The sequence below is a fragment of the Shouchella rhizosphaerae genome (assembly GCF_900142675.1).
In the GTDB taxonomy this organism is placed as follows: domain Bacteria; phylum Bacillota; class Bacilli; order Bacillales; family Bacillaceae_D; genus Shouchella; species Shouchella rhizosphaerae.
Window position 1 is genome coordinate 56,980 of sequence record NZ_FRBS01000001.1, and the last position, 115,343, is coordinate 172,322.

The 115,343-nt window shown below is 45.0% G+C and carries 105 protein-coding genes, 3 pseudogenes and 3 riboswitches (2 of these 111 only partly in view); of the genes and pseudogenes, 76 read left to right on the forward strand and 32 right to left on the reverse strand.

Annotated elements, in window-relative coordinates:
• From BUC05_RS21845 to BUC05_RS00420, 13 genes are all read left to right on the forward strand, one after another.
• Positions 1-38 carry the final stretch of an aldo/keto reductase gene (locus BUC05_RS21845; protein ID WP_208610211.1) on the forward strand. Its footprint begins 487 nt before the window's first position, so only the last 38 of its 525 coding nucleotides appear in the window; the start codon falls outside the window, past its left edge; it ends in the stop codon at positions 36-38.
• A gap of 82 nt (positions 39-120) precedes the next feature.
• The gene (locus tag BUC05_RS21850; RefSeq protein ID WP_208610212.1) at positions 121-474 is read left to right on the forward strand and encodes an aldo/keto reductase; all 354 of its coding nucleotides are present in this window, start codon (positions 121-123) and stop codon (positions 472-474) included.
• Positions 475-697: 223 nt separating this feature from the next.
• On the forward strand, positions 698-1,171 hold the full coding sequence (locus BUC05_RS00370) for a MarR family winged helix-turn-helix transcriptional regulator (protein ID WP_073303806.1): 474 nt from the start codon (positions 698-700) through the stop codon (positions 1,169-1,171).
• An 88-nt stretch (positions 1,172-1,259) separates the two neighbouring features.
• The gene (locus BUC05_RS00375) at positions 1,260-2,237 is read left to right on the forward strand and encodes an ABC transporter permease (RefSeq protein WP_244153283.1); all 978 of its coding nucleotides are present in this window, start codon (positions 1,260-1,262) and stop codon (positions 2,235-2,237) included.
• On the forward strand, positions 2,234-3,058 hold the full coding sequence (locus BUC05_RS00380; RefSeq protein ID WP_073303812.1) for an ABC transporter permease: 825 nt from the start codon (positions 2,234-2,236) through the stop codon (positions 3,056-3,058). The genes BUC05_RS00375 and BUC05_RS00380 overlap by 4 nt, the downstream gene beginning before the upstream one ends.
• Entirely contained in the window at positions 3,055-3,846 is a 792-nt protein-coding gene (locus BUC05_RS00385; RefSeq protein WP_073303815.1) for an ABC transporter ATP-binding protein, read from the forward strand. Before BUC05_RS00380 ends, BUC05_RS00385 begins: the two co-directional genes overlap by 4 nt.
• Positions 3,843-4,658, forward strand: a complete 816-nt coding sequence (locus tag BUC05_RS00390) for an ABC transporter ATP-binding protein (protein ID WP_073303817.1) — start codon at positions 3,843-3,845, stop codon at positions 4,656-4,658. The genes BUC05_RS00385 and BUC05_RS00390 overlap by 4 nt, the downstream gene beginning before the upstream one ends.
• Before the next feature lie 29 nt (positions 4,659-4,687).
• Positions 4,688-6,301 (forward strand): nickel ABC transporter substrate-binding protein, encoded by a 1,614-nt coding sequence (gene nikA, locus BUC05_RS00395; RefSeq protein ID WP_073303820.1) that lies wholly within the window; start codon positions 4,688-4,690, stop codon positions 6,299-6,301.
• 87 nt (positions 6,302-6,388) lie between these two features.
• Positions 6,389-8,218, forward strand: coding sequence for an ABC transporter ATP-binding protein (locus BUC05_RS00400; protein WP_230875685.1), 1,830 nt, complete (start codon positions 6,389-6,391; stop codon positions 8,216-8,218).
• A 5-nt stretch (positions 8,219-8,223) separates the two neighbouring features.
• Positions 8,224-9,960 (forward strand): ABC transporter ATP-binding protein, encoded by a 1,737-nt coding sequence (locus BUC05_RS00405; RefSeq protein WP_073304302.1) that lies wholly within the window; start codon positions 8,224-8,226, stop codon positions 9,958-9,960.
• A gap of 157 nt (positions 9,961-10,117) precedes the next feature.
• Entirely contained in the window at positions 10,118-11,926 is a 1,809-nt protein-coding gene (locus BUC05_RS00410) for an ABC transporter ATP-binding protein (RefSeq protein ID WP_244153273.1), read from the forward strand.
• Entirely contained in the window at positions 11,927-13,666 is a 1,740-nt protein-coding gene (locus BUC05_RS00415) for an ABC transporter ATP-binding protein (RefSeq protein WP_073303822.1), read from the forward strand.
• Between the two features lie 5 nt (positions 13,667-13,671).
• Positions 13,672-13,974 carry a Fur family transcriptional regulator gene (locus BUC05_RS00420; protein ID WP_142237498.1) on the forward strand — a complete coding sequence of 101 codons (303 nt, stop codon included), beginning with the start codon at positions 13,672-13,674 and terminating at the stop codon, positions 13,972-13,974.
• 90 nt (positions 13,975-14,064) lie between these two features.
• Here BUC05_RS00420 and serS (BUC05_RS00425) read toward each other — a convergent pair.
• The 5 genes and pseudogenes from serS (BUC05_RS00425) to BUC05_RS00445 all read right to left on the reverse strand — a co-directional run bounded on the left by serS (BUC05_RS00425) (position 14,065) and on the right by BUC05_RS00445 (position 18,256).
• Positions 14,065-15,317, reverse strand: a pseudogene (serS, locus tag BUC05_RS00425) (serine--tRNA ligase).
• A 264-nt stretch (positions 15,318-15,581) separates the two neighbouring features.
• Complete coding sequence (locus BUC05_RS00430) at positions 15,582-16,493, reverse strand: SDR family oxidoreductase (protein ID WP_073304308.1); 912 nt, start codon at positions 16,491-16,493, stop codon at positions 15,582-15,584.
• 44 nt (positions 16,494-16,537) lie between these two features.
• The gene (locus BUC05_RS00435; protein WP_073303827.1) at positions 16,538-17,248 is read right to left on the reverse strand and encodes a DNA alkylation repair protein; all 711 of its coding nucleotides are present in this window, start codon (positions 17,246-17,248) and stop codon (positions 16,538-16,540) included.
• Between the two features lie 94 nt (positions 17,249-17,342).
• Positions 17,343-17,702: a PH domain-containing protein gene (locus BUC05_RS00440; protein WP_073303830.1), complete on the reverse strand. Its 360-nt coding sequence runs from the start codon at positions 17,700-17,702 to the stop codon at positions 17,343-17,345.
• A gap of 2 nt (positions 17,703-17,704) precedes the next feature.
• The gene (locus BUC05_RS00445; protein ID WP_073303833.1) at positions 17,705-18,256 is read right to left on the reverse strand and encodes a helix-turn-helix domain-containing protein; all 552 of its coding nucleotides are present in this window, start codon (positions 18,254-18,256) and stop codon (positions 17,705-17,707) included.
• Positions 18,257-18,393: 137 nt separating this feature from the next.
• Between BUC05_RS00445 and BUC05_RS00450 the strand changes: the two genes are divergently transcribed.
• From BUC05_RS00450 to BUC05_RS21180, 9 genes are all read left to right on the forward strand, one after another.
• Entirely contained in the window at positions 18,394-19,398 is a 1,005-nt protein-coding gene (locus BUC05_RS00450) for an alpha/beta fold hydrolase (protein ID WP_073303837.1), read from the forward strand.
• 450 nt (positions 19,399-19,848) lie between these two features.
• Positions 19,849-20,550 (forward strand): response regulator, encoded by a 702-nt coding sequence (locus tag BUC05_RS00455; protein ID WP_073303840.1) that lies wholly within the window; start codon positions 19,849-19,851, stop codon positions 20,548-20,550.
• Positions 20,551-21,672: a sensor histidine kinase gene (locus BUC05_RS00460; RefSeq protein ID WP_084140002.1), complete on the forward strand. Its 1,122-nt coding sequence runs from the start codon at positions 20,551-20,553 to the stop codon at positions 21,670-21,672. It abuts the gene before it with no gap.
• Positions 21,673-21,762: 90 nt separating this feature from the next.
• Positions 21,763-22,698, forward strand: coding sequence for an ABC transporter ATP-binding protein (locus BUC05_RS00465; protein WP_073303843.1), 936 nt, complete (start codon positions 21,763-21,765; stop codon positions 22,696-22,698).
• Between the two features lie 26 nt (positions 22,699-22,724).
• A complete protein-coding gene (locus tag BUC05_RS00470; RefSeq protein WP_244153274.1) occupies positions 22,725-23,840 on the forward strand; it encodes an ABC transporter permease in 1,116 nt (371 codons plus the stop codon).
• Between the two features lies 1 nt (position 23,841).
• Positions 23,842-24,987 carry an ABC transporter permease gene (locus tag BUC05_RS00475; protein ID WP_073303846.1) on the forward strand — a complete coding sequence of 382 codons (1,146 nt, stop codon included), beginning with the start codon at positions 23,842-23,844 and terminating at the stop codon, positions 24,985-24,987.
• 206 nt (positions 24,988-25,193) lie between these two features.
• Positions 25,194-26,243, forward strand: a complete 1,050-nt coding sequence (locus BUC05_RS21175) for an alpha/beta hydrolase family protein (RefSeq protein WP_095255017.1) — start codon at positions 25,194-25,196, stop codon at positions 26,241-26,243.
• Positions 26,244-26,282: 39 nt separating this feature from the next.
• Positions 26,283-26,417: a hypothetical protein gene (locus BUC05_RS21855; protein WP_279626582.1), complete on the forward strand. Its 135-nt coding sequence runs from the start codon at positions 26,283-26,285 to the stop codon at positions 26,415-26,417.
• A 53-nt stretch (positions 26,418-26,470) separates the two neighbouring features.
• Positions 26,471-27,445 carry a hypothetical protein gene (locus BUC05_RS21180; protein ID WP_142237499.1) on the forward strand — a complete coding sequence of 325 codons (975 nt, stop codon included), beginning with the start codon at positions 26,471-26,473 and terminating at the stop codon, positions 27,443-27,445.
• A 259-nt stretch (positions 27,446-27,704) separates the two neighbouring features.
• On the opposite strand, the gene BUC05_RS00485 is transcribed toward BUC05_RS21180, so the two are convergent.
• Entirely contained in the window at positions 27,705-27,977 is a 273-nt protein-coding gene (locus BUC05_RS00485; RefSeq protein ID WP_073303848.1) for a helix-turn-helix domain-containing protein, read from the reverse strand.
• Positions 27,978-28,192: 215 nt separating this feature from the next.
• Between BUC05_RS00485 and BUC05_RS21350 the strand changes: the two genes are divergently transcribed.
• Positions 28,193-28,330 carry a hypothetical protein gene (locus BUC05_RS21350; RefSeq protein WP_167369554.1) on the forward strand — a complete coding sequence of 46 codons (138 nt, stop codon included), beginning with the start codon at positions 28,193-28,195 and terminating at the stop codon, positions 28,328-28,330.
• 472 nt (positions 28,331-28,802) lie between these two features.
• Here the strand turns inward: BUC05_RS21350 and BUC05_RS21665 are convergent, their stop codons facing one another.
• Together BUC05_RS21665 and BUC05_RS21860 are read right to left on the reverse strand one after the other, a co-directional pair.
• The gene (locus BUC05_RS21665; protein ID WP_244153284.1) at positions 28,803-28,934 is read right to left on the reverse strand and encodes a hypothetical protein; all 132 of its coding nucleotides are present in this window, start codon (positions 28,932-28,934) and stop codon (positions 28,803-28,805) included.
• A gap of 278 nt (positions 28,935-29,212) precedes the next feature.
• The gene (locus tag BUC05_RS21860; RefSeq protein ID WP_142237500.1) at positions 29,213-29,344 is read right to left on the reverse strand and encodes an oligoendopeptidase F family protein; all 132 of its coding nucleotides are present in this window, start codon (positions 29,342-29,344) and stop codon (positions 29,213-29,215) included.
• A gap of 866 nt (positions 29,345-30,210) precedes the next feature.
• On the opposite strand from BUC05_RS21860, the gene BUC05_RS00495 reads away from it, so the two are divergent.
• The 6 genes and pseudogenes from BUC05_RS00495 to BUC05_RS00520 all read left to right on the forward strand — a co-directional run bounded on the left by BUC05_RS00495 (position 30,211) and on the right by BUC05_RS00520 (position 36,825).
• Positions 30,211-31,107 carry a helix-turn-helix transcriptional regulator gene (locus tag BUC05_RS00495; protein WP_073303851.1) on the forward strand — a complete coding sequence of 299 codons (897 nt, stop codon included), beginning with the start codon at positions 30,211-30,213 and terminating at the stop codon, positions 31,105-31,107.
• A gap of 34 nt (positions 31,108-31,141) precedes the next feature.
• On the forward strand, positions 31,142-31,963 hold the full coding sequence (locus BUC05_RS00500; RefSeq protein ID WP_073303854.1) for an SDR family oxidoreductase: 822 nt from the start codon (positions 31,142-31,144) through the stop codon (positions 31,961-31,963).
• A gap of 212 nt (positions 31,964-32,175) precedes the next feature.
• Positions 32,176-33,000: pseudogene (locus BUC05_RS00505) on the forward strand (ATP-binding cassette domain-containing protein); the annotation flags it as partial.
• Positions 32,997-33,821: an ABC transporter permease gene (locus BUC05_RS00510; protein WP_073303858.1), complete on the forward strand. Its 825-nt coding sequence runs from the start codon at positions 32,997-32,999 to the stop codon at positions 33,819-33,821. The pseudogene BUC05_RS00505 and the gene BUC05_RS00510, both read left to right, overlap by 4 nt.
• A gap of 500 nt (positions 33,822-34,321) precedes the next feature.
• Positions 34,322-35,617 (forward strand): annotated as a pseudogene (locus tag BUC05_RS00515) (ISL3 family transposase).
• A gap of 290 nt (positions 35,618-35,907) precedes the next feature.
• A complete protein-coding gene (locus BUC05_RS00520; protein ID WP_073303861.1) occupies positions 35,908-36,825 on the forward strand; it encodes a helix-turn-helix domain-containing protein in 918 nt (305 codons plus the stop codon).
• Positions 36,826-36,909: 84 nt separating this feature from the next.
• Here the strand turns inward: BUC05_RS00520 and serS (BUC05_RS00525) are convergent, their stop codons facing one another.
• Complete coding sequence (serS, locus tag BUC05_RS00525) at positions 36,910-38,187, reverse strand: serine--tRNA ligase (protein ID WP_073303864.1); 1,278 nt, start codon at positions 38,185-38,187, stop codon at positions 36,910-36,912.
• Positions 38,188-38,492: 305 nt separating this feature from the next.
• The gene (locus BUC05_RS00530; protein ID WP_073303866.1) at positions 38,493-39,203 is read right to left on the reverse strand and encodes a DNA alkylation repair protein; all 711 of its coding nucleotides are present in this window, start codon (positions 39,201-39,203) and stop codon (positions 38,493-38,495) included.
• A 273-nt stretch (positions 39,204-39,476) separates the two neighbouring features.
• Between BUC05_RS00530 and BUC05_RS00535 the strand changes: the two genes are divergently transcribed.
• The 7 genes from BUC05_RS00535 to BUC05_RS00565 all read left to right on the forward strand — a co-directional run bounded on the left by BUC05_RS00535 (position 39,477) and on the right by BUC05_RS00565 (position 46,127).
• Positions 39,477-40,190 (forward strand): AAA family ATPase, encoded by a 714-nt coding sequence (locus tag BUC05_RS00535; protein ID WP_073303869.1) that lies wholly within the window; start codon positions 39,477-39,479, stop codon positions 40,188-40,190.
• A 67-nt stretch (positions 40,191-40,257) separates the two neighbouring features.
• Positions 40,258-40,824, forward strand: a complete 567-nt coding sequence (locus BUC05_RS00540) for a histidine phosphatase family protein (protein WP_073303872.1) — start codon at positions 40,258-40,260, stop codon at positions 40,822-40,824.
• Positions 40,825-40,943: 119 nt separating this feature from the next.
• Positions 40,944-42,074, forward strand: a complete 1,131-nt coding sequence (locus BUC05_RS00545) for a sensor histidine kinase (protein WP_073303875.1) — start codon at positions 40,944-40,946, stop codon at positions 42,072-42,074.
• Position 42,075: 1 nt separating this feature from the next.
• Positions 42,076-42,708, forward strand: a complete 633-nt coding sequence (locus BUC05_RS00550) for a response regulator (protein WP_073303878.1) — start codon at positions 42,076-42,078, stop codon at positions 42,706-42,708.
• Positions 42,709-42,826: 118 nt separating this feature from the next.
• Positions 42,827-43,759, forward strand: a complete 933-nt coding sequence (locus BUC05_RS00555) for an ABC transporter ATP-binding protein (protein WP_063608271.1) — start codon at positions 42,827-42,829, stop codon at positions 43,757-43,759.
• 11 nt (positions 43,760-43,770) lie between these two features.
• Positions 43,771-45,033, forward strand: coding sequence for an ABC transporter permease (locus tag BUC05_RS00560; protein WP_073303881.1), 1,263 nt, complete (start codon positions 43,771-43,773; stop codon positions 45,031-45,033).
• On the forward strand, positions 45,033-46,127 hold the full coding sequence (locus BUC05_RS00565) for an ABC transporter permease (RefSeq protein WP_073303884.1): 1,095 nt from the start codon (positions 45,033-45,035) through the stop codon (positions 46,125-46,127). Before BUC05_RS00560 ends, BUC05_RS00565 begins: the two co-directional genes overlap by 1 nt.
• A gap of 116 nt (positions 46,128-46,243) precedes the next feature.
• On the opposite strand, the gene BUC05_RS00570 is transcribed toward BUC05_RS00565, so the two are convergent.
• A complete protein-coding gene (locus tag BUC05_RS00570) occupies positions 46,244-47,053 on the reverse strand; it encodes a glycosyltransferase family 8 protein (protein WP_073303887.1) in 810 nt (269 codons plus the stop codon).
• Positions 47,054-47,213: 160 nt separating this feature from the next.
• On the opposite strand from BUC05_RS00570, the gene BUC05_RS00575 reads away from it, so the two are divergent.
• Positions 47,214-47,699: an LURP-one-related/scramblase family protein gene (locus BUC05_RS00575; protein WP_063608275.1), complete on the forward strand. Its 486-nt coding sequence runs from the start codon at positions 47,214-47,216 to the stop codon at positions 47,697-47,699.
• A 56-nt stretch (positions 47,700-47,755) separates the two neighbouring features.
• On the opposite strand, the gene BUC05_RS00580 is transcribed toward BUC05_RS00575, so the two are convergent.
• Entirely contained in the window at positions 47,756-49,111 is a 1,356-nt protein-coding gene (locus BUC05_RS00580; RefSeq protein WP_073303890.1) for a metal ABC transporter solute-binding protein, Zn/Mn family, read from the reverse strand.
• 177 nt (positions 49,112-49,288) lie between these two features.
• Between BUC05_RS00580 and BUC05_RS00585 the strand changes: the two genes are divergently transcribed.
• From BUC05_RS00585 to BUC05_RS00605, 5 genes are all read left to right on the forward strand, one after another.
• The gene (locus tag BUC05_RS00585) at positions 49,289-49,996 is read left to right on the forward strand and encodes a glycerophosphodiester phosphodiesterase (protein WP_073303893.1); all 708 of its coding nucleotides are present in this window, start codon (positions 49,289-49,291) and stop codon (positions 49,994-49,996) included.
• Between the two features lie 55 nt (positions 49,997-50,051).
• Positions 50,052-50,582 carry a GNAT family N-acetyltransferase gene (locus BUC05_RS00590; protein WP_073303896.1) on the forward strand — a complete coding sequence of 177 codons (531 nt, stop codon included), beginning with the start codon at positions 50,052-50,054 and terminating at the stop codon, positions 50,580-50,582.
• Positions 50,583-50,685: 103 nt separating this feature from the next.
• On the forward strand, positions 50,686-50,997 hold the full coding sequence (locus BUC05_RS00595; protein WP_062747735.1) for a hypothetical protein: 312 nt from the start codon (positions 50,686-50,688) through the stop codon (positions 50,995-50,997).
• A 71-nt stretch (positions 50,998-51,068) separates the two neighbouring features.
• A riboswitch (purine riboswitch) is annotated at positions 51,069-51,170 on the forward strand.
• Positions 51,171-51,243: 73 nt separating this feature from the next.
• Positions 51,244-51,849, forward strand: coding sequence for a xanthine phosphoribosyltransferase (locus BUC05_RS00600; RefSeq protein WP_073303898.1), 606 nt, complete (start codon positions 51,244-51,246; stop codon positions 51,847-51,849).
• Positions 51,850-51,870: 21 nt separating this feature from the next.
• The gene (locus BUC05_RS00605) at positions 51,871-53,379 is read left to right on the forward strand and encodes a uracil permease (RefSeq protein WP_073303901.1); all 1,509 of its coding nucleotides are present in this window, start codon (positions 51,871-51,873) and stop codon (positions 53,377-53,379) included.
• A 94-nt stretch (positions 53,380-53,473) separates the two neighbouring features.
• On the opposite strand, the gene BUC05_RS00615 is transcribed toward BUC05_RS00605, so the two are convergent.
• From BUC05_RS00615 to BUC05_RS00630, 4 genes are all read right to left on the reverse strand, one after another.
• Positions 53,474-56,410 carry a 5'-nucleotidase C-terminal domain-containing protein gene (locus BUC05_RS00615; RefSeq protein WP_084140004.1) on the reverse strand — a complete coding sequence of 979 codons (2,937 nt, stop codon included), beginning with the start codon at positions 56,408-56,410 and terminating at the stop codon, positions 53,474-53,476.
• A gap of 230 nt (positions 56,411-56,640) precedes the next feature.
• Entirely contained in the window at positions 56,641-57,075 is a 435-nt protein-coding gene (locus BUC05_RS00620; protein WP_011246290.1) for a regulatory YrvL family protein, read from the reverse strand.
• A 244-nt stretch (positions 57,076-57,319) separates the two neighbouring features.
• Positions 57,320-58,336 carry an SEC-C domain-containing protein gene (locus tag BUC05_RS00625; protein WP_073303904.1) on the reverse strand — a complete coding sequence of 339 codons (1,017 nt, stop codon included), beginning with the start codon at positions 58,334-58,336 and terminating at the stop codon, positions 57,320-57,322.
• Between the two features lie 220 nt (positions 58,337-58,556).
• Positions 58,557-60,044: an SLC13 family permease gene (locus BUC05_RS00630; RefSeq protein ID WP_051881217.1), complete on the reverse strand. Its 1,488-nt coding sequence runs from the start codon at positions 60,042-60,044 to the stop codon at positions 58,557-58,559.
• Positions 60,045-60,195: 151 nt separating this feature from the next.
• Positions 60,196-60,300, forward strand: a riboswitch (SAM riboswitch).
• Between the two features lie 53 nt (positions 60,301-60,353).
• Positions 60,354-60,493, forward strand: a riboswitch (cobalamin riboswitch).
• 154 nt (positions 60,494-60,647) lie between these two features.
• Between BUC05_RS00630 and metE the strand changes: the two genes are divergently transcribed.
• Positions 60,648-62,942 carry a 5-methyltetrahydropteroyltriglutamate--homocysteine S-methyltransferase gene (gene metE / locus BUC05_RS00635; RefSeq protein WP_041823739.1) on the forward strand — a complete coding sequence of 765 codons (2,295 nt, stop codon included), beginning with the start codon at positions 60,648-60,650 and terminating at the stop codon, positions 62,940-62,942.
• A 112-nt stretch (positions 62,943-63,054) separates the two neighbouring features.
• On the opposite strand, the gene BUC05_RS00640 is transcribed toward metE, so the two are convergent.
• Together BUC05_RS00640 and BUC05_RS00645 are read right to left on the reverse strand one after the other, a co-directional pair.
• Positions 63,055-64,680 carry a carbon starvation CstA family protein gene (locus tag BUC05_RS00640; RefSeq protein ID WP_011246294.1) on the reverse strand — a complete coding sequence of 542 codons (1,626 nt, stop codon included), beginning with the start codon at positions 64,678-64,680 and terminating at the stop codon, positions 63,055-63,057.
• Between the two features lie 9 nt (positions 64,681-64,689).
• Complete coding sequence (locus BUC05_RS00645) at positions 64,690-65,196, reverse strand: DUF8052 family protein (RefSeq protein WP_011246295.1); 507 nt, start codon at positions 65,194-65,196, stop codon at positions 64,690-64,692.
• Between the two features lie 184 nt (positions 65,197-65,380).
• Between BUC05_RS00645 and BUC05_RS00650 the strand changes: the two genes are divergently transcribed.
• The 10 genes from BUC05_RS00650 to BUC05_RS00695 all read left to right on the forward strand — a co-directional run bounded on the left by BUC05_RS00650 (position 65,381) and on the right by BUC05_RS00695 (position 78,987).
• A complete protein-coding gene (locus BUC05_RS00650; protein WP_073303907.1) occupies positions 65,381-66,790 on the forward strand; it encodes an NAD-dependent succinate-semialdehyde dehydrogenase in 1,410 nt (469 codons plus the stop codon).
• 545 nt (positions 66,791-67,335) lie between these two features.
• Positions 67,336-68,325 carry a 3-oxoacyl-ACP synthase III family protein gene (locus tag BUC05_RS00655; RefSeq protein WP_073303910.1) on the forward strand — a complete coding sequence of 330 codons (990 nt, stop codon included), beginning with the start codon at positions 67,336-67,338 and terminating at the stop codon, positions 68,323-68,325.
• Between the two features lie 229 nt (positions 68,326-68,554).
• On the forward strand, positions 68,555-69,499 hold the full coding sequence (locus BUC05_RS00660; protein WP_073303913.1) for a class I SAM-dependent methyltransferase: 945 nt from the start codon (positions 68,555-68,557) through the stop codon (positions 69,497-69,499).
• Between the two features lie 2 nt (positions 69,500-69,501).
• The gene (locus BUC05_RS00665) at positions 69,502-70,242 is read left to right on the forward strand and encodes an acetoacetate decarboxylase (RefSeq protein ID WP_073303915.1); all 741 of its coding nucleotides are present in this window, start codon (positions 69,502-69,504) and stop codon (positions 70,240-70,242) included.
• Positions 70,243-70,253: 11 nt separating this feature from the next.
• Positions 70,254-70,460 (forward strand): hypothetical protein, encoded by a 207-nt coding sequence (locus tag BUC05_RS00670; protein ID WP_073303918.1) that lies wholly within the window; start codon positions 70,254-70,256, stop codon positions 70,458-70,460.
• Positions 70,461-70,700: 240 nt separating this feature from the next.
• Positions 70,701-72,359, forward strand: a complete 1,659-nt coding sequence (locus BUC05_RS00675) for a flavin-containing monooxygenase (protein ID WP_279626583.1) — start codon at positions 70,701-70,703, stop codon at positions 72,357-72,359.
• A gap of 380 nt (positions 72,360-72,739) precedes the next feature.
• The gene (locus BUC05_RS00680) at positions 72,740-74,146 is read left to right on the forward strand and encodes a sucrose-specific PTS transporter subunit IIBC (RefSeq protein ID WP_011246297.1); all 1,407 of its coding nucleotides are present in this window, start codon (positions 72,740-72,742) and stop codon (positions 74,144-74,146) included.
• A gap of 19 nt (positions 74,147-74,165) precedes the next feature.
• A complete protein-coding gene (bglX, locus tag BUC05_RS00685) occupies positions 74,166-76,421 on the forward strand; it encodes a beta-glucosidase BglX (protein ID WP_011246298.1) in 2,256 nt (751 codons plus the stop codon).
• Positions 76,414-77,793 carry a glycoside hydrolase family 32 protein gene (locus BUC05_RS00690; protein ID WP_073303921.1) on the forward strand — a complete coding sequence of 460 codons (1,380 nt, stop codon included), beginning with the start codon at positions 76,414-76,416 and terminating at the stop codon, positions 77,791-77,793. The genes bglX and BUC05_RS00690 overlap by 8 nt, the downstream gene beginning before the upstream one ends.
• Positions 77,794-78,159: 366 nt before the next feature.
• Positions 78,160-78,987, forward strand: coding sequence for a helix-turn-helix domain-containing protein (locus tag BUC05_RS00695; RefSeq protein WP_073303924.1), 828 nt, complete (start codon positions 78,160-78,162; stop codon positions 78,985-78,987).
• A gap of 112 nt (positions 78,988-79,099) precedes the next feature.
• On the opposite strand, the gene BUC05_RS00700 is transcribed toward BUC05_RS00695, so the two are convergent.
• A complete protein-coding gene (locus tag BUC05_RS00700; RefSeq protein ID WP_063608282.1) occupies positions 79,100-79,606 on the reverse strand; it encodes a MepB family protein in 507 nt (168 codons plus the stop codon).
• A gap of 355 nt (positions 79,607-79,961) precedes the next feature.
• Between BUC05_RS00700 and BUC05_RS00705 the strand changes: the two genes are divergently transcribed.
• From BUC05_RS00705 to BUC05_RS00730, 6 genes are all read left to right on the forward strand, one after another.
• Positions 79,962-80,885, forward strand: coding sequence for an ABC transporter ATP-binding protein (locus BUC05_RS00705; protein WP_011246302.1), 924 nt, complete (start codon positions 79,962-79,964; stop codon positions 80,883-80,885).
• The gene (locus tag BUC05_RS00710) at positions 80,882-81,640 is read left to right on the forward strand and encodes an ABC transporter permease (protein WP_073303927.1); all 759 of its coding nucleotides are present in this window, start codon (positions 80,882-80,884) and stop codon (positions 81,638-81,640) included. Before BUC05_RS00705 ends, BUC05_RS00710 begins: the two co-directional genes overlap by 4 nt.
• Before the next feature lie 145 nt (positions 81,641-81,785).
• On the forward strand, positions 81,786-82,166 hold the full coding sequence (locus tag BUC05_RS00715; RefSeq protein ID WP_142237501.1) for a GntR family transcriptional regulator: 381 nt from the start codon (positions 81,786-81,788) through the stop codon (positions 82,164-82,166).
• Positions 82,163-82,861 (forward strand): ATP-binding cassette domain-containing protein, encoded by a 699-nt coding sequence (locus BUC05_RS00720; protein ID WP_035204429.1) that lies wholly within the window; start codon positions 82,163-82,165, stop codon positions 82,859-82,861. Before BUC05_RS00715 ends, BUC05_RS00720 begins: the two co-directional genes overlap by 4 nt.
• Positions 82,858-83,604 carry a hypothetical protein gene (locus tag BUC05_RS00725; RefSeq protein WP_073303930.1) on the forward strand — a complete coding sequence of 249 codons (747 nt, stop codon included), beginning with the start codon at positions 82,858-82,860 and terminating at the stop codon, positions 83,602-83,604. Before BUC05_RS00720 ends, BUC05_RS00725 begins: the two co-directional genes overlap by 4 nt.
• Before the next feature lie 69 nt (positions 83,605-83,673).
• Positions 83,674-84,723 (forward strand): M42 family metallopeptidase, encoded by a 1,050-nt coding sequence (locus BUC05_RS00730; RefSeq protein ID WP_063608285.1) that lies wholly within the window; start codon positions 83,674-83,676, stop codon positions 84,721-84,723.
• A gap of 95 nt (positions 84,724-84,818) precedes the next feature.
• Here BUC05_RS00730 and BUC05_RS00735 read toward each other — a convergent pair whose 3' ends face one another.
• The gene (locus BUC05_RS00735; protein WP_011246308.1) at positions 84,819-85,280 is read right to left on the reverse strand and encodes a Dps family protein; all 462 of its coding nucleotides are present in this window, start codon (positions 85,278-85,280) and stop codon (positions 84,819-84,821) included.
• Between the two features lie 54 nt (positions 85,281-85,334).
• Positions 85,335-85,889 carry a hypothetical protein gene (locus tag BUC05_RS00740; protein ID WP_011246309.1) on the reverse strand — a complete coding sequence of 185 codons (555 nt, stop codon included), beginning with the start codon at positions 85,887-85,889 and terminating at the stop codon, positions 85,335-85,337.
• An 86-nt stretch (positions 85,890-85,975) separates the two neighbouring features.
• Between BUC05_RS00740 and queG the strand changes: the two genes are divergently transcribed.
• Positions 85,976-87,127 carry a tRNA epoxyqueuosine(34) reductase QueG gene (gene queG / locus BUC05_RS00745; RefSeq protein WP_011246310.1) on the forward strand — a complete coding sequence of 384 codons (1,152 nt, stop codon included), beginning with the start codon at positions 85,976-85,978 and terminating at the stop codon, positions 87,125-87,127.
• A 40-nt stretch (positions 87,128-87,167) separates the two neighbouring features.
• The gene (locus tag BUC05_RS00750; RefSeq protein WP_011246311.1) at positions 87,168-87,695 is read left to right on the forward strand and encodes a methylated-DNA--[protein]-cysteine S-methyltransferase; all 528 of its coding nucleotides are present in this window, start codon (positions 87,168-87,170) and stop codon (positions 87,693-87,695) included.
• 197 nt (positions 87,696-87,892) lie between these two features.
• Here the strand turns inward: BUC05_RS00750 and BUC05_RS00755 are convergent, their stop codons facing one another.
• The gene (locus BUC05_RS00755; RefSeq protein ID WP_035204437.1) at positions 87,893-88,354 is read right to left on the reverse strand and encodes a GNAT family N-acetyltransferase; all 462 of its coding nucleotides are present in this window, start codon (positions 88,352-88,354) and stop codon (positions 87,893-87,895) included.
• Positions 88,355-88,461: 107 nt separating this feature from the next.
• Between BUC05_RS00755 and BUC05_RS00760 the strand changes: the two genes are divergently transcribed.
• Positions 88,462-89,352, forward strand: a complete 891-nt coding sequence (locus BUC05_RS00760; RefSeq protein WP_011246313.1) for an amidase domain-containing protein — start codon at positions 88,462-88,464, stop codon at positions 89,350-89,352.
• A gap of 109 nt (positions 89,353-89,461) precedes the next feature.
• Positions 89,462-89,935 (forward strand): tRNA (uridine(34)/cytosine(34)/5-carboxymethylaminomethyluridine(34)-2'-O)-methyltransferase TrmL, encoded by a 474-nt coding sequence (trmL, locus tag BUC05_RS00765; protein WP_011246314.1) that lies wholly within the window; start codon positions 89,462-89,464, stop codon positions 89,933-89,935.
• Positions 89,936-89,977: 42 nt separating this feature from the next.
• On the opposite strand, the gene BUC05_RS00770 is transcribed toward trmL, so the two are convergent.
• The 3 genes from BUC05_RS00770 to BUC05_RS00780 form a co-directional block, all read right to left on the reverse strand.
• Complete coding sequence (locus BUC05_RS00770; RefSeq protein WP_011246315.1) at positions 89,978-90,535, reverse strand: YufK family protein; 558 nt, start codon at positions 90,533-90,535, stop codon at positions 89,978-89,980.
• A 37-nt stretch (positions 90,536-90,572) separates the two neighbouring features.
• On the reverse strand, positions 90,573-90,887 hold the full coding sequence (locus BUC05_RS00775; RefSeq protein WP_011246316.1) for an antibiotic biosynthesis monooxygenase family protein: 315 nt from the start codon (positions 90,885-90,887) through the stop codon (positions 90,573-90,575).
• Positions 90,888-91,242: 355 nt separating this feature from the next.
• A complete protein-coding gene (locus BUC05_RS00780; RefSeq protein ID WP_073303933.1) occupies positions 91,243-93,087 on the reverse strand; it encodes a transglycosylase domain-containing protein in 1,845 nt (614 codons plus the stop codon).
• 149 nt (positions 93,088-93,236) lie between these two features.
• Here BUC05_RS00780 and BUC05_RS00785 point away from each other — a divergent pair, with 149 nt between their 5' ends.
• Both BUC05_RS00785 and lepB read left to right on the forward strand, forming a co-directional pair.
• Positions 93,237-95,132: a PrkA family serine protein kinase gene (locus tag BUC05_RS00785; RefSeq protein ID WP_011246318.1), complete on the forward strand. Its 1,896-nt coding sequence runs from the start codon at positions 93,237-93,239 to the stop codon at positions 95,130-95,132.
• Between the two features lie 93 nt (positions 95,133-95,225).
• The gene (gene lepB, locus BUC05_RS00790; RefSeq protein ID WP_011246319.1) at positions 95,226-95,795 is read left to right on the forward strand and encodes a signal peptidase I; all 570 of its coding nucleotides are present in this window, start codon (positions 95,226-95,228) and stop codon (positions 95,793-95,795) included.
• A 32-nt stretch (positions 95,796-95,827) separates the two neighbouring features.
• Here the strand turns inward: lepB and BUC05_RS00795 are convergent, their stop codons facing one another.
• The gene (locus tag BUC05_RS00795) at positions 95,828-96,571 is read right to left on the reverse strand and encodes an AAA family ATPase (protein WP_035204439.1); all 744 of its coding nucleotides are present in this window, start codon (positions 96,569-96,571) and stop codon (positions 95,828-95,830) included.
• Between the two features lie 334 nt (positions 96,572-96,905).
• On the opposite strand from BUC05_RS00795, the gene yhbH reads away from it, so the two are divergent.
• Entirely contained in the window at positions 96,906-98,078 is a 1,173-nt protein-coding gene (yhbH, locus tag BUC05_RS00800; RefSeq protein ID WP_011246321.1) for a sporulation protein YhbH, read from the forward strand.
• Between the two features lie 462 nt (positions 98,079-98,540).
• Here the strand turns inward: yhbH and BUC05_RS00805 are convergent, their stop codons facing one another.
• Entirely contained in the window at positions 98,541-99,431 is an 891-nt protein-coding gene (locus BUC05_RS00805) for a TetR/AcrR family transcriptional regulator (RefSeq protein WP_011246322.1), read from the reverse strand.
• 186 nt (positions 99,432-99,617) lie between these two features.
• Here BUC05_RS00805 and BUC05_RS00810 point away from each other — a divergent pair, with 186 nt between their 5' ends.
• The 5 genes from BUC05_RS00810 (at position 99,618) to BUC05_RS00825 (ending at position 104,093) form a co-directional block, all read left to right on the forward strand.
• Positions 99,618-101,099 carry a DHA2 family efflux MFS transporter permease subunit gene (locus tag BUC05_RS00810; RefSeq protein ID WP_073303939.1) on the forward strand — a complete coding sequence of 494 codons (1,482 nt, stop codon included), beginning with the start codon at positions 99,618-99,620 and terminating at the stop codon, positions 101,097-101,099.
• Between the two features lie 101 nt (positions 101,100-101,200).
• On the forward strand, positions 101,201-101,347 hold the full coding sequence (locus BUC05_RS21355; RefSeq protein ID WP_167369555.1) for a hypothetical protein: 147 nt from the start codon (positions 101,201-101,203) through the stop codon (positions 101,345-101,347).
• A gap of 130 nt (positions 101,348-101,477) precedes the next feature.
• Positions 101,478-102,452, forward strand: a complete 975-nt coding sequence (locus BUC05_RS00815; protein ID WP_063608308.1) for an ATP-binding cassette domain-containing protein — start codon at positions 101,478-101,480, stop codon at positions 102,450-102,452.
• Positions 102,449-103,288, forward strand: a complete 840-nt coding sequence (locus BUC05_RS00820; protein ID WP_011246325.1) for an ABC transporter permease — start codon at positions 102,449-102,451, stop codon at positions 103,286-103,288. Before BUC05_RS00815 ends, BUC05_RS00820 begins: the two co-directional genes overlap by 4 nt.
• 331 nt (positions 103,289-103,619) lie before the next feature.
• The gene (locus tag BUC05_RS00825) at positions 103,620-104,093 is read left to right on the forward strand and encodes a DinB family protein (RefSeq protein WP_063608289.1); all 474 of its coding nucleotides are present in this window, start codon (positions 103,620-103,622) and stop codon (positions 104,091-104,093) included.
• A 145-nt stretch (positions 104,094-104,238) separates the two neighbouring features.
• Here the strand turns inward: BUC05_RS00825 and BUC05_RS00830 are convergent, their stop codons facing one another.
• The gene (locus tag BUC05_RS00830) at positions 104,239-106,014 is read right to left on the reverse strand and encodes a right-handed parallel beta-helix repeat-containing protein (protein WP_073303942.1); all 1,776 of its coding nucleotides are present in this window, start codon (positions 106,012-106,014) and stop codon (positions 104,239-104,241) included.
• A gap of 249 nt (positions 106,015-106,263) precedes the next feature.
• Between BUC05_RS00830 and BUC05_RS00835 the strand changes: the two genes are divergently transcribed.
• Positions 106,264-107,133: an SDR family oxidoreductase gene (locus tag BUC05_RS00835; protein WP_035204447.1), complete on the forward strand. Its 870-nt coding sequence runs from the start codon at positions 106,264-106,266 to the stop codon at positions 107,131-107,133.
• Positions 107,134-107,175: 42 nt separating this feature from the next.
• Here BUC05_RS00835 and BUC05_RS00840 read toward each other — a convergent pair whose 3' ends face one another.
• The 4 genes from BUC05_RS00840 to BUC05_RS00855 all read right to left on the reverse strand — a co-directional run bounded on the left by BUC05_RS00840 (position 107,176) and on the right by BUC05_RS00855 (position 111,839).
• Entirely contained in the window at positions 107,176-108,597 is a 1,422-nt protein-coding gene (locus BUC05_RS00840) for a sodium:solute symporter family protein (protein ID WP_084140006.1), read from the reverse strand.
• Positions 108,598-108,683: 86 nt separating this feature from the next.
• Entirely contained in the window at positions 108,684-109,388 is a 705-nt protein-coding gene (locus tag BUC05_RS00845; protein ID WP_011246330.1) for a GntR family transcriptional regulator, read from the reverse strand.
• Positions 109,389-109,412: 24 nt separating this feature from the next.
• The gene (gene argH, locus BUC05_RS00850) at positions 109,413-110,918 is read right to left on the reverse strand and encodes an argininosuccinate lyase (protein ID WP_279626584.1); all 1,506 of its coding nucleotides are present in this window, start codon (positions 110,916-110,918) and stop codon (positions 109,413-109,415) included.
• 198 nt (positions 110,919-111,116) lie between these two features.
• Positions 111,117-111,839: a GntR family transcriptional regulator gene (locus BUC05_RS00855; RefSeq protein WP_073303949.1), complete on the reverse strand. Its 723-nt coding sequence runs from the start codon at positions 111,837-111,839 to the stop codon at positions 111,117-111,119.
• A gap of 134 nt (positions 111,840-111,973) precedes the next feature.
• On the opposite strand from BUC05_RS00855, the gene nagA reads away from it, so the two are divergent.
• The 4 genes from nagA to BUC05_RS00875 form a co-directional block, all read left to right on the forward strand.
• Entirely contained in the window at positions 111,974-113,161 is a 1,188-nt protein-coding gene (gene nagA / locus BUC05_RS00860) for an N-acetylglucosamine-6-phosphate deacetylase (protein ID WP_073303951.1), read from the forward strand.
• Positions 113,158-113,901 (forward strand): glucosamine-6-phosphate deaminase, encoded by a 744-nt coding sequence (gene nagB / locus BUC05_RS00865; protein WP_011246334.1) that lies wholly within the window; start codon positions 113,158-113,160, stop codon positions 113,899-113,901. The genes nagA and nagB overlap by 4 nt, the downstream gene beginning before the upstream one ends.
• A gap of 165 nt (positions 113,902-114,066) precedes the next feature.
• Positions 114,067-114,810 (forward strand): oxygen-insensitive NADPH nitroreductase, encoded by a 744-nt coding sequence (gene nfsA, locus BUC05_RS00870; protein ID WP_073303953.1) that lies wholly within the window; start codon positions 114,067-114,069, stop codon positions 114,808-114,810.
• Positions 114,811-114,828: 18 nt separating this feature from the next.
• On the forward strand, positions 114,829-115,343 hold the beginning of the coding sequence (locus tag BUC05_RS00875) for a pyridoxal phosphate-dependent aminotransferase (RefSeq protein ID WP_082369276.1). 658 nt of this gene lie beyond the right edge of the window; only the first 515 of its 1,173 coding nucleotides appear in the window; its start codon is at positions 114,829-114,831; its stop codon lies off the right edge, out of view.

Consider the following 115,343-nt stretch of genomic DNA (forward strand, 5'->3'; position numbering starts at 1 on the left):
ACTATACAGTTTCGTTTAGCAGAGGCGAGGCTGATTAGCCAAGAACAGAAAGGGGCACATTATTGCTGTATTCAGCAACGTCATACGTATCTGCACCCCAATAAGGTGGCGAACTTTGGCGTGCAGAAATACGCAACCCAAGAGCTTCTCGTCTATTGCAAGAAGGAGAACATTTCGGTCTTGGCCTATTCGCCCTTGCTGGGGGGCTACTACAACCGTAGCGGGGAGCTTCCATCCGCCTATAGTGGGGATGAGTCGGAGGCAAATCTGAAAGAGTTGATAGAAATTGCGCGAGAGCTAGGTGTCACGCCAAACCAGGTTGTACTGGCCTGGCTACGTGAGTCTTCTTTCCCTTCAATTCCGATTATTGCGGCTAGTACTAGCAATCAGCTTGATGAAAATTTAAATGCTTTACAAGTTGAGCTTACCCGAGATAACCTTAACCGTCTTAGTACATTAGGTCAAGTAAGATAACAGGGGGACGGGCGGGGAGGATTAGCTTACCCGACCAACGGAGCCGTCGCGTGTCCAGCGCCGTTTTTTCAGCCGGCTCCCTTTTTGTATTCAAGGGGTGAGCGTTGCTCACAATGTTTCGTATATGAACGTTTTGTCAGGAGGGAGCTTGACAAAAAGTATATAGCAACTATATACTATCTTTAAATGTAGAAATGAATTTTGCTTTATAAGGCGGTGGAGGATGATGGAGGCAAGGGAGTGGCAAAAACAAGAATTAAGTGATGCATTCTTAGGTGCAGTCTACGCGTACATGGATTATGAGAAAACGACGCATCTCTTAAAAACGAAGGAGGGGAAGCAGATCTATTACGCAGAAATTCATATCGTATCCGCGATTCATGACCATGAAGGCATTCATGTGTCGGGTTTGGCGGATTTGCTTGGCGTAACGATTGGGGCTGTTTCGCAAATATTAATGAAACTGGAAAGGAAAGGACTTGTCAAAAAAGAACGTGATGCACGTAATCAATCGCGTTTTTTATTAAAACTAACGCCGGATGGAGAAGTTACGCATCTTAATCATTTGAAGTTCCACGAGGAGTTTGATGAATTATTTTGTTCGGCACTCGACGAGGGAAGTGTAGAACAAGTTCGTTTCTTAAAACAGTTTTTTAGCCGAATAGAACATAAACTACAGGAAATAACAAAAAAATAATTTTTTTAAGCAACGCCTATAGCAACTTAATACTTTGAAGTCAGATTCCATCAAACATGATGGAATTAAAAAATATTTGTAATTGAGAATGATTATCTTCTTCATAGGAAAGGGAACAGATTTCATGGTGGGCTTCTTAAAAAGGTGCATAGGCCTGATCATTACTCTTTTGGGGGTGACGGCACTTTCGTTTTTAATGGCCAATATTTCAATTGTTGATCCCGCTGAAGCTTATGCACGAAATGTATTTTTGCATCCGACGGAAGAACAAATTGTTCAAATTCGTACGGAAATGGGGCTGGATCGGCCGTTATACCAGCAATATATACAATGGTTAGGCAGCAGTTTGCGTGGGGATTTAGGGGTTTCTTTACAGACAAAAAATACAGTCGCATCCGATATTGGCCAGAAGCTGCCTGTAACCATGCAACTAGTTAGCCTGTCCCTATTGTGGGTGGTGGTCTTTACCATTCCTGTTGGCCTTATCACTGCCTTGCGAAAAAATAGTTGGTTTGACCACGTTGTTAGAATAGCAACGATATTGGGTGCTTCACTGCCCAACTTCTGGCTGGGATTCTTGGTACTTCTTTTGTTCGCTGTAACCTTTCCAATTGTGAAGGTTGTGGACTACGGCAATCTTATGAGTCTTATTCTTCCTTCTCTCGTTCTAGCTGTTCCGGTTGCTTCGATATCCATTCGCTTATTTCGCGCGACGCTGCTTTCCAATCTGAATAAGGATTATGTTGCTTATGCGAAAGCAAGGGGACTGAGCAACGGAAGGATTGTATGGGTTCACGTGACAAGGAATTCTCTGCCGCCGCTCATTATGTTGTTTGGTCAATACATGGGTCACATGATTGCGGGAAGTGCCATCGTGGAAAGCATTTTTTCCTTGAAGGGCGTCGGTATGTATCTGATTGACGCGATTATGGCTCGGGACTTACCGACGATCAATGGTTGTGTATTGGTCATTGCCCTTATTTTTGTTTTTGGCAGAGTGCTTGCGGATATCGTCAATTGGCGGCTCAACCCCCGGATGATGGACAAGGGGGAAGGGGCTTTATGATTATAAAAATTGTTAACAACAAGCAGGCGCTGGCAGGACTTGTAATGATCGCATTGGTAAGCCTGGTTGCTGCAACTGCTCCGCTGATTGTACCCAATGACCCGCACAAAATTGATATCGTGAACCGATTCTTATCCGCAAACGCGCAATACCCACTCGGTACGGATCAACTGGGACGTTGTGTGTTATCGAGGCTGCTCCTTGGGGCGAGCTACTCGCTGGGCATTGCCGTACCGACACTGATGGCGCTAGGGGGCATTGGATTAATACTGGGAACGTCAGCCGCTTATTTAGGCGGGCGTTTGGAACGGGCTTTACTGATCATCTGTGATCTATTTATGGCTTTTCCATCGCTGGTCATCGTACTGTCTCTTGTCGGGGCGTTGGGACAAGGAATACCCAGCATCGTTGTGGCCGTGATGTTCTCGCTGTGGGCTTGGTATGCCAAAGTGGTGTGGAGCTATGCGTGTCTGGAAAAGAGCAAGGACTACATTCTTGCATGCATTATAGCCGGGTGCAATCACAGAAGAATTATATTTCGACACATCCTTCCTAATCTGTTTCCCCAATTCCTGGTGTACCTGAGCACGGGAATGGCTTCCATGATCATCATGATATCCGGGTTTTCATTTTTAGGATTAGGCTTTGAATCAGGCACGCCAGAATGGGGAGCGATGTTGAACGAAGCCAGGGCGAGTTTTTATTCTCATCCGACATTTGTCCTTTACCCTGGCCTTTGTATTCTGGTAACGGCAGCGGGCTTCAATTTATTCGGAGAAGCGCTTAGAGACATCATTTCTCCGGAGGAGGTGAGCGAATGAATGGTTTGTTGGAAGTGAAAAATCTTTGTGTTGGACTTAAGGAGCAGCCGAGCCGTCTGATTGTCAAGCATGTAGATTTTACGCTTCGCCAAGGAAAGGCACTAGCTCTTGTAGGGGAAAGCGGAAGCGGAAAGACGATGACCTGCAAGGCGCTTATGCGGTTATTAAATAGGAAGAAATTCGAAGTTTCCGGGAGCATCCGGTATAGGGAGGTGGGGCTGCTAACCCTTAAAGAAAAAGAAATGCGTTCGTTATGCGGAAGCAAAATAGCGATGATTGTTCAACATCCGATGACCGCCTTCAATCCGACAATTAAAATCGGCGCGCAAATCGTAGAGGCGATAAGGGTTCATCGAAAAATCGGCAAAAAAGAAGCGTATGAGATTGGTATTCAAGCACTGGAGCAAATGCATTTGCCGCGCTGCGAACAATTAATGAACAGTTATTCTTACACATTAAGTGGAGGAATGCTGCAAAGAATCATGATCGCAGTAGCCTTGATTCACAAGCCGGAGATTCTTATAGCGGATGAGGCGACCACGGCTTTGGACGTGAAGAACCAAAGCATTGTACTTGAGGAACTCGATCAATTGAAGAAAAAGGGGATTGCGCTTCTTTTGGTTACTCACGACTTGGGCGTGGCCGCGAAGCTTGCGGATGATATGGTGGTTATGAAAAGTGGGGAGATCATTGAACGCGGGACTGTTTTCGAACTCTTCGCATCACCTCGGGAAGCATACACCAAAGAACTGCTGGGAGCCAGGTTAATGAAAGGAGCAGGACTGTGATAGAGCTGAAGCAGGTATCCAAGCAATATCAAGTAAAAGACAAGCGAGGAAATAAACGAACTATCGATGCGGTGAAACCATTATCGCTTTCGTTGGATCATCAAACCAGTTACGCCCTTGTAGGCGAAAGCGGAAGCGGAAAAAGCACCTTGGCCCGTCTGATGCTGGGGATCGAGCGACCGACAAGCGGCGAGGTATGTCTGGAGGGGAATAATATCGCCTTGCAGCGTCCAGGAGAATTTCGCAAGAAAAGGGCAGTGCTCCAGATGGTGTTGCAAAATGCACAGAGCTCACTCGATCCCAGACTTCCGGTATTTGATTCGATCGCCGAGCCGATCCGGTGTTTGAAGAAGATGGACAAACAAAGCGAGCGCCAAAAAATTCTGGAACTGGCCGACAAAGTTTGCTTAACCGTTGATCAGCTTAGCCGCCTTCCGCATGAGTTGAGCGGCGGTCAATTGAAGAGGGTTTGTATTGCTCGCGCAATGAGCATATCCCCAAAGTTTATTGTTTTTGATGAATCCGTTAGCGGGCTGGATGTGACGGTCCGAAAGCAAATTCTCGACTTGATTCTTCAGCTAAAAAATGACGGAATAGGCGCATTCCTGTTTATTACCCATGATATCGATGTAGCGATCTATATGGCGGATCACATCATTGTGATGAAAGATGGATCTATCGTTGAACGGGTTGAACATGCTGCTTCTTATGATGATTTTAAACATGAGTATTCGAGGAAGATGATTGAGTCGCTTCCTCCGAAGTCTCCGGAATACCGGAACCAACAACATCGGATGGCTGCGACCCTTTAACAGTAGTAGGCTAAGAGGAGACGATTCCCATGAGAAAAATGATTGATGCTCTCGTTGTAATAGCGTTATTGCTATTTGTTTTAACTGCTTGCTTACAGACAAATACCGAACAAACGGAGGGTGAGATTACATTAACGGAAAGCTGGGATTTTGCCGGAGGTTTTTACCCGATTGAAACGCTAACGGTAAATGCCAATTACGGTCCACAGTTTTACATGGTCAATTTTTATGAAACGCTTGTCCGTTATAAGGATGGAGAAATCATTCCTGGTCTGGCAGAGTCCTGGGAGATATCGGAGGACGGCTTGATCTATACATTTCATTTAAGAGAACAAGTGAAGTTTTCCGACGGCTCACCTTTTAATGCGGAAGCGGTCAAACGAAATCTGGAGGTAATCCCGGCGAATCTCGGACCAATGAATGGAGGTCTGGGAACGGTGTCTACACTCCTGGACCAGATTGTTGTCATCGACACTCATACGGTTGAAGTGCATCTTACAGCCCCTTACTATGGAGCGCTAAAGGATTTTACACTGATGAACCCAATGGCGATGGTATCGCCCGATGCATTCAATGCGGACGGCTCTCCGGGAGATGTCCTCAGAACGGGCACGTTCGGAACGGGTCCTTACATGTATGAGGGGGAAACGGACGGGACGACGTACACCTTTGTTAAAAATCCGCATTATTGGGGCGAGGAGCCCGAGGTCGAACGCTTTCATGTGAAGGTGATTCCGGATAACGATACCAAGCTGCTGGCTTTGCGCAATGGGGAAGTAGACATTCTCGTAGGAACACGGCATATGTCCTATGATCGTTTTAATGAAATGAAAAAATCGGGCTACGGAGCGCAGATTTCAGAAGGGATAGCCAGCAACACGCGGTATCTTGCATTTAATGTGTCCAAAGCGCCTTTCGATGATCGGAATGTACGACTGGCAGCCAGCCGCGCAATCGACAAAGAGGGAGTTGTACAAAGCATATTTACGGGAATTGAAACGAAGGCCGACAGTATTTTCGATCCTGCAATGCCTTACAGCAACGTGGAACTTGTTCCCCATGCATACGACATGGATCAAGCCAAGTTGATTTTAGAAGACGCTGGCTGGGTGGATACGGATGGCGACGGCGTCAGGGAAAAAGACGGCAAGCGCTTGGCAGGCGAGATTCTGTATATTAAGGGAGATGCCATGATCGATGATTTACTTTTGGCGATTTCGGCGCAATGGAATGAACTCGGTATGGACATCAAGCCAAAGGGGATGGAAAAAATGACTTTTCACGCTGAGTTCGCAAAGGCCGATTTTGACCTCGCTTTTTATGAAACTTACGGCTCTGCCTGGGATCCCCACACATCGATGACAAATATGAAGCCCGATTACAGACATGGTTATCCTGCGGCCCAGGCGCTGGCGCTCGTAGAGAACGGCAACGAGATCATAGATGCGCTTAATGTCAGCACAGATGAAGAGCAGATTCAGGAGATTTATGATTTGGTTTTAAACGAAATCAACGACCAGGCCATTCTTATTCCTCTTTCCTATACCAAAGAACTGGCCCTGTACAATAGTCAAAGAATAGCGCATTACTCGTTTAACGGACAACCGGCTGATATTGACGTCGCTGCTATTCAGCTAAAATAAAAAAGCTTTCCCTCGTCTGTAAGGGTGAGGAGAGCTTTTGTTCGGTCAAAGTGTATAGCAGCTATATACTTTTGGGAGGTGTGCTGATTGGGAGGACAATATAATAACCCAAAGAAAAATCGTTCGACAGATGACAATCGCAGCGGCAACTTGGCCGGGGAGGAAGCTCCGCGTATGCTGCCGATAAGCGATACGTTTCGCATGTTGCGCCCGATCCAGATTCACTTGATCACGTGCGCGTTCCTCACCGGGGCGAGCGCGGTAGCCGGCTTTGCGCCGTACTTGGCCATTGTGGAGATCGCCAGAGCCTTGTTCGTAGCCGCCAATGCCGCAGAGGCTGCCAGTACAGTGTGGATCTGGGTCGGCATCGGCGCCGCAGGCGCTGCGTTGCGACTCATTATGCTCGGGTTGTCCACGCATGTCGGCCACAACGCCGACGCAGAAATGCTGCATCATCTCCGAGGTCAAATTGTGAAGCGGCTTGGCGTTCTGCCTCTCGGCTGGTTCCGAGCCGCCGGTTCCGGACAGGTGAAGAAGGCGATGACCGATGATTTGGAAGCGATGCATGAACTGTTCGCCCATGCGTTGGGAGCGGTTGTCGGCGCAGCCGTTTCGCTTGCTGTCGGCTTCACTTACCTGATGCTTGTGGATTGGCGGATGGCGCTCATTACGCTCGCAGTCCCGGTGCTGGCCGCAATTACGTATAAGATGGCGATGCGATCGCTTCCCGCGCACATGTCCCGATTGTTAACCGCAGAGGGACGGATCAGTTCCGCAAGCGTGGAGTATGTTGACGGAATTAACGTCGTAAAGACGTTTGGAGGTACAAAGGGCCGAATATTGGCCCGTTTCGACGAAGCGATGAATGAACACACCGAGGCTTATCGAGCTTGGGTAGCAGGACATCGGAACAGTTCCGCCATGAACCGGGTATTGGGCTCGGAGATGGTCCTGCTTGGCGTAGTATTGTCCGCGGGACTGGCATTCGTGAGCGCAGGCTGGCTTGCGGTTGCCGATCTGCTCCCTTTCCTCGTTGTAGGCGTGGGGCTGCCGACAGCTTTCGGTCCGCTGATCCATGGCTCGCAAGGCGTTCGTATGGCGCGTATGGCAGCCGGCCACATCGGCAGCCTGTTGTCCCGCGAACCGCTGCCCGAGCCCTCGGAGCCTCGTCAACCTCGGGACAATCGCATCGCACATGAGAAGGTATCCTTTTCTTATGATGGACTTACTCAGGTGGTAAGCGAGATCGAGGCGGAGTGCAAGCCCGGTACCGTCACCGCACTGGTCGGTCCGTCCGGCGCGGGCAAATCGACGCTCGCCAGCCTGCTGCCGCGCTTCTACGATGTAACGGGAGGCGCAATCCGTATCGGCGGCGCGGATGTGCGCGAGATCGGTTCCAAGACGCTGCTTTCTTCCATGTCGCTAGTATTTCAGGAAGTTATGCTGCTGCGGGATACCGTGAAGGAAAATATCCGCATCGGACGCCCGGAAGCTACGGATGAAGCCATTTATGAGGCGGCCAAGGCTGCCCAGATTCATGAGGTAATCGAACGTCTTCCGAACGGGTACGACACAATGCTTGAATCTGGCGGGGGAGGATTGTCGGGCGGAGAGCGTCAACGTCTGACGATCGCGCGCGCGATTCTCTCGGGCGCCGGCATCGTCGTACTGGACGAAGCGACGGCCTCGCTCGATCCCGACAGCGAGGCGGCGGTGCAAGACGCATTGGCCGAGCTCACAGCTGGCAAGACGGTCATTGTCATCGCGCATCGTCTTCATACCATTAAAAGCGCAGACCAGATTCTCGTTCTGGATGGAGGGCGTCTTGCCGAGCGCGGCAAGCACGAAGAACTGCTTGCCGAAGGCGGGTTGTACGCTCGGATGTGGGAAGCGCAGAAGAGGGGGGAATCCGCTTGATTCGTATGATTGTTCAGTTATATCGTCTTTGGCCGGATCCGAAGCTGCTGGTTCGCATGTGGCTGCTGAGCGCCATTCTTGCAGTGCTGCAGGGGCTGCTGCTCGGACTGCTGATCCCGATTCTGCGTGCGCTGCTGCAGCCGAGCCCCGATTTCGAGGCAGCCGCCCCTTGGCTGATTGCTGGGGCGGCGGGACTTGTGGTCTATGTGGTGCTGACTGTGCTGGCTACACCTATTGGGTTCGCCGCGAGCATGAAGCTTGCGGTTCAACTCAGACATCATCTGATGAGTCATGTGACGACGCTGCCGCTTGGCTGGTTTACCGCTGCCCGTAAGGGAGAATTCGTCCGTACGGTCACGAATGTGACCGGTGTCCTGTCGCAATTGACCGTGACGGTAGGAGCTCCTGCGATTACCGGCGTGCTGGTGCCTGCTACGATTGTTGGTGTCACCTTTATGGTGGATTGGCGGCTCGCCTTGGTGCTGCTCGTCACGATACCCGTATCGTTATTCGCGCTGCGCCGCTCCAGGCGAACCGTTGATGAGGTATCCGCTGATATGGAAATAGCGGCGAACGAAGTGGCCGGTCGAGCGATAGAGTTCGGTCAGGCCCAGCCGGTATTGCGGGCAGCGGGACACGGCACGACCGGCAGTGTTCGCATGCGGGACGCTCTTGCCGACCATCGCTTGCGGTATCGCCGTGGATTGAAGCGCATGCTGTTTCCTGATTTGTCATACAGCGGCGTAGTCATGATCGGTTTTATTGCGGCAGTCGTACTCGGTGTGCAGCTGCTGCTTGCCGGAACAATCTCCATGGCGGATACGATTGCCTTGCTCGTGCTGGCGGTACGCTTTCTTGAGCCGCTCGGCGGGATGATCGATCACGCTTCGGGTCTTGGCGCGATGGACTATCTTGCAAGGCGTGTCGAGGCTGTGTTGCATACGCCGTCGCTGCCGCACAATCCTCGGCCGGTGCGCCGGCTGGAACGGACCGATATTGCGTTCAACGACGTGACTTTCTCGTATAGCGACAAGCCTGTACTGACGAATGTGACGTTCGAATGTCCTCACGGCAGCACGACGGCATTGGTTGGTCCGTCCGGCTCAGGCAAGACGACGGTGACGCGGCTGATCGCCCGATTCTTCGATGCCGATGCCGGCAGCGTCAGTGTCGGCGGGACGGACGTCCGCGATATTGACCATAACGTTCTGATGAACGACATCGCGATTGTATTTCAGGAAGTCTATCTCTTCGACGCCACAATTGAAGAGAATCTTCGGCTGGCCCGGCCGGATGCAACCGAAGATGAACTGGCCGAAGCGGCCCGCGCCGCTCGGCTGGATGAAGTGGTTGCGCGTCTGCCCCACGGCTGGAAGACGCGGGTAGGCGAAGCGGGGGCGCAGCTGTCCGGCGGAGAACGGCAGCGGGTATCGATCGCGCGCGCATTCCTCAAGAAGGCGCGCATCGTACTGATCGACGAAGCGGCATCGGCGCTCGACCCGGAGAATGAGCGCGCCATTGGCGAGGCGATTGCGGGACTGGCTCGCGATCCCGAGCGAACCGTAATCGTGATTGCCCACCGTCCATCGACGCTGGCTGCGGCTGATCGCGTCGTCGCTCTCGACAGGGGAGAGGTTGCCGAAGTAGGGAGCCCTGAAGCGCTTCGCAAATCCGGCGGAATATATGCCCGGTTGTATAACCAATACGAGAGAGCCCGAAGCTGGCATATTAAGCGGGCTTGAGATGGAGCAGGGAAGGCACTGCGGAACGTGACAGCGGAAATCACTTAACTTTTCCGGGAAGTATGGGGAATAGGCTTTTTAGATATAAAGTGTATAGCAGCTATATTCTTTTACTCATAAATAGGTGTTGGTATATCAACACGGATAGGGGGAACTGATGGGTAACGATCATGTGCATGGTCATCATTCAATGAATGACATGCTTCATTCATCTACTGGGGGCGAGAACGGGCAACTTGCAAAATCCGACGCACTGTGGCGGTTGTTGCGGCCCGTTCATCTGCACCTTGCCTGGTGTGCAATTCTGTCGGCAATCGGCGCGGCTGCCGGGTTCGCTCCTTATATCGCGGTTGCAGAAATTGCACGCATGATGCTCGGTGCGGGGGAGACTAGCGGAAGCGCCGTATGGATGTGGGTCGCGATCGGTGCGATTGGAGCAGGGGTCCGCCTGCTGTTCATTTTCGCTTCGTCGCGGCTTGGGCATTATGCGGACGCGGCGCTGCTGCATGACGTGAGAGTACGCATCGTAAGCAAGCTGGGCGTATTGCCGCTTGGCTGGTTCCGCGCCAGCGGCTCGGGCGCCATAAAAAAACGGATGACCAACGACCTGGAGGAGATGCATCAACTGATTGCGCACGCGCTTGGCGAGCTGGTCGGGGCAGGCGCGGCCATGATTACAGGATTTGCGTATTTGCTGCTGGTGGATTGGCGTATGGCATTGATCTCCATGGCTGTATTGCTCCTCATGGTTATAAGCTATCGGATCGCCATGCGTTCGGCTACGACCCATATGTCCCGTCTGCTGGCCGCAGAAGGGCGAATCAGCGCGGCGAGCGTAGAATATGCGGACGGCATTGCGGTTGTGAAGGCGTTCGGTACAGGCGGACGCATGAATGAACGATTCGGCTCCGCCGTGAAGGAGCATACGAACGCCATGCTCGACTGGGTGAAGGAAACGACGTACAGCTCTGCGGCATCGCGGTTGCTTTCTTCCGAGATGACGGTGCTCGGCGTCGTCATGATTGCCGGACTTGCGCTTGTGAGCGCAGACCAGCTCGCGATGGCCGATCTGCTGCCGTTTCTCGTCATTGCCGTTGGCCTGCCGACATCGATCATGCCCGCCATTCAGGGCGGGCAAGGGATACGAAAAGGCCGCGTTGCCGCCAGCAATATTGAGGAGCTCCTGCAGCAACCGGCCTTGCCGGAGCCAGCGCATCCCAAGCAACCGGCATCCTATCGCGTTGAATTGAACGACGTGTCTTTCTCGTATGACGGGTCAACCGAGACGCTGTCGTCGATCAGCGCGGTGTGCGAGCCGGGCACCGTTACGGCGCTCGTCGGTCCTTCGGGGGCGGGCAAGTCGACGCTGGCCAGTCTGCTGCCGCGATTTTACGATGTGACGGGCGGGTCGATTACAATCGGAGGCGTCGACGTGCGCGATATGACATCGGAGACGCTGCTGTCGTCGATGTCGCTCGTGTTCCAGGATGTCATCCTGCTGCGCGATACCGTGACCGAGAATATCCGCATCGGCCGTCAGGATGCCAGCGACGAAGAAGTGCGCGAGGCTGCGCGGGCTGCCCATATTCATCATGTGATCGAGCGTCTGCCTCAGGGATACGATACGGTGTTGGGCAGCGGAGACGGCGGCTTCTCCGGCGGAGAGAAACAGCGGCTCACGATCGCGCGCGCGATCCTGTCCGGGGCGCCGATCGTCGTGTTGGACGAAGCGACCGCTTCGCTCGATCCCGATGGGGAGACGGCCGTTCAGGAGGCGCTGGCAAAGCTCGCGACGGGCAAGACCGTCATTGTCATTGCGCATCGGCTTCATACCATTAAGAGCGCGGATCAGATTCTCGTGCTGAACGGCGGTCGACTGGTTGAGCGGGGCAAGCACGAGGAGCTGTTAGCCAAGGACGGATTATACGCGCGGATGTGGAACGCGCAGCAGAAGGGAGAGTCGTAAATGATTCGCAAACTGTACAACTTATGGCCGGATCGCAGCATATTGCTGCGCATAGGAGCGCTGCAGGCTGTTTTGGCCATCCTGCAAGGACTGCTGCTCGGGTTGTTGGTGCCGATATTGCGGGCGCTGCTGCAAGCCGAACCGGATTTCCAGGCGGCCGCTCCTTGGCTCATTGCGGGTTCCGTCGGGCTTCTTCTGTATTGGGTGCTCACGGTCATCGCGACGCCGATCGGCTTTGCCGCCAGCATGGAGCTGGCGGCGGCGCTTCGCCATCATGTGATGCGCCATGTCGCCACGTTGCCGCTAGGCTGGTTCACCGCCGCCAACAAGGCGCGGCTGGCACGCGCCGTGACGGCGGACGCCGGCAATATCGGACATTTGGCTGTCGTCATCGGGGCGCCAGCCATTGTCTCCATGTTTGTCCCACTTACAATTATCGGAGTCGCCATGGCGCTGGAATGGAGAGTGGCGCTCGTATTTCTAGCGATTATTCCGATTGCGCTGCTGATGCTTCGGCATTCCGGCCGTATTGCATCGGAGGCCGATATCGAGCTTGAAGAAGCGGCCACGGAAATCGCCGGCCGCGCGATTGAGATTGGTCAAGCCCAGACGGTGCTGCGAGCGGCGGGACAGGGGCAGTCGGGGGGCATGCGCATGCGGGAAGCGCTGGATGAACATCGGGCTTCATACCGCCGAGGGCTAAGACGTGTCATGCTGCCGGATCTGTCGTATACGGCTATTGTGCTCGGTGGCTTTATCGCTATACTGGCCTTCTCCGCATACTTGCTGCTGTCCGGTTCGCTTGCACTCACGGATACGATCGTACTGCTGGTGCTGGCGGTCCGATTTTTGGAGCCGCTCGGCAATTTGATCGAGCTGATCGGCGCGCTGCGAGCCATGGAGAATGCAACTGTTCGCGTTCAGTCCATACTGGATACGCCCTCCCTCCCTCGCCTGCCGAATGCGGCGACTACTCTGGAGCATGCGGGGATCGAGTTCGACGAAGTTACGTTCTCCTACGGCGACACGCCAGCGCTGAGCGACGTTACATTTCGCTGTCCGGCAGGCAGTACGACGGCGCTGGTCGGACCTTCCGGATCCGGCAAAACGACCGTCACACGGCTCATTGCGCGGTTCTTCGATGCCGATGCCGGATGCGTACGGGTCGGCGGCGTGGACGTTCGGCAGCTTGATCCCGGTGTGTTGTTGAACGATATCGCCATCGTGTTCCAAGAGGTATATCTGTTCGATTCCTCCATTGAAGAGAACCTTCGGCTTGCGCGCCCGGACGCTTCGCTTGAGCAGCTTAACGAAGCCGCACGCGCTGCCCGTTTGGACGAGGTCATCGAACGGCTGCCCGATGGGTGGCAGACCCGTGTCGGGGAAGGGGGATCGCGGCTCTCCGGGGGAGAACGGCAGCGTGTATCGATTGCGCGCGCCTTCCTTAAGCAAGCGCGCATCGTACTGATCGATGAAGCGGCGTCCGCGCTTGATCCGGAGAACGAGCGGGCCGTAAGCGAAGCGATTGCGCGGCTCGCGCGCGACCGCCGCAGAACGGTCATCGTCATTGCCCACAGACCGGCTACCCTTGCGGCGGCGGATCAAGTCATCACGCTTGAGGCCGGGCGGGTTGCAGAGATTGGATCTCCGGCGGAGCTTCGTGTCGCAGACGGAATGTTTGCCAAGCTATATGGTCAGTACGAGCGGGCCCGCAGCTGGCATATTGCAAGGAGGAATTAACCTTGATGAAAGCATCAGCACAAGGCGTTTACGTGATACAACTGGAAGACAGAATTGAGAAAAGCGGGATTAAATGGACAAAGCAACGTACAGCAATCATTCATGCCTTTATGGAGAAAGGAGCAGGGCTTTTAACCGCAGAAGAAGTGTTCCTTCTAACTAAAAGTCATCTTCCCAAACTGGGAATGGCAACCGTTTATCGGACGTTGGAATTGTGCGTCGAGGCACGTTTACTTCGCAAGATTTTTAATGATCGAACAGCCAGATATTGCCTTTGCCCTTTTGAAATGAACGGTAACCGTACTTGAAATAGAATGTATTTTATTCGTTCAAACTATTTAGTTACTGGACGTGAAACGGCCCCTCTGCGGATAGAGGGGCTGTCTTTTATTTGCCTATCAGAGGTTCAGACATTCCAGCCCTTGCATGTATCGCTGCAACGCTTGCGGAATCCGGATGGAGCCGTCTTCCTGCTGGTGATTCTCCAGCAGTGGGATCAATATACGGGGCGAAGCGATGGCCGTATTGTTCAGGGTGTAGCAAAATTGCGTCTTGCCGTCTGCATTCCGGTATCTGATGTTCGAACGACGGGCTTGAAAATCCAGCAGATTGGAGGCGGAGTGAGTCTCACCGTACGCTTGACGGCTTGGCATCCAGGTCTCGATGTCCCATTGTTTGTAGGTTTTCTGAGACATGTCGCCTATGCATACGGCCATGACGCGATAAGGAAGCTCCAGCAGCGACAGGATCTCCTCCGCATTGGCTGCGATCTCTTGCAATAGCTGTTCCGATGTCTCCAGACTGGCTTCACACAAAATGACTTGCTCCACCTTGGAGAACTGATGCAACCGGTACAAGCCATGAACGTCTTTTCCTGCCGATCCTACCTCATTGCGGAAGCAAGTTGAGATGGCAGCAAGTCGGATGGGCTCGGTGACGTCCACGATTTCATGGTCGTACTACGACACAAGCGGCACTTCTGAAGTACCCACCAGCCATTTATCCACTTCCGCCATCCTGGAAGTGAGCGGTACCAAGCAAAGCCTCTGTCCGGACCATGAGCGGCACCTCAAGCAGCGTGAACCCTCTTTGAATTAGCACATCGAGGGCCAATTGCTGGACCGCCCGGTGCAGTAGCGCTCCCATGCCAGTAAGATAGTAATTGCGGCTGCTCGCGATCTTGACACCACGGGGGATATCGATCATCTGATGGAGCTCACCAAGCGAGACATGATCCTTGGTCTCGAAATCAAACCTCGTCGGTTCACCTATCCGTCTTACCTCTACATTGTCATGATCGGAGCTGCCCGACGGCGTATCCGGCGACACTACATTGGGTACGTGGAGCATGAGTTGTCTGTAATGGGTTTCAACTTCTCTGTGCTCCTCTTCCGCAGTACTTAAGCGTTGATTGATTTCCTTTACTTGCTGTTTACTGCGGTCAGCCATCTCACGTTCATTGCTCCGCATGAACTTGCTGATCTCCTGGCTTAGCCGGTTGCGATCCTGCCGCAGCTCCTCCAACTGCTGGTGCAGGCTCCGCCGTCTGTCATCGTATGCCACCAATTGAGAGATGGAGGGGGATCCCTTTTTGGTTCGCGATAGCTTGCACTTCCGCTTGATTTTGCCTAATCCATTTGGTGTCCAACATGCAACGCACTCCTTATTGAGAATATAAAAAGCGCTCTCGTCCGATTGGGACGAAGAACGCTATTCTCGCGGTGCCACCCAAATTGATCGAACAGCATCACTGTCCAATCCCCTTAGTTCCACGGTAACGGGCGGGCCCGGTTAACTTAGGGGGAACGTGCTTCCCCTTGACGAAAACGCCTCCGAGTTGGATTCTCTTCAACGGCCTGAGGTGACTTTTTTTATAAGTATATCTTAGACTGCTCATGTATTCAAGGGCTGAGTTTTACCGATACCCCTCAGCATCTGCAGGTTTGCCCGTATCCTGAACTTCAACGATGTAACGCCAAGCATCGGGCCTAGAGCCGTCGAGATCCGTTATTCCGTACACTTTCGCAAGTTCACCGCTCGATGTAGATTGTCCGTTCCAGCGTGCGGCGTCTGGGTCACTAGCCAATGCCGCGATCCCACGGCCAATAAAGCGTGGCGTTTCCGAAATGATGAAATGTGGTTCCCGTACGAGCGCATCTCTCCAGTTCGCTTCGGTTACGCCGTATTCCTCCAACATGATTTCAGAACGCAGCCAGCCCGGCGATACTGAGAGTGCGCTTCCTTGGTAGGGGGCAAGTTCATGCGCCAAAGATTGGGCCATTCGGATGACGGAGGTTTTCGCCAAATCGTAGAATAGTGATAAACGATAGTTTGTTTCATTATAGGCTTTTGTCCCATCCGTGACTTCCACAACTAGTCCGTGCGGTTTTCGGGTTAACAGCTGCAGTGCGTAGTGGTTTGTAATGATATGGGTGTCGATGGCCAAATGTAGCATGCGTAAACCGTTTTCCAGCGAATGCTCCCAGACGGGGACATTCCACTCTACCATATATTCGCCGCCCCAGATATCGTTGACCAAAATGTCTAGCTGACCTTGTTCACGTTCTATTCGTACGATTAAATCCTGAACCTGAGCGGGATTGAGGTGATCGACTTGTACGGCAATTCCGGTGCCGCCCGCCTGATTAACGAGTTCAGCAGTTTCTTCAATTGTTTCTGGACGATTGTACTCTGAGGGGCTCATCCGTGTTGTACGGCCAGTCACGTAGACGGTTGCTCCTGCTGCCCCTAACTCAATTGCGATACCTCTGCCTGCGCCCCGGGTTCCTCCAGCAACTAACGCTACTTTTCCTGATAAAGGTTTCATCATTAGCTACCTCTCTTCCTCTAATGATCGATTTCATCATAGTTTTAACTTTTCTTTAAATTTAAGTAGTAGTCCTTTGTACTTTTATCAAACTTCTCTATAGCGTATCTTAATGTTACTCTAGGCATGGTGCTGGCGTGTTTATTCAGGAAAGATTTCAGCTTGTCTTCGTCTTTTTTACCTGCTTCACGAATGAAACTGCCAACTGCCTTGTTGATCAATTCCTCCGGATCGTTTATTAGTATTTCAGCGATGGCAAAGGTGTCCTCGAGGTTTCCTTTTTTGATAAAGCTATATGTACTTACCATCGCTGTTCTTCGCTCCCAAATATTAGAGGAGTGTGCCATCTCGTACAGTTTATCCTTTGGTTTATCGAGCAAATAGTTTCCAACGACAGAAGGAGCGGCACGATCGACGAAGTCCCAGTTGTTAATTCGATCATGCCTTCCTACATAAAGTTCGTATAATGCTTGTCTGTGGTCGTCGGGGAGTTTTTTTGTCTTAGCCTGAAAATCCATAATGCTCACGGCACCCATTCTCACTTCATAATAATCACTTTCTAAAAGTAGATCGATTTCCGTTAAAGGCATATTCATAAATTGTTTTGCAATTTGGAACACAGTACGCATGTTTAGACCTAAGGCCTTCGTGTTTTGATCGGAACCTTTAAAAAACTTCTTCATTTTTTCGATGTCCGCTTCGTTTTGGTGTTGCTGTAACTCCTGTATAAAGCGTTCAGCAGTAAGATTGTCCATGATTTCAAAACTCCTTTCGATTGGTCGAATAATAGTATAGCAAACGAACGATTTCCACATTTCTTTTAGGTTGCTGTATTTCAGAAATCTTTCTTTAAAATAAATGCGGACAACGATCCATCAACTGCTGCTTGATTTGCTCAGGTTGGTCCGTTTCCACAACAATACGTTCGTACAAAGACGAAGGTGCCAATTCGAGGATCACAGTCGAATGTCGTTTTGAGTAAGCCATGAATGTACGTTTTCCGTTATGGAAGAAGCGTCCTGTCCGGTAAAAGGGTAGTGAGACACCTCCAGTCGGTAATGCTGTAACACGCTCTTGGAACGAGCCAGCCTGCACAGATTTGATTGCGGTATAAGGAATCGTCAATTTTCGCTTAAAACCTGTAATAGCTGCTATCCCTGAAAACGTCAAGACGACTTCAGTAGGATCAAAGTAAAATTCAGTATTCATCGTTATTCTCCTTTACTTGTTGGTTTTTGAGGTTGAGGAATCATCATAGAAGCAAATAAACGCGTTTTTCGCTCAGGTGTTGGCTTGTTTGCCGCAACCTTCTCCAGTAGCTCATTGACACCAGCAACAAATGCCGCAAATTCTCCATCTGACATATGGAGTGGCGCATTCCAGTAGCCGAAGCCATCCGTCGCATATTGCTCTACCGGCGTTTTGCTCAAATAAGCGGTTGCTTGTTGTAGAAGATTGGCATGGAAGATGGAGAAGTACCGCAGATGATCCTCCTGGGAGGCGGAGTATGCTTCGCTCTCAGGAATGGACAAGTTTTCTTTCACAGCTGCATAGACGCGTTCCTCTTGACCATGTATTTTGTTAACCTGGACGACTTCAATCAAGTGGGCTTCCAACATGATCTTCATATGGCGGTACAAGGTCGCTTGCGGCACATCACCAAGCACTTCCGCCAATTGCAAAATCGTCTGAGGTTCTTCCGCAAGCAATTGTTGAATAATACGCATGCGTACGGGATGAAGCAGTAGATCGGTTTTTTTCATAGGAACCTCCTCGTATTTAGTATAATAGCTTGACATGTTATTATTATTCTATAAAATGATAATAACATCAATGATCTTTTATTGCAAGTGTCTCGTTCATTTGAATGAACCGATAATAAATGAAAGTAGGGATGATTATGATTTTAGAACAAAAGAAAAAATGGATGGAGAGACGATGGTTTCAAGTCGTGCTCAGTATGATGCTGGTGGTCGTTGTATTAGGAAGTGCGGGTTTCATCTATCAATATCAGAGCTTGAAGGCCGATGCGATCCAATATCCGCCAGTGGGCGAAATGGTTGAGCTTGATGGGCAACAGATGCATATGTACAAACAAGGTGAAGGGGATATTACCATTGTGCTGGCATCGGGGCATGGCACGGAAAATCCATATGTAGATTTCTATCCGCTGCATGAGAATCTCTCTAAGCAAGCCAGGGTGGTCATTTATGATCGATTTGGTTATGGCTGGAGTGATCAAACATCGGTTCCAAGGGATATCGACACTATTACGCAAGAGCTCTCCAACTCCCTGCGTGAGAGTGGAGAGAAGGGGCCTTATCTGTTCGTTGCGCACTCTATTGCATCTCTTGAGGCTATTCGCTTCGCCCAAACGCATCCGGATGAAGTCGTCGGTATCGTTCTGCTTGATGCAGGTAATCCGACATTTTACGAAACCTATAATACACCTTCCAAAACAATGCAAAAGTTCATGCAAACGTTGAAAACTAGTGGAGCTTTGCGAGTTTTGTCCCACGTTCAATCTGTCGCAGAAACATTATTGGTACCAGAAGAAGGATATGGGCAAGACATTCCTGAGCCACTTAAGGAGATGCAGCTTGCCATGCTATTAAAGAATTTTTCGAATGATACAGTCATTGACGAAATGATGCATCTGCAATCAAATGCCAAAAAAGTGGTCGATGGTGGTCATCTTGGCGATCTACCACTAATTTGGTTCACAGCAGGAAGCAATCAGCAAGTGATCGAGGGGTGGGCGGAGTCTCAGGAAGAATTGGCAGAATGGTCTACAAACCATAAACAAATTATTTTAGACAATGCGGGACATTATGTGCATCATCATGAGCCCGAGCTTATTATCGAGGAGATTTCAAGTTTAGCAGAGCTTTTGAGTCAAAATTGAACTGGAACAATTCATATTTCAATATTTGAATAAGATAGAAATGCATAGTTACTTAAAAGTCTTGTCTTTGTTCATTGGGTGGTAAATGGAATCGAATAAAATGTTTAGACTTAAGCAAAAAGAGCAGAAAATTTTTAGGTATGGATAATCTCATCACATTGAGAGGAGGATTTTTACAGCGTTTCAGAGAAGGATTCTAGTTCAACGAAATCAACAATTGTTTACGCATTTTCACTCAGCAGTCATCCATTAGGTAGGAGCATCATGTAAGTATTTATATTCGCTGAACAAGTGAGTGAGACTGACTCAAAGCAGGGGAAGTAAAGCGAATAGTTATTGTGGAATCAATTAAACAATGTGCGAATATAAGATAATGCATATCAAGTGATTTTGCACACTTAAAGTGCCTATTTTTACTCGGAAAAGTCGTCTTAAGAGCTCCTAGTAAGCATGTGGTATAATATTGTTAATTGTCAGAAAGGGGGAGCCCTATTGAAAATAAAAGTAATTGTCTCTGATGATAACTCCCTTATACGTGAAGGGATGAAAATTATTTTATCCACGTTTGAGGAATTTAAGGTGCTTGCGACGGTTAAGGATGGAAAGGAAGCTGTAAAATATTGTGAACGGTATGCTGTTGATGTCGCTCTGCTTGATATACGTATGCCGAACATGAATGGACTGGAAGCAACTAAGCTTATCAGGGAAAGCACTTCTGCTAAGTGTTTAATATTAACCACTTTTGATGACGACACCTTCATTGAGGATGCATTAAAATACGGTGCCAGCGGATATTTGCTGAAAAATAACGATCCTGAAAAAATACGCGATGCGATAAGAACAGTGTACAACGGCCACCATGTGTTGCAAGATACGGTTTTGGATAAGATGAGATCCGGATTTAGCCTTAGTCCGAGATATGAAGATGGGGCGAAAATTGCGGGATACAGCTTTGACACTAGCCCGTTCACCGAGAGAGAACTGAAGATTATGGCTTTGATCGCGAAAGGTTTGACTAACAGAGAAATTGCAGAAAAGCTGTTTATATCTGAAGGGACGGTTGCCAACCACGTTACTTCGATATTGGGCAAGACCGGCTTCGCGCATCGTACCCAAATCGCGATTTATTATTTGACCGGGGAAGGTAAGTAGATGAAGCATAACCAGTTGGAATTGTGGATCATCAGCCTCAAAGTCATGCTGCTGCTCTATGCTGTCGTTTCATACTTTATGTCCGGTGCTGTTGTATCGCCATGGATGACGTTGTTTATCCTGATCTATGTAAGCTTGAATATTTCCTTTCATTTGATCGGAAGATACCTGAAGCTCGTCTTGATAGCATGCTCCATCGCTGTTCTGGTTGTTTTCCATTATGCTCTGTATCCGCTTTTGGTTGTGCTTATTCCTGTTAATTTGTATGAGTTGGCCGCACAGCTGTTTCGAAATTATTGGCTCAGAGCGGCTATTGTGTTCATCCCGCTTGTCGTCCTGCCCAATGAATGGCTGCTGGACTACGGATTGTTTGCCGCGTTAGGCTTTGTGTTTTTGACGATGCTGAACATTTACGAAAGCAAGGTGCAGTATTTATCCGATGAAACGGATCGGATGAGAAACGACACACATCAGCTAACGGTGCGTTTGACGCAAAATGAAGAATTTATGAGACAAGCGGAGCATGCCTATAAATTGGAGGAACGCAACCGATTGTCGCAGGAGATTCACGATCAAATCGGCCACTCCATGACAGGAGCTTTGATTCAAATGGAAGCAGCGAAGCGGCTGATGGATAAGGATCCGACCAAAACGGCGGAACTGCTGCAAAATGCGATCCATATCTCAAAAGAAGGCATTGAACGCATTCGTCTCGTGCTCAAAAATATGAAGCCGCTCACGGAACAGCTTGGACTGCGCCGCATGAAACGGCTCACCGAGCAGTTTTCCGCAACGCATCTGATTCGAATTTACTTGACGCATGAAGGCAATCTCGATATGATTGCCCCGATTCACTGGAAGATCTTCGAGGACAACATGATGGAATCGTTAACAAATACGATGAAATATGCACGATCCAGCGTCGTGACGGTCCACATTCAAGTGTTGAATACGATGATTAAATGTAGGATCTCCGATAACGGCAATGGGGAAAGGCAAGTAATCAAAGGAATGGGTATCATCGGTATGGAAGAAAGGGCTGCCATCGTCGGAGGAACGGTTATTGTCGACGGATCAAACGGCTTTTCGGTAACAACACTGATTCCATATGATAAAAAGTGAAGAATCTCATGGGTAAGGATGAACTTGTGCACTGGTGCAGGTACATCCTTTTTTATATGATAACCCTATACATGAAGGGGAGGATGCACGATGAATGTGCTTGAAATTGAGAAATTGACGAAAAAGTTCGGTGATTTCATCGCCGTAGACCATATTTCCTTCTCCGTTAAGGAGGGAGAAATTTTCGGGTTCCTCGGTCCGAACGGAGCCGGAAAAAGCACGACCATTCATATGATTGTTTCGTTGCTGAGCGTTGCGGACGGGACGATCAAACTGCTGGGAAAAGATATCGCCAAGCACCGCAAATTTGCGAAGGAGAACATCGGCATTGTTCCTCAGGAACTGGCCATATATGAGAACATGAGCGCTTATGAAAATGTTGCCTTTTTTGCCGGGTTGTACGGATTAAGGGGAGAAAAATTGAAAAAGAGTGTGGCAAAGGCGTTGGATTTTGTCGGACTCGGTGACAAACAGCATGTTTACTCGGAGAAATTTTCCGGCGGCATGAAAAGGAGACTGAATATTGCCTGTGCCATCGCCCATCAGCCCCAATTGATCATCATGGATGAACCGACGGCGGGGATCGATCCACAAACGAGAAACTATATTTTGCAATCCGTAAAAAAGTTGAATGAAGCGGGTTGCACGATTATCTATACAAGCCATTACATGGGCGAAGTAGAGGAAATATGCTCACATATCGCGATTATCGATCATGGGAAAATTATCGCGGAAGGGACCAAGGAACAGCTCAAGAGCATTATTACGGAGCAAACTCAAATTGAAATCGAGGTCCGATCCGCGGAACACTTCCGTGCAGAAAAATTGAGAGACATTGTGGGCGTAAACACCGCCCATATGACCGATGACAAAGTCATCATAAGTACGGCTGCGGAAGTGAACAACATGAATGACATTATTCGCACGTTAATCCGTGAAGAGGTGGAAATTCTTTCGGTTAAAACGACGCAGCCTGATCTAGAAACGGTCTTTCTGACGCTGACAGGCCGAAGTTTGCGCGAATAAAACACGATAAACAGGAAGTTAGGGAGGTGCAACCGTTGAACGTTTTACGAATCGCACTGAAAGAGCTGAAGACGTTTCGAGATCCGAAAATACTGGTATTTATGCTGGCGACTCCTCTTCTGCTTATGTTCATTTTGGGGACGGTGCTCAGCAATGCCTTTAACAGTAGTGCTGAGATAAATGAAATACAGTTGCTAGCTCAGCTTGAAACCAGCGACAGCATGATTCAGGAATCTTGGGAGTCCTTTGTTCGAGAAACGGAGCAGGCTGGGATTGTTTTTGAACAAGCAGGGAGCTATGAAACAGCCGTACAGGATGTACAGAACGGTCGTTACACCGGGTATGTGACCATTTCTAGCGACGGGATGGAATATTATGGCAGTGATCGCAGTGAACTTGAAAGTAGTATTGTTAAGGGAATGCTTACCGCATTTGCTATGGGATACAACCTTGAAACCGTGATTACAGTGGACGATGCGGCAACGCAAAGCATAGACAATGCAATGAATTATGTAGAGGAGGTCTCCTTACATGCCGACAGGCAGCCGGGTGCAATGGATTATTATGCGATCACTATGACAACATTAATCATCCTCTTTAGTGCTTTGACGGCCGGGCAGTTGATGGAGAGCGAACGGAAGCGAAATACCGCGATGCGTCTGCTGGCAGCACCTGTGACAAGACTGCAAATTTTTATCGGCAAAATTGCTGGAACGTTTTTCTTGAACGCCCTGTTCGTTATTATTATTGTCTTTTTTAGCTCGATGATGTTCGAAGCGTATTGGGGAGAGCGGCTTGCTGTGGTATTTGCTGTCTTGTTCTCGCAAATTTTGTTTGCCCTTTCACTCGGTATCGGGCTGGGTTATTTGCTCCAAGGCGGCGCATCCGGCGTGGTGCTTATGATCATCGTTCAACTGGAAGCCTTTTTCGGCGGCGCCTATTTTGCCATTCAAGATGCTGGCGGCTTTCTGGGTGTGTTGGCGAATATGTCTCCGCTCGGCTGGACGAATCAGGGGATTTTCCAATTGATTTACACAGAAGCGAGCTCTGCCGCCAATCAGGCCATGCTGTTTAATATTTGCGGAGCCGCATCGTTATTAGTTGCGACAACCTATTTGCTGCGTCGGCGGGAGGGACTGTAAATTGAAACAAACGATTTGGCTTGTGCGAAAAACGTTGATCACGACATTTAAAAATTATCGGAACTGGCTGCTTTACTTGCTGTTGCCCGTCATCGGCCTCGTGCTTGCCTCGCTTATGTTTTCAAATTCGCCAACCAGTGAATTGTACATCGGGGTCGTCAATCAAGATAGCGAGCAAAGTCTAACGAAAGATGCGATCGCCTTCGTAAACAACCTGGATAATGTATCGATAGAAGTCATCAGCGAGTCGGAAATAAATGAACGCCTTGTGGCGGGGGAACTGGATGCCGTACTCGTTTTTCCGGACGGATTTGCCCGAAGCTTGAGCAGCGGGAATCCTCAAAATGCCCGAATCGTATCGATTCAAGGTGAGATGGTCACGTCATATGCCAAGTCGTATGTCAACATGTGGATCGACAGAATTGCGGTTATAGGTAACGCGGCGCAAGGAGAGGACGATTTCAGGGCGCTGTATGAACAATATAAAGAAAGTTATTTTCAGTTGTCCGCTGTTCAAATTGACGATCAATCCGTATCAAACAGCATGTCTAAACAGTCGATTGGTTATCTGCTTATTTTGATGATGTTTTCTGCAGTCGGTTTATCCGGTATGATGATCAAGGAAAAAGAAAATCGGACTTATCAGCGGCTGTTGTGCGCACCTGTAACGGGCAATATGTATACAGCATCCAATATGTTGGTAAACATGCTGGTCATGATGCTTCAAATTGCAGTGACATTGCTCGTTATGATTGTTTTTTTTCAAATGAGCCCGGGCATATCGGCTTGGCTGCTGTTTATCGTTTTGGTGTTTTTTGCCCTGGTAGCGGTCAGCTTGTCTCTCATGATCGTTGCACTGGCGGACAATTCGATGAAGGCCAACGCCTGGCAGACCTTGATCATTATTCCTACCAGTCTTTTGGCCGGATGCATGTTTCCGGTAGAGGTCATGCCAACTTACATGCAAAGTATCGCAGAATTTTTGCCGCAATATTGGCTCCTTGAAACGATTGGTCAACTGCAGGAGGGCGGTATGCTGAGTGATGTCTTGTTGAACCTTGTTATTTTGCTGGCCTTCGCATTGATGTTCTTCCTGATCGCCGCATACAAGTTCAGCAGAAGCCGGGAGTTAAAAACCTTTTACTGATTCTCGCCATGGTCATCCGTTTGATCACCGTGGGGATTATTCTAATGTAAGTTGACAAAAAAACTATAGGTGCTATACGCTATTTTTGATTAGTAACATCGACTTCTGTTCAGTGGGGAACTTCTTGCTGGAACGATTTCAAAATCGAACATAGAGTCAATAACTACGCCACAGTCGAACTTATATGAGAAAGAGGTCAAAAATAGATGGCTCGCATAGAACGGATAAAATCCCAAAATGAATGGAGAAAGAAAAGAAAATGGCTGAGCATACGTGCTAGCTTAACCTATCGATGGAAAGGAGCCATCCTCGCGCTGTGTGCAGCGGTTGGATTGACCTATTTAACCAACGCTTTTAACTGGTTAGGTTCTCGCGGGTTATGGGATACCTTGACTGGAACGATGGTTTCCATTATAGCTGTTGTCCTGATTACAGGGTTTTTAGCTGGCATATTCCATCTTATCAAACGCCTTCCCACTCGTTACGTCTGGACCGCTCTGGCTTCTTTGATCTTACTAGTCATCTGCTTTATCAATACATTAGAAGTAGGATTGGTCCTTGCTTTGTGCACGATTATTGTACTCTCTATCCTGGGAGCACTGTTGTATGGATGGAGTACGAGGCAATACGCAGGGGACAAATTAAAGTCAAAGATCGCTTTGGTATGCTTGGGAAGTTTGACAATACTTTTTTTAGGTACAGGAGGATATTGGCTGCTTCACAGCGGCAATCCCGATCTTCCCTTGCCGTACCGACTGCAAACGATGAAAGCTGACGACCGCTATGCAGCTTCAATGGACAATCCGGCACAACGGGGTGAATACGAGGTCCGCTTCGTGACATATGGTAGTGAAAACAATTATCGTGACGATTTTAACCGATTAGACTCGCTTTTGACGGAATCGGTGAATGGTTCAGCTTTTGTAGACAATTGGTCCAAAAGCAGGGAGAAAACATTTGGTTTCGGACCCGAACAGATGCCGATGAACGGCCTCGTCTGGTATCCGGATGGGGAAGGAACGTTTCCCTTGGTGATTGCTGTTCATGGCAATCATATTGCTACGGAGTATTCCGACTGGGGTTATGAATATTTGGGAACGCTGCTTGCCAGCAAAGGGTATATCTTTGTATCTATCGACCAAAATTTTCTCAATGCTTCTCCTTATGATGATTTGCTCATTTTCAACACGCTGGAGAATGAAAATCCGGCAAAGGGATGGTTAACTCTCGAACATTTGAAACTTTGGGAAGAGTAGAGTGAAACGCAAGAACATCCCTTTTTCGGAAAAGTCGACATGAGTCGGATCGCCTTGATCGGTCATTCACGTGGTGCAGAAGGAATCGCAACTGCGGCCGCTTTTAACAAAATGTCAGCTTATCCGGAGGATGCCACCCAAAAATTTGATTACAGCTACGACACCGTTCTTTGATTGCGATAGCGGGCACAGATGGTTTGTACAAGCCTGCTGGGAAGCCTCTTGTTTTGGAGGATGTCAACTATCTTGCCCTGCATGGTGCTCATGATATGGACGTCAGTTCATTCAGAACGGCAAGCCAATTTCATCGTATACGTTTTACGGAGGACACTGATTATTTCAAGTCTTCGGTATATATTTACGGAGCCAATCATGGGCAATTCAACACCGAATGGGGAAGGCATGACAGCATCGGCTTAAGCAATAACGTGTTCAACATAGCCCAGCTCATGCCAGAGGAAGATCAGCTGGAAGCAGCAAAGGTGCTGATATCCTCATTTTTGGACGCGACGCTCAAAGAAGAGCATGAACTTCGCGGTGTGTTTCAAGATCTTGGCTATGCCCGCGACTGGCTCCCTGATACGATGTATATTTCGAATTATTGGGATTCTAATACCACTTTAATCGGAAACTTCGAAGAAGATGCGGACCCAGGTACGACTACTTTACCTGGCGGAAAGTTTGCCGGAGAGAATTTAACGCTGTGGTCGGAGGAAAAGGTGAACATGAAATTTTCTCCTGATTTGTACAGTGCAGTTCAGCTTGGATGGGACTCATCCACAAAGGGGATTGCACGGTTTACCGTTCAATTGGAGGATGCTGATTTAACTGCAGGTGAAAATACCGCTATCGTTTTTTCGCTCGCGGACAGCAGACTTGATATCGCTATGGATGGGGAGGAAGCGCTTGTCGATTTGACGATTGCGGTCAAGGATAGACAAGACAATGAAGCCGTCATGCTGCTGAGCAGCCAGTCATATTTGCTACCAATGCTGGAGGGAAACATTCTCAAACTTCCGTTCACTTCTTTGAATCCAACGAAGGAACCGGTGTTTCAAAATTATTCGATTGCCATGAGTGATTTGCAAAAAAATAATCCGGTTTTTGAACCGGCGAAACTAAAGGAAATTAGTTTTGTGTTTGATCAAACCCAGGCAGGGAGTGTATATCTTAAAGATATTGGTATCAGAAACGATGAATAATGATTGAAATCAAGTGGTCCATTGAATGTCATATAGCTTTCAAATGCTGACAACGAGCCAACAACTGCTGTTTAATCTGCTCAGGCTGATCTGTTTCCACAACAACACGCTGGTAAAAAGACGAAGGGGCCAATTCGAGGGTCACGACCGAATGTCGTATAAGGAATTGTCAGTTTGCGCTTGAGACCTGTAATGGCTACTAACTTGGAAAACGTCAAGACGACTTCAGTAGAGTCAAAATGAAATTGAGTATTCATCGTTACTCTCCATTACTTGTTGGTTTTTGAAGTTGCGGAATCATCATCGAAGCAAAAAGACGCGTTTTACGCTCAGAAGTTGGCTTATTCGCCGCAACCTTGTCCAGCAACTCATTGATGGCTGCAACAAAGGACGCAAACTCTTCATCCGTCATATGAAGTGGGGCATTCCAGTAGCCAAATCCATCTGCTGCATACTGCTCTGCTGGAGTTTTGTTAAGATAAGCGGTTGCTTGTTGTAGCAGATTCGCATGGAAGATGGAGAAGTACCGCATATGGTCCTCTTGGGAGGCGGAAGCAGAATGGTCTACAAACAACAAACAAGTAATTTTAGACAGCGCGGGACATTATGTGCACCACCATGAACCGGGACTAATTATCGAGGAAATTTCGAATCTGACAAAATCTTTGCTTCAAAATTGAATGGAGCAACTCGTATTATCGACGTTTTCGCGGATTGTTCCTGTTCGCACTGGCAGGAGGTGCAGGGATGTTAAGTAAACTGCGGTTGACTTCAAGCGACCAATTTACACAGTTTGGCATCCTCCTTTTTTCAGTGGATGGCTGGAGACAGACTGATTACACTTTTCCCCGACGGTGGAGCGTCAGCAGGTCAGGCAATCGGTGACGGAACTTCTCCGTCGGCATCAAGCCGAGCGAGGGGAGGGGCGGGAGACGTCGTTCTTATCCGTTAGCTGTCAGCCCTTGTTGGAGTGTTTCGCAGAATGTTTCGGCGACGCTGAGGACGGAACTTGAGGTGACAACTGACAGATACTTGAAAGGACGTATCATCTGCTAGGGATCAGACAAAGTGGAGCGGTTAAAAAAAGGGGCTGTTTTTGTCTGGCTAGTCGATCGACTGGCAGGCGAGCTCTGCCTTTGGTAGGACGCACCTGCCTGGAAAGTGGTGGAAGTATTCGAATGGCGAGGCAACAATGCCTTCTCTCTGATCTTTCATAAGATTCTCTTCATATTTTCCACTGGACTAAACTTTTTATACTGCTGCTTGATATCGCTGCTGAACAACTCTACATAATAATCTACCATTTTAAGTGATGCATGCCCCAAGATACGTCTGAGGGTAAATGGATCGCCACCGTTCAAAATATAGAACTTGCCATTGTATGTCGAAATGTGTGCGGGGAAACTCTGACGCCGAAAATGCCCGCTGCGCTACCGAAGGCGTGCATTTTGTCTTGCAAGGCTCTTGTGCTGATTTGTTCGTTGTCCATATTGACGAACAAGGCATTTGTCTCCAGGTCGCCTCCTCCAGTCCAAATATTTGCGAATGATTTTCCCACAGGAAATCTGAAGTTCTAACATCTTACACCATCTAGCCTATCAAAGATTTAAAGTTGAAGTGCAAAATACTGTCCGCATAGAGCATAAAATGACACTTGGTCGGAATTTTGCCATAGGCGCGACGCAAATTTTCAGTCATGTGCTGGTATAGCGAATCGATATCCGCAACCCGGATTAGCACATGCCCGCCGTTGCCGGATCGTGATTTTTACGCCCGTAAAAATGAAGTGGCGGTCAATTCAATTTCCCAAGCCTCCACTGTGGCAAATAAATCATTAAGATTCCAGGTCTGCTCAACAGGGATATCTGAGCGGTGTAATGTTTTCTGAACATTTTTCATTTTGAGTGCTCCTTTCAAAATTAGATGATACAGACAAAGATCATACAGACAAAAAGATGATAAGTCTAGTTGGAGGAATATTTCGTAAATCGAATAGTTATATGATTATTATACGGGTATTCGGATTATCGTGTGGAAAATCCGTTTTAAAAGTTTAATGTTCACATAACACTAAATCGGATAATCGTGTGGGATTCCATAAAAATTCTCACTTTGTAAACAATACAATATTTAAAAGACGAATAGGTTGTAAAAAACGTTTGGCTGCCTTTTCGTCTTATTTCTAATGATGGTGTAAAATGAGTTTTACCTCATTTTAAATTTGAAGGTGCTGTTCGTACGCGAAATAGAATAAAAGAATACCGAGAAAAGAAAGGTATCTATTTCCCAAGGGGAGTTAGCTGATTTATATAGCATAAGCAAGTAATTCTACCATTTTGAACGTTCTGTTTTTGCCCCACTGACTTTCTCTTCAAATATGTATTCAGAATCAACCCCTTCTTTCATCAGTGATCCTTTTGCATTTCTAAAGATTGTTCCTCGGTGAAACACGTGCATACCATAACTTCATGTTTTTTTATCCAGTCTATAATAATGATTAATACACTTATTGACGAGTTTATAAACCAAATCTAGAGCTTTTCTCAATGGTTTTTATGGATTTCCATAAAGGACACAAAACAACATTTTTATATACAAAAGTTTTAACTTCAATAAAAATTTTTGAAAAGATTTTCAAACCTGACATACAAGATGTCAGGTTTGATGAGTTATTCTTCATTTAGCCGGAATGAAGGGAGTTGGATATAATGAATCATATAAATATCAATAAGTGATAAAAAAGTTATTGAGAAGGAGCGGCAAAGATGAAACTAGATCGTTTGCTCGGTATTACGATGGAATTGATGACGAAAAAAAGAGTGACAGCTACGGAATTGGCTTCCAGGTTCGAGGTCTCCGTTCGAACCATTTATCGTGATATTGATTGGATTAATCAATCCGGCATTCCTGTTGCTTCTTTCTCTGGAACAGATGGTGGTTTTGAGCTAATGAACGGGTTCTTCTTGACTAAGCAGCACTTCTCTATCGATGACTTTTCCGTGATCTACAACCTTTTAAAGAGTGTGGAAAGCTCTGTAAGTGGGCCCAAATTCACAACCTTGATTAACAAACTCTCAAGCTTGCAGCCTGCCCTGTTAAATGGAGAGCGTCAGGACAAAATCATTTTCGGTATAAGCGCTTCCGAAGGAGAGAAAGAGATGGTCTTCCCCTTGATGGAAGCCGTCGATAAATCGAAAAGAATTTCTTTAACCTATACCGACGCCGCCTGTCAAGTTTCAGAGAGAAAAATAGAACCGTTGAATCTTTTATGGGAACGGGGGGTTTGGTACTTGGACGGTTACTGTCTGTCACGAAAAGACAAACGCTATTTTCGAGTATCTAGGATGGCCAATCTAGAAGTGCTCGATGAGCCATTTCATCCAAAAGCAGAGTACAAACGTCCGGTTCAGGAACATAAACAAGGCACAAACGCCCACCTTCGCTTTGATTTAACAGCACAGCCGAGAGTGTTTGAGCAATTTCCAGAGAAATTCATCCATCACGGAGATTTCATTGACGTACAAACCATTTTTTACTCTAGAGACTACGCGGTCTCTGTCATTTTAAGTTACGGAGCAAAAGTTAAAATCATATCCCCTAATGACCTGAAGGATGATTTGGCTCAAACGATAAATGACATTCAAAAGCTCTATTTTGATTAAATACCTAAACTAAACAAAAATAGGAGAATGTATAATGACAATTTTAGTGACAGGTGCTACAGGAACAGTAGGAAGACATGTGGTGGAACAACTCATTAATAAAGAAGTGCAAGTAAGAGCGGTATCGCGCAACCCAAAAAGAGCTAGTTTGCCGGAAGGCGTTGAGGTTGTAGGAGGAGATCTTATGTCCCCTGAAACGTTGATACCAGCATTCCAAGGTGTTACCGCATTATACTTGATTACTTCCAGTGATCAAGCTGATGCGACTTTGGAAACCAATCCTCAAGTCGTTGAGCTGGCAGAAAAGGCTGGGGTTCAAAAAGTATCATTACTGACGGTATACGGTGATGGACCAGTGGAACAGGCAATTAAAAACAGTCGTCTTGAATGGGCATTTGTGCAACCCGTTGGATTTATGGCCAACGCCATTGACGACTGGCAGGAATCGATTCGAAAAGAAGGAGTCGTTCGTGCGCTTGGAGGCGAAACTCGCGGAGCCATTATCCATGAAGCTGATATAGCAGCAGTTTTTGTTGAAACACTTCTTGAGAATGGACACCATAGAAACTTTTATACACTCACTGGTCCAGAAGCTCTTTCCACTATTGAACAAGTGGAGATCATTAGTAAAGGCATTGGAAAAGAGATTGAATTTGAAGAATTAACCGAAGAAGAAGCGCGAGGCGAGTGGAAAAAGATGGGTCACAATGAAGAAAGTATTGATTTTATGGTTCAAATGAGTAAAAACCCGCCTGAGATTGGTTATACCATTTTACCAACGATCGAAGAAGTAACAGGACGTCCAGCAAAAACATTTGCTGAGTGGGTATCTGAACATAAAAGTGACTTTATGTAATAGATCCTGATTTCAAATAAATGCCCTGGTTTTTTTTCAGGGCATTCTTAGAGAGTCTATACAAAAATTGAGAAGGAGCTAGCCAAAATGCAATATGCAATAGAGGTGAACAACCTAAAAAAATCATATAATGAAAATCAGGTGGTAAAAGGTATCAATTTACAAGTAAAAAAGGGGAGTTATTTGCACTTCTCGGCCCAAACGGTGCTGGAAAAACAACTACCATTCACATGCTTTCGACTCTACTAAAACCGGATGGAGGAACCGCATTCATTCAAGGATTAGATGCTGTCAAAAACGCAAAAGACGTTCGAAAAAAAATAAGCCTGACGGGGCAGTTTGCTGCCCTCGACGAGGGATTGTCGGGTTCACAAAATTTAATATTGATTGCCAGGCTTCAAGGCCACTCCCATAAACAAGCTCGTTCAATAGCTAATGAATTGATTCAATCCTTCGATCTTTTTGAGGCCAGGAACCGTATGGTAGCAAATTATTCTGGGGGCATGAGGCGTCGATTGGATATTGCAGCAAGCATCGTCACCCAACCGGACCTTATTTTTCTTGATGAACCAACAACGGGCCTAGATCCCCATAGTCGCATTCAAGTTTGGGAAGTGGTCCGCACGCTCATAAAATTGGGTACGACTATATTGTTAACCACTCAATACTTAGAAGAGGCTGATCAGTTAGCTGATCAAATCGCCGTTATTGATAAAGGGACAATCATTGCTGAAGGGACACCAAACCAACTGAAAGCTTCGATTGGTGAAAAAACCTTATCGTTACGATTAACAAAACATTATGAATACAATAAGATTAGACGCATTTTAGCTGATCATCACGATTTACATGTATTTCAAGATGAAGATCCTCTTGTTTTCAAGATACCCGTAAAAGAAACAAGGCTCGCGAATGACGTGATTCACACGCTCTTGATCAATGAGATTCCCATTCAAGATTTTGCAATGCGTGAACCAAGCCTGGAAGAAGTGTTCCTAGCCTTAACAGAGTCGAAACACGAGGAGGTCGTTCAATGAATTTAACGAAAAATTTAAGCGAGTCATTATCCTACTGGAATTCATCACCCAAAAGTACCAGTGCTTTAAAAGCTACACGAACCTTTATGTGGAGAACGGTACAAAATACAAAAAATAACCTATTTGGCTATGTTATTGAAGCTGTTCTGGGTCCTGTAATTATGCTGCTTATCTTTAGTTATTTGTTTGGTGGAGCCATTGCAGGATCAACTAATGAGTACATTCAGTTTCTATTGCCAGGTATCCTTATTTTGACTGTCGTGCCCTTAACAGTCTACAGTGGAACAACCATATGTCTTGATATTACAAAAGGTGTTTATAATCGATTTCGGACCATGCCATTTTGGCAACCAGCATCCATACTTGGGCCATTAATTACTGATGGATTAAGGTATACAATTGCATTACTTTCCGCATTAGCTACAGGGTTTCTACTGGGATTTCGTCCGGAAGGTGGCTTGTCTGGAACAATATTTTCCATTTTGTTTATTATTTTCTTCGCATTTAGTGTGAGCTGGGTTTTTTCAACCATTGGCGTCATTGCTAAACGCCCAGAATCTGTATCAGGGTCGAGTATGATTTTTATTTATCCGCTTTTGTTTGCTAGTAATATTTTGGTAGATTCAGCTACGATGCCAAAATGGATTCAAGTCATTGTTGATATAAATCCGATTAGTATTGTAACCTCTACAGTGAGAGGTTTCATGTCTGGAACAGTTACCACTGCTGAAATCGTAGGAGGTATTGCCATATGCGTGTTATTCATCATTATTTTTGCACCGATGACCATTTATCTTTATCTCTCGAAGAGCAATAGGTGAAAAAGACTGGTGTTATTATTCTAGTTCATTATGAAAGCGCGTCATTATGGCGGGTTGTGATATGTTTTCCGAAAAATGAACCCAAAATCATCAGATATACCTTTACCCTTATTTAGGACGTTATTGATGATTTGGAGGAAGACCTTGGACAAAGAATTATGGAAAAAAATCTCGAAAATAAGTTGCTTTATGCTACTATTCTTTATTTTGGTAGCTATGGGATGGTGACAAATTAATAAATGGTACAATTAACGTCTTTCTATTAGGTATATTAGGCTTAGTAATGACAACATTACCTTTTGTAGAATTTGTGGTCGCTATAAAATATCAGTAAATCTGTATGAATTATTAGAGCTAATATTATAAATGCTATTAGCTGTTTTGACAGCTCTTTTTCATTTTTAATCCATCTCGACAATTCATTTTAAAAGTATATTTTGAAAGGGAGAAAAAAGATGTTACCCAATATTCTTAACCTACCTAACTTTGAAATTCTCGATATGAAAGAAAGTGAAAATGATTACAGGTTTTTAGCGGAATCTATTAACTCACCCTCTTCACATTGTCCCAAATGCGGGTCAGTTCCTAACTACTATAAACACGGTAAAAAGGAACAGTTATTCTTCGATCTGCCTATGCACGCTAAACGTGTAGGTTTAATTGTTAAGCGACAAAGATACAGGTGTTTGGATTGCAAGGAAACCTTCTTTGAAGACCTCCCTGATATGGATGTCAACCGTTCTGTTACCAATAGACTTATAGATTGGATGCAAAAAGCAAGTCTTGAAAAGACCTTTACCAGCGTTGCAGATGATATAGGCGTTGATGAAAAGACTGTACGAAACATCTTTAATGACTTCGTTACTGAACTTGAAGCCCATACTGATTTTAGAACTCCTAAATGGCTTGGTATTGATGAAGTCCATTTGCTTAAAAATTATCGTTGTGTCATCACAGATGTTGAAAACAAGTCAGTAATTGATATTTTACGAAAACGTAATAAAGATATAGTTATCAGTTACCTATCAAAACTTCAGGATATTGATAAAATTGAACTTGTAGCCATGGATATGTGGAATCCTTATAAAAGTGCTGTTAATACAATGATACCACATGCCAAAATCGTAATTGACAAGTTCCATGTTGTTAAATTAGCAAATGAAGCCTTAGAGAAAATCCGAAAAGCTAACCGTAAAAATATGTCAGCCAAAGAACGTAGACAACTCATGAGAGATCGTTATGTGCTTCTTAAAAGACGAAAAGACCTTAACGACTTCGATGATCAAATAAAGTTGCAAGTATGGACTAATAAGTTCCCATTACTTGGTCAAGCATACGAACTTAAAGAGCATTTCTTTGACATCTATGAGGCTGAATCAATTGATGAAGCCTATAAACTGTACCAAAACTGGCTTTCAAATGTTCCTAAAGAATTAATGACATATTTTGAAGACCTGATAAAGTCAATGAATAATTGGTAAGAAGAGATATTCAACTATTTCGATTCTCCCATTACCAATGCCTATACCGAGTCCTTAAACCGTTTAATTAAGACAATGAATCATGTTGGTCGTGGTTACTCTTTCGAAGCCCTTAGAGCAAAAATTTTATTTACCCAGGGTTATCGTAAGAAAAAAAAGAAAAAGAAGTTCAAAGAAGTTTCCACTACATTTGATAAAATGCATGACCTACAAAATATACAGCTGCAACCTCCTGCCTATAAATGGGTCTATGAGGAAGTTTATGGCGCTGACATTTCCCCACTGACTAAGGTTATGGAGGATGGTTCTTTTTAGCCCTCTTCCACACGATAATCCGAAATACCTATTATACATGAACATAAGAAAGTTCAAACGATTTTAGGTAAGGAAATAGTATAAAATAAGAGTATGATCATGGGTCTGATTACTGAATTACTGTCTAGCTATCTCACCTGCAAAAACTCGCTTAACGAGTGTTTGCAACTAGTAAAATCGCGATGCTACGCAAAAAAAGCGAAGGTGCAACCGGAAAATGGCAAGGTTGCAACCTCTGATAGATAGATAAATAGTGGCTGTCGGTTTACGATAAGGGTGAGGTGAAGAGAATGGAATTTTATAAAAAACTAAAAAAACTGAGGGCGCAAAAAGGATGGTCCCAAGAAGAATTTGCCGAGCATCTCCAAGTCTCCAGACAAGCGGTGAGTAAATGGGAGAACGGTCAAGGCTTTCCGGAAACAGAAAAGCTCGTGAAGATGAGCAAGTTATTCCAGGTTTCGCTCGATTACTTATTAAAAGATGAAGATCAGCCCCCCGGGGAACAAGGGACGAATGAGGAAGGCTACTATGCCAGCCAAGAAGTCGTGGAAGCGTACCTTCTAAAGAAGAAGCAGGGGGCGCAAAAAATCGCGGCGGGAGTGGCTGTTCTTATCGCCTCGATCGTATTGCCTATGACCTTTCAAGAAGCTTTTGGCTATGTGTTGTTTATGATGGTTATTGCTGTTGGTGTAGCAATCTTGGTATGGCAAGGTTTTAGCGTAAAAAAGTATAAGAAACTCGAAATGCAGCCGTTAGTTTTTGATGATGCGTTTATTCATGAATTTAGACAGAAAAGCTCCGCCAATCGCAAACGGTATGGAGTCTTGATTGTCACTGGGATCGTAATCATAATATTAAGCTTTGCGATCCCTTTTTTAACAAACAGCACAGGGAATGCAGGAAGTGATCGGCTTCAGGCACTAATGCCGGTGATATGGGCATTGGCCGTATATTTATTCATTATTGCAGGATCGGCGATGGAAGCCGAAAGATTAGTTGCAAACAATGAAGAATATGTAAAGGAGAACGAGGAATATGAGAAATCGAGCAAACATGGTTGGATTCATGCGGTAATTTGGCCCTTGGCGACGGTTATTTTTCTGGCAATCGGTTTTATTTGGGATACCTGGCATCCCGGCTGGCTAGTGTTTCCGGCTGGGGCCGTATTAACGATCGCTTATATGGCTTGGAAAAATAGCAGGGATTAGTCTCAACCGACAGACTCCCTTGCTCGATGTGTCCGGATCATAAAACCTGCAGCCCCTCTTGTGCACAGGGGCTGCCTTTGATTATCAGGGCTCCAGGCGTTCCAGCCCTTGCATGTATCTCTGTAAAGCTTGAGGAATCCGAATGGAACCATCTTCCTGCTGGTGATTTTCCAGCAGTGGAATCAATATTCGGGGAGAAGCGATGGCCGTGTTGTTTAAGGTGTAGCAAAATTGTGTCTTGCCGTCTCGATCTCGGTAGCGAATGTTTGAGCGGCGAGCTTGAAAATCCAGCAGGTTAGAGGCGGAATGAGTCTCTCCGTACCCGTGCCTGCTTGGCATCCAGGTTTCGATGTCCCATTGTTTATAGGTTTTTTGAGACATGTCGCCGGTGCATACGGCCATGATGCGATAAGGAAGTTCAAGGAGCGCCAGGATCTCCTCCGCATTGGCCGTAATCTCTTGAAAGAGCTGTTCCGACGTATCCAAATTAGCTTCACACAAAATGACTTGCTCGACTTTTGCAAATTGATGCAACCGGTACAAGCCATGAACGTCTTTTCCTGCTGACCCCACTTCGTTGCGGAAGCAGGTAGAGACGGCAGCAAGTCTGATCGGCTCTGCGACGTCTATCATTTCATGATCGTAATACGACACAAGGGGGACTTCAGATGTACCGACCAGCCATTTGTCCTCCTCTGCCATTTTGAACGTTTGCTCTTGGCCAAGCGGGAAGTGTGCGGTATTCAGCAAGGCCTCTGTCCGGACCATGAGCGGCACTTCAAGCAGCTTGAATCCTCTTTGGACTAACACGTCAATGGCCAACTGCTGCACTGCCCGGTGCAAGAGCGCTCCCATATCCGTCAAGTAGTAATTGCGGCTGCCGGCAGTCTTAACGCCGCGGGGGAGATCAATCATCTGATGGAGCTCTCCAAGCGCTACATGATCTTTAGGTTCAAAAGCAAACGTTGTCGGTTCGCCGACCCGTTTTATCTCCACATTGTCATGATCGGATACGCCCACCGGCGTATCCGGTGACACAACATTGGGTACATAAAGCATGAGCTGTCTATAATGGCCTTCGACTTCTTTATGCTCCTCTTCAATAGTGTGTAAGCGTTGGTTGATTTCTTTCACGCGTTTTTTGTGGTGGTCCACTTTCTCACGTTCATTGTTCCGCATGAACACGCTAATTTCTTGGCTGAGCCGATTCCGATCTTGGCGCAGCTGTTCCAACTCGTGGAGCAGGGCTCGCCGTCTGTCATCGTACTTAACTAATTGAGAGATGGAGATGGGGATCCCCTTTTGGTCCGCGATTGTTTGCACTTTTGCTTGGTTTTGCCTAATCCACTTGATGTCCAACATGGCAACGCACTCCTTTTTAATGAGAATACAAAAAGCGCTCTCGTCCGATTGGGACGAGGAGCGCTTTTCTCGCGGTGCCACCCAAATTGACCGAACAGCATAACTGTCCAATCCACTTAGTTCCGCGGTAACGGGCGGGTCCGGTTAACTTAGGGGGAAAGGCTTCCCCTTGACGAAAACGCCTCCGAGTTGGATTCTCTTCATTGGCCTAATGTCGTTATTTTTTATAGTATAGCGCAGACTACTGATTGTATTCAAGGCATAATGATGAAAGTTCAGACTCTTGGCTGATTCGCTTTATCATGTTAATTGTTTTTTAAGCTTAAATAGTAGTCCCGTGTACTTTTATCAAACTTCTCAATCGCATATCTAAGCGTAATCCGAGGCATCGTGCGGGCGTGTTTATTCAAGAATGACTTTAACTTTTCCTCGTCTCTCTTTCCGGCTTCACGAATAAAACTGCCGACCGCTTTGTTGATTAACTCTTCTTTATCGTTGATGAGTATTTCGGCAATAGAAAATGTATCTTCCAAATGGCCGTTTTTAATAAAGCTAAACGTACTTACAATCGCCGTTCTCCGCTCCCAAATATTCAAGGAATGCGCCATTTCGTACAGCTTATCTTTTGGTTTATCCAGTAGATATGTTCCGACTACAGAAGGAGCGGCGCGGTCGACAAAATCCCAATTGTTGATACGGTCATGCCTTTGAATGTAAAGGTCGTACAAGGCCTGTCTATGTTCATTGTTGAGCTTCTTTTTCTTGGCCTGGAAATCCATAATGCTGACGGCGCCCATTCTTACTTCATAATAATCGTTTTCTAAGAGCTGTTCTATTTCTGTCAGGGGCATGTCCGTGAATTGCTTGGCAATTTGGAACACCGTACGCATGTTTAACCCTAAGCACGTCGTGTTTTTGTCTGACCCTTTAAAGAATTTTTTCATTTTTTCTTTGTCCGCTTCATTCTGATGGAGTTGCAACTCATCAATAAAGCTTTTAGCTGTAAGGTTGCTCATCATCCGAAACTCCTTTTAGGTTGGTGGGACAATAGGATAACATAATTATGATTTTTATACTTCTTTTTAATTGCTCCTTTTAACATAAAGGAGTACAACTTTACGTCCAGGCACGACTTTGCCGTTTGCATTTCGGTTTTGTTAGGACAGGCGACAAGCTTTTTTTGTACAATGTAAAAAGAAGCAAGGGTGCTCTGCATTCTAACAAGCGCTGGCTAAAAAATGGGTGATCCATGGTGGAAAGTACGATTATTGAATGGTAGGTGGGCATACATGTTCTTAAAACGGATTGAATTGCAGCGGGAAAAAATTTCTTCTTTTCAATCGTATCCTTTTTCTATTCCCGTTATGAAACATTTTCATAGGCTTGATTTGAAGAGCCATGTCACTTTTTTTGTCGGCGAAAATGGCTCAGGAAAATCAACATTGCTAGAAGCGATTGCCGATAAATGCGATTTTAATACGGCGGGGGGCGGACGCAACAATTATTATGAAGTGGATGCGTCAGAATCTGCGCTTGGTGATTATATTCGCCTTTCATGGTTGCCAAAAGTTTCAAATGGTTTTTTTCTTAGGGCTGAGTCTTTCTATCAGTTTGCTTCCCATATTGATGCAATCGGTACATTCGATGCATACGGGGGGCGTTCCTTGCATCATCAGTCACACGGAGAAGCATTTTTGTCCCTTTTTACGAATCGATTCAATAAAAAAGGAATTTATCTACTAGATGAGCCTGAGGCGGCTCTGTCGCCACAGCGGCAACTTTCGTTTTTAGCGATTTTACATGATTTGGTTTCGACAGGGGATAGCCAATTCATTATTGCGACTCACTCTCCGATTTTATTAGGCTATCCACATGGAACGATTTTTAGTTTTGATCAGGATGTGATCAAAGAGATTGACTATGAGCAAACGGAACACTACCAATTGACACGGCATTTTTTAGAAAATCGTGAGCTGTTTTTACGTGAGATTTTAGGAGAGTAATTGCTGACGATTGATTCCGTTTGTCTCAAGTCAAAGGAATGCGAGCTACATAAAGGGAGGCGATCATTTGCAAACGAATGTGTATTTAGTCCGCCACGCCCATTCAACGTACACAGCAGATGAGCTTGGAAGGCCACTGTCAGAAAAAGGGATGGCCGCTAGCGAGAACGTAAGAAGGCTTTTTGCAAGGAAAAAAATTGACGTTGTCCTTTCCAGTCCATATAAGCGTGCGATTCAAACGGTAGAATGTGTGGCTGCCGGAATCGGGAAAGAAGTAATCATAAAAGACGGCTTTAAGGAACGGCGTTTGTCTGAAAAGCCGATGGAGGACTTTCAAGCAGCGATTGCAAAAGTTTGGGAAGACCCTACGTTTTTTTGGGAAGGGGGAGAATCGAACGTAGCCGCTCAAAAGCGGGGCGTTCAAGCACTGCTAAACGTGTTGGAAGAATATGCAGGAAAAAACATTGTCGTAGCCACTCACGGCAATATCATGGTTTTAATGATGAATTTCTTTAACCGAAACTATGATTTTCTTTTTTGGCAAAGCCTTGAGATGCCCGATATTTATGAGCTCGTGTTTCAAGGCAAAAACCTAATAAATGTGGAGAGGATTTGGAATGGGCCAGAGGAATGATGATAGCTATAAGCGTGATTCTAAGGCAAAGTGGTTTCGTTTATACATAAGTAAGTTCGCACATTTTTCAGGTTGGTTGCCTAATTGGATTGCGGGCACGCCTGGAAGGAGTTTGTAGGATGAATAAAACGTATTTTATTTGGATTGGGATCCATTTTCTTGTATGGCTGGTTGCGATAGCAAGCATGACCACTCATTTAAACGAAATTCAACTTGCGAGTCTTTGTTTATTTTTTCTCTTGCTGTTTTTGCTTCCCCTGTTTGCAGGAAAATCAATGATGCAAATGGCGTTGTTCCTTATCCAAATATTGGCGACTACTGTTATCTTTTATCCGGACGAAAATGGGTTTTATCCCTTTTTATTATTCGTTCAGGCGTTAGTCCTCGCTGAGGCTGTTTTTTACTTACCACGGTTAAAAAGTTTGATTGTCATTGGTGTTCAAATAAGCTTTATGCTATTGATCGTGGCTGAAGTTCGTCTTTCGATTTCAGAACTGGCTTGGATAGGCTTATTTTATCTTCTGCTGCTCCTGTCTTTGGTGTATTATCAATCGATCCATATTCGGCAAACAGTATTAATACAAAAGCATGGCGCTTTACTTGAAGAATACAGGAAAATGAAAAGACAACTTGTGACAGAGGAGGAGCAGGCGAGGCAGGGCGAGCGGATGTTGATTGGCCACGAAATCCATGATTCTGTCGGTCATAAACTGACAGCACTGCTTATGCAATTTGAAGCATTCCGACTAACTGCTGTTGAAAAGGATAAACAAAAAATTGCGGACCTTAAAAAACTAGCTGAACAAAGCTTAGAGGAAACAAGGAAGGCAGTGAAATCCTTTAAACAAAAAGATGTAGGTGGGTTACAGGGGGTGATCCGTCTAATTCGGCAACTGGAAATGGAAAGTTTTATGAAAATCCATTTCTCTGTTAAGCACGGCGCCTTTGCTGCATCGCTGTCAGGTGAGCAATCCTTTGCGGTCTATCGTGCTGTACAAGAAGCGCTTACGAATATAATGAAACACAGCTCTACAAGGGAAGTTAGAGTACTGTTTGAATCACCTGGTGGAAGTATATTTCGCTTTGAAGTGGCGAATGAGGCGACTCCAAATCCCTATTTCCAAGAGGGCTATGGCTTAAAAGCGATGAGAGACCGATTAGAAAAAGTGGATGGTTCTATGGAAGTTATTCATGATGGCTCACAATTTGTCGTCAGAGGAAGTATACGATTAGCTGATCGGAGAGGATAGAATGATTAAGGTGCTGCTAGCAGAAGACCAAGTCATGGTAAGGCAAGGGTTAAAAGCAATGATTGAAACCGATGAAGAGATCAAAGTAACTGGAGAGGCTGACCATGGGAGAAAAGCGCTTCGTTTATGTGAGACGCAAGTGTTCGATGTGGCGATTTTAGATATTCGTATGCCTGAAATGGATGGAATTGAAGCGGCCAAGATGATGCGCCTGCGTTATCCGAAAATGAAAATATTGATGCTGACAACGTTTGATGATCATCAGTACGTGGTCGAGTCCTTAAGATTAGGCGTTAATGGTTATATGCTGAAAAACGGCGACACGGAATCATTGATTCGTTCGATTAAAAGTACTATAAAGGGAGGTCTTTCCCTTGAGGATCAGGTAGCTGCTAAAGTAGTGCCTACTCTTCTGCAAAATCAAGAGAAACCATCTGTTGATCCTAGCCTAACGCCTAGGGAACGCGCTATTTTAACTTGTATAGGAGAAGGGCTAAATAACAAAGAGATAGCAGAGCGATTAGGCTTGTCAGTTGGCACAGTAAAAAATCAAACGAGCCAGATTTTTGACAAGTTGGCATTAAGGGATCGGACTCAACTGGCCATTTATGCGATTCGCCATCGGCTTGTGTGAGTGGAGAAAAAGTGACGAAAGTAACAACAGTCATTTGAACGAGTGACCGGAGTCAGTAGGGACTGCGGTTTTTTTGTTTTAAGCTACATGTAAGAAAGTAAAAAAGGGAGGCTTCTCTATGCTTGAAACGATACAGTTAAGCAAATCATTTAAAGGGAAGAAAGCAGTACAAAATGTTAGCTTGTATTTGGATCATGGCGAATCGGTTGGTTTAATAGGCCCAAATGGGGCAGGGAAATCGACTACCATTTCCATGATATCCACATTAATCAAGCCTACAGCCGGTGAAATTAGGCTAAAGGGAATGAATGTTGTAGATAAACCAGGCGAGATGAGAAAGGTATTAGGAATTGTGCCACAGGAATTAGCGTTGTACGAAGAGTTGTCGGCATATGAAAATCTTAAATTTTTTGGTTCCATCTATAAAATCAGAAACAAAGATCTAGAAGGAAGAATCCAACAAGCGTTAGAAATTGTTGGATTAGCCGATCGCCGCAAAGAATTGGTGAGAACGTTTTCTGGTGGGATGAAACGAAGAATGAATATTGCCGCAGCCTTGTTGCATCAACCACAAATCCTCATACTAGATGAGCCTACTGTCGGCATTGATCCTCAATCGAGAAATCATATTTTGGAAACGGTGCGCATGCTAAATGAAAAGAAGGGAACAACGGTTTTATACACCAGCCATTATATGGAGGAAGTGGAGCAACTTTGTGACCGGTTATACATTATGGATCATGGGGAAGTCATTGCTTCAGGTACAAAGGCTGAGCTGCTTAGCATCTTATCAACAGAAGACACAATCAAAGTGGAGCTTAGTAAAGGCGAACCCGGTTTTGTTGAACAAGTAAAAGCGCTGAATGGTATTCGCGAAGTAGAGGGCTCTCATGTGGAGTTGAAGATGATTGCAAAAAAAGGAAGCAATTTAATTAGTGAGCTCGTTCATCTTGCTGAACAGCATCGTATTCAAATCATTAATTTTCATACGGAAACGCCAAGTTTGGAGGATGTGTTTCTTCACTTAACTGGACGTAGGCTACGGGATTAAGGGAGGCCGCTATGCGAAGTTATATAAAAAAAGACTTGCTCACGTTTTGGCGTGATCGGAAAGAGCTTATTACTGTGCTGGTGCTGCCGATTCTATTAGTAGTTGTGCTCAATTTTGCTTTTTCTGGGTTGCTTGGAAAGGATGAGGATGCGATCGATTTACGTTTAGCGATCGTCAATCAGGATGATGAAACAGAAGCATCAGCACAATTAAAGGAAAAATTGCTTCATGATGCTTCATTCTCAGAACAAGAAGCACAAGACCTAGTGCACCGAACAAATGAAGTGCGCCCAGTGCAGATACTAGTTGACTATTTCGAAAGCGATGAATTAAAAGAGTGGGTGACTGTTTACGAAATAGAGGAGTCAGAGGCAGTCAAAAAAGTAGGTGAGGGGGAGATAGATGGCTTTCTTCTTATACCGGACGGCTTTACTGCTGATAGTTTGTATGCCGCGGTAACTGGAGAATCCCCGACGACAAAGCTGACGTTTAAGAGGGATAAAGAAACAGGTGACACTAGTGCATTATACAATATCATTCACGGCTTTATGGATCATTTAAATTACCACTTTGCTCTGGAAACCCTCTCCGGCGCTACTGAAGTAGAGGTGAAGCTTCCTGAAGGAGGCCTTGAACAGGAGGAAGCAGCGGAGAACTTTTCATTAACGCAATATTTCACGATTACGATGGCCATATTGTTTGCTTTATTTACCGCTATGACCGTCGCTACAAAAACAGGGCATGAAATGAGGCAACAAGTATTTAATCGCATCCTTATCGCGCATCAAAATCGATTGCTGTTTCTAGTTGGAAAAACAGTTTCAACTTTTTGCTTGGCTTGGCTGCAAATCATGCTTGTCTTTACGTTGGCCCATTTCATTCTTGGTGTATTCCCTGAGCGAACGGCGAATTTTTGGTTAGGACTCTTAGGAATCGTTACCTCGGTCTCTTTCGCAATTGCCGGCTTAGCTGCTATATTTACCACCATTTTACTGAAAATGAAGAAAGTGGAGGCTGCCAATGGCCTATTTATGCTCGTCATTATACTGTTTGGTGTTGTGGGCGGCAATTTTGTTCCAATTTACATTTTGCCTGATTGGTTGCAACAAATTGGTGAATGGACACCAAATGGTCTTGCATTAGTCATGTTTACAGAATGGATCCGGTTCGAACAAGTATCGTCGCTAGTTGGCCCAAGCGTCTTGTTGATCATATTCTTTGTACTATGTAGTATCGCTGGTTTAGCCTTTTATCCAAAAAGGGGGGAAGCGTAGTGAAACCAGTACTATGGGCGCAATTTATGAAAGATAAGCGAAACCCACTTTTGCTATTATTATTAATGGCTGGCAGCATCCTCGCTACGCTCTTATTTACTGGCGGTGTTCATTCGCCGACAACAGTCGCTATTTTTAGTGAGGAGGAGAATGCCTCAAGTATTGAGAAAAAATGGGAACAATTGTTGAATGCTGATGATGCATTCCAGTTTATCATCGTTGATCCTGAGCAAGCCCGGGAGGACATACGAGCTGGTCAACTCGATGTGGCCGTAAAGCTAATGGAAACAGATTATAAACTCATTGCCGCTGGCGAACTACCTAGTGTCGCTATTGTTCAACAGCATGTTGATAAAGTCTTTCAACGGGAGGCATACGGTACGGCGATATCGGCTGAGGACGGAAGTAGCCGTGAGGAGTTTGAGCGGTATTTGAAGGATGCCCCTTTTCAGGTAGAAGTACAAGGCATTGACCGCGAGGAAACGATAGAGTATAACATGACGACGCAGCTATTGTTTGCTTTTACTTTTCTAGTCTCCATGTTTATTGCCGGTTTTAAAGTCAACAATGTGATGTACGATAAAATTTCTGGCGTATGGAATCGAATGATTCTGTCGCCGATAAGCAAAACCAGCATGTACAGCAGTTATCTTTTATATAGTTTCTTAATAACCATGTTTCAAATTTGCGTCGTGCTGATTGTGTTTAAGTATGGCTTAAATTATGAGGTAGGAGACCAACTATGGCTTGTCATTTTAATCGCAGCATTTTTTACTTTTAGTATGATTAGCGTGGCCCTGCTTATTACCGGTTTTGTAAAAACGCCGGAGCAATTTTTGGCGATTTACCCTTCGCTTATTCCCATTATGCCGCTAATTAGTGGGGCATATATGATGCCTGGGACGATTACAAACCCTGTGTTGCTGTTTATTGCCGATTTATTTCCGCTGACACATGCGATGGACGCCATTATGGCTGTCATCTTTTATAATGCTGGTTTGCAGGATGTGGGCATGTCATTGTTGGTTATGGTGTTGATTGGAATTATCGCAATGGGACTAGGAATTAATCTAATGGAACGAAGAAGCCAGTAAGTATAACTATGAAGCTTAAAGCAAACAACGCTCTCGTCTAAAAAGAAAGGAAGGAGAGCGTTGTTTACCGATCATAGGGAGAGAATACCATTGGTCACGTTCAAAAGCCTAGTGAGTTATTTAGGAAATGCCTGTTTTTCGTAATGCTTATAAAGGGAATGAAACTTGCCATTGTAATTTTTATGCCATGGTTTCTTTTTTCCGCAAAAGTGGAGTATGACTGTTTGCCGCAGTACGGCGTCAATGTCAAAACGGCCACCACTTTTTAGTTTGTAGTAGCGGTAATAACGAGCATCATAATTATAAAGACGTTCATCGACATTTTTGATCTGAGGAGAATAGAGTGCGTTTAATACATCTTGATCAGGAAGGACGAGACGATTCCTGTATTTTTCGACATAGGCAAAAATGTCGTTTATGTCCATGGTTTCCCGTTGCTTGGCTAAATTCATAAGGAGGACGCCTGAATTGTAGTATGCTTCCATTTCATACGCATTTAGTCTAAACTTATTGATTTCTTGGATGTTAATAAAGCTATGCTGTGCCGCCGCATACAAACAGGAATCGATATTGGTTTCATACAGAGGGCGAATCGGGTTTAACACCAAAATATCGGGATCCAAGTATAAAATGCGGTCAAGCTCCGTCGGAAGAAATCGATAGGCCAACAAACGGTAATACATTTCAGAGGAATAATGTTTGACGACAGGCGCATTGGCAAATAGCGTTTTGTCCGTTTCTACAATGATCAATGAATGCCCTTGTTGGCACACAAATTGCTCCAGCTGTTGAAGCTGGTTTTCTGGAATGGACGAATGGATTAAGTAAATGGCAAAGTCTTCGTTTGCATTATTCATAAATAACGATGTCAACATGACTTGTAAAGGCTTTAAGTAATGGGCGTTAAGGGTCACCAAAATATTCATGGCATAGGATCCTTTATAAAAGTATTAAAACTGGTTTTATTATCGCAAACGGAACGTCAAGAGGCAAGTATCCGAGTGTACTTCAGGAACCGTGTTGATAATAAGCTATGCTTCATTTATGTTATGCTACAGACAGGGGAAAGGGAGTGGCAAATGGACAATGGATTATTATGTGAAACAACGTATTTTCTCCTTTAAAGATCAGTTCACGGTTTTTGACGGCAATGAGAAACCGCTATACAAAGTGGACGGCAAATTGTTTTCCTTTGCTAACCAATTGGCGATCACAACCGTAGATGGGAAGCCAGTCTTGCAAATTAAAGAGAAATTGTTTTCGTTTTTGCCTCATTACACGATTTCGAATGAAGAAAAAGAACTGTGCCACGTAACAAAGAAACTTACTTTCTTTCGTGCCAAGTATGAAATTAAACCCCTTGATTGGACGATAGAGGGCAGTTTGTTGGACCATCATTATCGTGTGGTCGGCGATGGCAAAGAAATTATGAACGTCGAGAAACAATGGTTGAGCTGGGGAGATACATACCATTTAACGATTCATGATCAACGCCATGAGACAATAGGCATTGCCTTAATGATTGTCCTTGATATGGTGCACCATCAAGGGAAAAACCATTCAAACCAGTAACACGAAAAAAGCGCCGGAAAAATCCAGGCGCTTTTGGTGTTTATTGTATACAGCCTTTAATTGTTAAGAGCTGTGCGCAAAGTTTCAATGTTGTTCTCCATAATCGAGAAATAATCCGCGTCAGCTTGTTCATCCTCTTGTGTAAGGGCTTCAAGGGGATGAATCGTCAGTGCTTCTGCGCCAAGATGGTCTTGCACCACTTTAGCAACGGAAGGCGTAATATTCGGCTCAAAGACTACGTAATGTAAACCAAGTTCTTTTGCTGTTTCTACTGTTTCAACAAGTTGGGTTTGCGATGGTTCATCTGTCGAGGAAATGCCTGCTATCCCGATTTGTTTAATGCCATAACGTTCTTCCCAATAGCCGTAACCAGCATGAGAAACAATGAATGTATCGACTGAAGCATCGTTAACCATTTCTTGCATCTGTGTATCAAGCTCTTCGAACTGCGCCTTCAATGTTTCAAAGTTGTCATTAAAATAGGCTTCTTGTTCAGGCTTTAGCTCAACGAGCATGTCTTTAATCGCTTCTGCCATCTCAATTGAACGAATGGGGTCAAGCCAGACGTGGGGATCTTGGTCTCCATGATGATGGCCATCGTGTGAGCCGCCTTCCTCCTCATGATCGTCAATTTGAATCGTTACCGGCTCGCTTTCGGCAATGACATGGTGGTCGTCGTCAAATTGTCTAGCGATGATTTGGATGCCGTCTTCTTCCGCTGTACCAGTATAAACATCAGAATGGTTATCAGGTATGACTTCCCAAGCATCTGGATCAGTAGCATCTCCACCTGCTGCAAGGGTATACCAATGCCAATGGTCACTGTTTTTAGGAGATTGTGCTGTTAATTCAACTGTGTCGCCAGAGTGGTAATGGTCGGCAAGCCCGTCAATTGTGGCTGTAGCGATATCCCCTGCTTCTCCTTCATTGTCATGGTGGTCATGGTCATGTCCATCTTCCCCTTCATGGTTGTGGTAATCATGCTCATCCTCAGCTTCATGATTATGGTCGTCATGATCATGCCCATGGTCGTGGTCGTGTGAATTAGCAATTAGATCCGTGGCAGCAGAAGCCTCTAATGTAACAACATCGTGGTCTTCAACGGCAGAAGTAATCTTATCGGCAAAAGCTTCTAGACTTGCACCGTTGTAAATGAAAGCATCGGCTTCAGCGACGTCGATCATCGTTTGTGGCGTTGGCTCATATGTATGGGCGTCAGCACCTACAGGAACGATGTTTTCGACCTCTACAAATTCACCACCAATTTTTTTCGTCCAATCTTCATAAGGAAAAATCGTTGTGTACACAGTGATTGTATCTTCTTCAGAAGGACCAGACTGGCTTTCGTCTGCCGGCTGGCAAGCGCCTAACGCAAGCAAGGATGCGCTGGCTACCATCAAATATTTTCTCATCAGTCTCTCCTTTTTTAAGCGTAATGTTTACGATTTATAAGAGCAAATTTGATTATATCGTAATAATTCTTATGTGTGAAGGGTTTATTTTTAAGTTTATGTTATAAGTTACTGACTTTTCCTTGAAAAATCGACTGTCTCCATTTAATGTAAGAGAACGGGCGAGGTGGTGACCGAATGATTAAAGCAATTGCCCATCGTGGCTATTCGTGCAAATACCCAGAAAACACGCTGTCTGCATTCGAAGCGGCAATCCGTTTAGGTTATTATTGGATTGAAATGGACGTGAGGCTTACGAAAGATGGCGTACCGCTGATTATCCACGACCCAAAAGTCGACCGGGTGACGAATGGCAAGGGGTATGTAAAAGATTACTCTCTTGCTGCGTTAAAAGAGTTAACGGTCTATCAAAAAGAACGACTTCCTACATTAAAAGAAGTGTTTGCTGCTTTTGCGGGCCGCTGCAAAATGGCGATTGAGCTAAAGAAAGGCAAAAACGGCGACAATGGCATTGAGCAAGCTGTATACCAATTGATTAAAGACTATAACTTGGAGCAGGATGTTTATATCAATTCATTTAACCATGCCTCCATTGGAAGGATGCGGGAACTTTCTCCAGCGCTTGAGCTTGGCCTTATTCAAACGAAGCCAACGAAAGCATTGTTTCCATATATGAAGACAATCAACGCTTTTTCTCTAGCTATTCACATCCGCCATTTCAGTAGAAAATTCGCGGAGCAGTGCAGTCGTGAAGGCGTGCAATTGATCGTTTACAACGTCGACAGTGTCCGTTTGATTAAAAAAATGAGCAACTTCCCTAATGTGCGTTGCACCGTAAATGAACTGGAACGGTTCAAGAAGTGGTATAAGCCAGCAGGTGGTTGATTGGTTTAAGCTAGGCGATCGACAACAGTGAATCGTTAAAGGGAGGTAGACAGCAATGAAGGGGAAAAATGTCTATTTGCGTGAGTTTAAAATCGATGATTGGCATGACGTACATGCGTATGCTTCGCTGGAACGAGTCTGCCGGTACCAGACATGGGGCCCTAATAACGAAAAAGATTCACAAAACTATGTTAAACAAGCGATTGCCGATGCTCGCAAATGTCCTCGGACGAGGTTTGCATTTGCAATTGCTCTAAAAAATAGGGAGCGCGTGGTCGGAGCCGCCGAACTAGTTATCGACATTGCTAACCGCAGCGGCACGATTGGCTACATTGTCCATCCTGATTATTGGGGCCAAGGCGTAGCAACCGAGGCAGCTACATGTCTGATAGACGATGGATTCAACCGGCTTAAACTCCACCGCATATGGGCTACATGCGATTCTCGTAACATTGCTTCTGCTAAAGTATTAAAGAAGATTGGGATGCAGCAGGAAGGGCGCTTGCGTGATCACCTGCGGTTGAATGACGGCTGGCGTGACTCGCTTGTTTTTAGCCTATTAGAAGATGAAAGAACCCGACAGTAGCGGCAAATGGTTGAACAGTGCTTAAGATAACACTTTGGCTTCCTGTGGCAATATGGTACAGTTAACATATAAAAAAACGAATAAATAGAAAGAAGGCTGTTTAATGGATAAAGAAACGGTTGTGTTGGTACGCAAAAAAAGTCCATTGCCATTAAAAATAGGGAAAGTGGCCCTAGGCTTTATAGGCATTGCCGGTGTCGTTGCCGGAATAGCGATTGCTTCTTTAGAAGCGAAAAGCATGGTGCAGGCCTTTCTTATTTTGGCAGTTTCGATTATTTGTGTGGGCTTATCGTTGCTGCGCGTGCAAACGGTTACGTGTCCTCATTGTCATTCGGAAACGACAATCCATACGTTGACAGTCGATTTTGAATGTAGGAGCTGCTTGAAGCCGACTGCAATAAAATGGGAAAAGTAATTCTGGCCAATTTGCCACAAACCTCTTTTTATTTTCGATCAGATTCTTTATAATAGGCAAGGGAAACTAAATAAACGAACAAAGCATCAGCTCGTATAATAGCGGTAATATGGTCCGCGAGTCTCTACCAGGCTGCCGATAACGGCCTGACTACGAGTGGTCTTTTTCAGTTGCTATTTTCAAAGCCGAAAGATCACTCTATTTTTATAGTGATCTTTCGGCTTTTTATTTTGAAAGGAGAAAGCAATGGAATTACTAAAAGAAGCGATCCGTAAACGGGGAAGTGTACTGTCGAGTGGAGTGCTTAAAGTTGACCAATTTTTAAACCACCAAGTCGATACCAACTTGATGAGCGCAATTGGCGAGGAATTTGCCCGCCTATTTGCTGACGAACAAGTAACGAAAGTCGTGACCATCGAGTCGTCTGGTATCGCTCCAAGCTTTATGTGTGCCCATTCTCTGCAAGTGCCATTGATTTTTGCTAGAAAGAAGAAATCAGTGACGATGGACAAAGAAAACGTTTATTCGAGTCGCGTGTACTCTTTTACAAAAAAGGAATATTCGGAGGTGACCGTTTCAAAGGATTGGCTTTGCGCCGGTGACCGTGTGTTAATCATTGATGATTTCCTTGCAAATGGACAAGCTGCTACAGGACTCACTCAAATCGTCGAAGAAGCAGGGGCCGCTGTAGCCGGGATTGGCATAGTGATCGAAAAGTCTTTTCAAGACGGAAGGGCGTTGCTTGAAGGAAAAGGTTATCGGATTGAATCGCTGGCGCGCATTTCTTCACTAGAAGGCAACAAGGTTCAGTTTGTAGAAGAATCTGCACAATTTGCTTACAACAAATCTTAAAAAGGGCGGAATATACAATTTATGAATGGCCATTATCCTTTATTTAAAAAACAAGACATTGATGCATTTTTTGCTCTTTTTCAAAACAATCTCGCAAACTTTGTTGTCATAACGGTTACCCTTCTGGGAATGGGATTTCCAGAGTCTCTTGTCTTCGGGCGAATTATTCCTGGCGTGGCCGTCGCTGTCATTGCCGGAAACCTTTATTATGCACACATGGCCAAACGGCTAGCGAAAAAAGAAAAACGTACAGATGTAACGGCGTTATCCTATGGCGTATCCACGCCTGTCATGTTTGTGTTTCTATTCGGTGTTACCGCTCCCGCTTTGGCGATGACAAACGACCACGAACTAGCCTGGAAAATAGCTGTAGCTGCTGCTTTTTTATCAGGCCTTGTTGAAGCGCTCGTTGCTTTTTTTGGCAATTGGGTCAGAAAGCACACGCCGCGTCCGGCGTTATTAGGTGCATTAGCAGGGGTGGCGTTTACGTTTGTTGCTGGGGAAATGTTGTTTTCTGTTTTTGATGTGCCTGTCATTGGCCTTGTGGCCTTGTCGATCATTTTGCTTGGCTTTGTGGCAAAAGTCGGAATGCCATTTCGCATTCCTACGTCCCTTTTTGCGATCATTATCGGTGTCATACTGGCGTTTGCACTAGGCTACCAATCTGGTTCAGACGTTACAAACGCGTTTGCAAATGTTGGTTTCTATCCGTTTTTGCCAACGTTGGCAGCGTTCGAAGGCATGTCCGCTTTATTTGGCGTGATGATTGGTTTGCTCGGCATACTCATTCCGATTACAATTTACAATGCGATTGAAACGATGAACAATGTTGATGCAATGGCGGCAGCGGGCGACTCGTATGATGTTCGTGAATGCCAGGCAGTAGATGGCATTGGCGCGATGCTCGGCGCTTGTTTCGGGGGCATGTTCCCGACAACTGTGTATATTGCAACAGTAGGCGCTAAGGAAATGGAAGCCGGTCGGGGTTACAGCATCTTAAATGCAGTGATGTTTTTATTTGCAGCAGCAACGGGCCTCATCGCTGCTTTTTCGGCACTTATTCCGATGGCGGCGATTGCGCCGATTCTTGTCTTTGTCGGCATGTCGATGATATCGAGTACGTTTGCCAACAACGAGAAAAAGTACTATCCAGCGGTTGCTTTAGCCATGCTTCCTTATATCGCCAACTACATGATGACACGTTTTAACAATAGCGCAGGGGAAGTGGTGGCAGGCATTTCTGAAGGGATTGTCCCTCTAGGCCAAGGAGCAATGTTTACAGCTATAATTATTGGCGCTATTACCGTGTGCCTCATTGATCGAACGTTCCACAAAGCGGCGCTTTTTGCCGGGATCGGCGCTGTCCTTGCTTTCTTTGGCTTTACACATGCTCCTTCGCTCGCTCTTAATGCGGCTTTCGACTACACGATTGGCTATGCCTTAATTGCTTTGTTCTTTGTCTACATCGGTTTCCGTGAACAAAAGCAAGAAGCCTCGCTAGCGAGAGAACAAGCAACGAAAGCGGCCTAAAAGTAAAACGTTCAAGCATTGAGACATCCATCCACTGTATGATGAATGAATTGCTATAAACAAAAAAGTCGGGAGTGCTCCCGACTTTTTTGTGCTAGTTGCTTACTTTTTTCCAAACATCCCATTGTCCCGATTCACTCGGATTCTCACCTTGCGTCCACCATTTTGCTTCGTATAGTCGGCCCTCATAGAGCACGCGGTCGCCAGCGACATAAATAGTGGTAGCATTCCACTCTTGTGGTCCTTCAGGTACTTCCTCGGAATCAGTCACTTTTTTCCAAACATCCCACTGTCCCGATTCACTCGGATTCTCACCTTGCGTCCACCATTTTGCTTCGTATAGCTGGCCTTCATAGTAAACACGATCGCCGGCAGTGTAGATTTCATCTGCTTGCCATTCTTGCGGTCCATCAGGCTCCTCATAGCAATCAGTTGCTTTTTTCCAGACGTCCCACCTTCCTGAATCAGCAGGATTTTCCCCTTGTGTCCACCATTTGGCTTCATAAAAATCGCCTTCATGCTCGACGCGGTCGCCAGCTGTATAAATGGCGGTTTTCTCCCACGCTTTATAATCGCATGCTGGCAGCTCAGGTTCTGGTTCAACTGGTTCTTCGATAAAAGCGTATGTTGATGGGTTTCTCATGCCTGGCGTTCCAAAATAAGTTTCTAGCGAACCTATTATCCGTACTTGTTTGCCAATGTTTTCAGGATTGTTGACTAAGTTTAGCCCATTTCGGACAGGGGTGCCGTTCACAAGCTGAACAGGCAACATCTTCGCCCTGTCTGTCTCATCTGGTGAGTCTGCCAATAACAAGTTAGAAGGGGCGTGGCTGCCTTCGCCGATAATAGGTCGGTTGTTATTGATCGACCCGACAATGTAGCCCTTGACTGCCTTTGTGCCTGAGTTGTTGGCGATTGCTTCTGCGATAGTCAGTGTGCCAGTAGGGTCTTCCGGCTCTTTGCCTTCAATGGCAATGCGGCTTCCTTCTGTATAATCGATTGGCTCTGTTTGCGTTGATGCATAATCAACTACAGCTTGCCAAACAGGGCCGTAGCTGTCATCAACGGCCGTGCCGAGGTTGTAAAAGGTTGAGGCATGCATATAGTCGTTATAAGCGACGGTATACGTTCCATCAGGATCAAGTGGTTCGCCGTTTTCAAGTAGTATAGTCACGTCGCTAAAGCCGCTGTTCTCGTCTGGAATGAGCGTGTAAGTCAAGCCAGAACCTTGCAAATCAACGCCTCGATGGTAACGTGATTGCTCGAGTAAAACTTCTTTTAAGCGGGAACCTGTCGTTTCGACAACAACAATGGTGTTGCCATAACGGTCGAGAGCTTCAATTTGTTTGTCTGTAATCGAGCCTGGAGGAATTTCTCCAGTGATGGAAGAACCGTTTAAAAGCGCAAAGTCGCTGCCTGTTTTAGCGCGAATTGAATCGGCGTATAAGTTGCCAAGGCCAACATCTTGTTTGTTTTTGTTTTCAGAATAAAGGCCTGTGTTCGTCGAGCCGATGATCTCCCCTGGATTTGGCGCAGTTGGATCCACTTTTAAAGCAATCCGCCCCTCGCTTTCGTAGTCAAGCGCGTGGCCTGCAGCCGTACGTTCCAAAGCATATTGTTCCATTGCCGTCGTCATTAGGCCGACTGTTTCTTGTAAGATTTCGCCTTCAAAATGGTATCCTGATCCGCCAGTGCCAATATAGTCAGCAACTGCCACTTTATAAGTGGAGTCTGCCTCAAGTGGCTGGCCATCAATTGATACGTTCACGTCAATAAAGTTGCCTGTCATTCCTGTTATAATTTCGTAGTGTAGACCTGATGTTTGCAAATCAATTTGGTTGCGATCATCACGGGCGTATGAATAGGCGATGACGTTTTCGATCGCTTCGCCTGTCATTTCAATCACCATAATCTCATTGGCAAAAGGCTCAATTTTATAGATGTCGTTTAATGTCACTTCGCCTGGGGCAATGCTGTCGCGAATGCCGCCATTATTCGTTAAGGCAATATCTGCATCGGCAAAAGCGCGCATGGCATCTGTCCAAAAATTGCCGAGAGGAACATCGCGATCATAGCGCCCGTCACGGGATAGCCCGGTGTTTGAATAGCCGATTACTTTGCCGAGAAGCTCATCCATCTCTTCGTTGTACTTATCAATAACTGCTTGGACGTCTTCATCCGTTTCTGTTAAGGAGGATACCGCTGTAAGCTGGCCTGAAACTTCCGTTACCTCATCAGTCGTTTCATTGTAGGTAAACTCCAGTTCACCTATATGTTGCAAATTGGAACCCGTTTGGACAATTGGCGTGCCGTTTACAATGGCAGGAGCGTTTAATGTCGTATGAGAATGGCCGCCTATAATAGCATCAAAATACTCGACCTCATTCGCAAGGCGGCGGTCTTGGTCGTAGCCGATATGAGTCAGAGCAATAATGACATCAGCTTGACTTTCCAACTCGTCTTTATAAGCAAGCGCTGTTCCTATATAATCATTATCAAAATCCATACCAACTACATTTGCTGGTGCTGTTGCTGGCGGCGCCTGCGTTAAGCTAAATAATGCAACGGAGATGCCATCCGCATCTAATAACACATAAGGTTTCGTATTTTCGACATCCGTCGCCCCTGTATCAAGGTTGGCGGCAAGCCAAGGAAAGTTTGCCTGTTCCATGTTCGTTTTTAAATGGTCTTGCCCGTAATCGAACTCATGGTTGCCAATTGTAAATGCATCTAAGCCAACAAGGTTAAATATGTCGATCATTGGCTTTCCGTAATTTAAATCGACGACAGGGTTGCCGCTCGCAAAATCACCGGCATCGACATACAGAAAATGGTCGGACATTTGCCGCTTGTTCTGTATGTAAGCTGCCACTTTCCCATACTCGTCAAAGCTAGCATGGATATCATTAGTGTGAATAATATGAAGCGTTTTTTCACCTGTTTCTCCAGAAACGGATTGTGGAACGGTTAAACAGAAGAATAGAGCAAAAACTAGCAGAATCATGTGTCGCATTGATTTTCGTATCGGCATATTGTTCCTCCTTAAAGATGATCAGCACCAAATGGGCATACTCAAATCATAGCAGAAAAAACCGTTTAATAGTGTTTTATAATGTAATAGATTGTAAAAGTTACGCTAAAATAAGAGGGGCGTACTAGGTATGGAAGTAGAGAAGCGGGATTGAAATCATAATATTCTGTCTATTGAACAAAATAGATCACCTGCCTAAGGGCAAGCACCTATCGGTAAGCAAACTTCTATCAGCCTTTTTGGCTGTAATCCTCATTGTCAATGAGCATCTCTATTACGACGACAAACGCAGCAAGGGCTGCTTGCGACATCAGTTTAATATGGATGGTAGACATATAGTGGTTAAGCAAAAAAACAACAGGAAGTGTGAATGTATACCTTATGCAAAATTCTAGTATTTTCTGAAGCAGTCTGCTTGCGACAGCAGGGAGAAGCAACGTATTGAACACTTTAACAAACAATTCAACAAAAATGCCGAGCAGCAAAAAAAGCAAGACAAACAAAGCTAAAGCTTGAACAGAGTCATAGCCGATGCCTAGCAGTTGGAACAAACCGGCCATCCCTAAATAATATATACCAAAGATGAATGCGAGAACCGCTGCTGAGATGACAATGATAAAAAACACAGTTACGCATACAGTGAGCAGCGAAGAACCCTTACGCATCAAATCCCTCCTTTTAACAAAAGCGCCTCGAGCTGATGGCCCGAAGCTAGACGATAACAAAAGCGCAAGGCGCCCGGTAATCAGCGACAAGCGCTGGAGGATCAGAAGATGAAGTAGCATTTTACTTCAGCGGCTGGTCCGAAGCGTCTCGAGCTGATGGCGCCTGAAGCTAGACGATAACAAAAGCGCAAGGCGCGTAAACGAGAATCGAACAGCCAAAGCGAAGACTTTGGCTGTTCAGCCATTAGGCCGTTGCTGTTTCTTTTAGCACAGTCACAATTTCTGCAGAGCGAGCGGAAATTGTTGATGGGCTAACACCATACTTTTTAGCAAGTGCCTTTTGTGTAGCAGAAATAGGCGCAATTGTTTGAAGGGCGTATTCCATCGCAGCAGCGTACGCTGCTGGCTTGCGGATTGCCGGATTCTGTTCCTGGCAAAACTGGTTCCATTTCTCTAAGGCAAGCATTTCAATTTCCGGCGGGCATCGATCAAGGCGAAGGCCATTGAGCAATGCTTCGGCTGTTTCCTTTTGTTTGTCTGTATGCCAGCGAAACTGATCAGGAGCAACTGTTGGAGCCTGTTCGCTATTTAAAAGGGCGGACAACAGCTGCGGCCACTTCTGCAAAAAGGCGTCTTCTGTTTCGTTTACAAACGAAGCGACTTTTTGTTTAATAGCAGCCGTTTTTTCAGGCAAATGGCTAATAACAGGACCAATAAAGGACATGTGCGCATCAGAGTTTGCCGGAAAGCCGATGACAGTGGAGCCTGGTCGTGCAGTCTTCTCATGTTCAGTTGGCAATGTATGGTCGATCTGCTGTCCCGTTAACAAATCGACGCTTCTGTACACGCGCTCAGCCGTTTGCTGTTTAATTTCAAGAACAGCTGGGCGCGTGTGTTTCCAAGTTTCCAACAGGAAAGCAGTTTTTGGGCGTTTGATCTTTCTCTGTTTCCCTTCATAAAAAACATCAAAAATCGTTGTCTCATCCTCTTGAATGGGCTTTGTGAAAATCAACCAAACAAGCAACATGCTTGAAAGTGTTTCAGTCACCGTTTTATCAGCCTCAGGATAAACGGAATGGTAGCTTTGCACCCAATTTGTTAACTGTTTTTGATAGCGGGTAAATGCCATGTAAAGCAATTCGGTTTCAAGCTGGTTTAGTTCGTCTTGTACGACCATCGCCTGGCTAGATGAGCGATTCATACAGCATTTTTTATATTTTTTTCCGCTCCCGCATGGGCACAGATCGTTTCGTTTAGGCATCGATGTTCCTCCTTATCAATCAACTCTCCTATTTTAACAGATTCCACAAAGAAAAAAAGGTGTTTGCTTGGGGAAATGTTGGGACATAGGAAAGATGAGTGCGTGATCGGCATAAAAAAACCCACACTCTAGAGCATGGGCATCAGTTTGTAGCAAAACGCTCTCGTTCTTCCTTCGGCTAATAAGCGTTCTCTACTCGTTTAATGGATTATGTGAATTGTTATCTTGAAATTCCGAAGACTACAGGCATCCAAAAGTAGACGGCCAGTGTAATAACAATGACACTAAGAATGTTTAGCCATACGCCTGCTTTAACCATGTCGGCTATATCCAGTTCACCTGCGCTGAAGACGGCCGTATTAGGGGGTGTTGCCACAGGAAGCATGTAACAAGAGCCTGCAGCGAGCGCAACAGCAGCCATCATAAAGAGGGGATCCATGCCAATAGCCACTCCTAACCCGGCCGCAATTGGCAGCACCAAATTGGCGACAGCGGTATTCGATAAAATCTCAGTCATCGCCAGTACAATGACTACTAGCAAAAGAATCACAATAAAGGCCGCGTATTTTTCAAGTCCTTCTAACGCTACGGCAATCCAGTCGTTTACGCCTGACGATTCAAGGCTTTTTGCTAAGGCAAGCCCGCCTCCAAATAAAATGAGAACGCCCCATGGCAGTTTTGCTAAGTCCTCCCATTTTAAAATCCGTTCACCCTGTTTAGTGCTTGGTAAAAAGAAGAGTGAGATCGCTCCTAACATCGAAACACTTGCATCAGGCAAGTTTCCGAGGTTATCGAGAAACGACAAGGCTGAGAAGGTGTTTGCTAGCCAAAGAATACCGGGTTTTCCGACCCAGAGGAAAATGGTGATAAGAAATACGACAATGACGATCCATTCCTCCGTTTGAATAGGCCCTAGTTTTTTCTTTTCTTCCTTAATAAATCCGACAGAGCGTTGTTGTTTGACTTTGACTTTAAACCGGATTTTTGTCAAATAGAAATAGAGGCAAATAAACATTACCACTGCAACAGGGCCAGCGAAAATAAGCCATTGCAAGAAAGTGACTTCAATACCAAACTGAATGCTAGCAATACCGGCAAGGGCCGCATTGGGCACGGCAGCAACTAAAGTGGCAAGCCCGCCAATCGTGGCTGTGTATGCAACCGCTAACAAAATCGCTTTAGCAAAATAGTGTACGTTTTCCCCGGTTAAAATGTGTTTTTCGCGAACTTCAGAAATAAGAGCAAGGGCAACAGGCAACATCATAAGAGCGGTAGCGGCATTTGAAATGAATAGCGTAAGCGTGCCTGTCGCCAACATAATGCCCAAAATGATTTTGTGGCTTTCTGTTCCAATAAAATCAATAATGGATAAAGCCATTCGCCTATGTAAATTCCATTTTTCAATCGCAATTGCGAGAATAAAGCCGCCTAAATACATGAAAATTACAGGTTCCGAATAGCCACTCGATACAACGTCAATCGGTGCACCGCCAAATAAGGGGATGATAATAAGCGGTATTAAGGAAGCAGCAGCCATTGGAACTGCCTCAGTTACCCACAAAGTGCCGACTAATGCGACTGTGGCAAGGACAACGCGCCCTTCATAGCCAATGGCATCGTCTGGGATGAGCAAAAAAGCAAGCAAAGCCAGAATCGGGCCAAGCACGAGACCAATTTTGTTTGCCTGAGAATACGACTTTGATTTCAAAAAACGATCACCTGCTTTTAAAAATATTCGTTTGCGTTTTTATAGTTTACGAGAATCGTGTCACATTTTGCAATAAAAATGGATTCTATTTTTGTTTTGACAACTATGAAAACTCATGCTACAGTATGAACAACACATTTTCATAAAAACACTCTTATAACGAGAAGCGGAGGGACTGGCCCAATGAAGCTTCAGCAACCATTCATTGCGATGAAAAGGTGCTAAATCCAGCAAAGGGAACTTTGGCAGATAAGGGGATTCATTTCGTGAAAACAACACCCTTTCCAATCCCGGAACGGGTGTTTTTCAATTTTATAGATGCAACCAGGTGCGGCTATTGCCGCTTAAAAGGGGAAGCTGGTGAAAATCCAGGACGGTCCCGCCACTGTGACACGAGATGCAACATTTATTCGTGAAGTCAGATTGCCTGCCTGTTTGTACTGCTTGACTCTACGTGGATATAGAGAGGAGTGGATAACAAAGCCAATGGAATGTTTGTGCCGAGGCGCAAGTTAACAATTGGCTAACTTTCCAAATCCCTTTTAATTACGTAATGGGGATTTTTTGTTTGTCGATGATAAAAACATGAAGGGGTGGAGAAATTTGAGCAAAGTGAGAAGTTCATCATTAGGGTATCCGCGGATTGGCGGCCAGCGAGAATGGAAAAAAAACCTTGAGGCGTTTTGGGCAGGAAAGCGCTCAAAAACTGATTTTTTGCAGGAACAGAAATCGTTAAGGCTATCTTATTTGCAAAAACAGCAACAGCTCGGCCTTGATCTCATTCCGGTAGGCGATTTTAGTGATTATGACCATGTGTTAGACACGGCTGTTGCTTTCGGAATTGTGCCAGAAAGATTTGCGTATGCTGGCGGAAAAGTGGAGGAGGAAACGTATTTTGCGATTGCCCGGGGAACGGATGATGCTGTCGCAGCCGAAATGACAAAGTGGTTCAACACCAACTACCACTATATTGTCCCAGAGTTAACGGCTAGCAGAGAACCAGCCCTTGTCGATAACCGCTGGCTACGTTTGTACGAAGAGGCAAAAAGTGAACTTGGCATTAACGGCAAACCGGTACTTCTTGGGCCAGTCAGTTTTGTGAAACTAGCAAAACAATATGGAAATAAATCCTTCTCCGAACATGTGCAGACACTTGTGCCTTTGTACGGACAAGTACTGGCTGAATTGGCACAGGCAGGCGCGCCATTGATTCAAGTAGATGAACCGATTTTGGCTGGCGATGTGACCGAAGCAGAGTGGGCTGTTGTCGAGGAAACGTATCAGTCATTAGCGAAACTAGCGCCAAACGCCAAGCTTTTGCTGCAAACCTATTTTGAGAGCGTCGCTGACTATAACCGTTTTATACAGCTGCCAGTTGCGGGGCTAGGATTTGACTTTGTAGCTGGAAAAGAAGAAACATTTCAAAATCTTCGTGTAAACGGATTTCCAAACGATAAGCTGTTAGCACTTGGCGTTATTGATGGACGTAACATTTGGCGGACGGATCTTACAGCTGTCAATGCCGAACTAAAGGAAGTGTTACAGGTAGTTGAACGGGAAAGGCTCATTCTCCAACCATCATCTAGCCTTTTGCATGTGCCAGTAACGGTCCAATCAGAAGAGAAAATAGCAGATGAATTAAAAGAAGCGATTGCATTTGCGGATGAAAAAATAATCGAGATCGTTTCATTGGCGAAAGTGGTCAACGGTCACGAGCCACCTTCGTTATTAGAAGCGAGCAAACACGCGTTAGGGCGATTAAATGCTTCAGAAGCCCGGAACAATCAATCGGTCCAACAAGAAGTAGCACAAATCAGCAGCGAGGACCCATCCCGTGGTCTAGACGCACCTACGCGTGCCAAGTTGCAAGCGGCCAAACTGAAACTGCCGCTGTTGCCGACGACGACGATTGGCAGTTTTCCACAAACAAAAGAGATCCGTAAAAAACGGTTAGACTGGCGCAAAGGAAAATTGGACAGTGCTGGCTATGAAACATTCATTAACGCCGAGATAGACCGCTGGATCGCTATCCAAGAACAGCTTGGGCTCGACGTCCTTGTCCATGGCGAATTTGAACGGACAGACATGGTTGAATTTTTTGGCGAAAAGCTTGGCGGCTTCCAGTTTACTACATATGGCTGGGTTCAGTCTTATGGGTCACGTTGTGTCAAACCGCCAATTATTTACGGAGATGTTTACTTTAAACAACCAATGACTGTAAAAGAAACGGTTTATGCCCAATCCAAAACAGACAAACCGGTTAAGGGGATGCTAACTGGTCCAGTCACGATTTACAATTGGTCGTTTCCAAGGGCTGATATTACGGAAGGGGAGGCGGTTAATCAAATTGCTCTCGCTTTGCGCAAAGAAGTCCTTGCCCTTGAAAAACATGGAATTGGCGTCATTCAAGTAGATGAACCTGCTTTGCGGGAAGGATTGCCGCTTAAGCGCGCGAAATGGCAAAGCTATCTTGACCAATCGGTAACGGCCTTTCAGTTGACGGTCAACCAAGTAAAGCCAGAAACGCAAATCCATACGCATATGTGTTATTCTGATTTCCAAGATATTATCGAAGCGATTGACGGGCTTGACGCAGACGTCATTTCAATCGAAATGTCCCGTAGCCACGGGGAACTAATTTCATCATTCGAAGAGTACACGTATAACAAAGGCATTGGCCTCGGTGTATATGACATTCACAGCCCCCGCGTTCCGGCTAAAGAAGAAATTGCCCGTAACATTGAGCGTGCGCTGAATGTCTTACATCCAAAGCAATTTTGGGTCAATCCTGACTGCGGCTTGAAAACACGGCAAGAACCAGAAACAGTGGCTGCATTAAAGGTGATGGTGGAGGCAGCGAAGGAAGCCCGGCAAACACTTGAGACGAAGACCATTTAACTTTTTGGCAGCAAAGCATTCAAACGTTTGACAAGCGTTTTCTATCAGTCTGAAGGGCATTATCGACTTACTTTGTTAATAACTTCAGCATGGGGCAGACGCCCCATGCTTTTTATGCGTTTAAATCAGTTGGTTTTTGCTTGTTTTTAGGTTTTGTAACACTGCGGGCCCCCTCGATGCCGAGGAATACGCACATCACAAATAGGATGAAAGAAGCAACAACGAGCAAGTAATCACCGGCAAGAAAATTGGAATGCATCATAACGAGAAGCGCTGATGTGGTGACAATAAACATAAACACCATAGGGATGATCACAAACAATGCTTTCGATTTTGTTTTCACAAGCCATAAGGTAATGGCAAGGAGAGCCAACGCCCCAAGCATTTGGTTGGCGGCGCCAAACAGCGGCCATACGCTTTGCCATGTGCCGGAAAGGGCAAGCGTCGTTGCTCCTATTAAGCCGAGTACGGTTGCCGTATGCTTATTACGAAGCAACTGCACGTTGATGCTTTCGCCTAGTTCCGTAACAGCATAACGCATGAGCCGCGTGGCCGAGTCAAGTGTTGTCATTAAGAATGCCGATGCAGCGAGTGCCGTAAACGTAACACCAGCTGCCACAGGCAATCCCCACGTGTTCATAAAGTGTCCAATGCCCACGGAAAACACACTAATCGGATCATTCAGTTCGGCCATAAGCGCATTAAATTGGTCAAGTGTTAAATAAGCAACGGAACCAATCGCGATGATGGCAACAAATGCTTCGATTAACATGGAACCGTAAGCGACAAAGCGGCCATTCTTTTCGTTATTCAGCTGTTTGGACGTTGTTCCCGACGAAACGAGTGAATGGAAGCCGGAAATCGCCCCACATGCAATTGTAATAAACAAAATGGGAAACAAAAAGCCGAGCGTATCATTATAAAAACCGGTAAAGGCAGGCATTTGAATAGTAGGCCTAGCGATTAACAAACCTAAAAATGCGCCACCAATTAGAAAATAGAGCAAAAATGAATTTAAGTAATCACGGGGTTGTAGTAAAAACCAGACAGGCAACACGGACGCGAAATAGGCGTAAACGATTAAAATGAGCGACCAAGCAGTAGCACTAAGGGTGATTGGAAAGCTTAGGCCAATCCAAACCGATAGTGCCATGGCGACGACGCCAAGCAACGTTGCAAGCGCTAAATGGATGCGCACTTGGTTGACAAGAACGCCGAAACCCATCGCGACAGCAATAAACAAAAGGGAAGCAGTGGCTGCGCCTGGAAAGGACACAAACGTATTTGCAACTAGAATGATAAAGACGCCAATGATCAAAATTAACGTCGCTATCGAAAAGGCTAAGAACATTAACTGCCCACGTTTCCCCATATGTTCTTTAATGACTTCGCCAATCGACTTAGCTTTATGGCGAATGGAAGCTTGCAAAGATGCATAATCATGGGTGCCGCCTACAAAAATGCTGCCGATTATAATCCATAGAACGGCAGGCAGCCAGCCGAACACAATCGCGGCAATTGGCCCAGTAATCGGACCGCCGCCTGCAATTGTCGTGAAATGATGGCCAAGCAGTACAGGCGTTTTCGTCGGAATATACTCCTGTCCGTCATAGAACGTATGTGCAGGCGTTGTCCGTTGTCCGTCAATTTTTAAGCGACGCTCCAAGTATTTTCCATAAGTGAAATAGGCGACAATTAACAAGGCAACGCAAATAAGCATAAGCGTCACAAAATTCACAAGACCACCTCACGTTTTATAAATTTGCAGAAATGGTTCAATAAAGGGCTTCCCTTTTTTGTGCGCGTAAAGCTCGCTTCCGTCTTGAAGCAAAATTCCTGCATAGCGTTCTGCCCAGCCATGCAAGCCCCATTTGACGAATGATAAGCTACGGCAACGGCGTGCCGCTTGACACAGCTCAGGCGAAGGCACTGTTGCTGTTAGCAGCAGTCCGATGTAAATCGACGACATATGCTGAGATGAATGGTTTGCGTTTGTGTGAATATGAGCATCAAGCTGGCGCACAAATTCAGAAAATGTGTCCATTGTTGCTGTTTTTGGCTCATAAAAGAAAAAGTGCTGGTTGTTTTCAACGCTCCAGACTGTTGCTTTCTTGGAAAGGACATAACGTTCATCGCGCCGCTGATAATGGGCACTGAAGCGCAGTGGGAGATGGCCAAGATGGTCGTCTTCATACACATCAAACTGGTGCTTTAAAGCGTTTTGCAGTTGGCGTAAAGGCAATTCAGTTGGCATGGGGCACCTCATTCAAATTGGTAGCGGTTACATACATGTGTTTAGTATACATTTATTAAATCGATAATTCAATTCTTTCTGAAAAAATATCGGTGCTGTCTTCACTAGATCAGAGCCTCTTTTCGACGTTTACATATAGAGGGAAAGGGAACAGAATAAAAAAGCCTCAAAGGAGTTCGATAAGATGAAACTTTTTATAAATGGCGAATGGGTTAGCGAAGAGCTGGATGTATTTGACGTGGTGAATCCGGCTACCGGCGAAGTTGTCGGCTCGGTGCCGAAAGGAGGAGCGAAGGAGGCAAAAGTCGCAGCCGATGGCGCCTACGAGGCGTTGCCTGCATGGGCAGCGCGTTCAGCTTATGAACGAAGCGCCATATTAGAGGCGTGGCACGATCTTATTGCTGAACAGAAAGAGGAACTAGCTCGATTAATGACAATGGAACAAGGCAAACCAATTAATGAAGCGCGAGGGGAAATCGCCTATGCCAATTCATTTATAAAGTGGTATGCAGAAGAGGGCAAACGCATATACGGGGAAACCATTCCGGCTTCATCTCCTGATAAACGTTTATTTGTGGTAAAACAGCCTGTAGGTGTCATCGCTGCGATTACACCGTGGAACTTCCCGGCCGCTATGATTACGCGGAAAGTGGCACCGGCGTTGGCAGTAGGCTGCACAGTGCTGATCAAGCCAGCATCGCAAACGCCATTGACTGCATTGAAACTAGCAGAGCTTGCTGAAAAAGCAGGATTGCCAAAAGGCGTGCTCCACGTTGTTGTTGGGTCAACAAGTGACATCTCAAAAGCGTGGCAGGAAGACGAGCGTGTCCGCAAGTTGACGTTTACCGGCTCTACGGAAATTGGCCGCACTCTTATGAGTGAAGCGGGGCAAACCGTTAAGAAAATCTCTTTGGAGCTTGGCGGGCATGCACCGGTCCTTGTGTTTGAAGATGCCGACATCGATAACGCTGTCCAAGAAACAATCGCCTCCAAATTCCGTAATGGCGGACAGACGTGCGTATGCGCCAATCGTATCTACGTGCATGAATCGATTGCTGAAGCATTCATAACGAAAATGAAACAAGCAGTCGAGCAGCTGAAAGTGGGGAATGGATTGAACGAGGAGACAGACATTGGTCCACTGATTGATGAAGATGCAGTTGATAAAGTCCTTACCCATATTCGAGATGCAAAAGACAAAGGGGCAGAAGTACTAACAGGAGGAAACAGCAGTGACGGGCTGTTTATTAAACCAACTGTCATAGCAGGAGTAACGGATGACATGGCATGCATGTCAGAGGAAACATTCGGCCCCCTCGCACCGATATCTACTTTTAAGACAGAAGAAGAAGTCGTCAAACGGGCAAACGATACGATTTACGGGCTTGCCGCCTACTTATTTACCACTGATCTAAGCCGCGGGATTCGAGTTGCAGAAAAGCTGGACTACGGGGTAGTCGGTTTAAACGACGGCGGCCCATCGGTTGCCCAGGCGCCATTTGGTGGTTTCAAGCAAAGCGGGATTGGCCGTGAGGGAGGCCATGAAGGGTTAGAGGAATTTCTTGAAAGCAAGTACGTTTCTTTAAAAATGTAAAGCTAAGCTGCGCTCAGAGCGCAGCTTTTTAATAATCTATTAATTAAATTAATAGTGATCTAGTAAATTGTATGTAATAAAAGTATGATAGAATACTAATATGGATGAAAACCCCAAAACAAGCATGATTAATAAAGAATTGTCAACAAAAAAAGTGAATATTTAATCAAAAAACTCTTGTAATTAAATTAATAGTAGTATAATCTATTAATAGGTACTAGATTTACTTTGAAGTAAATATATTAATAATGATTAAAGCAACTACGAATAAGTTCAGTTCTAATCATAATAAGTTTGTTTGCATTTAAAATTGCAAATATTTAATATTTATTTATGCTTTTAGTTATTCTAATTGCTATAACACTGTAGTAAATTTTAGGATAAATTAATGGAAGGGGTGGAATAAAGTGAACTATAGCAATGTGTTCCAAATTGAGCATACTTCGGCCATTTCCCGGTGACGGAGACTTTACTAGAAAACATCATGACTAGAATAAGAACATTTGACGCTAGAATGGGATTTTGCGGCAAAATAGGAGGGCAGCATGTATTCAAGCTACATCAAATCGATTGAATTTTTTGTTCCTTATAATAAAGTTCGAAACGATCCGGAAAGCAAACTAACTAAAAAAATCGGTATCCATTCACGACATATTGCTGGAGAAGATGAACTTGCTTCAGATTTAGCTTGTGAAGCTGCCCGAAAACTGTTTGATTCAAATGTATGCAAACCTGAAGATATCGATTTTTTATTATTCTGTACACAGTCACCTGATCATTACTTGCCTACGACTGCTTGTTTAATTCAAGATCGAATGGGTTTGCCAACTTCCTGCGGGGCTTTAGATATAAATCTTGGTTGTTCAGGTTTTGTGTATGGTTTATCGCTCGCAAAAGGATTGATTGAAACTGGAACAGCAAAAAACGTTCTATTGATTACTGCAGATACCTACAGTAAATTTATTCATCCAAAAGACTACTCGGTCACAGAATTATTTGGAGACGGTTCAGCTGCTACTTTAATAACTAGGTGTGAGCGACCTCATTCTTCTGTAGGGCCTTTTGAATTCGGTACTGATGGAAGCGGCGGCAAGAATCTCATTGTTCCTGCTGGTGGAATGCGCGAACGACAAACAACTGACTCACTAATGGAACAGCAAGATGATAAAGGCAATATCCGTTCCAGAGTAAATTTGTATATGAATGGTTATAAAATATTTAAATTTGCGTCGAAAGAAGTAACGAGCTGTGTTAGAAAATTTCTTCAGCAGAACAACGAGACTATTACTGACTATGATTATTTTGTTTTTCATCAAGCTAATGAACATATGATGAAGGCGCTACGGGAGAAATTAGAAATTCCCAAAGACAAGTTCTCCATTCAACTACGTGAGTACGGTAATACAGTCTCCTCTACTATCCCAATAGCCCTGTACCATGAATCAAGGGATAGGAAAATAAAACGAGGAGACAAGCTTATGTTAGTTGGTTTTGGGGTCGGATATTCATGGTCTGTTTGTTCTGTTATTTGGTAAATCGTATCCGAATCTAAAAAAGAAAACTTCTGGATGGGTTCGAGGCGTTTGAAAACTTACAAACTAAACGATTTACAAACCTTTAATCTGTAAAATGCCCGTCTGTTTTAACCGAATATTAGTATTTTTGAAATTGTTTTTGTTTAACTTTGTACTTTAAGGAGCTGGTAAACCGTTTATAGATAAACCGTGGATCTGTAGCAAAGTTCTTAAGAGGAGGAAAACGTACATGGAAACCAATTTTATTCGAAATTTACTTAATAATATTGAAACGAAAATTAATCAAGGTCAATACTCTGAGGCTTTTAGCACTCTTTATGATGAATTAAGAAACATACGTCACCATTCTTCCACAGAAGATTGGAAGCAATTTATCTCTCAATATCGTGAGCATCCAGTAAGTGCATTTTTCTGGCAAGAGCCACTATCTCGTCGAGCATTTGAAAAACCCCGAGGCTATGCAGGTGATCCGATAATGCTGGACTTGCAGTATGACTATGAAAAATTGGAATCGTCACCCTACGAGAATGAACAAGCAGAAATTTCCGATCTTCTTTATTACGACATAAACCGTATAGGTCATGCAAATCATGCTAATCGAGAAAGAAGGCGGATACTTTCCAAAATGATTAATCAAACATCAGAACGTGTTGCGAATCCTTCTATTCTCTCAGTCGCTTGTGGCCATTTAAGGGAAACATCGGATTGTACTGCGGTGAAAAACAAAAGCATTGGAAAATTTGTCGCCATTGATCAAGACCGGGAAGCTCTTTCGGTTGCTGCAGAGGCGATAAAGGGTTTTGGAGAAACGATCCACGCTTCCGTGGTTGACATCATTAGAAACAAAGTGCCTCTTCCTACATTTGATTTTATATACTCTCTTGGTGTATATGATTATCTTTCAGACAAACTGGCTAAAAGATTAACAAAGAGATTGTTTCAGCTCCTTAATCCAGGCGGGCGATTGTTAATCATTAACTACCATCCCGACTCTCCTACTATTGCCTATATGGAAGCTGTCATGGATTGGTGGCTCATTTATCGCGATGAGGATCAAATGCAAGCATTAGTAGAAGAACTCCCAAAAGAAACCATTAAAGGTATTGATATATTTGTTGAAAGTAACCAGACAATTAATTTTATGGAAATTGAAAAGCGACAAGGAGATAAATAATAATGAAGAAAAATGAAATACGCAAGCAAATGACGACTCCGTTGGGGGCTCCTGCATATCCTTCTGGCCCTTTTTATTTTCGTAATCGCGAGTATCTGAACATTCTGTATCGTACCGATATGGAAGCGCTAAGACGTATCGTTCCCGAGCCGCTTGAAATTGATGAGCCTCTGGTCAAATTTGAAATCATGTATATGCCGGATGTTACTGGTTTGGGGGCCTACACAGAATCCGGCCAAGTGATACCGGTATCCTTCAACGGCGAGAAGGGCGATTATCTACATGCTATGTATGTGGACAATCATCCTGCGATTGCGGGTGGACGTGAGGCAAGTGCATACCCGAAAAAACTTGGCTCGCCAAGATTGTACATTGATTCGGACACATTAGTTGGTACTTTGGACTATGGGTCGTTACGCGTGGCCACGGCTACAATGGGTTATAAACATCAACCTCTCGACTTAGAGCTCGCTCGTCAAGAGCTTACAAAACCAACATACATGCTGAAAATTGTGCCGGACTTTGACGGTAGTCAGCAGGTATGCCGACTGTTGCGCACACAGACCAAGGATTTGACCATTCATGGCGCTTGGACTGCACCGGCCCGGTTGCAATTGTTTGCCCATGCACTGGCTCCTATGGCGGATCTTCCCGTGCTTGAGGTTATTTCCGCTTCACACATCGTGACTGATTTGACGTTATCTAAACCGGACGTTGTTTATGACTACTTAAAAGAGCAGTGAGAAGGGCATAAATGCAACGTGAGGATTCCACATTACTTAACTTGACATGTGATGTGGAACAACCATTGTTTAATAGGGGGCGCGATGCGATGAAACGTGGTGTGGTCAAAACCGACTTTTTCGGAAGATCGATCGAGGTGTTGTCCGATGATTCGTTGACAGATTATCAAGAATACTTTAAATCGACCCAGATGGCAGGAAACAACCATAAATTCTGACAGCATATCTTCCCCAGAATTGGTTGCGGAAGCCATCTGTCAGGCAGCAACGGACGGAACTAACCAGTTCAGGTATGTTGTTGGTAAAGATGCAAAAGCACTTTTGAAGCTTCGTAGAGAGTTGGGCGAAGAAGCGTTTCTTGAACATATGGCCCAAACATTATCCTGAAATTCATAGTAACCAACAATAACTTGTTGAGGGGATGAATTTTTGCAGCCTACTTTTAGGAGGAATGGGGATTGAGTAGCCATACAATGTCATCAACTAAACAAGCAAATCGAGGCACTAACTTTGATGCAATTGTTGCAGGTGCAGGTTTTTCGGGTTTGTATATGCTTCATCGTTTACGTGAAGCTGGTTTATCCGTTCGGGTTTTTGAAGCTGGTGACGATATCGGGGGCACGTGGTACTGGAATCGTTATCCCGGAGTACGTTGCGACATCGAAAGCATCTATTATAACTATACGTTTTCCGAAGAATTGCTTCATGAGTGGACGTGGTCATCGAGGTATGCAGATCAGCCGGAAATCTTACGTTATATCAACTATGTGGCCGATAAGTTCGATCTGCGCTGTGATATCGAATTAGGGACAAAGATTATCGCAGCCCATTATGATAATCAAACCCATAGATGGAATATCCAAACTAGCAATGGCATGCAGGCGTCGGCAAAATACTTCATCACAGCGGTAGGCTGTTTATCTGTACCCAACATGCCGAAATTCAAGGGCATAGATACCTTTCAAGGCGAGATGTACCACACTGGACGTTGGCCCCATGAGAAGGTAAGCTTTGCAGGTAAGCGGGTCGGCGTGATTGGGACAAGTTCGACCGGCAGCCAGTGTATCCCGATTATTGCTCAAGAGGCGAAGCATCTTACTATTTTTCAACGTACGCCACAGTATAGCGCCCCAGCAAAAAATCATCCTTACAATCGGGAGTTCATGCGGAAAACCGTTGAAAACTATGAAGAAATTAAGGAACGGATGCGTGACTCTATGCACGGTGTACCGTTCCACGCTCGTGATCAGTCTGCGCTGCAAGATTCACCAGAAGTACGCGAACTTGTATATGAGGCAGCGTGGGAGGATGGCAGGCTCTTATCGATGTTGTACAGCTATAACGATTTGCTCGTTGAAGCAAAAGCGAATGAAACGATCACCGATTTCTTCCGTTGCAAGATACGTCAAATTGTACGGGATCCTGAAGTAGCAACGAAACTGATGCCGTCGTTCTATTACGCAACGAAACGACCGGTTATAGACAACAATTACTTTGAAACCTTTAACCGTGACAATGTCTCTTTGGTTGATGTCAGGTCAGCCCCGATTGAAGAGATTACCTCAACGGGGACAGTGGAAGCAATGTATGATCTAGACATGATTGTATGTGCAACTGGATTTGATGCCATGACAGGGCCCTTATTTAAAATGGATATCCGCGGTAAGTCTGGAATTTCGTTGAAGGAAAAATGGGAAGAGGGAGCAAGGTTAAGGACATACCTTGGAATCGCAGTCGCTGATTTTCCTAATCTTTTTATGATTACAGGCCCTCAGAGTCCTTCTGTGATAGGCAATATGTTGGTTTCCATTGAGCAGCACGTTGAATGGATTTCCGACTGTATTGAATATCTTCGCAGTAACGAGATTGAAGCCTTGGAAGCAACGGTGGAAGCGGAAGAAGGGTGGAGCAAGCATTTCCAGGAAATTGCTAATTCTACGTTGGTTACTAAGACGAACTCCTGGTACATGGGGACGAACATTGTAGGTAAGCCAAGAGGGTTCTTAGCTTATCTGGGAGGGGTCGGCAATTACCGTCAAATCTGTGATCGAATTGCAGCCAAAGACTATGAGGGATTTTCAGTGATTTCTACTAATGAAGAAAAAATTTACAATTAAAGCTCCTCTTAAAGATCGTCAGAAGACGATCTTTTCCAATTTTAAACACATTATTGTACCGATCATTGCCTAAACAAAGACTAGAGGCGAATCAAGATGGCATGGACCATTGTAGTACCTATCATTTTTAAGGTTTATAAAGAATATCTTTGGACAAAATACACTTTATGTTTATACATTGCATGGAAAAAGAACAGAAGTGGCGTCCAGAATTTAGAAATAGCTTACATATATTGCTGTTCCGCCCGTCTTCCCAGGGCAAAATATACAAAAGGTCAAAATTTGCCCTTAATCACGTAAAATAATAGCGTTGATTGTAAGCGCCATCTTGATATGCTTAGAAGCAGGAAGCTACTTAATTAGTTGAAAGGAAGAGACAGATGGGGCCTGAAAAGGAATATAAAAAAATTGCCCAGGATGTAATTAAAGGGCTTGGTGGAAAAGAAAATATCATATCGATGGCACACTGTGCCACACGACTTAGACTGATTGTCAAGGATCGGGATATCATTGATGATGAATTTATTGAGAACGTGGACAAGGCTAAAGGGGTCTTTTTTACTTCTGGGCAATATCAAATCATTTTTGGAACCGGTACCGTCAATCGAGTATATGAGGCCATGATCGGAGAGGACGTCTCTTCTACTTCCAAAGCGGAATTGAAAGAGAAGGCTTCTGAGCAAGATGATCATTTCTTTAAACGAATGATCCGGGTGTTCGGGGACGTATTCGTACCGATTATCCCAGCGTTGGTTGCTACGGGCTTATTCATGGGTGTCAGAGGCCTTATTACGCAGCCTGCCATCCTCGCGTGGTTTGGACTTACTCCAGACAGCATTTCCGACAATTTCTTAGTGTTCACGCAAATTTTGACAGACACTGCTTTTGGTTTCTTGCCCGTGCTCGTATGTTGGTCAACTTTTCGGGTGTTTGGCGGTTCACCGCTGCTTGGGATTGTGCTCGGCTTGATGCTCGTCAGCCCTTCCCTGCCAACGTCCTGGGATGTCGCCCAGAATGTTCAGGAACCGCTAATGTTCCTTGGATTTATTAAAGTAGCCGGTTATCAGGGCTCGGTGTTGCCTGCGTTTATTATCGGTATAGTTGGTGCGTTGCTAGAGAAAAGAATCCGCAAACTCGTTCCCGCTGCGTTGGATTTAATTTTGACGCCATTTTTAACATTGCTGATCGCTCTAATGCTAGGACTGTTTGTGCTCGGTCCTGTGTTCCATGAAGTAGAGATTTTAATCTTGACAGCAGTTACATGGATTCTGCAGTTGCCGTTCGGAATTGGCGGCTTCATCTATGGTGGCATTAATCAATTTATCGTTGTGACGGGGCTTCATCATGCCTTAAACTTGATCGAAATTCAAATGTTAAGTGACACTGGCTGGAATATGGTCAATGCAATCAGCTCTGGTTCGATCGCTGCACAAGCGGGAGCCGCGTTGGCTGTTGGCTTGAAGGCGAAAAGCCTCAAGACGAAGTCGATTGCTTACCCTTCTTCCTTGTCTGCTTTGCTCGGCATTACGGAGCCAGCTATTTTCGGTGTGAATATCCGTTATGGCAAGCCGTTCCTGATGGGCTTGATCGGTGGCGCCGTTGCTGGATTCTTTGCCCGGATCCTCGATGTTCAGGCAACAGGCATGTCGATTACAGTCATTCCAGGTATGTTGCTGTACTTAAACGCGCAAATCATTCCGTACATTGCAGTCTGCGTGATTGGATTTGGGATAGCGTTTGCCCTTACATGGATGTTTGGCTTTAAAGAGAAAACAAATCTGAAATAAACAAATTAGGGGGAGAACCATGCAAAATAATCAGCTGCTTGAGAAATTGGGCAGTCTTACTGTTGAAGAGAAAATCGGCCAGCTTGTACAGCTGACTGGTGATTTTTTTGAAGGAGATCTAGATACGGTTGTCACAGGACCGCTTAAAAAATTGGGGCTGCATCAAAATTATAATGTATATAACACCGGTTCGATCCTCAACGTGACCGATCGCGAAAAAATTATTCAGCTGCAAACCGATTATCTGGAAAAATCCAATCATAAAATCCCACTGCTGTTCATGGCGGATATTATCTACGGCTATCGGACGATCTTTCCGATTCCCCTCGCCCAAACGTGTAGTTGGAACTTTGAGTCTATTGAGTACGCGGCGTCGATTGCTGCCCGGGAATGTTACGAGGAAGGTGTACACGTAACATTTTCCCCTATGGTCGATATCGTCAGAGATCCTCGCTGGGGCCGGGTAATGGAGTCATCTGGTGAGGACACGCTGTTGGCTAAGAAGTATGCAGAAAGCATGGTACACGGCATCCAAGGCCGACAAGGGGAAAACAGCATTCCTGCCGACAAAATTGCTGCTTGTGTCAAACACTTTGCCGCCTATGGCGCACCTGTAGCCGGCCGGGAGTATAACGCCGTAGATATGTCGGAGCATATGCTTAGGGAATATTATTTGCCTGGCTATCAGGCTGCAATCGATGCAGGAGTCAAGCTTGTCATGACTGCCTTTAATACGCTGAACGGCATCCCCGCCACAGGCAACAAATGGCTGAACCGGGATTTGCTCAGGCAGGAAATGAAGTTTGACGGAGTGCTGATCTCAGACTACGCAGCTGTGGAAGAACTGATCATGCATGGTTACGCGGAAGATGAAGCAGCAGCCGCCAAGCTCGCTTTGGTGGCCGGTGTTGATATCGATATGAAGACAGCGGTTTACGCCAATCAGTTGGAGAACGTAATAAACGGCAATGAGGAATTGCAGCAGCTTCTGGATGACGCTGTGTACCGCGTCTTAAAGCTGAAGAACGACTTAGGACTGTTTGAGGACCCATTCCGCGGTTTAAAGGAAAGCCGTCCGCTGCTGGCAACGCGCATCTTGTCAGACGAACATAAGACGGCCGCCCGGTCTTTGGCAGAGCAATCCCTTGTTCTCTTAAAGAATGAGCAAGAACTGCTGCCGTTGTCGAAACAGGCAAAGATCGCTTTGATTGGTCCGTACGCAGAGGAAACCTCTACCCTCGGCATGTGGGCCATTAAGGGGGATGAAAGGGATACGGTGAATTTGAAAACAGGGCTGCTCAAGCACGTGGATCCTGAGCAAATTTCCGTATGCAGGGGTTCACACCTCCTGCCTGATTATGCCAGAGATGCGCTTGGCAAGTATGTAGACAAACTGCCTGTTGAAACGGTTGATGAGGATGTGTTACTCCAGGAAGCGGTTCGCAAGGCTAGCGAAGCTGATGTTGTTGTTCTCGCGTTGGGAGAAAGCATCTACCAAAGCGGAGAAGGCGGTTCCCGCACGAATCCTACATTGCCAGAGCCGCAACTGAAGTTGCTTCACGAAGTCAGTCAATTGAACAAAAAACTTGTTGTGATCGTGTACAGCGGCCGTCCGTTAATTTTAACCGAAGTAGCGGCCCAAGCTGATGCCCTCATCCAGGCCTGGTACCCGGGAACAATGGGAGGGGAAGCGCTGGCCAATATCCTATACGGAACAGCCAATCCGTCAGGGAAGCTGGCGATGACATTTCCTCGCAGCGTTGGCCAAATTCCGGTTTATTACAACGAGCTTAAAACAGGAAGGCCAAACTTGCCTGAAAATGGTTTTTACCGTTTTGCCTCACGGTACATTGATGAAGCGAATGAACCGCTATATCCGTTCGGGTACGGAAAATCCTACACGACGTTTGACTACAGCCTCCTGTCCGTCAGCCGCAAGGAAATGAGCGCCGATAAGCCAGTCGACATCGAGGTATCCGTTACCAACACCGGAAAGTATGATGGGAAGGAAACGGTCCAGCTGTACATCCGCGACCAATTCGCCAGTGTAGCTAGGCCAATAAAAATGTTGGCCGATTTCAAGCAGATTTTTTTGCGGAGCGGCGAAACGGGGACTGTCCAGTTTTCAATTTCTGAAGACATGCTTAAATTTTACGGAACCAGTATGAAGTTCGAGAGCGAGCCGGGGGATTTTGAGGTTTATATCGGCACAAGCTCACAAGAAACGCCGCTGACGTTCAACTTCGCTTTACGGGCGGGGGAACATGATGAGTAAAAGTGACGCTTATAACTTGAAGTACCATATTACGCCGACACACGGCTTATTAAATGACCCGAACGGGCTTGCCTATTTCCAAGGTCAGTATCATGTTTTTTATCAGTGGAATCCCTATGGCACCGAACATAAAAACAAAAGCTGGGGTCATGTTGTTTCCGATGACCTAGTGAACTGGCATAGGAAAGAGACGGCATTGGTACCTTCGGAATGGTACGACAAGGACGGCATTTATTCCGGCGGAAGCATTGTTCATGAAGGAAAGCTTTATCTCTTCTATACAGGTAACGTCATCAACAAAGATGGGACACGGGCAAGTTATCAATGCGCGGCTGTTTCTGAAGACGGGCACCAGTTCCAGAAACTCGGTCCGTTATTCGAGCATCCTGCTGGTTATACGAGACATGTCCGCGATCCGAAAGTCTGGAAAGACGATTCAGGCAACTGGTGGTTGATCGTAGGGGCCCAGCGGGAAGATCTTACGGGAGATGCGCTTGTTTATAAGTCCGAAGACTTGATCAGCTGGTCGTGCCAGGGATCGTTTCTCGAACAGGAGCATTCATTCGGATATATGTGGGAATGTCCTGATGTGCTCCAGTTTCCTGAACATGATGTCTTTGTCTTTTCCCCGCAAGGCTTGCCAGAGGAAGGCGATCAATATAAAAATCCGAATCAATCAGGTTATATTGTTGGGCGCATTTCAGAGTCCGGGAAATTTCTTGGTACGTTGTCTGACTTCAACGAGCTCGACCGGGGATTTGATTTTTATGCCCCGCAAACGTTCAAGGTCAACAATCGAATCTTGATGTTCGGGTGGATGAGCGCAATGACGGAGGAAACAGAGCAAGCTGTCCCGACAATCGAGGAAGGATGGGTTCATGCATTGACTCTTCCGAGGGAAATCGTTTTCGCAGATGGCGTGCTATATCAGAGACCGTTACATGAGCTCCAGCTATTAAGGCAGCATGAAGTGCACGAAGGAATTAGCAACAGCGGTCAATGGAGCTTGCCTTCCCTAGCAGCTGAGGTCGTTATTCGGTTTATGGAGCAACCTGACAGCTTCCGGCTCATCATCAGAAACACCGTACAGATCGACTATGATCATGAGCAAAACAGTTTGACTGTCTGGAGAACGAACTGGTTGACGAACGAGAAGGAACACCGTAAAGCTGTGCTCGGTCATTCGCTTGCAGAATTGCACATGTTTATTGAAAGCTCCAGCATAGAGCTATTTGTGAATGAAGGGGAGGAAGTATTCTCTTTGCGTTACTTTCTAGAGGATACGAACGAGCGCAGCGTGCGGTTTGAGTCAGACTGCAGCGAAGCTGTCTTAAGCATGTACCGCTTGCAAGAAAGTATAGACGAGGAGTGACTTATCACTTTCCATCGCTCAAAAACGCCATGATAGGCTTGTCAGCGATTAGCCGGTAATTGTTCCCAATATATTTGAACCTGCTGGAAGTATAAAGATAAATGAGGCAGAAGCGAATGATTCTGACGTACCCATCATTACGGGCTTGCCTTGTACCCTGACTCTCCCTTTTGAATGTACAAGCAGGTAAGAGAAGGCAGTGATCCCACCGTGGACGGAGCTGCCTTCTTTTTTGCGTTTATGCCTTTGACGGATTGACGCTTGTTTGCGTATTTTACTATCGGTATACTATAGGTAAAAGGGACTGGTTCTAGTTCCAAGGAACCAAGCAGGTTCATGTTCACGGTTTGGTGACGGGGTGGCAAAATGAAAAAGATGTATGAACATATCGAAATCGATCGTAAAAAGCTGATTAACCTCTTTATTTTCCAGGCGAGGACGACAGAAAGAGTTATTCCGATGCATTTTCACAGCAACATGGAACTGATTTACTGCATTAACGGAAGCTTGCGGGTCTGGCACGAAGGAAAAGTTACCACTCTAATGGATAAGGATATGCTGTTCATAAACAGCAATGTCCCCCACTCCACTCAAAGTCTTACGGAGAACCGCGTGCTAGTGCTGTATTTTCCGGAATCTTTTTTTGCCAGCGAACAAGTTCTTATCCAATTGAACACCTCGGAAGAACAGCTGGATGAGCAGGTCCTGTCCAATCTAAGAACGCTGCTTATGGAAATATACAACCTTCATTATTCAACGGGCACGTATGACTATATTCTGGCACAAAGCCGGATCATTGAGTTGAAATACTGGCTGGCGCGCCATTTTAGCCAAACAGCCGAGCTTTCCCCTGCTACTAGCAGATCCGATCGACAAAAAATCCAAACGATTCTAGACTTTATTAAAGAGCATTATACCGAAAACATCAGTTTGGCCGAAACTGCCCGCATATGCGGTTATTCTGAGGCTTATTTGTCCAGAATGTTTCATGAATATACAGGGCAGACATTTACGGAGTACAAGCAGATCCTTTGTCTAGAGAAAGCAATTGATTTGCTCGATACTACGAACAAGTCGCTTACAGAGATCTCCTATGAAACCGGCTTCCCTAACGTGAAATCGTTTAGAAAAGTATTTAAGGAAGTCATGGGGAAAACCCCTTATGAATATAAAAAATCAACTGACATGTACTAGTGCAGTGTTGAAGGTGTATCAGAAAAGGATCAAACCTGTGGCTCTTCTAAATTTGATTGTTCTTCTTCAATAACGCATCTGTTAGTTACTAATTAGCCAACTTAGGAATTAGTTAAGAATACAGCTTTAATAGTTCTTGTCCTGGAAAACGATTTGTATTGTTCACCTCTATAAAGTATACTAACTGCCATTTTTGTGTTTCAAGCGCTTGTTTGCTAGCGGGATGTTCCCATCTAGGGTAAACTCTAATAGCCATTTTTCCTTTTGTAGTGGGTGTTTTAAGGATATTTTGTTTTACAAGAACTTCTTTCGGAAATACGAATTGGCCAAAATGATTGTCAGTAGTAAAAGTATTGATAACCAATAAATCAGTAGCCTTTTCATATGAAAAGGCTTGATTTTTATTGGCTTGATCTTTTTCCCAAAAAACAACAAACTGTCCTATCTTGTTAGGTGTGATTTTTGCGACTCTAAATCTAACCGATTTTGAATGTAGTTGAAATATACCAGCTCCATAATCTGAGTTTTGCGCTTCTTCTTGAATAGCATTTATAATTAAGTGATTTGGCTCATAAAAAATTTTATTTACATATGTTAACGCCTGATAAAATTCATTCACTGCTTTGTACTCCTTATTTTTTATACTACGTCATCCAATGCCTTCTAGAATCCGCTAATCATAAATTTTCTTGTTTTATTACGTTTTATATCTAAACATCTTGCTTCGTTAATGAAATAAAACCTAAATAACGAAACACTTTGCTCAGTTCAACCCTTTGGGAGAGAACGTTCGTTCTTATTGTAACAGCATTTTGGAAACGTATCAAATTCACAGAGCCTAAAATTTAAAGAAGACCTGCGGGAACGTATATGGTTACATGCCGAGAAGTAGCTTTTTATTTTTCTTGCAACCAGCTTAATATTAGTGTACTATTTAAATAGAACACTAGAACATAGGGTGAGGAGTGGAGAAAATGGAGTACCCTTTAAAGGTAAAAGAACTTAATAAATCGCTTGGGAAAAAGCCGATTATAAAAAACATGTCATTCCAATTGGAACGGGGAGCGATTTATGGCTTTTTAGGGCCAAATGGATCAGGGAAGACAACTACAATTCGTATGATTGTTTCCTTAATTGCCCCTGATTCAGGAGATGTGGAAATAGAAGGGAAATCAGTGCGCACGAACCGTGAAGAGGCGTTGGCGCATATTGGTGCCATTGTCGAAGATCCAGATTTGTACGGCTACTTAACAGGACGACAAAATCTTGAGCACTTTGCGCGGATGAGCGCTACTCCTGTTTCAAAAGAACGGATCGATGAGGTGGTCACGCTTGTAGAGCTAGAAGGGGCGATGCAAAAAAAAGTCAAATCTTATTCACTCGGTATGAAACAACGGCTGGGCATTGCCGTCTCTTTGCTTCATAAGCCTTCCGTCCTTATTCTTGATGAGCCGACAAACGGCCTTGATCCGAAAGGAATCCGTGATTTGCGTCACTATTTGCAACGGCTCGCACGAGAAGACGGCGTCACGTTGCTTGTCTCAAGCCATCAACTAAACGAAATCGAAATGTTGTGTGATAAAGCCATTATCATTAAACATGGGGAAGTCATCGAACAAATTTCAATGAATACTGCTGTTAAAGAAAAAGCGGCAACTTTTAATATTCAAATTGAAGCAGAGCCTGTAGAGCAAGCAAAAAGTGTGCTTGCTGGCTTCGGAAAAGTAGGGGAAGTCGCAGGGAAATTGGAACTAGAAAAACAACCGTATGAGCAAATACCAAAGCTTGTTAATGCCCTCGTTGCAGCAGGAGTCAATGTCTATGGCATGTCTTACCGCAATCGTTTAGAAGACGCTTATTTTTCAATAACAGAAGGGCAAAAGGAGGATGTCTCATGATCGGTCTTATTCATAATGAGTGGCTAAAGTCGTGGTACGGGCGAAAAATGTGGCTATTTTCGATTGTAATGGCTGTCTTCATGGTAGGGGCACTTGGCATCGCTCTTCTTGTCCAAGCAAACACTGACATAACGATTGCTGCCGAAGATTTTTCTGAAATAAGCGTCATGTTATTTCCAACTTTTATTATGCTTTATGGGGTTGTTCTCATTGCAGGCGCTATTGCAGGCGAACATGCGCATGGAACGGTCAAACAATTGTTAATTCGCCCCACATCGCGGACGAAGGTTTTGATAAGCAAATGGGCAGGCAATTTTCTTTTGGCAGGGCTTGCCTTTGGGATTCTTGTTCTTATCACAACCGTAACAGGAATTCTTGTTTTCCAATCAGACGCAACTGTGTTGGAGATCGCAAAAGATACAGCTGCGACAGCCCTTTATCAGTTGCCGACGCTTGTCTTTTATATGGCGCTTGCAACATTGATTGCTGTCCTCACAAAAAGCACCGCTTTAACAATCATTATTACGTTTTTACCGATGTTTTTCGGCTCAATTGTGCAATTTTTTATTGTAAGATACGAATGGTCGAAGTGGATTGTTCTATCTCATATTGATTTTTACAGCAACTATCATGAATTGGGGACGATGCCGGAGCCGTTTGCAAGCATGTGGGCATCACTCGGCTTTTTAGCTGCCCATATTGCCTTGATTCTTCTTGTGGCACATGTTGTTTTTCAAAAGCGAGATGTGCTTTAATAAAAAAGTCGGGCGTTTAAATTCAGACTGATAGAAAACGCTTGTCAGCCGAGGTGAGCAACGAAGCCAAGGATGCAAGCGTTTGGCTACAGTCTGGGCCAGGCGTAACTCGCCTGGCTTTATTTCATTTAGATAAGAGGGGGGAGTGATCCGCAGCATGCAATTTGATCCGAATAAGGCTATTTACACACAGATTGCCGAATATTATTATCAGCAAATATGCAGCGGCGAGTTGGCTCCTGGAGACAAGCTGCCCTCGGTCCGGGAAACGGCACAACGATTGCAAGTAAACCCAAACACTGTTTCACGGGCGTATTTAGAAATGGACCGTGAACAAATTACGTTCTCAAAAAGGGGTCAAGGTACTTTTGTAACAACCGATTTAACCGTGATTAAACAGCTGAAGGAAACATTGGCTGATGCGCAGATGCAAGCGTTAATTACATTCATGAGAAAGCTCGGTTTTTCCAATCAAGAAATTAGCGCCTCTTTAGAACGGTCATTAAAGGAGATGGGAAACCCATGAGTGCACTAGTGGTCGAATCACTGGAAAAAAAATATGGCCGAAAGCGTGTTTTTGCAAATTTATCAGTAGAGATGACAAAAAATCGCTTTATCGTACTTCTAGGCGCAAATGGTGCAGGCAAAACGACATTTTTAAAAGTATGTGCAGGACTTGCGCCGGCTGGAAAGGGCCGTATCTCCCTCGATGGCGAGCATAAGCGAGCGGCGCGTGTTCAATTAGCCAGTTATGTCTCAGAAGAGGGTGGTTTCGAGCCCCATAAACGGGTAAAAACGATTTTGCATGACCAAAAAGCGGTTTACGAGACGTTCCAGCATCGCCGTGCGTTAGAAATGTGCAAAACAGCCGGATTGGAAGAAGGGACTAAATGGGGGGCGCTTTCAAAAGGGCAGCAACACTTGCTCTCGTTAATCGTTGCCCTTGCTAAGCCGAAGCCTTTTATTTTTATTGACGAATTGCTCGCTAATCTTGATACAGCAAAAAAAGAGGCGATGATTGCTGTGTTAACAGATTTTCTAGTGGAAGAAGAACGGATGATTATCATGGCGACCCATGCGTATGAAGATGTAGAAATGCTTGCTGATGGTGTCATTTTTTTACGCGAGGATGAAGCAGATGTTATTACTGATTTAGAGGAATGGCGCTTAGAGAAAGGACAGTCCCTCAAGGATTTGTTTGCAGAGGTGGGCAAAAAATGAACGTATTTTGGTTCTATCTGAAACGTAATTTTTTTATGTTGCTTCCTGTGAACACGATCATTTTTTTGCTTTTGTTCACTGGTGTGATTCTTCTAAAAGCATTGCAAGTACGAATTGGCGAACCTTTTGGAATACAAGCGTTGACGGCGGCAGGCGCATTGTTTTTTGTTTTCGTGTTTGTATTATGTTTAGCCATCGCTGTGGAAGCCATTTGGAAAGAGTGGCGGAAACGCACCCAATATGATTGGTACGCCATGCCTGGCTCGATCCATGTGAAGTTGGCGAGCAAAATATTGGCTGTATTAGGGTGGCAATATATTCAAATGGTGCTTGCTTTTTCGCTGTTCTTGGTGATGACACTTTGGACATCAGGCGTAGAAAGTGCGACTCGAATGATAAAAGGATTTGAGATGTTGCCAGTGTTTGGCTGGGAATATTTGTGGGCGCTGTTTATTAGCCCTATTAGCGGTATTTTAATTGTATTTTTATTGTTGTTTCTTTTATTAGGCATCCCTCGCAGCTGGAAAAAAGTAGGTGTTATTGCTGTCTATATTGTTCTTGTCTGGGTTTTTTATCCGTATATTTCCATTAAATTTGAAGCAAATACCACTGTGCCTTATGACAGCAATCCAATCGTGCTGTTTTCACAGACGAGTCCGTGGCAAATGCTTATCGATACGCTAGTAGTGGTTTTTGTTTACATGGGTGTATCTGTTTTTCTCACACGCAAATTGGAACTTTGAATAATTGCGAGTTTGTAGCAAAGTCGCTATGATGAGAGGAAGGCTATATAGAAAGAAGGAACAGACAAAATGTATGATAAAGAACTCCAGGGGATCATTTCCATTTTGAAAGACTTGGTCCACATTCCAAGCCCTTCAGGGTATACCGGCGAAGCGATCGCCTATATTAGGCGTTTTTTGGAGGATGTCGGGATCCAGACGCAATTGTTAAATAAAGGGGCGCTCCTTGCCACAATTGATGGGAAAAACAATGATAAGCAGCGAATGCTCACTGCCCATGTTGATACATTAGGGGCGATCGTGAAAGACATTAAAGAGAACGGGCGATTGGCGATTGACAAAATTGGCGGATACGCGTTTCACTCCATTGAAGGAGAATATTGCCTGATCCATAAATCAGACAAAAGCACGGTGTCAGGAACGATTGTCATGCATCAATCTTCGGTCCATGTTTACAAGGACGCAGACACTGCAAAACGGAATGAAGAAAATATTGAAGTGCGAATTGATGCCGCTGTCCATGATGAAAAAGACACGAAAGCATTAGGAATTGCCGTAGGAGATTTCATTAGTTTTGCTCCTCGTTTCGAGCAAACGCCATCCGGTTTTATTAAATCGCGCCATTTGGATGATAAAGCGAGTGTGGCCTTGCTTTTGCAGTTAATGAAACAACTTGCAGGCAGCAAGATCAAGCTTCCTTATACGACCCATTTCCTCATTTCAAACAATGAAGAAATTGGTTTCGGCGGAAACGCTGGGATTCCCGAAAAGGTGATTGAATATGTTGCCGTCGATATGGGTGCCATTGGCGACGGCCAGCAAACCGATGAATTTACTGTTTCCATTTGTGCGAAAGACGGAAGCGGCCCGTACCATTATGGATTGCGGACACACCTTGTTTCGCTATGCCAACAAGAGTCGATTCCATACAAATTAGACATTTATCCTTACTATAGCTCAGATGCATCTGCTGCTATTAAGGCAGGCCATGATTTAGTCCATGGCTTAATTGGGCCAGGCATTGAAGGTTCCCATTCGATGGAACGGACCCATCAATCTTCACTGGAAGCCACCTATCGCCTTCTATGTGCATACACTTATTCGGAGATGAACCATTAAGAGGCGTATGGGGCTTGCACATAAAAAAAGCTGCCAAAGGGCAGCTTTTAAACTATAGCAAAACGCTCGCATTATCTCGTTTGTATGCCGCTTTTTTAAGAGCGAATGTCCGACGTTTCTTTTGTATATGCACGAAGCATCCATGCGTGTTTTTCGATGTTTTCTTGCAAGCCAATGAGCATGTCTTGGGTTGCATCGTCGCCAAGAGAGCCGCATGTGTCAATGCCGCTTTTAAGCTCATCAGAAATTTTTTCGTAATCACGTACTAAGTCACGAACCATTTCATCAGGAGACAGCGTTTTATCGCCCTCTTTTATCGCGGATAGTTGCAGAAACTCATCCATTGTTGCCACCGGTTGACCTTTTAAGGCAAGCAGGCGTTCTGCCAATTCGTCCACTGTTTCTCCAGCTTCATTGTATAACTCTTCAAATTTCTCGTGGAGTGTAAAAAAGTGCGGGCCCTTCACATACCAATGGTAGTTATGCAATTTCACATATAAAACACTCCAAGTTGCTACTTGTTTGTTTAATAATTGTTGGATTTTTTCTTGTGCCATGGATGATTCCTCCTTATGGTAAGCCTACCGTTACTATACCCGATCGCGATTTTCTTAAACATCGGATGACGAACTTTCCACAAGTTGAATCGATGTGCTGCCGCCATGTACATGGGTAAACATGCTGCCCGCTGCTTGGAGCAAAGGCAAGCGCTTGTCCTCATGTAAATGGTTCGGAAAGTAAAAAACATGCAGTCCATTTGTCGTCGTTTCCGATGCTTCTGTTCGCAAAGCAACCGTATCTGGACTGGAAATCAAGCCTAATTGGTCGGAAACAGTAGCCCGTTTTGGATCAACCATTAACGGTGTTTTCAGGGAATCGGCGTCATGAAAAGTAATTGGCAATTTATACTCAAGCATAAAAAAACGAGTCAAGTCCACTGCTGAATGGACCGGTTTAAAAAAGTCCCCTTCTTGAAGCGAGGCAAACAAGGCCTCATGATGGAGCGTCCCTTTTTGGGGCCAGTTTTCTCGTGCAACAAAAGCGTTAAGCGGAGCATCTTGCAAATCAAAGTGCAGCAATTCTTGAAAAAACTGGAGACGTCCTTTTAACATTTGTGATGATGGGCCAATTTCGATATGATAGGAATAAAGCAAACCAATCGTCATAGCGACCTCCTAAAGTGATATATTCATTATCGTCGTATCGGTTGCTTAAATCAATAAAAGCGTATTGCAAAAAAGGAGACAAGGGCATGGATTACGCCCAACTGAAAGCTGATTTGCTCGCTTATAGCGCTGAAATCGGCGTTGATAAACTGCGAATTGCATCTGCTGAGCCATTTCTGTCATTAAAAGACCGTTTAATCGAGCACCAAGAGAAAGGATATGCTTCAGGCTTTGAACATCCGGTATTGGAAGAACGGGTCGATCCGCGGCTGAGCTTGCCAAGTGCACGTACGATTATCTCGATTGCCGTTGCCTATCCGACAAAAATGAAAAAAGCGCCTAAAAGCATTCCAGGGGCAAGGCGTGGCGTTTTTTCGCGCTCGTCATGGGGACAAGATTATCACACCGTCCTCAATGACCGTTTAAAAAAACTGGAGGCATTTTTGCGCGAACGGGTTGGGGAAACGGAAATGGTGCGAATGGTTGACACAGGTGCTTTATCTGACCGAGCTGTGGCAGAACGTGCCGGCATAGGCTGGTCAGCGAAAAATACGTTTACGATTACGCCTGAATTTGGAAGCTTCGTATTCCTTGGCAACTTATTAACATCCTTGCCGTTCCCGTTAGATGAACCGCTTGAAGATTTATGTGGTTCATGCACAAAATGCATTGATGCGTGTCCAACTGGCGCTCTCGTTGGTCCCGGGGAACTGAATGCACAGGCTTGTTTGTCGTACCAAACGCAAACGAAAGGATTTATGCCTGATGAGTATCGGGAAAAAATCGGGAATTATTTATACGGGTGGGACACCTGCCAGCTAGTATGCCCATATAATAAAGGAATCGACAGCCATCACCATCAAGAAATGGAACCAGATCCAGAGCTGTGCAAACCATTACTAGAGCCGTTGTTGTCGATAAGCAATCGTAAATTTAAAGAGCAGTTTGGCCATATGGCAGGCTCATGGCGTGGCAAAAAGCCGATCCAACGCAATGCCATTATCGCTCTTGCTCATTACAAGGAAAAAAGCGCTTTGCCGAAACTGTGTGAATTGCTTGCTTCTGATCCTCGGCCTGTTATCCGTGGTACGGCAGCTTGGGCGATTGGCAAAATTGGCGGGTCGGAAAAAGAGGAAAAAGCGCTGCTAAAAGCGAAAGAGACAGAAACGGACCAGCTTGTGCAAATTGAAATCGAAAAAGGGCTCGATCTGTTGAAAAAACAGAATGGGTCCCAATAATAAAGACGGCTTTAATCTTTTCAGGGAAGAAGGGAATGGCATGAGTTCGCTTAAGCAAATGTACGTCAAAGAAATGGAGAGTCCCCTTGGATTGTTGTCCATTGTCGCATCGGAGCGAGGAGTTTGCCAAATCCACTTTGGTGAAATAAACAAAGCACAAGTTACGGCAAAGCTGTCAAAAGCGGGAATCCGGCCTCAATGGATTCATTTAGACGAAAATGAAGATCTTGATATTTGTGGGCAGTTGCGCGAATACTTTAATGGTCTCCGTGTTGAGTTTGATGCCGACATCGATTTAATCGGTACGCCGTTTCAACTAAAAGTGTGGAAAGAACTACAAAATATTGGCTATGGTAAAACAAAATCGTACAAAGATATTGCCCAGGCAATAGGAGCGCCAAAAGCCGTTCGCGCAGTGGGAGGCGCCAATAATCAAAACCCCCTTCCTATATTGATCCCATGCCATAGAGTAATCGGCAGCAATGGGGCAATGGTGGGGTACGGAGGCGGCTTGACGAAAAAGCAACTATTACTAGGCCTCGAAGGAGCATTAAAAATATCCTCATAAAACAAGGCAGTGTGCTTATGCACGCTGCCTTGAGGTTGTCGACAAAGTCGATAACCGCCCTCAGACTGATAGAAAACGTTTGTCAGACGAGGAGTGCAGCCGAGGGAAGATGCGAATAGAACGGGGGTTCATGAGTAGATGAGTGAGGCAAACGACGAAGTATGCGAGCGTTTGTCTACAGTCTGGAGGCAGTGTGCTTATGCACACTGCCTTGTTTGCCTTTCCTTGAGCATCTTTTTTAACAAATACAAGTCAGATTGAGCGTTGTACCCAAAAATGCTGTAGCCTAGTTTTTCGTAGTAAGCACAGTTGGCTTTCCGTGCTTGGCAACACATTGAGGAACAACCTTGGGCGTTCGCATGCTGTTCCATTTCTTTCAGAAGCAAAGTACCCAGCCCTTGACCTTGGTATGCCGGGTGGACACAGAGACGGATAAAATGGCAACGGCGATTTGCGAATTGAAATAAACACATTGCCGAAATTTGCCCATTTTTTAAGACAAGGAGTGCCTTGTGACTTGAAGCAATCTTTTCTTTTAGAGAGGTCGGCGTTTCTGCAAGGGCTGGTGTATCGGTCAATTCGGTGTCATATTTGCTAAATGCAAGTTGCAATAAATGATGAAGGGCGTTGGCGTCTGCCTGTTGTGCGAACCGTATCATTTAGAAGGGCCTCCGTAATCGTTTTGTTTAATTATACATATTAATAAATAATTATTCAATCATTGTTTTTAAAAAACGCCATATGATTGGAAGAGAGGAGGATGGCGATGAAAAAGAAACTCGTAAAAGCAATTCATGACCGTGTAGAGAAAATGAACCAAGCGTATGTAAGAGGAGATGCGTCCATCTTTGACGATGATGAAAAAAAAGCAATTGAACAAGAGCGGAAAGAGATGGAAAAAAGGGGGGCAGAAGTCGTCCGTTCCCAAGCTTCAGGGGACATCATTTCGGTACGCACCCATGAACAAGTGACACAAGTCGATTACGCGATTTTGCTTGAACGGTTGATTGTTCAAGATGAAGGCAGCTATATGGAAGAAAGGGTATTTAAACGTAGGGCAACCTTTACAGAGGGAAGGCTACGTGCCGATGTCCGTCTGCTCCAAGGGCCAGTGCAAGACGCACAAAATGAAAGCGCGGGGGCGCGAGACGAGCAAAGTCAAAAGCACCGTGAGTACAACCGCCGTGATGCAGTCCGATACGCGGAAAGGTGGTGGAATGATTATAACCCCGCATTTAAGCGCTTTGAAGACAATTGCACCAATTTTATATCGCAATGCCTGTATGCTGGAGGTGCTCCAATGACTGCTAAAGGCAACACACACCACGGTTGGTGGTATGAAAACAGCCAATCGATGAGTTTAAGCTGGTCTGTTGCCCATTCATTTCGCTGGTATTTAAGCGGCGCCCAAAAGGGACTCCGTGGCGAGGAAAAACAACGAGCAAGCCAATTGTTGCCTGGCGATGTCATTTGCTATGACTTTGATGGGTCGGGGAGATGGGATCATACCGCAATTGTTGTAGCGAAAGATTTGCGCAATGAACCTCTCGTCAATGCGCAAACAGTCAATAGCCGCATGCGTTATTGGACTTACCAAAATTCACCTGCTTATACACCAGATATCCAATATAAATTTTTTCGCATTGTCGTTGACTAGAAGGCTTTAAACTGTGGCAACTTGTATTAGGGGACGGCAAAGAGAACTAGGAAAAGAATGTGATACATGCTATAATGGCGGTATTTGAGTAAAGACCGAGGTGCTTTTCATGAGTTTACATATTGTCCTATACCAACCTGAAATTCCAGCAAATACAGGAAACATTGCCCGCACATGCGCAGGAACCAATGCGACGCTCCATTTAATACGCCCGCTTGGGTTTTCCACTGAAGACCGGATGTTGAAGCGGGCTGGCTGCGATTATTGGCCTAATGTTACGATTCACTATTATGATTCGATTGAAGAACTGTTTGAAACTTATCCAGAAGGGCTTTTCTATTATATTGAGACAGTTGGCTCTAAACCATATACGGACTTTGATTTCCGTAACACAGAGGTTGACCATTTTTTTGTCTTTGGCAAGGAAACGACAGGCTTGCCTAACCATCTAACAGAGGCAAACACTGAACGCTGCCTCCGTATCCCGCAAACCGATTTAATCCGCTCCCTTAATTTATCCAATACAGCTGCAATTGTTTTGTATGAAGCATTAAGGCAACAAGGATTTCCAAACGTCCAATAAAACAAGCTCGCCTCGTTGCTGTGTGCGAGCTTGTTCATGCTGTTATAAAGGAAGGCTGGCGACAAATGAATTATAAAGGCGGATAGCGAAATAAATGATGGTAACTAAAAACGCGGCCCAAAACAAAAGCTGAAAACAAACAAAACCAATTAAGCCTGGAATCGTCAAAGAGTCGGCAATTCGGTAAATGGCAAACAACAAATAACTAAAGGCAGCAGCAACAAATAGTAACAAAATGGCAAAGATCATTTTTACGGCAGCAAGGGATAGGATGCTTGCCCCAAGAAAAATCCAGGCGCCGCCTTGTACCTTTTGCCAAAGCGCGCCCTCTTCATCTTTTGAAAAAAACAGCAATGACAGTGAAAACACTGTATCGGCAATCAATTTTAAAGCCGAAAATAGCATAAAAAAGGCCAATAAAAACAGAATCGTGACCCCAAGGCGGATTTCGTTTTCACGGATCAACTCTGTCATGCTGGCAAGAACGCCATTCTCTTCAAGCCAGCCAATGGCAAAGGATTGGCCAAATAGCGATAACGCTAAACTAAAAAGCAATATGCTGATTAATGGAAGATGTCCGGTTAAATACCGATTTGTCATGGTCGTCTCCTTAACACAAAATGGTGATCGTGGTGTTTTAGTCGCCTTTGCAAAAATAGTGGGCGACTTCATAGGCAAAAAGCTCATTAGCAGAAGCGGCAGGCTTTGCTTGCTTTGATTTGCCAGAATGAGCATTAGCGAAAGCAGGGCTGGAAAGCCAATTTTCATAATCTTGCTTTGACGCCCATTTCGTAAAAACAATTTGCTTTCCTGTTTCTTCCATGTTTGTGAGGAACAAAAACTCTAAACAACCTGGCACCTCTGCCATGCGCTCTGCTGATTGACGAAACCGTTCAGTCAGCACCGCTTTTCTTTCTGGTGGTACATGCAATTCATTCATGACAACATACATAGTGAAAAAACCCTTTCTTTTAAGTGAAAACGTTTTAGAAAGTTTACTGGAATGCTTTTCAAGTGTGAGCAGATTCGCTATAATGAAATGGAATCAGCCGAGCCCCTGCGAGGAGGAGTAGGAAAAATGAGAACGTTTTTGATGATGAGCGTTTGTGTCGTCTTTTTAATTTCAATTTTTGCTGGAGGCTATGAGGACAACCCTCATAAACAATAGCCCGTTACAAAAAACCGGAAGACCCTGCCATACTAGACTAAATAGAGCGCTTGTCTTTAGTCGTGAGTCGGGAACCGGTTTTTTGTATGGTATCAACCCTCTCTACGTCCGTTTATCTTCGTTCCCATTGATGGCCAGGCTACTCGCGTACGGCCGTTTCCCAAATATTCATTGCTGGTCGTCTTGGCGACAAGTCTTCCACGGAACCTTCATCCCTTCCTACCCATACCGAAGCCGTGTATTTGTCGGTTAGTCCAGAAAAGGCAAGGTCGCGGTATTGACTGCTCGTTCCTGTCTTTCCGCCGATGTAGCCATTTTGCCCCAACGTAATTCCTTTGCCTGTCCCTGAGGCGATTACATCCGCCAACAACGTCCGCATTTTGTCATTTGTTTCCTTTGACCAGACAAGCACTTCTTTCACATCGTCCCATTGATAGAGCGTTTCCCCGTGTTCATCAACAACGCGAACGATGCCATGTGCTGGAGCAAATTTGCCGTCGTGTGCAAAAGTGGAATAGGCTTGGGCCATTTCATAAACGGAGACATCAACGGTGCCTAAGGCAAGAGCGAGGCCGCGCTCCTCGTCATTAAGTTTGCTAAAAGAAAAAGGCTCTAAGTAAGATAACGCTTTTTCGACGCCGACTTGCGCCAGCATGTATTCCGCCGGGACATTGTAGGAATGTTTGAATGCTTCTCGCATTGTGACAACGCCAGGCATAGCATGATTGTAGTTATTCACACAGCCAACTGTTTGTTTGCTGCTGTTTTGAGCACAGTTAGGCGATGGATTGCCGTTAAAAGTTGCGGTTAGCGGAGCACCTGTTTCTTCTAAATAAGGCACATAGTCGATCAATGGTTTAAAAGCGGACCCATGGTGGCGAAACGACTGTGTCGCGTACATGAGGTTGCCCCGTTCGTAGCCTCTTCCGTTACTAATCGCGACAATCGTACGTTTATCATTATCGATCACCATCGCAGCTCCTTGTGCGTTGTCAGGCAATTCTCGAACCACGCTGTCGACTAGCCGCTGTTGCCGGTCTGGATCAAGCGCTGTTTCAATCGTTACCCCTTGTTTCAGCAGTTCGTTAACGCGCGTTTCGACTTCCTCGCTTGGCGCTTCCTCCATATTCTCTAGTTGGCGGATAAGCATTTTAAATTCAGCTAAGATAAAATCGCTGTAATCAGGAAATTCGTTTTTAAGCTGGGAACGATGTAAGACGATCGATTCTTCCAATGCTTCGTTATGCTCAGCAGACGTAATGAACCCTTCCTCTTCCATCTTTTGCAAGACCCATTCTTTTCGTTCATGGGTATGTGTGGCTTCGTCTTTAAAAGGATCATAATAAGTTGGATTATTCGGAATGGCTGTCAAAAACGCGATTTGCGCAAGGGACAACTGGTTCGTTGTTTCGCTGAAATAAAGCTGAGCCGCTGCCTCAACGCCATAAGCGCCGTTGCCGAAGTAAATGGAATTTAAATAAAGCTCAAGAATTTCTTCCTTAGAATACTGTTGTTCCAGCTCATAGGCATAAAGCAGTTCACTCACTTTTCGCTCATATGTACGGGAATGGTCTAAAAAGATATTGCGTACCATTTGCTGGGTAATGGTGCTTGCCCCTTGGTCAATGCCGCCTTCGCTTGCATTCGCAAGAAAAGCTCTGGCAATGCCTGTGGCATCGAAGCCGTGGTGCTCAAAAAAACGCTTGTCTTCAGTGGCGATAAAAGCATGAATGACTGTTTCTGGAATATCGCTATAAGGCAAGTAAACTCGGTTCGTTCCGTTATTTAGTTCCGCAAACGTTCGGCCATTGGCATCAACAATTGTACTGTTAGAAGACAAGTAGAGGGCGTCGCGGTCAATGTGCTCATTGACTATTTGTCTTACTGATTGTACGTTTGTGATTTCTGCCGTTACGTTGGAAAATAAAAAAACGGTCGATAAGGCTAAAACCGCAATTAATATCCAGCCTGTCCCTGTTTTCATGACAAAACTCGCTTTCTATTAATATGGGTTTAGTATACCACTGTTTTGTTGGGACGGACAGAGATTCAATTTTCAAAAAGTAGCATGTTCATGCGTCATTCGGCATAACGTTAAGTAATCTCGCTTACACGAGGACGGAGGTATACGCATTGGATATTCTAAAAAAAATTGAACAATACCGAGAAGAAGAAGAACGCTTAAAGTGGGAAGGGACGTTTGCCGATTATTTAGCGTTAATTAAGGAAAAGCCATGGGTCACTCAAACAGCCCACTCACGCGTGTACAATATGATAAAAGACGCTGGCGTAGAAGAAAAAAACGGAAAAAAAGTGTATTCCTTCTTTAAAGATTCCATATATGGGCTGGAGGAAGCACTCGAAAAGCTGGTAGAGGAGTATTTTCATTCGGCCGCGAAACGACTCGATGTCCGCAAGCGGATTTTGTTGTTAATGGGGCCAGTTAGCGGCGGGAAATCGACGCTCGTAACGATGTTGAAGCGCGGTCTTGAGAACTATTCACGCACCGACAGAGGCGCCGTTTATGCCATCAAGGGCTGCCCGATGAATGAGGACCCTCTCCATTTGATTCCGCTGCATTTGCGCAAAGACTTTGAAGAGGAGTATGGCATAAAAATTGAAGGCAATTTGTCGCCTTTAAATATGATGCGGCTAGAGGAGGAATACGGAGGGCGAATTGAAGATGTCTTAGTGGAAAGGGTGTTTTTCTCAGAAGACAAACGCACCGGGATTGGCACCTTTTCGCCATCAGATCCAAAGTCCCAAGACATTGCCGATTTGACAGGAAGCATCGACTTCTCAACCATTGCTGAATTTGGGTCTGAATCCGATCCGCGTGCATACCGCTTTGATGGGGAGTTAAACAAGGCAAACCGCGGTATGATGGAATTTCAAGAAATGCTGAAATGCGATGAAAAATTTCTATGGCATTTGCTGTCGTTGACACAAGAAGGCAATTTTAAAGCAGGGCGGTTTGCATTAATTTCAGCTGATGAACTCATACTAGCTCATACAAACGAATCAGAGTACAAATCGTTTATCTCCAACAAAAAAAATGAAGCACTCCATTCAAGAATCATCGTCATGAAAATCCCCTACAACTTAAAAGTTTCGGAGGAAGAACGGATTTACAAAAAAATGATCGCTGAAAGCGACTTAGCTCATGTCCATATTGCCCCCCATGCTTTGAAGGTAGCAGCTATCTTTACGATTTTAACTCGTTTAAAAGAGCCGCACAAGGCGGGAATTGACCTAGTGAAAAAAATGAAGCTCTATGACGGGGAAGCGGTTGAAGGATACAACAGCCAGGATGTGAAAGAATTGCAGGCCGAGTTTCCTGACGAGGGCATGAGCGGGATCGACCCCCGTTATGTGATCAACCGCATTTCGTCAGCGATTATCCGTAAGCAATTAACATCGATTTCAGCGTTGGATGTGCTTCGTTCGATTAAGGAAGGGCTTGACGCCCATGCTTCGATTTCTAAGGAGGACAAAGAACGGTATATCGACTACATTACAGTTGCCCGCAAAGAGTACGATATGATTGCCAAAGAGGAAGTGCAAAAAGCATTCGTCTACTCTTACGATGAATCAGCGAAGACGCTAATGGACAATTACCTTGACAATGTGGAAGCTTATTGCAACAAAAACAAACTCCGCGACCCTCTTACAGGAGAAGAAATGTCGCCAGACGAAAAGCTGATGCGTTCAATCGAGGAACAAATCGGCATATCCGAAAACGCCAAAAAAGCATTTCGTGAGGAGATTTTAATTCGCATATCTGCCTATGCCCGAAAAGGGAAGAAATTTGACTACAACTCCCATGAACGGTTGCGTGAAGCGATTCAGAAAAAGCTATTCGCCGATTTGAAAGATATTGTAAAAATCACGACTTCTGTGAAAACGCCAGATGAATCACAGTTGAAAAAAATGAATGATGTCATCGCAAGACTCATTGATGAACATGGCTATAACTCAGTTTCAGCTAACGAATTGCTCCGCTATGTTGGCTCACTTTTGAACCGGTAGGCAAGAAATCCTCCGCATCGCCTCGTGGAGGATTTCTTGTTCTTTTTTTGAATTAATGATACGTTAATAAAAAGGCGAGCAGGATGCTCATGAATGGAAGACGGAAAGCGAGGAACAGCAGTGGCAGAAGCGGAAAAGAAATCAGAGTTTTGGGGCTGGGTAAAGGCGATTGCAATTGCGCTTATTCTTGCGTTTGTAGTCCGGACATTTGTGATGACCAGCTTTGAAGTTCGCGGCGTCTCAATGGTGCCGACTGCTCATGACGGTGAGCGTTTTATTGTAAATAAATTAAGCTACCAATTTGGCGAGCCTGAGCGGTTTGATCTCATTGTGTTCCATGCGACGGAAGAGGATAGCTACATCAAACGGGTGATTGGCTTACCAGGCGATACCATTCGATTTGAGGACGACATCCTTTACATTAATGGCGAGCAAATCGAAGAGCCTTACTTGGAAGAAGCAAAAGCTGCTTATTCAGGGCCTGCGTATACGGAAGATTACTCATTTGAAGAAACCGTCCCAGAGAACCATGTGTTTGTAATGGGTGACAACCGCCCTGCTAGCTTAGACAGCCGTGTTATTGGCCCAGTTAATGAAGATGAAATCATCGGCAAAGTCGGATTGCGTTTTTGGCCAGTATCTGAATTTGGCTATATGGATTGAAAAACGAGTGCTTTTAGCACTCGTTTTTGCATTTAATCAGAAAAGAGTTGGTGAATAAAATAGGAGTTCCGTTCCATAATCATGCGCCAATCTTTAAAAAGCTGCGTCTCTTCTGCAGCAATTTCCTCAATGCCGCCTTCACTTAGTTGAAACACTTGTGCTCCTGGATACAATATCAATATCGGCGAATGGGTCGCGAAAATAAATTGCGAGTTTTTGGCGATTCGTTCCTTGATGGCAAGGAGAATTTGAAGCTGGGAGTTTACAGACAGCCCAGTTTCTGGCTCGTCCATCAAATAAAAGCCATTGCCGAAAAAGCGATGGTTCATTAACGTGGTCATTGCCTCACCACGAGAAAATGTGTGTAAATTGCGGCCAAATAGTTCTTGTGATAACACTCCTTCCCCTTCTGCAAATTGATCCATATCTGTAGCCAAATTATAAAACGTCTCTGCCCGGTAAAAGTAAGCATCGCGTGGGCGATAGGCCCCCCTAGTTAAGCGGCAATATTGGTAGAGACTGGAATGGCTTGCTTCTGTTTCGAAACGGTGGTTTTTTGAGCCGCCTTCAAGGTTTAATTCCATTAACGCTGCTAGTGTTTCAATCAACGTTGACTTGCCTGTTCCGTTTTCGCCGACAAAAATGGTGACAGGTTTTTTAAAAGAAAGACTATCAAAGCCTTGCAGGAATGGAAGGGTATGAGGAAAACCAAGATGTCGCCCATTAGCAGGCTTGTCGTAGTGCAACTGTGTAATGTACATATGTCTAGGTATCATAGGCTCTCCCTGCTTTTTACATTAGTGTAGCAAAAAATGTACGAAAGGGGGGAGCCTGCTTTTATATTGATAGGTTTTAGCGGTGCAAGAACGAGGCCTTTGCAAAATGCATACATACGAAATGCTTATTATCAGTTAGCCTTTTCATCGTTACCATGGCGCGGTTTGGCTTGTCCAATAAAAATTTCTTGGCAACTCTTGCTCTTGTCTTACATAGGATAAGAAAAGTAGCCATGCAACAATATTTTGCACCAGTTTATGATATGCACAATCAACTAGAAACGTTCCACTTTCAATCGATAAACGTAAACAAACCTTACTGAGGAGGGAAGGTATGGAAAAAGACAACGGCCGGCAGTTCACAATCTCCCAGGAAAACTGGTCCCTCCATCGAAAAGGGTTCCAAGACCAACGTCGACACCAAGAAAAAGTACGGGACGCCATCAAAAAAAACTTGCCTGACTTAGTTAGTGAAGAAAACATTGTGATGTCCAATGGAAAAGACGTGATCAAAATTCCGATCCGCTCGTTAGATGAATACAAAATTCGTTACAACTATGACAAAAACCAACATGTTGGCCAAGGGAAGGGCGACAGCAAAATCGGCGATATCGTTGCTCGTGATCCAAATGGTGACAAACAGGCAGGCGCTGGCAAAGGGTCAGGCGCAGGCGATCAAGCAGGCGAAGATTATAATGAAGCTGAAGTTTCGATCGTGGAGTTAGAAGAAATGCTTTTTTCTGAGCTTGCATTGCCAAATTTACAAAAAAAAGAAGAACAAGAGCTCGTAGTGGAAGATATTGCATTTAATGATATTCGCAAAAAAGGGTTAATGGGAAATGTCGACAAACGCCGTACGATTTTAGCCGCCATTAAGCGCAACGCTTTAAATGGCAAAGCGAACATTATGCCGATTTACAATGACGATTTACGGTTTAAAACTTGGACGGAAACGATCCGGCCAGAATCAAAAGCAGTTGTTATTGCGATGATGGATACAAGTGGTTCAATGGGACGGTTTGAAAAATATATGGCACGCAGCTTTTTCTTTTGGATGACTCGTTTCCTACGTACAAAATACGAAACAGTTGAAATCGAATTTATCGCTCACCATACAGAAGCGAAAGTAGTAAGCGAAGAGGATTTCTTTTCAAAGGGAGAAAGCGGGGGGACGATTTGTTCATCCGCTTATAGGAAAGCGCTAGAGTTGATTGACGAGAAATACAACCCACGTGCGTATAATATTTACCCATTCCATTTTTCAGACGGTGATAACCTAACGTCTGATAACGCACGTTGCTTAAAACTAGTTAACCAGCTGATGGATCGTTCCAACTTGTTTGGCTACGGGGAAGTCAATCAATATTCGCGCCATTCGACATTAATGAGTGCGTACAAAAACATCACAGATCCCCGTTTTATGCACTATATTTTAAAAGAAAAAGGCGATGTTTACCACGCCCTAAAATTTTTCTTTCAAAAATCGGCAGAGGAAGCCCCCGTTTAGGGGGTTTTTCCTTTTGCAACGAAAGTGGCCACTATTTTATTCGTTTTATATCTCTTGTTCTAATGAACGCATCGCTAGCGACTTGTTAAAGCATGATCGTGATGAATTCGTTGCTAGAACATTTGTTTTTGACGACAACGTTAAATGAGATTTGTAGTCCAGATAAACACAAAGATGATGCTAGTAATTGCCAGTGATGAGAGGAACCACCGCTTTATACTAGGGTTGTTTTTCAAAAGTGTGTCGATTACGCCACTTAACAAAAAAACGACTACAAACGTAACAACAAAAATTGCAACCAACATGATGATAGGCATGAAGCATTACTCCTTTTTTAAAAGTATAGCAGAAAAAAGTACATCCATAAACGTTGCTTCCATTAAACCGTGAATGTTCTCCCTTTCTTAAAAGGCCTGTTAAACATCTATTTTCGATTGCTGTCTAAATCGATTGAACAACTGGTTACATAAAAGGTTCAAGCGCTTTTTTATAGTGATGCAATGTTTCCTTCCATTCTGAAGCATGTGCTGTAAAGGAGAGAAGGATGCTCTCAATTACAAATGTTCGTGGTTCCTGCTGTTTTAGTTCATGCTCAATAAATTCCAGCCCCTCGAGCAAGCCTTTTTCTATTTGTGTATCGTGGTTTGCGGAAAGAATCGCTGTCTTAAGGGTATTGTGCGCTGTTTCAAAATGCCGTTGATCCTTCATGGGTGTTGTAGCTTTTTGGTCAAGCCAATCCCGCAACAAACTTTCAGTAAACAATGGCGCTTTGTGTGTTTGCTGCATGCTGGAGAAAAACTCTTCTGCCCTTTCAGCGGCATAGCGGACAACGTTTTCGTAAAATTGGTCTTCTTCTTTTTTGGAAATCGTTTTTACACGCATAAATTGATGGATAATGCCGTTAAAAATAAGGGCTCCATCCAAGCTGTATGGTTTTATTTCTTCGCCAAACATGCGAACAAACTGGTTTTGAATCCATTCGATTTCATGAAAGAAATATTGCTGGAACAGTTTTTTTAATGAAGGGTCGTCTGATAAAAAAATTTGTTCAAATAAAGGAAAAAGGTTGTATTTTTTGTTTGTCTTGCTAAACAGCATCGTTTGTTTTGTAAATTGTTCCATCCCTGTAATAGCGGGATCATCTTCAATTTCTTTCCTCTTGGCGATAACTTTATTGTGTATCAATTTAATGATTCCGTATAGGAGGTCATTTTTCGACTGAAAATAGTTATAAAACGTTCCTTTTGAAATCCCGCTTTTGTCAATAATCATTTGGATAGAAGTCCCTTGAATGCCGGATTTTAAAAATAGGTTAAGCGCTGTTTCAATGACATGTTCTTTCCGTTTCAGCAATTGCGTCACCCCGTATTGAATGATCTGAACCAGTCGTCCAAATTTAATGCTACCGTACATTTGTAAAAAAAACAAATCGCAAATTTTCCGCTTGAAAAGAGGAATGGAAAGGAGTATGATAAATCTCGTTATTACTATAGAATTGGTGTATATATATTGGACCGACAGTTTAGAGGGGGTTATTGAATGACAGAAAATACACCAACGAAACCGCCATATAAAATGATTGCGATACTGCTTGCAGGTGCATTTATTGCGTTACTAAACAATACGTTGCTTAATGTGGCTTTGCCGTCTATCATGGCAGACTTTGATATTTCTCCTGCGACTGTTCAATGGTTAACGACTGGCTATATGCTTGTAAATGGAATTCTCATACCCATTACAGCGTTTTTAATCCAAAAATTTTCCGTGCGCGGGCTTTTTTTAACGGCGATGACATTGTTTACTTTAGGAACCGCATTAGCTGGCTTCTCCCACAGTTTTCCTGTACTGATGGCAGGGCGTGTCATTCAAGCTTCAGGATCGGCGATTATGATGCCGTTGTTAATGAATGTGATGTTAACATCGTTTCCCGTTGAAAAGCGCGGATCGGCAATGGGCATTTTTGGCCTCGTCATGGTATTTGCCCCGGCAATTGGCCCGACGTTGTCAGGCTGGATTGTGGAGCATTATGAATGGCGTGTATTGTTTTATATGATGCTGCCGTTCGCGATTGTTACCCTTTTACTCGCTGTTTTTCGCCTATATGACAATAAACAATCGGTGCATACACATTTGGATGTGATGTCTGTTATTTTATCAAGCATCGGTTTTGGCGGGATATTGTATGGGTTTAGTGCTGCTGGCGACAAAGGATGGGCTAGCTTAGAAGTGTACGGCACAATCGTCATCGGCGTGATTGGCCTTGTGTTGTTTATTACGCGGCAATTTCAATTAGAAAAGCCCATGCTGGACTTTCGGATTTATAAATACCCGATGTTTGCTTTATCTTCGGCGATTTCGCTTACAGTGACGATGGGCATGTTTGGGGGAATGTTGCTTATGCCGCTTTATATTCAAACGGTCCGTGGCATTTCGCCTTTCCATGCAGGCTTGCTCATGTTGCCAGGCGCTTTAATCATGGGGGCGATGTCCCCTATCACCGGACGTTTGTTTGACAAATTTGGCGGGCGCATTTTAGCAATCACTGGCTTGTTGATCACGATTGTTACTTCCTACTTTTTCACGACATTGGCTCTTGATACTTCCTATACGGAGTTAATTATGTTGTATTCATTTAGGATGTTTGGCATGTCTATGTTGATGATGCCTGTCATGACAAATGGTTTAAACCAGCTTCCCGCACGAATGAATCCACACGGAACGGCGATGAATAATACGCTAAACCAAGTGGCAGGGGCGGTTGGTTCCGCGTTGCTTGTGACGATTATGTCTACACAGACAAGAATCCATGCAGAGGAGCTAGCTGGGACAATTGATCCTGCGCTTCTCGGCCAACAGGCCATGGTCGAAGGGATCAACGACGCATTCATGGTTACCGTATACGTTTCAATCATTGCGTTAGTACTAGCCTTTTTCATGAAACGGGCAAAACCTGCTGAAGACAGCAATGAAGAGTTGCCAGGAAGGGCAAAAGACTTGACGGAAGCTCCGAATCATTCTTAACGAAAACCAAATAAGCTCGCCTCGTGTGTAAAACGAGGCGAGGTTTTTGCTTTAGCGAAGGGATTTCATCATATTTGCCAGCTGGGAAAAGAGAGCCTGCGATGTTAACAGTCCAGCAAGATGAGTATGATTGGCTAGCGGCATTTATTTTATACTTCAGACAAAACCGTTCAGTAACATCGAACAAGGTGCTATACTTGATTGACGGAATGAAGTGCGCGCCATCTGTCTTGCTGTCTATATCATGATGTAGTGTATTTTTCCAAGTGTCAGGCGCAAAGCGTGATCATTTGTGGATTAGGCGTTTGAGCATAAATGAGCGTTTGACTGAATAGAAGTAATGTTGGTAAAAAAGGGGGCTGGCTACAGTTGGTACAAATGACAGAAGAAAAGGCGATCGAGGCGAAAGGCCTCGTGAAAGTATTTGGCAAGCATCGGGCTGTTGATGGCGTCGATTTGTCTGTCGTAAAAGGAACGGTCTATGGGTTTCTTGGACCAAACGGGGCAGGAAAGACGACAACAATCCGCATGCTTGCGACTCTTTTAAAACCAGATGGCGGTGAGGCGAAGATTTTTGGCCATGACCTCGCCAAAGAAACAGATGCAGTCAGAAGCCGGATTAGTTTAACAGGACAATACGCTTCCATTGATGAAGATTTAACTGGCATCGAAAATTTGACGATGATTGCCCGACTTATGGGCTATAAGCGGAAACAAGCAAAACAGCGAGGGGAAGAATTGCTCCATGCATTTGGATTAGAGGAAGCCGCAAAAAGGCAAGTGAAAAATTACTCGGGCGGGATGCGTCGCCGCATAGACATTGCCGCCAGCATTGTTGTTACCCCTGAACTGCTGTTTCTTGATGAACCAACCACAGGGCTTGACCCTCGGAGCCGCAACCAAGTGTGGGATATTGTCCGTACATTAGTCGATGCTGGGACGACCGTGCTCCTTACGACGCAATATTTGGAGGAAGCTGACCAGCTGGCGGACCGGATTGCCGTTATCAACCATGGCAAGATTATTGCTGAAGGCACAAGCAGTGAGTTGAAAGCATCGGTTGGCACGAATACACTCCACTTGACGCTGCAACATGCAAGTGATCGGGAAAGGGCGATCCAATTGCTGGCGGAAGATCAGAACACCATGGTGCATGCTGGAAAAGACCCGACGTCGCTTACCGCGCAAACGGGTAATCCAGATGTGGCGGCAGCTGCTGTAGGAAAGTTAGCGAGCGCAAACATAGCTGTCCGTACTTTTTCCCTTGGGCAGCCGAGTCTAGATGAAGTCTTTTTGACGCTAACTGGTGAAATGGTGCAAACCCCAGAGGAAGAAAGGGAGGGAAGCGAATGAACAAGGCAACGGAAGGAAATAAACAAGAACAAAGCATGCAATTAGCGGATGCAATTGCCAAAAGCAGGCGCCCGCCTCGCCCGAGCCCACTCGCTGCGTCAATGGCATTCGCGACTAGGGCACTACTGCGGATTAAGCACATTCCTGAACAAATGTTTGATGTGACAGTTTTTCCAGTTATTTTCCTGTTAATGTTCACTTATTTATTTGGCGGTGCGATTTCTGGCTCCACAAATGAATATTTGCAATTCCTCCTGCCAGGGATTCTTGTCATGACCGTCGCGCAAATTACGATGTATACCGGACTTGATTTAAACAACGATATTCGAAAAGGCATCTTCGACCGTTTCCGAACGTTGCCACTCTGGCTGCCTTCGGCCCTGATCGGCTCGTTGCTAGTAGATACAGTCCGCTATACAATGGCATCGGCGATCATGATTATACTTGGCCTTATTCTTGGGTTCCGTCCAGAAGGGGGAGCGCTTGGCGTCATTGCCGCAGTTGCGTTAATCTTGCTTTTCTGCTTCAGTTTATCGTGGATTTGGACGACGCTTGGCCTTATTATGCGTTCTGATAAGTCGCTCATGATGGTCAGTATGATGGTGCTGTTTCCGCTCACTTTTGTCAGCAATGTCTTCGTCGATCCAGGAACACTGCCATCGTGGCTCCAAGTTTTTGTCGACATCAATCCAATCTCCTTATTAGTCGATGCCGTTCGTGGCTTCATGCATGGAACGGCTACTGGTGAACAGGTAGGCTGGGTAGTAGCTGTATCGTTTTTGATTGCAGCTGTTTTTGCTCCGCTCACGATGTATTTGTACCGGAATAAGAAATGAAACAAGACGACCAGAGTCAGGTATTTGCTGGTCTTTTGCTGTTTTCAGTGCCTGTTGGCTGTTTCATCAATTGTTTTGGCGCTATGTTTTTGATGACTCTTTACGTCTAGGCGGCAATTTTAGCGGGCTACTATTTGTTTTGGCGCAATTTACGGTGATTGACATGGTTCCAACGCCCTATATCACTTCTGCGATAGTAGGTGTATGGTATCCTTTTGCTTTTAATAAAATAGGAGTCAAAAAGCGGATAAACAGCGGTACAGGCTGAAAGGAGTTCCAGTGGAAACTGCCAAATCCGATTTTTTAGAAGATCTAGGAGGAGTTCAGAAAAATGGTTGATGCTAAGACCGTATTGTTAGACCAATTATTAGCAAATGCAAATGACCCCAGCTGGTATATTCCTTTCCAAGAAGCTGTTAAAGGGATCTCGGAAATAGAGGCGTTTTGGAAACCTGACAAATCGAGCCATAGCATTGCCGAGATTGTCCAACACTTAATCTACTGGAATCAAATATGGCAGACACGCTATGAAAAAGCGGACGCACGTACAGTACCGAGCGTCAAAAAGAATGTGGATAGCTTTCTTGTCCCGAAAAATAAAACCTTCCAAACTTTGCAAACGGAGCTGCTGGACATTTTGTTGCGTTGGCAGGACTTAATTACAGAAAAGCAATTGTCAGAGAAGGTAAAAGGCTATCCGGTAGAGGCCGAATGGTGGGGGTTAATTGCAAATGCAACAACGCATAATGCCTACCATATCGGGCAAATCGCGTTTTTACGGAAAATGGATAAGCCCGTGATTTAAAGCTTTAGAAGTTGCAAAACAGAGGCAGATTTGACATGTAACGATTAAAAGAAAGGACCGTTTACCGATTATTTCTATGTTCAACTATAATGAGGCGCCTTCTTGTAGAGGGCGCCTCAATTTTTAGCTATTATCAGCTAAAGGATTATTTTTTCCCGAGTTGTTCTTCCAATTCCTCTACCAGACCGACAATTTCCACTGTCCGCTCTTCACGTTCTGCGTCTTTTTGTGCTTTTTCTAGTGCTGCTCGCATTTCAGCTTGTGAGAGCTGTGCTTCCATTTCTTCTGTCACGCTTAATGCTTCAGCGTATTGGCGCAATGCGTCAGCTTCTTGGCCGATAATGTCGGTGTCGCATTCGCCCCCAATGGCAATATTGTGTTCATGACCGGTAAATGTACAATTTTCGATGAAGCCGCCAGCATGGAGCAAGCGGATGGCACAGGTCCCGCCGTTTTCGATCACGCATTCTCGAATCGTTGGCGCGCTATGTTGGATATCAATTTGTGCTTCATAATGGCCGCTAAACTGGCAATGTTCCAGGAGCCCGCTCGCTTCCATGTCAAAGCGGATGCCGCTCTCATAACTGTCATAAAGCTTGCTTTCTTTCATGGTAATGGTGGAATGGCTGCTTACATAAATTTGCGGGTAAAGGTCATTATGATGGTAAAAAGTTGAATTTACAACATTCGCATGGCTATGGTCATGAATATATAAGCCGCTTTGCGCTCCATCAAAGACTTGTATGTCTTCTAGGTCGGCTTCGCTTTTGTCAGCAATGACGAGTTGATTCAGTTCATTTTCATAAAAGCGGCAGTGACCCACGTCTGCACTTGCTTGTTCCGTTAGCCAAAACCCATAATGTTTGCCATAGAAGATAGCGCTATGTTTTAGGCTTATCCGTGCTTGTTCGCTTACTGCTAATTGAGGCATCATGTGGCCGAACAAGTCACTTGATTCCACATGGGCATAAGCGTTTTTCGTCAGGACTACCCCTGATTTTTGCCCAAATTTAATCGTGCTTCTATACACGTAAAGGGCGCCATCGCCAACGCGAATATGGTCGTCTTCGTGCGACGTGAGAATCGTTGCTTCAAGTTGGGCGGTACCGTTATCGTTAATGTCGACTCCGATTTGTCCAGCTTCAAACAAACTGTTTTGGATAATCGTTTCCCCGCCTAAAACGACTACTTGCTTTGGTACATTATTCGTCAACGTACATGAATTCAATGTCAGTTTTGATTCGCCAAGGACAAGTGTCCCTCCAGAAGAGCCTTCATAGATCAGGCAATCTTTTAAAGCCACTTCACTATTGCCCATCGATTTAAGTTGCATATTTTCAGAATGATGGCCGTAGATTTGGCAATTTTCCACAAAGCTGCGGCTGTTCTGGTCAAAATAAATCGCCGCGCTCTTTCCTTGGTAAATATGCGAGTGTTTCATCACAAACCGGCCGTTCCCGCTTACACATACTTGACTGCCCCGTTGGCTGTATAAGGCGCAGTACTCGGCACGGGCTCGCCCAACTACAAATAGGCCGATGCCACTGTGGCGAATCGTGGCGTCGGTTAAATCAAGATGGCCATCTTCAAGAACATGGATCCCCCATTTTTTTAGGCGGGTAAACTGACAATGAGTCAATTGCGCAAATCCGTTTTTAACGGTTAGCCCTTTTTCGCATTCCGCAAAAGAGATGTTTTTTATCGACACCGACGCTTTATTGATGATCTCCATTGGCGCTTGAATAATGACTGTTTCTGGTTCACCAAGGCCGACTAAATGAACAGACTTGGCAATTGTCACAGACTCCTGGTATGTTCCTGGATCTATTTTGATCGTATCCCCATCGTTCGCATCAAGCAACGCTTCTTCAATCGTTTTGTATTTGGAAAGGAGTTTTCTTGTTACGTGGATTGTTTTCACCGTTTTCACCTCAATCTATGCTAGAGTATACCGCTTTTTTTGAAGGCTGTCCAAGTAGAGTTGTTTTTGCATGAAAAAGAGCTATTTTGTACACCTTAATCACAGATTAGCATGATCAAAACGCGTTTGTATGCAGTTTTTTAGCAAAAATTTCAGGTGGTTTAACGGATGAAAAGTGCTGATGTTTAAATACCCTCACTTTTGAGGTATACCAATACTAATGATGAAGAAGAGGAGGAAAGAGAGAAAATGGACTTACACAATTATTTAGCAAACGGCATTCCGCCGCAAAAACAAGACAAGCAACCAGGGGATGAAGCGGTGATGGAACCGCGCCCGATCTATGAAGACGACGATTACAAAGGTACAGGAAAACTTCGCGGCAAAGTAGCGCTTATTACTGGTGGCGATTCGGGTATCGGCCGCGCCGTGGCAGTTGGGTATGCCAAAGAAGGCGCCCATATTGCGATCGTCTATTTAGATGAGCATGAAGACGCAGAACAAACAAAGCAGCGCGTCGAGCAAGAAGGTGTTCAGTGCATTACAATTTCTGGCGACATAAGTGATGAAACGTTTTGTAAGGAGAGCGTTGAACGTACAGTCACAGAACTTGGCGGCCTAGATATTTTAGTCAACAACGCTGCAGAGCAACATCCAGTCAACGATTTACGGGAACTAACAGCCGAACAGCTTCACCGTACATTCGCGACCAATTTCTATTCGTATGTGTATTATACGAAAGCAGCGCTTGATTATTTGAAGCCTGGCAGCGCTATTATCAATACGTCTTCCATTAATGCCTATCGGGGCAACGTGACGTTGATTGATTATACGAGTACCAAAGGCGCCATTACAGCCTTTACCCGTTCAATGGCGCAGGCGCTTGCTTCAAAGCATATCCGCGTAAACAGCGTAGCCCCTGGCCCGATCTGGACGCCGTTGATTCCTGCTTCTTTTGACGAGCAGAAAGTGTCTGAGTTTGGCACAACGACGCCAATGGGACGAGCAGGGCAGCCGAGTGAACTTGTCGGTGCCTATGTACTCCTCGCTTCTAACGACTCTTCCTACATGACCGGACAGGCGATCCATATTAATGGCGGGGATTATATTAGTTCATGACTGAGAAAAGCAGGCTAGTGCAGCCTGCTTTTCTCAGTGATGTTAAATGGACGTTTCTTTACGGACGACAGTTGTCGTATTCTTGTTTCGGGTCGCTGCACTTACTAGGAGCAGGCCAATTGTCGAGGCAACTAAGCCAAACGCAACGTATGGGATGGTTGTACCGAGCAAATGGGCTAAGCCTGCGCCTGCGATTCCAAAAAGCATACCGGCAATCGCGCCTTTGAAAGTAAGGAATTGTCTGTCTTTTAAAGCGAAGCCGATAAACAGTGGAGCAAACAGACCTGCGGCTGAATAAGCATAAGAAGCGACAATCCAGTCAAGTGCCCGTGGATATAACGTCGCAAGAGCAAATGCAAAGAAGATGACAAATACTGAAAAAATACGCGATGTCCGGAGTAGCTGTCCGTCGCTGACTTTCGGATTAAGATACGACTGGTATATATCACGGGTGATATTAACGACGACCGATTGGACTGCGCTGGTGACCGTTGACAACAAGGTTGCACAAATGAAAGTAGAATAGGCGACCATTAAAATCGATGGCATATTCGATAAAAACATGCCAGCAGCACTTTCAGGGTTATCCAAGTTCGGGTTCATCGTGTAGGCGGACATGCCGACTAACGCTGCGTAAAGCTTCGTCAAAATGAGGAGAGCGGCAGTAGAAAGCAATGAAATGACGACTGTCTTCATACTGTCAGCAGCATAAATGCGTTGGAAGTACATTTGATTGGTCATTGTGCCTGGTGTGAGCGATAATGACCAAAAGAGCACTGTTAGAAGCCCAACGGACCAAAAGCCTTCAATGCCAATATTCTCTTGAGGGACTGCCTGTACGATCGCTGACCAACCGCCGGCTGATGTGATCGCATAAACAGAAGCAACGACCGCCATCACGAGCATGAGAATCCCAAAAATCAAGTCTGTCCAGGCAACAGATACCATTCCTCCTGGGATAATGAATAAAAGGCAAATGACTGTGAAGATAAGCATTAACAGCCAAGGTTCAACGCCAGTCAATTCTGAAAACAATCGGCCGAAAGCAACTAATTGTGTACACAGCCAACCAAAGGGGACAACCATTGTCATAAATGTGATTGTCGTGATCAAGAACGGGTGAGTGCCATATATTTTTTTGAAAATATCAGGGAGACTAATAAAATCGTTTTTGCGCAACCATTTCGCAAGAAACAGTAAGGCAAGAACTCCCGCTCCTGTGAACAAGCCATAAGTAATCACGCTCCAACCGAAAGCATAGCCGATCCCGACTTGAGCAACAAGCATGCCGCCGCCAGAAGCCGTCGCGAACTGTGTTAAAATGACGACATAGACCGGCAAAGCCCGCCCGCCAACAGCCCAGCCTTCGTTGTTCCGAGTACGTTTGCTAATATAAAAGGAAAAGATGATGGCCCCTATGAGCACAATCATGTTTGCCACAATTACCCAAATCGATACATCCACACAAACCCCTCCTCAGATAATTGAATATTCTGTAAAAAATAACGCCATCTAAAGCTCTATTGCAACAAAGCTTTAGATGGGCGACTCTATTCATGGTGAAACATGAGTTTACAGCGGTCGCCTCTGAAAATGCTTTTCGTGAGAATTAAGCGCTTTTTATTCCATGTTGAGCCGATTTTTGTAATTTTTAATGCAGGCTGTCCGTTGCCTTCAACTTGTAGGCGTTCGGTTTCCAACTGGGTTAGGATGACCGGTTCTACCGTGGTGTCATATGCTTGGATTTGCAAGTTGTACTGAGTAATCAATAGTTCATAAAGCGTGCCTTCAAGGTTTTTCTGCAACAAACCAGGAACCGCTGCACTCGGTAAATAAGATGTTTCCACAGCGACAACTTCATCCTCAAAATAGCGTAGACGGATAAGTTCATAGACAAGTTCGCCAGGAAATAGTTCCAATGCCGACTGGACTGTCGCCGAACAAGCTAGTTCCTGAGCTGACAAAACGGTATGTTTTTTACCGAATTTTTCAGGATAATAAAAACTAAACACAGGCGTTTGGATTTTTTTCTCATTCACAAATGTCCCTTTTCCTTGTTTTCGGGTCAAACGCCCTTCATCAACGAGTTTTAACAATGCTTGGCGAACGGTTGAGCGGCTTAACCGGTACTGACTCGCCAATGTAAGTTCGTCTGGAATTTTCGCATTTTCTTGCCATTCGCCGCTGTCTATTTTTTCAACAAAAAGATCTTTTAATTGCAAATAAAGGGGAATGCTGCTTTCTTCATCAATCACGTCGGCTCGCCTCACTCATTCATACTACTGCGCCCCCCTTTCGAGTTCCGCAGCGTAGCGTTTGTATAGTTGATCAGCAGATTGCAGAGCCTGTTTCAAATCACTGATTTTTTGGTGATCTGATGCTAGTGTCTGTTCGAGCTGCTGTAATTGCCGTGCAACCTCAACAGGGGCTGAGCCGCCGCGTACGGTCCGAAGGGAAATATTTCGCTCCGGATCAAGGGCCTGCTCAACAAATTCTTTGGTGACAGAAACCGTTTTTGCTGTTACCTGTTTAATAGCACGTTCAACTGTACTTGCTTCTATTTTATCAGATCCCAGCCCTTGATTCAGTGTCTCGTTGACAATCTCAGCAACGATATGATGGGCGGTGCGGAACGAAAAGTGGTAGTGTCTTACTAGCGCATTTGCTAGCTCAGTCACAGTACTAAAGTTTTGTCGAGTAGTAGCGGCCATATTGTCTTTATGAACGGTAAGCGTTTGTAAGGTTTTGATCATAAGCCGAATGGCTGCTTTCGTTTCATTGATTGCTTCCCATGTGTATTTCATGCTTTCCATGCTTGTATCCCGCGAATGCGAATAAAGGGTATTCTTTAATACTGAGAGGGAGGATACAAGTGCGCCTTGAATATGTCCAGCCTTCGCTTTAATATGCTCGAGCGTAACGGGATTCTTTTTTTGCGGCATAATGCTGCTAATAACTGCTACTGAATGACCGACTTCAAGATAACCAAATTCATACGAACACCAAGTGTAAAGGTCTTGTGCGAAGCGGCTTAATGAGTTACTAAATATGCTTAATGCTGAAAGTGCTTCTAATGCATAATCTCTAGAGGCGATGCCGTCAAGCGAATTTTCAAGCAAATCGGCGAACCCTAATAACTCCATCGTGAACTTTCGGTTAATCGAAAACGTAGTTGAGGCAAGGGCACAAGAACCAAGCGGGCTTTTGTTGATGTGGGCATAACAGTTATACAGGCGTGTGAAATCCCGCTCGAATCCGTGCAACAGTGCGGAAAGGTAATGGGCAAACGTAATTGGTTCAGCTGGCTGTAAATGTGTGTAACCAGTCATTAATGTCGCCGTATGGTCAGTAGCTAAATCAATTAATGTCTGCCTTAGTGTACAGACTAGTTCGTAAATTTCGATCATTTCTTCGCGTATTCGCATGCGGCTCACAGTCGCCAAAATATCATTGCGGCTTCTTCCTGTGTGCATTTGTCCACCTATCTCTGGTCCTGTTTGCTCGATAATATAAGCTTCCACATTAAAATATAAATCTTCAAGAGCAGGATTGATCGACAATGCCTCTTTTCCTGTCACCTGCAAGTGGGTCAGGACGGAATGGATTTTACGGGCTGCTTCGTCTGAGATAATACCCTCCGATTTTAGCATAAATAAGTGGACACTGTTAATTTTTAGCAAGTATGAATAGTGATATTTTAAATCGGAGCTAATGCTTGGCTTAAACAATAAGTCAATCATTTCCTGTGAGGGAGTTTCCTTTAAACGACCAACCAAGGAGATCACCAGCCTTTCAGATATGTACGTATGTTGTAATGTTCGTACAAATTGTAGTTGATTCTAAATTAGCAGCAACAAATCGTACTGTCAATACTTTTCTGAAAAAACAACGAGATTTTTTATCATGACAGATATGCGTGGTTTGGGCATAAAGAGGAGGCGCCTGCTAATGAGTCAGGCGCCTCAAGTCTGGTTTGGACAACATCAACGTACCATTTTCGTTACAAAGTGGTAGCGATCACCACGGTAATGGGAATAAACAGCTTCTAATACACGATTGTCTTCAAGTCTTGTTTGCCGGCGAATCGCCAAAAGTGGGGAGCCGACGGGCACCGTAAGCCAACGGGCATCTTCTTCGTCAGCGAGGACGGCTGCGATGGTCTGTTCTGCATCAGAAATTGAATAGCCGCATGTCCGTTCAAAGTAGGAGTAAAGCGAATGGTTCAATGTGTCAGCGGTTAAATGTGGGGCGAGCTCGCAAGCAATATAAGTCCGTTCCAAGGCAATAGGCAACTTGTCTGCTAGGCGCACACGTTTAATGGCATAAATAGGGGTGCCTTCCTCAACCGCAAGCACTTTGGCAATCGGTTCATCCGCTTTAGCGGTTTTAAAAGAGAGCAACTTTGAACCAGGCTCCATGTTGCGGCTTTTCATATCTTCTGTAAAACTGGTCATTTTAGAGAGTGGTTGTTCAATTTTAGGCCACGATACGAATGTGCCTCGCCCTTTTTCACGGTATAGTTTTTTTTGCTGGACAAGATTGTTAATGCCTTGGCGAACGGTCATGCGGCTAATGCCGTACATGTCGGCAAATTCTCGCTCAGATGGCAACGCTTCGCCTGGTTTTAAAATCCCATCGGCAATTTGCTTTTTAATAAGCTCCTCAATTTGAAAATAAATCGGAATAGGAGACTGTTTGTCAATCATGCCTTTGTCCTCCGAACATATGATAAAATCAGTATACCATAATTTTTTTTCATTGTAATTGGTATAGACAACTAAACGACTAGAGCGTATACTAAAAGAAACAAAGGGAATGATGAAACGAGGAAGGTGATCGCATGGCAAGTATCGTTGTAACAGGGGGACAGTTGATCACAGGGGAACCAGGGTGTCGTAAATACGAGAAAGGGTTTCTTGCGGTCAATAATGGCAAAATTATCGCGGTTGGTGTTGGCAACGGCGACGATTATAAGAACGAAGATACAGTACAGATAACGATTCCAGCTGATGCCGTCGTTGTCCCAGGCTTTGTTGACGTGCACATACATGGCGGCTATGGTGCCGATGTAATGGACCGTACAAAGGATGCGTTGCAAACAATGGCAGCAAATTTGCCAGCCGAAGGGACGACCGCTTTTCTTGCGACAACCATTACCCAAAAACATGAGGACATTGAAGCTGCGATTGAAAATGTAGTCGCTTATAGACGGGCGGATAAAGAAGCAGAGATTGTCGGCCTACATATTGAAGGGCCTTTTATTAATGAAACGAAAAAAGGCGCACAGCCTCTCGAGTACATTGTAGAACCATCCGTACCAATCATGAAAAAATGGATCGATTTAGCAAAAGGCATGATTAAACAAGTAACCTACGCACCGGAAAAACGAAATGGAAGCGAGTTGGCAGCCTATTTGCGTTCAGAAGGTGCGAATCCGTCAATTGGCCATTCAGATGCTGTCTATACTGAAATGGAGCAAGCTGTCGCAGCAGGTGCAAACCAAGTTACGCATATGTACAATGGCATGCGTCCTTTGCATCATCGTGAACCAGGTGTAGCTGGTGGGGCGCTCCTCCTTGATGAACTCGACATTGAATTGATTGTAGACGGCATTCACATCCATCCAGAAATGGTGAAGCTGGCCTGGAAAGCAAAGGGCACAGACCAATGTCTACTTATTACTGACTCGATGAGGGCAAAAGGGTTGCCTGACGGTGCTTATGATTTAGGGGGACAGGACGTTTCTGTTAACGGTGGAAGAGCGACGCTTTCTGATGGCACGCTCGCCGGTTCTGTTTTGCAAATGAACAAGGCGGTAGCAAATATGGTTGCTTATAGTGGCTGCTCATTGGAACAAGCGGTGCAAATGGCTTCCTACAACCCAGCGAAAAAAATTGGCATTGACGCGAAAAAAGGGTCATTGGTGCCTGGGAAAGATGGCGATTTTACTGTGCTCACGAAAGAGGGCGACGTGTTGTACACCTACTGTTTAGGGAAAAAAGCATATGGCAAGGAGGATGACGTATGAATATTATTCACGTAAAAAATTATGAAGAAATGAGCCAAAAAGCAGCAGCACTCTTGTTTGAGCGAATTCAGCAGTCTCCGAAAATAACGCTCGGACTTGCGACAGGGGGCACACCGGAAAATACGTATACCGCTTTGATTGCAAAAGCAAAGGAAAACGGCCAATCATTTTCACATGTGCAAACGTTCAATTTAGATGAATATGTCGGCTTGCCTGCTGAGGACAAAAATAGTTACCGCCACTATATGGAGCAACGGTTGTTTGATCATATCGATATTCCAAAAGAAAAAACGCATTTGCCAAATGGAATGGCTCCGTCCCTCGAAGAAGAATGCCGTGCTTATGAAAACATGATTGCCGACGCGGGCGGAATTGACATTCAACTTCTCGGTATTGGCAGCAATGGCCATATCGGTTTTAATGAGCCAGGGACGCCATTTTCGAGCAAAACCCATGTTGTCGAGCTGGCCGAAGAAACACGCAAAGCCAATGCTAGGTATTTCCCAACTTTAGAAGATGTGCCGAAACAAGCGATTACAATGGGGATTCAAACGATTATGGAAGCGAAAGAAATTTTGTTGCTTATTTCCGGGAAAGCAAAAGCAGAAGCGTTCGCCAAATTATGCTCAGATGAAGTAACTGAGGCGTTCCCGGCTTCTATATTAAACAAGCATCCAAATGTCACAGTCATTGCCGACGAAGAAGCGGCAAGCGTTTATACGCAAAAAGCACACTTGTAGAATAACTTTGGTTAAGAAAAGAGAACCGGCGCAACATTGATACGGTTCTCTTTTTGTATGATTTAGTAAGAAAATCGGCTGATCCTGCCGCTAATAGTTCCTCTTTTTCGGCATTTTTAGTACACTACCATTATCAGCAAAAAAATGAAACAGGTGGTGGTGGAGATGGAAAGCAATGATGTGCTAAAGCTTATGACCAGTCATCGGTCGATTCGCGCTTTTACAAATAAGCGCGTCACAAAGGAGCAAATTGAAACGATTGTCAGCTCGGCGCAGTGGGCGTCGACGTCCCATCATGTGCAAGCGTACTCCGTTATAGCTGTGGAGGATGCTGCTCGTAAAGAAACACTCGCCGATTTAACAGGCGGCCAACGTTGGGTAAAGGAGTGTAGTGTGTTTTTTGTTATTTGCGCAGATTTTTCACGGCATGCAAGTGCCAGCAAACAGCATCACGTTTCATTTGACGTCGGTGGGGCGGAGCAACTTCTCGTTGGCGCTGTGGATGCCGCTTTATTTGCCCAAAATGTTATGCTTGCCGCTGAATCGCTTGGCCTTGGCGGTGTCATGATTGGCGGAATCCGCAATCAACCAAAGGAAGTAAGCGACTTGCTTCATTTGCCTACATATGTATTCCCAGTAATGGGGATGGCGATAGGCGAGCCTGACAGTGAACCTGGGCAAAAGCCGCGCCTGCCTTTAAAAGCTGTGCTCCACCAAGAAACATATCAAAGCGATCAGGAAGATGCCCTTTCTGCCTATGATGAAACAATGAGCGCTTATTATGCTAAGCGCACGAATGGCAAACGAACCAATGGCTGGACTGCATCGATGGCGGCTTACACAAAAGAACGGAAGCGGCCTCATTTGGATGCTTTCTTGAAAGAAAAGGGCTTTTTGCAACAGGAATAACAGACAGTGAGTGGGGGGATGGCGATGGACATACAGCAAGCAAAAATGATGGAACAGCTGCCAAGTCAATTTTTTGCGAAATTAGTAAACAAAGCACAACGATTGGCTCAAGAACATAATGATCTCATAAATTTAGGCCAAGGCAACCACGATCAGCCGACTCCTGCCTTTATTGTTGAGGCGCTGCGTGAGGCAAGCAGCGAGCCGCAGTTTCATCGATACGGCCCTTTTCGTGGGTATCCGTTTTTAAAGGAAGCAATCGCTGCTTATTACAAACAGCAGTATGGCGTGGAGTTGGACCCTGAAACCGAGGTCGCCATTGTGCCAGGAACAAAAACGGCCATTGTTGAGTTATGCCAATGTTTATTAAATAAGGGGGACATGGCGCTCGTACCTGATCCAGGCTATCCAGACTATTTGTCAGGCATCGCGATAACGGGAGCAATAGCGAAACCAATGCCGTTGTTAAGGAACAACCGATTTCTGCCAGATTATCATGAGCTAGGCTCTGATGTGTTGGATAAAGCAAAAAT

Bases quoted from the DNA above. Each gene is read 5' to 3' on its own strand.
- BUC05_RS00370 (WP_073303806.1), top strand. From the start codon at position 698: ATGATGGAGGCAAGGGAGTGGCAAAAACAAGAATTAAGTGATGCATTC.
- BUC05_RS00375 (WP_244153283.1), top strand. From the start codon at position 1,260: ATGATTATCTTCTTCATAGGAAAGGGAACAGATTTCATGGTGGGCTTC.
- BUC05_RS00380 (WP_073303812.1), top strand. From the start codon at position 2,234: ATGATTATAAAAATTGTTAACAACAAGCAGGCGCTGGCAGGACTTGTA.
- BUC05_RS00385 (WP_073303815.1), top strand. From the start codon at position 3,055: ATGAATGGTTTGTTGGAAGTGAAAAATCTTTGTGTTGGACTTAAGGAG.
- nikA (WP_073303820.1), top strand. From the start codon at position 4,688: ATGAGAAAAATGATTGATGCTCTCGTTGTAATAGCGTTATTGCTATTT.
- BUC05_RS00405 (WP_073304302.1), top strand. From the start codon at position 8,224: ATGATTGTTCAGTTATATCGTCTTTGGCCGGATCCGAAGCTGCTGGTT.
- BUC05_RS00410 (WP_244153273.1), top strand. From the start codon at position 10,118: ATGGGTAACGATCATGTGCATGGTCATCATTCAATGAATGACATGCTT.
- BUC05_RS00415 (WP_073303822.1), top strand. From the start codon at position 11,927: ATGATTCGCAAACTGTACAACTTATGGCCGGATCGCAGCATATTGCTG.
- BUC05_RS00420 (WP_142237498.1), top strand. From the start codon at position 13,672: ATGAAAGCATCAGCACAAGGCGTTTACGTGATACAACTGGAAGACAGA.
- BUC05_RS00430 (WP_073304308.1), bottom strand. From the start codon at position 16,493: ATGAAACCTTTATCAGGAAAAGTAGCGTTAGTTGCTGGAGGAACCCGG.
- BUC05_RS00435 (WP_073303827.1), bottom strand. From the start codon at position 17,248: ATGGACAATCTTACTGCTGAACGCTTTATACAGGAGTTACAGCAACAC.
- BUC05_RS00440 (WP_073303830.1), bottom strand. From the start codon at position 17,702: ATGAATACTGAATTTTACTTTGATCCTACTGAAGTCGTCTTGACGTTT.
- BUC05_RS00445 (WP_073303833.1), bottom strand. From the start codon at position 18,256: ATGAAAAAAACCGATCTACTGCTTCATCCCGTACGCATGCGTATTATT.
- BUC05_RS00450 (WP_073303837.1), top strand. From the start codon at position 18,394: ATGATTTTAGAACAAAAGAAAAAATGGATGGAGAGACGATGGTTTCAA.
- BUC05_RS00455 (WP_073303840.1), top strand. From the start codon at position 19,849: ATGTGGTATAATATTGTTAATTGTCAGAAAGGGGGAGCCCTATTGAAA.
- BUC05_RS00460 (WP_084140002.1), top strand. From the start codon at position 20,551: ATGAAGCATAACCAGTTGGAATTGTGGATCATCAGCCTCAAAGTCATG.
- BUC05_RS00465 (WP_073303843.1), top strand. From the start codon at position 21,763: ATGAATGTGCTTGAAATTGAGAAATTGACGAAAAAGTTCGGTGATTTC.
- BUC05_RS21175 (WP_095255017.1), top strand. From the start codon at position 25,194: ATGGCTCGCATAGAACGGATAAAATCCCAAAATGAATGGAGAAAGAAA.
- BUC05_RS21855 (WP_279626582.1), top strand. From the start codon at position 26,283: ATGAGTCGGATCGCCTTGATCGGTCATTCACGTGGTGCAGAAGGAATC.
- BUC05_RS00485 (WP_073303848.1), bottom strand. From the start codon at position 27,977: ATGCGGTACTTCTCCATCTTCCATGCGAATCTGCTACAACAAGCAACC.
- BUC05_RS21350 (WP_167369554.1), top strand. From the start codon at position 28,193: ATGTTAAGTAAACTGCGGTTGACTTCAAGCGACCAATTTACACAGTTT.
- BUC05_RS21665 (WP_244153284.1), bottom strand. From the start codon at position 28,934: ATGGACAACGAACAAATCAGCACAAGAGCCTTGCAAGACAAAATGCAC.
- BUC05_RS21860 (WP_142237500.1), bottom strand. From the start codon at position 29,344: ATGAAAAATGTTCAGAAAACATTACACCGCTCAGATATCCCTGTTGAG.
- BUC05_RS00495 (WP_073303851.1), top strand. From the start codon at position 30,211: ATGAAACTAGATCGTTTGCTCGGTATTACGATGGAATTGATGACGAAA.
- BUC05_RS00500 (WP_073303854.1), top strand. From the start codon at position 31,142: ATGACAATTTTAGTGACAGGTGCTACAGGAACAGTAGGAAGACATGTG.
- BUC05_RS00510 (WP_073303858.1), top strand. From the start codon at position 32,997: ATGAATTTAACGAAAAATTTAAGCGAGTCATTATCCTACTGGAATTCA.
- BUC05_RS00520 (WP_073303861.1), top strand. From the start codon at position 35,908: ATGGAATTTTATAAAAAACTAAAAAAACTGAGGGCGCAAAAAGGATGG.
- serS (WP_073303864.1), bottom strand. From the start codon at position 38,187: ATGTTGGACATCAAGTGGATTAGGCAAAACCAAGCAAAAGTGCAAACA.
- BUC05_RS00530 (WP_073303866.1), bottom strand. From the start codon at position 39,203: ATGAGCAACCTTACAGCTAAAAGCTTTATTGATGAGTTGCAACTCCAT.
- BUC05_RS00535 (WP_073303869.1), top strand. From the start codon at position 39,477: ATGTTCTTAAAACGGATTGAATTGCAGCGGGAAAAAATTTCTTCTTTT.
- BUC05_RS00545 (WP_073303875.1), top strand. From the start codon at position 40,944: ATGAATAAAACGTATTTTATTTGGATTGGGATCCATTTTCTTGTATGG.
- BUC05_RS00550 (WP_073303878.1), top strand. From the start codon at position 42,076: ATGATTAAGGTGCTGCTAGCAGAAGACCAAGTCATGGTAAGGCAAGGG.
- BUC05_RS00555 (WP_063608271.1), top strand. From the start codon at position 42,827: ATGCTTGAAACGATACAGTTAAGCAAATCATTTAAAGGGAAGAAAGCA.
- BUC05_RS00560 (WP_073303881.1), top strand. From the start codon at position 43,771: ATGCGAAGTTATATAAAAAAAGACTTGCTCACGTTTTGGCGTGATCGG.
- BUC05_RS00570 (WP_073303887.1), bottom strand. From the start codon at position 47,053: ATGAATATTTTGGTGACCCTTAACGCCCATTACTTAAAGCCTTTACAA.
- BUC05_RS00575 (WP_063608275.1), top strand. From the start codon at position 47,214: ATGGATTATTATGTGAAACAACGTATTTTCTCCTTTAAAGATCAGTTC.
- BUC05_RS00580 (WP_073303890.1), bottom strand. From the start codon at position 49,111: ATGAGAAAATATTTGATGGTAGCCAGCGCATCCTTGCTTGCGTTAGGC.
- BUC05_RS00585 (WP_073303893.1), top strand. From the start codon at position 49,289: ATGATTAAAGCAATTGCCCATCGTGGCTATTCGTGCAAATACCCAGAA.
- BUC05_RS00590 (WP_073303896.1), top strand. From the start codon at position 50,052: ATGAAGGGGAAAAATGTCTATTTGCGTGAGTTTAAAATCGATGATTGG.
- BUC05_RS00595 (WP_062747735.1), top strand. From the start codon at position 50,686: ATGGATAAAGAAACGGTTGTGTTGGTACGCAAAAAAAGTCCATTGCCA.
- BUC05_RS00600 (WP_073303898.1), top strand. From the start codon at position 51,244: ATGGAATTACTAAAAGAAGCGATCCGTAAACGGGGAAGTGTACTGTCG.
- BUC05_RS00605 (WP_073303901.1), top strand. From the start codon at position 51,871: ATGAATGGCCATTATCCTTTATTTAAAAAACAAGACATTGATGCATTT.
- BUC05_RS00615 (WP_084140004.1), bottom strand. From the start codon at position 56,410: ATGCCGATACGAAAATCAATGCGACACATGATTCTGCTAGTTTTTGCT.
- BUC05_RS00620 (WP_011246290.1), bottom strand. From the start codon at position 57,075: ATGCGTAAGGGTTCTTCGCTGCTCACTGTATGCGTAACTGTGTTTTTT.
- BUC05_RS00625 (WP_073303904.1), bottom strand. From the start codon at position 58,336: ATGCCTAAACGAAACGATCTGTGCCCATGCGGGAGCGGAAAAAAATAT.
- BUC05_RS00645 (WP_011246295.1), bottom strand. From the start codon at position 65,196: ATGCCAACTGAATTGCCTTTACGCCAACTGCAAAACGCTTTAAAGCAC.
- BUC05_RS00650 (WP_073303907.1), top strand. From the start codon at position 65,381: ATGAAACTTTTTATAAATGGCGAATGGGTTAGCGAAGAGCTGGATGTA.
- BUC05_RS00655 (WP_073303910.1), top strand. From the start codon at position 67,336: ATGTATTCAAGCTACATCAAATCGATTGAATTTTTTGTTCCTTATAAT.
- BUC05_RS00660 (WP_073303913.1), top strand. From the start codon at position 68,555: ATGGAAACCAATTTTATTCGAAATTTACTTAATAATATTGAAACGAAA.
- BUC05_RS00665 (WP_073303915.1), top strand. From the start codon at position 69,502: ATGAAGAAAAATGAAATACGCAAGCAAATGACGACTCCGTTGGGGGCT.
- BUC05_RS00670 (WP_073303918.1), top strand. From the start codon at position 70,254: ATGCAACGTGAGGATTCCACATTACTTAACTTGACATGTGATGTGGAA.
- BUC05_RS00680 (WP_011246297.1), top strand. From the start codon at position 72,740: ATGGGGCCTGAAAAGGAATATAAAAAAATTGCCCAGGATGTAATTAAA.
- bglX (WP_011246298.1), top strand. From the start codon at position 74,166: ATGCAAAATAATCAGCTGCTTGAGAAATTGGGCAGTCTTACTGTTGAA.
- BUC05_RS00690 (WP_073303921.1), top strand. From the start codon at position 76,414: ATGAGTAAAAGTGACGCTTATAACTTGAAGTACCATATTACGCCGACA.
- BUC05_RS00695 (WP_073303924.1), top strand. From the start codon at position 78,160: ATGAAAAAGATGTATGAACATATCGAAATCGATCGTAAAAAGCTGATT.
- BUC05_RS00705 (WP_011246302.1), top strand. From the start codon at position 79,962: ATGGAGTACCCTTTAAAGGTAAAAGAACTTAATAAATCGCTTGGGAAA.
- BUC05_RS00710 (WP_073303927.1), top strand. From the start codon at position 80,882: ATGATCGGTCTTATTCATAATGAGTGGCTAAAGTCGTGGTACGGGCGA.
- BUC05_RS00720 (WP_035204429.1), top strand. From the start codon at position 82,163: ATGAGTGCACTAGTGGTCGAATCACTGGAAAAAAAATATGGCCGAAAG.
- BUC05_RS00725 (WP_073303930.1), top strand. From the start codon at position 82,858: ATGAACGTATTTTGGTTCTATCTGAAACGTAATTTTTTTATGTTGCTT.
- BUC05_RS00730 (WP_063608285.1), top strand. From the start codon at position 83,674: ATGTATGATAAAGAACTCCAGGGGATCATTTCCATTTTGAAAGACTTG.
- BUC05_RS00735 (WP_011246308.1), bottom strand. From the start codon at position 85,280: ATGGCACAAGAAAAAATCCAACAATTATTAAACAAACAAGTAGCAACT.
- BUC05_RS00740 (WP_011246309.1), bottom strand. From the start codon at position 85,889: ATGACGATTGGTTTGCTTTATTCCTATCATATCGAAATTGGCCCATCA.
- queG (WP_011246310.1), top strand. From the start codon at position 85,976: ATGGATTACGCCCAACTGAAAGCTGATTTGCTCGCTTATAGCGCTGAA.
- BUC05_RS00750 (WP_011246311.1), top strand. From the start codon at position 87,168: ATGAGTTCGCTTAAGCAAATGTACGTCAAAGAAATGGAGAGTCCCCTT.
- BUC05_RS00755 (WP_035204437.1), bottom strand. From the start codon at position 88,354: ATGATACGGTTCGCACAACAGGCAGACGCCAACGCCCTTCATCATTTA.
- BUC05_RS00760 (WP_011246313.1), top strand. From the start codon at position 88,462: ATGAAAAAGAAACTCGTAAAAGCAATTCATGACCGTGTAGAGAAAATG.
- trmL (WP_011246314.1), top strand. From the start codon at position 89,462: ATGAGTTTACATATTGTCCTATACCAACCTGAAATTCCAGCAAATACA.
- BUC05_RS00770 (WP_011246315.1), bottom strand. From the start codon at position 90,535: ATGACAAATCGGTATTTAACCGGACATCTTCCATTAATCAGCATATTG.
- BUC05_RS00775 (WP_011246316.1), bottom strand. From the start codon at position 90,887: ATGTATGTTGTCATGAATGAATTGCATGTACCACCAGAAAGAAAAGCG.
- BUC05_RS00780 (WP_073303933.1), bottom strand. From the start codon at position 93,087: ATGAAAACAGGGACAGGCTGGATATTAATTGCGGTTTTAGCCTTATCG.
- lepB (WP_011246319.1), top strand. From the start codon at position 95,226: ATGGAAGACGGAAAGCGAGGAACAGCAGTGGCAGAAGCGGAAAAGAAA.
- BUC05_RS00795 (WP_035204439.1), bottom strand. From the start codon at position 96,571: ATGATACCTAGACATATGTACATTACACAGTTGCACTACGACAAGCCT.
- yhbH (WP_011246321.1), top strand. From the start codon at position 96,906: ATGGAAAAAGACAACGGCCGGCAGTTCACAATCTCCCAGGAAAACTGG.
- BUC05_RS00810 (WP_073303939.1), top strand. From the start codon at position 99,618: ATGACAGAAAATACACCAACGAAACCGCCATATAAAATGATTGCGATA.
- BUC05_RS21355 (WP_167369555.1), top strand. From the start codon at position 101,201: ATGTTAACAGTCCAGCAAGATGAGTATGATTGGCTAGCGGCATTTATT.
- BUC05_RS00815 (WP_063608308.1), top strand. From the start codon at position 101,478: ATGACAGAAGAAAAGGCGATCGAGGCGAAAGGCCTCGTGAAAGTATTT.
- BUC05_RS00820 (WP_011246325.1), top strand. From the start codon at position 102,449: ATGAACAAGGCAACGGAAGGAAATAAACAAGAACAAAGCATGCAATTA.
- BUC05_RS00825 (WP_063608289.1), top strand. From the start codon at position 103,620: ATGGTTGATGCTAAGACCGTATTGTTAGACCAATTATTAGCAAATGCA.
- BUC05_RS00835 (WP_035204447.1), top strand. From the start codon at position 106,264: ATGGACTTACACAATTATTTAGCAAACGGCATTCCGCCGCAAAAACAA.
- BUC05_RS00855 (WP_073303949.1), bottom strand. From the start codon at position 111,839: ATGATTGACAAACAGTCTCCTATTCCGATTTATTTTCAAATTGAGGAG.
- nagA (WP_073303951.1), top strand. From the start codon at position 111,974: ATGGCAAGTATCGTTGTAACAGGGGGACAGTTGATCACAGGGGAACCA.
- nagB (WP_011246334.1), top strand. From the start codon at position 113,158: ATGAATATTATTCACGTAAAAAATTATGAAGAAATGAGCCAAAAAGCA.
- nfsA (WP_073303953.1), top strand. From the start codon at position 114,067: ATGGAAAGCAATGATGTGCTAAAGCTTATGACCAGTCATCGGTCGATT.